Origin of the sequence: Nocardia sp. NRRL WC-3656 (genome assembly GCF_000720265.1) — a bacterium.
GTDB lineage: Bacteria > Actinomycetota > Actinomycetes > Mycobacteriales > Mycobacteriaceae > Nocardia > Nocardia nova.
On the sequence record NZ_JOJF01000009.1, the window covers coordinates 1 to 115,343 of the forward strand.

The following is a 115,343-nucleotide window of genomic DNA, read 5'->3' on the forward strand; positions in this document are numbered from 1 at the left end:
TCTTTTGAAGGATCACGCGGTGACCACCCTCTATCCGGCTACGACACGCTCAGACATTTGCTGGCGTCCGGTCGTACACCATCCTGCTGGACTCAACCTGCCGGAATACCGACACGACTATACGTCGCCCTCCACAACGTGACAGTTCCACTATCACCAACAGGATGGACTCACGACAGTGGCCCTCACGTTCGCCGTCGACTCCCAATCCCCTCCCCCCGCATCACGACCTCGCGAGCGGGTGCGGTGGCCCGCGCTATGCCTCACAGACCGGAGGGCAATGGACCCGCACCGAACCGAGAGCGGTTCACTTTCAGCTCTATCGCCGCGTTCCTGGAAGCCCCCCTCTCGATATACCTCTGAAGCTGCCTTCGCGTTGACGGCGGATGTCGGTCACCACACTCTGCCCAAACTCGTTCAACGCGTTCTTACCCACGAACCCCCTGGCGGCCAGATCAGTTTTCAGGTTCGCGCGCTGCGCATCGACTAGGCTGGCCTCGAAATCCGCCAGCAGCGAAGGCACCATCGACCGGAGTTGCTTGATACCACCACTGTTTCGACGCACCCCGAATCCAGCCATCAGTGCGTCCCGCGCCCGCTCGAGTACCCAGGACCGGTTAGGGTCGACACGTCCTCGGGGCGGTCTCGGTTTCTTGGAAGGCGGCTGCGAGTCTGACAGCCCTCGCAGAGCCTTTCCCGCAGCGCGAATCCTTCGACGACAGGCAGAACAAAGAGTTCGCCCAGCCTTGGTCATGTCCCCGCAGCGCGTGCAAATCGACACTAGCCTTCCGGGTGTGACCTCTTGCGCTGCCGAAGAACTCACCTTGGTGCTAGTAGTTTTTGAGACCTCAGTCGTCACCTCGACTGCATGTCGCAGAGCAGCACTCCCAGGATCGGGAAAGGCTCGAGAAACAGTCCCTGAGGCGCCGCGACTAACATCTTGTTCGTTCTTCGCGACCGGTCGTGACCGACGTTGAACCTTCGGCATACCAACAGGTTTCACACTGCAATAGTACGACCCATCGGTCCGTGTGTGGAACGCGATATTGCCTGCGTCGTCAATGATTGCAGCCTTTCCGCAACCGGGACACACGGGTTGCGATCTCTTCCGCCCCACGTCACACTCCTTGCTGCGATACGCGAGACATTCAAGTAGCTCCAAAAGCTGAGCTGATTATATTTCCGCTTTCGCGCAGATGACTCGACTTGATGGCTTCAACTCGCGTTAACTGCGAGTTCCCTCGTGCAGCATGTTTCATGCTATGTCCAGTAGGCCGGATTCGTCGAGTATATCGAAAGTCTCCAGTAGGTCAGCGGCTGCACTAACCAAGTCGTCCCGCGCGTAGCCGCGTTCCTCCCGCTCAAGATCAGGGTCCATCCATTGCTCGGCATTGTCACGAAGTGTGTCGAGCTGACTATCGAGTTCGTCGATTGCGGCAAGAATATCCACGACATCCTCCTGAGCGTTCTCGATAGCAGCAAAGGCCTCGGTCAACTCATCGAATCGTTTCCACGAAGACAAACTGTCTATATCGGGGAGATCAGCATCTCCGAAGTTGGAGAGATCGAATCGATGTCCCTCGAGAACAGAAATCAGAGAGGTTAGCTCGTCGAGCAAGCCCTGTACATCATTCTTAGTGAAGCGCCCGTCTTCGGCGATGCGGGCGAGTACCTTCTTATACTTCTTCACAACATTTCCCTGACCTGAGAAAAATCTACGTTGATAAATTCTGATCACATCTGCAGTTGTTACGATTTTGAAGCATCTCGACATATGCGACACAAGGGCTGCGACGCCTGCGCCCCGAATCCCACTCCTCGCTGCGACATACACGAACCAAACTGAACGACAGGTGCCCGAGCCGCTTATGCTCACGCTTTCGCAAAGAACTGAAGTATCTGTTAGGTCTTCTTCCTATCAAGGGTCGCCAACTATATCCTTCAGGCTCGCGGCGACTTCAACGGCCAGCTCATCCTCTGGACCTTTGATCAGGCAAATATCGTCGTACAACGGCCGCAACACGTCGCGCGCTCCGGCGAAGTCCCCTGCGCCGGCCAGAAGTTCCCCATATTGGGCGCGTAGTCGCAGCGACGCTTCCGACCCGTCACTGGTCAACTCGACGGCCTCAGCGACAAGGTGCTCCATGTCGGCCAGCCCTTCCTCGATGTCCCCCAACGCCATTCGGCACCGAGCCGCAGAGGCTCGGCAATCCCACGCACTTTCGCTGAACTTGCCTTCGATTCGGCGGTATGCCGCTGCGAGGGAGTCGAACTCGCGGCGCGCGCTGCGATGGTCGCCACTGAGTTCGATGGCGATGGCGACCAAACTGCGAAGGTTCAGGACCTTGGCGTTGTCGGGCCCGTGTACCTCCCCCGCGCTGGCGATCACCGAACTGAGTGCATCCGCGGCTTGCGCGAAGCGTTGCTCTTCCCACAGCTCGTAGTAGCGGCGCTCGGCGTTTTCGATGGCGGTCTGCAGGTGCATGGCCGACAGCGGTGCCGTCGGCGGCATCTCCGGTCGCAAGGAGCGGGTCGGCTCGATCTGGTCGGTTTCCAGGGGTGCGTTGGGGCGACGGAACACCCTGGTCGGGTCGGGGAAGCCGGAGAGGTAGAGCTCGGTTGGTGGTACGGCCGAGTCCGGGCCGGGCAGGAATGGGAGGAGCAGCTCGTACACGGCGTAGGCGTCGGACGGGCGGGCAGCCGGGTCCTTGCGTACCAGGTCGAGCACCAGTCGTTCGAATTCGGCCGGCACGTCGGGTCTCAGCTCGCGAAGCGGCGTCGGCTCGACGTGGGCGTGCAGGTGCATGAGTTCGACTTGTGATTCGCTGGGGAAAATCGGTGAACCACAGGCCATCTCGTGCATGATGCAGCCGAGGGCGTAGAGGTCGCTGCGTGGGGTGACTCGTAGGCCGTGAACGCTTTCCGGCGACATGTACCGCAATGTCCCGATGATCTGCCCGGTCGAGGTCAGTCGCTTCGCGTCCGGGTCGAGCATGGCCGCGATGCCGAAGTCGATGACCTTTACCGCCCCGTCGCGGGTCACCAGAATGTTGTCCGGTTTCAGATCCCGGTGTACGACGGGCAGGGCATGTGCATGGGACAAGACCGTGGCGATCTGCGCCGCGACGGCCGCCACCCAGGCAAGCGGGAGCGGAGTCGACGGGTCGATGTAGTTGCGCAGCGGGGTGCCGTCGATGAGTTCCATGACGAGATAGACGTTCTCGTAGGAAGCGTCCAGGACGGCGTCGTACACCTGCGGCACGCCGTGGTGGCGGATGCGGGCGGTGACGCGGGCTTCGCGTTGGAATCGCTGGCTGAACTCCTCTGCTTGGGCTTTGGTCACTACCTGGTCGACGCGGATCAGTTTGATCGCGACCTCACGGTCGAGGACAACGTCGTACCCCCGCCACACCGAACCCATTCCGCCGGAGCTGATTTGCTCGGTCAGCTCGTAGCGGCCGTCGATCCGTTCCACCCGCATCGCCGTTCCCTATCCCCGTGTTCTGCTGTCAGGCAACGCCCTGTTGTCTTCTGATCATGCGCCATGCTGCGCTGCGCGCCTGGCGATTCAGCGTTTCCTTGAACGCCGGGTCGGATTTGCTGAAGTACCGTTTGCCGAGGTTGGAGATGGTTTCGTAGTGGTCCATCATCTTTTCCTCGAAGACTGGATCGAAGACCCGGCCGAACTCCTCTTCCGAATGATTGGCCACCGCTGCCAACTGCACATGCGGTTCGGCAGCGGCTTCGTTGAAGGGTTTCGCCGCGTCCTCTTCGGTGAAGCTGGTGCCGTGGCGCTTGTTGAACTCGTCGATGAGTTCCGACAGCGGCGACTTCTCCGGTTCTTGGGCGGCTGCCGAACCGTCCCCGAAACCCCGAAGTTCCGAAGGCCCTTCGGGATTCAGGCCGATGTCGTGCTCGCCGGTCTTGACCAACCGCATGTGCGAGAGGTCCACATCCCCAATATCCACTCCGCCGTCCGACCGGCGCGGAAGCCGGTTCAGCAGATGGCGGCCGTACAGGTGCAGCAGCTCGAGGTCGCTGTCCTGGTAGGGCACGATCTGGGCGAGGAAGCCGTATTTGCGGACGTAGTCGTTGAGGTCGGCGCGGAAGTTCTCGGCCTTCTCGACGTCGTCTTCCTCATCGCTGTCCAGTAGTTCGGTGAAGCGTTCGACCGCGGGAGCGAGCAGCCGGTACAGCTCGGCGTGTAACTTCTGCCACTTCGCCTGTGAGCCGGCGGCTTGGTCTTCCGCCAGCAAGTACGCATTGGCGAACTCCCGCATCTCTTTGGTGGACAGAAGTTGTGCGGACATCACCCGATCCTGCGCGAGATACAGGAGGTTCGGGTCGGTCGGCAGCGTATGGGCTTCTTCGTAGTACGGCCGGAAGGCCTCGCGGATCTTCTCGGCGTCGTTCACGAAGTCGAGGACGACAAGGTCTTGCTGGCTCTTGCGCTCGTGGGTTCGGTTGAGCCGCGAGAGCGTCTGTACCGCCGCGATACCGGCCAGAGTCTTGTTGACGTACATCGTGGTCAGCAGCGGCTGGTCGAAGCCGGTCTGGTACTTCTCTGCGACAACGAGGATCCGATATTCCTTCTGCCCTTTTCCGCCGGCGCGAGTCGCCACGTCGTCGGCACGGGTGTAACCGAATGCTTTGGGCAGTTGAGATTCCGGGAGGCCGTCGTTCTCCTTCGGCTCGGTCGTTTCCTCACCCTCGTAGTCGAGTGCCCCCGAAAATGCCACGAGCACGCCGATATCCGGGTAGAGCTTGTCGTACTCGCACTCTGCGATGTACCGCTTGATCGCCCGCGACATCGCGACAGCGCTGTGCCGGGAAGCCGTCACCACCATCGACTTGGCGCGACCACCGAGCCGTGGCCGCGTATGGGCGACGAAATGCTCGACAATCACCTGCGCATGCTGATCGACGGTATGCGGGTGCATGATCGCAAACCGTGCCAGCAGCGCATTCGCTTTCCGTTCCGGCACTTCGTAATCCGACGGATTGTCGTTGACCAGCCGGTAGAACGTCTTGTATGTGACGTAGTTGCGCAGCGGGTCGAGGATGAATCCCTCGTCGATAGCCTGCCGCATGGAGTAGGTGTGGAACGGCTCGTACTTCTGGCCGACCAGCGTGCCGAAGTTCTCCAGCGTCTTGGACTTCGGCGTAGCAGTGAACGCGAAGTACGAGATATTCCGCGCTTTGCCGCGCTCCGCCGCCTTTTGTTTCAGACGCTCATCCAAGGTGAGCTCGGCAGCGCCTGCGTCCTCGTCCTCGGGGTCCAGACCCAGATCGCGAAGCGCCGACCGCACCGCTTTGGCCGCGTCACCAGACTGCGAAGAATGCGCTTCGTCGACGATGATGGCGAACCGTCCGCCAAGCAGTTCGGTCGGAGAGCGGCGCAGGTAATCCAGCAACGCCGGGAAGGTGTGCAGGGTGACGGTGATGATCTTGCCCTCTTCCTGCGAGAGAGCTTTCGCCAACTTCTCCGACTTCGCGCCCTGCTTGTCGTCGATCTTCACCACCAGGCCGTCGACGCGCTCGAAGCCGCCGACCGTCTCGCTCAGCTGGCTGTCGAGATTGCGGCGGTCGGTGATGATGATGGTCTTGTCGAAAACCGGTGTACCAGGTCTCAATCCGGCCGCGCGGGCATCGGGGTCCAGCTTGGACGGGTCCGTGGGCGTATGCAGGTCGCTCAAGCGGTGCGCGAGCCAGCCGATAGTGTTCGACTTCCCCGAACCCGCCGAGTGCATGACCAGGTAGTCGTGACCGGCACCATGGGTTGCCGCGTGTGCGGTGAGCTTCTTCACCGCATCCCACTGGTGGAAGCGAGGAAAGATGATGGTCTTGGCGCCGCGCCCGCCCGGACCTTTGGACTCGTGGATGTGTACGAACCGTTCCAGCATGTCCAGCCAGTTGTCCGGGTGCCAGACCTGCTCCCACAGGTATGAGGTCGGATACTTCCCGGGCTCTATTGGCGTCGGGTTGCCAGCACCGCCGGGCTTTCCCGCCCCCTCCGACCCCGTATTGAACGGCAGGAAGCGAGTTTTCGCGCCCCTGAGCTGTGTGGTGACGAATACCAGATCGGGGTCGACAGCGAAGTTCGCGATTACGCGACGAGTGAAGATCAGCTCGGTGGCGTCGCGCTCGGTGCGGTACTGGTTCTTCGCGTGCTCGACGTTCTGTCCGGTGAGGGGGTTCTTCAGTTCGGCGGTGGCGATCGGAATTCCGTTGAGCAGCAACGCAAGATCGAGCCGGTGCCCGGCATCCGCCTGCTTTGTCGCGTAGGGCAACTCGCGAACGACCGTGAGCCGGTTAGCCTTGTACTCGGCAAGCGCGTCTTCGGATGTCACCAGATTCGGTTTGAAGTACGCCACTCGGATGCGAACCCCGCGGTCTCGAACACCCGAACGCAACACCTCGACAAGACCGTTCGAGCCGATTTCCCGATCCACGGCCCGAGCGAACCCACGCTGCGCCTCGTCGGAGTCGCCACCGTAGGCACCGAGCAAGTCCTCCCACTCGTCATGCTGAGTGGACTCGATGAACGCCAGCAGCTCCCCCATATCGAGCCCGAGCTCGGGCCGATACTCGTGCGGGTTGCCTTGTCGCCAACCGTTTTCCACCATCGCGGCGACGATTTCGCCACCGAAGGTGTGCTCGTCGTGGACCGGGCTCACCGATCTATACCCCCTGTGTGAGATTTCGCCCGGAGGCGGTGGTGACATTAAATTGGCCAGTCACGGCAGCCGTAACAAGGGCTTGGCGACGTTCAGCAAGCAGCGTAACCGAACGAGCCAGAGCAGCCTTAACGCCGTCAATCTGAAGACGGTACGCATCGAATTCAACCGCCAGCGAGCGCTGGGAAGCGATAGGAACATCCGGCACAATACAATCCTTCACCACGCTGGTCGGCAGGTTGTTCGCCATTCCCTCCGCGCCCGAAATTCCGAGCTTAATATGCTCGCGAACTTGGTGGGCGCGCAGCGCGTGTGCCACAAACGTAGGTTCCGCCAGTCTCAAGTCCAAATTTAGGCGATACACTTTGTCGCATAAAAGTAATTTCGCGGATAGTTCACCTACGATCCCTACACTTCCGATTAGTTCCGGCGAGCCACTAGCACGCGACATCAGCAGGTCGCCTTTGCGAAGCAAATATTCCTTACGAGGATCTATACTGCGCGGAAGAGCCTTGTGCTGCATCGGATCAAACATGCCCGAGTTGACGCAACCAGCTTTGATCACGCCCCACTCGTCAGCTTCGACAGCACGATCTTCACATTGAGGGGACCACCCCTGCTCGATTTTCGTTAACCAGTGGCGTAGACGTATACCACCGAATTCCTGCGCACATTCGAGAAGCCTGTGCGACAGTGTTGAAACCCACCTCTCGGAGAAGAGCGCAGCCTGACGCCGCCGAAATTCAATCAGCGCGTCGATGCGGGAGGTTTCGGCGTCGAGGAAGTCGGCGATGCGGCGCTGCTCATCCAGAGGAGGCAGCGGAATTTCGATCGATCGGAACGCATCCCACGATATATCGAACTGATTTGGTGGTTGATTCTTTCCAAGTCGCTCATACTCGGCGACCATATGTTTCGACCGAAGAAGGTGATGAAGAAATCGCGGTTCTGCCCGAATCTGATCGATGTGCATCACCCAATAGGCGGGGCTGGTAATTCCCATCCATGGTGACATACCGACGGAGCCGTGCGGCTTCCCGAGCCGATTCATGATGATATCACCCGGCGAAACTACTTTGTACCCATTCAGATCTTCACTGGGCGCCGGACGACCGTCAGATTCAGATCGACGAGTTACGCCCAAGTGTAGGTTTACTCCCAGAAGTGATAACTCGGGTCGCCCTATCAACTTGATTTGGCGCAGCACAGATCGCAACGGGGCGACTTCCCAATTCTGCGGATTACCAACCGCGGCAACGGCCCCCGACAAACTCACTTCGTGACCTCCCCGAGCAGCGCTTGAATCTGCGCCTCCAACGACTTCAACTCCGCATCAATCTCCTGCAGAGGACGTGGCGGTGTGTAAACGTAGAAATGCCGGGTAAATGGAATTTCATACCCGACCTTGGTTTTGGTGTGGTCGATCCACGCATCCGAAACATGTGGCAGGACTTCGCGGGCAAAGTAGCCGTCGACGTCCTCCTCCAAAGGCACGTTTTCGAAGTCACGGAGATCAGCGTCGGGCTCAGGAGCACCCTTAACAAGCTGGATTTCACCTTCGGGATCACGAACGCCGAGAGCGTCGCGGAGAGTTTTCGCGAAGGGCGCACCAGTAGGCCACGGCTCACCAGCACCAGCGACCGCGTCCTTGAGCGCCGTAATGGCGTCGGTCTTCTTGTCCCAGGAGGAGCCAACCAAGGGGGCCAACAGCTTTCGGAAAACCCCCGGGTCGCTGTACTGCTTGCGAACGGGAGCTGCCTCGACGAGCTGGTCCAGAGCCTCGGCGGTCAGCTCGAACCGCAAGCGCAGTGGCCGTTCGACAGTGATTCGCCGATATCCGAATTCGGAGTTGCGGAAGACCTTCACCTTGCCGTGCAGCGGATGCTCCGGATCGCCGGCGACCTCCACTGCGTTGCCGTACAGCCGAGTGATCTCCTCAATCTGCGCGGGCGTGAGGTATTTGCGCTTGTCCCCCAGCGACTTGCGCATCTTCTCCCAGTAGTCGCGGGCATCCAGCAGCACCACCCGGCCACGATGTTCGGGAGACTTGCGGTTGGTGAGGATCCAGAAGTAGGTGGAGATGCCCGTGTTGTAGAACAGCTGATCCGGCAGCGCCACAACGGCTTCCAGCCAGTCGTTCTCGATTATCCAACGGCGGATGTTGGATTCGCCGGACTCGGCCGCGCCGGTGAACAACGGGGAACCATTGAAGACGATGGCAACTCGGCTGCCACCGGTGCCGCCCACCTCAGCCGGCTTCATCTTGGAAAGCATGTGCTGCAGGAACAGCAGCGACCCGTCGTTGATCCGCGGCAACCCAGCCCCGAAACGTCCTGCGTCGCCGAGGTTCTTGTATTCCCACTCGACGTCTTCCTTGACCTTCTTCCACTCCACACCGAACGGCGGGTTGGCGAGCAGATAGTCGGCCTTCACGTTCTTGTGGCCGTCGTCGCTGAAGGAGTTGCCGAAGACGATGTGGTCGGGGTTCTGGCCCTTGATCATCAGGTCGGAGCGGCAGATGGCCCAGGACTCGGGGTTGAGTTCCTGGCCGTAGACCTCCACCTTGGCCTGCGGGTTCATTTGCTTGATGTGTTCCTCGGCGGAACTGAGCATGCCGCCCGTGCCGCAGGCGGGGTCCAGGACCGTGCGCACTACGCCGGGGACGCTGAGCAGGTCGGCGTCGGGGGCGACGAGGAGGTTCACCATCAGCTCGATCACCTCGCGGGGCGTGAAGTGCTCACCCGCGGTCTCGTTCGACTGCTCGGCGAAACGCCGGATCAGTTCCTCGAAGACGTAACCCATGTTGTGGTTGGAGACCACCTCGGGGCGCAGGTCGAGGTCGGCGAACTTGCCGGTCACCTTGTAGAGCAGGTTGGCCGTGTCGAGACGTTTGATCTGCTGGTTGAACTCGTAGCGGTCCAGTACCTCGCGCGCGTTCTCCGAGAAGCCGCCGACGTAGGCCTGCAGGTTCTTCGCCAGGTGCGAGGGGTCGCCGAGCACCGTCTTCAGCCGCAGGTCGGTCACGTTGTAGAAGCTGTTGCCCGAGGCGCGGCGCAGGAAGCTGTCGACGTTGATGTCCTGGCCTTCGAACCGCTCGACGGTTTCGCGCACCTTGTCGCGGGTCGGTTCCAGCACGCACTCCAGCCGGCGCAGCACGGTGAACGGCAGAATCACCTTGCCGTAATCGGACTGCTTGTAGTCGCCGCGCAGTAGGTCGGCGACCGACCAGGCGTGATTGGCAAGCTCGGTGTGCTTGCTGGTGTTCACTTATTGCCTCCTGGAATCTTTTGCTTCGTTGTCTCAACGTCTTCGGACTGCGTTGTGTTACTTGCCGGCTCGAGCGCCCCGGCGGTGAGACCGGATGCCAGCAGTCCGATCGCGTGTTCGCTCGCATCGCCGACGCGGCGAGCCGATGCCCGCAGCTCGTACAGTCGCTGGAAGGCCGCACCGTAACGCTGCTGCTCACGCAACGGCAGCAACGGTATCCGCAACCGCGAAGGATCGAAGCGGATCGTCGATGTGCGAGTGGTGGACGCGTTCTCCGCACTGTTGACGAATCCCGCGACGAACCACGAATTCAGTCGCTGCGTATCGGGCCGCAGCAGATACACGTGCGGGCCGAGCACCGCTCCGTCGTCCTCGGCACCGGCGACGCGTGCGCTGCGGGCCCCGCTCGAGTCGCTGCGGACCGCGGGGATCAGCACGTCACCGGCGGCGACGACCACCACCTCGGTGGGTTCGGATGTGGCGAAGCTGCCCGACGGCGGGTGGCCTGTCACGACGTCGGTTGCGGTGAGGATCGGCCGGGGATCATCCCCCGGGGCAGCCTGTTTCGGTCGTGGCGGGGAAGCCCGGAACCACTGTAGTGCACCGCCGCCGGACAGATCGGCCACGGTAGCTGTGCGCCAAGGCTTTCCACCCGCCTGCCGCCACGTGCCGAGATCGCTCACCAGGCCCGCGAGTGCGGCCACATCCCTGCTCAATTCGCGAACGGCGTCCTCGACTTCGGTCGACAGCAGTGCCGGGTCGAACGACGACCGAACATAGCGGGCCGGGGTCAGATCGACACTCTCGTCGAGCACTTCCATGACCCGAACCGCTGCTGCCACACCGGGCACGGTGGCGGCTTCGGCGGATCCGCTGTCGAACGACCGCCACGAATCGAGAATAGTGCGACCGAGTACCTCCCAGTCGAGGCCGCCACCCGAGCCGTCATCGACCGCCGAGGCGTCGATAAACAGCATCGTATCGGTAACGGAATCAACGGTTTCCGGCCGCCGAAGCACCCACAGCTGCAGGCCGACATGCCGCGGCTGAGCGGCGCCGGGCGCGAAACCGATCACAGCCCGGAGCGCGCCGGAGCGCAACAGCTCAGCCCGAATCCGGCGGCCCGAAGCGCGAGAGGCCACCGCGGGCGGGAGCAACAGAACCGCCGTTCCGCCGGGCTTCACGTGCGCAAGCGCATGCTGGACCCACGCGAGCTCGGATTCGCCGCGTGGCGGAACGCCGTATTGCCAGCGTGGATCGAGAGCGAGTTCGTCCGCACCCCATTCACGATCGGAGTACGGCGGATTGCACAGCACCGCGTCGACCTCGAGGCCCGGAAAAGCGTCGTCGGACATGGTGTCACCGGCATACACCGTCGGCTCCAGCCCTGTCACCGACTCCAAGGCGAGACGGGTGCGCTGCACCTGCACGGGCACCACATCCTGGCCGTACAGTTCCGTCGCGCCGGCCTGGGCCGCCGCCAGCAGCAGTGAACCGCTACCGCACGCGGGATCCAGCACACTTCGAAGCCGTTGCGAGGCAGCGTCTCCGGCCAGTTCGGCCATGAGCGCCGCGAGCGGTGCCGGGGTCTGGTAAACGCCCGTTGCGGGTGCGTCCTCCAATCCACGCTCGGCCAACACATCCAGAGCGGTCCGGCTGCCTTCGGCGTCGGCAGCGCGCTGCAACATCTTCAGCACAGGTGCGGACACGGATGCCGACGAGCGGGGCGCCCAGCCCGCGCCGGTCCAGCTGAGCGATTCCATCAGGTGCGCGACATCGCTCGGCTCGGCCTGGGAGCGCAGATAGGTTCGCAGTTCGATTGTCGGCGATTGCGGCGCCTCCACACCATGGTCGTTCAACCATTTCTGCACCTGATGCAAGTCGAAGACGGGCCGCGACTCGGTCCCGCCGATCGGGCCGGGGAAGTCGGCGTACCTACGGCGCCAGTTGCTTACGGTCGCTCGGGTCACGCCGGCCAGCCGGGAGATCTCGGAGGCCGTGACAGGCGATGCGGGCTTCGGCATACCTCTCCCTTCCGTGTACATGGGCCAGCTTCGCTTACGTGTAACTCAAAGTCAATCACCAGATCGATGATTGACAATGTTTTCAACGCCGCCTAGCTTGTGTACATCCGCTCGCGGACCGAACCCGGGAGCAGAAGTCCAACTTCCGGCCGCGCACTTCGGAGCCGCAGATGAGCAAGCACCAGGACCACCACGACTCGCACTGCCATTGCCACGGCCGCAGCCGGCGCAGCGCCAAGGGCACGCGGCCCTTCACGCGATGCACCGGAGAAGAACTGCGGCGGTTGCCTCGGAAGATCCGAATGTCGTTGTCGCAACGAAAGACGCCGCTGTCGGCGTAACCACCGGGTCCCTCGGCGACCCGATCGAGAAACCGACCCGCCTCGACGAGCCGAACGAAGGAAAACATGATGAGGATCAAGAAGTTCGCCGCAACCGCCGCCCTGACCGTGGCGGCTGTCGGAATAACGTGCGGCACAGCCGATGCCGAGCCGGTGCCCCAACCGAATGCGTCGGCACCGGTCCTGCCCGGCAGTGTGCACGGGGAGGACCGTGGCGTGGCGTACAACGTCGACCGCGGCGCCGACGGTAGGACGCTCACCGCCGAACTGAGTGGTGGCCGGTTCGACGTCACGGAGGACGCCATCAATGTGATCGCCACGGACGGCACACAGGTTGCGAGCCTGCCCCTGCAACTGCAGCTCGGCGACCACGTTGTCGATCTTCACCCCCGCGTCGAGAGCGACGGCACCAAGCTGGCCGCCGATGTGGCCGCGAGCCCGATCGGCCACTGGCGCAAGACCTCTCCGCGTCAACGCAGCATCGAAGCGGGGATGGGAATCGGGGCCGCGCTCGGCGGAATCGGTGGCGCGCTGCTCGGCATCGTCGTCGGCATCGCCACCATGGGGATGCTCATTCCGATCACGTTGCCAGTCGGCCTGCTCGTCGGCGTCCTCGGCGGCATGGCTGTCGGAGGTGCTGCCGGTGCGGCGATCCCGAACTCGGATGTGCCGGACCAGTGGGACTACCAGCAGGAGTGCCACGGCAGCGGCGAGTACCGGTACTGCTGGTAGTCCCTCGAGCCCGTCCGCTTCCACGGCGCCGGACGCCGCGGAACGAACCTGTCGACGATCCGCTCCTCATGCCGAGCCAGCTGTCGACGAAAACCTCTCGATCACAAAGAAAGTCATCACGATGAAACTCTCGTTTGCCACTGGTCTCCTCCTCACCTGCGCCGCCGTCGGCGGCACCGCGCTGGTCGCCGGCCCCGCCCACGCGGACGATGTCCGCTGGACCGCGGTCGCCGTCTCCACCAGCAACGGCTTGCTCAACGCCTCCCGCAACTACACCGACGTGGAGGAGGCGAAGAACACCGCGCTAGCCGACTGCGACCACCGGGTGCCCCCGCCGGCCGGCTCCAGCGCGCCGGCACACGACTGCCGGTTGGTTCTGGTGTATCCGAGCGGTCGATGCGGTGCGGTCGCCACCGGCACCCGGTATTCCGACGGGGACGCGGTCGGCAGCACGTACTCGTGGTCGGTCGGGAACAGCCTCAGTGAGGCGGATTTCGACGCGATCATGAAGAACCCGGGGCTGGGGGTCACCGTGTGGTGGTCGGACTGCCAGTACTGATCGCGGGCACAACGCCCATCCCCTATTGCCTTGTGGGCGCGACATGAAACCCATTGCGCGACAACCCCGCAATCGTTCGGTCACGATCGAACACGACACGCCGCTGAGACTTCTCGGCGGCAGAACGGAACCCCATGACCGCTCCGGTCCCACCTCAACACCCGCCCTACTACGCGCCGCCACAGAAGAAGAGGCGCGTCTGGCCCTGGATTCTCGGCGGATTCGCCGCCTGCATACTGCTGCTGTTCGGCGGATGCGCCGCACTCATCGGGGGCGTCGCACACGAAGCCTCCAAACAAGAGGCCGAGCGAACCACGGCGGCACCGCTGGGTTCGGAGGTGCGCGACGGCAAGTTCGCCTTCGTGGTCACCAGCCTCGCCCCTCCGGTTTCGGAGGTCGGGGATAACCCGTACCTGCGCAAACAGGCTCAGGGCGAGTACGTCCTGGTCCACGTCGATGTCACCAACACCGGGGACCGTCCCCAAACATACTTCGGCGACAACCAGAAACTCGTCGACGACCAAGGCCGGCTCTACAGCAACGACACCGGCGCCGAGATCAATCTGAACAAGGATCTGTCGACCGAGATCAATCCGGGCAACAAGATCTCCGTGACGATCGCATTCGATGTGCCGAAGGGCACTCAGGCCGCAGCGATCGAGTTCCACGACTCCGCGTTTTCCGGCGGCGCTCGCGTCGCGGTGAAGTAGGCGGCACTTTCGCGTCCCGGACGCGACCATGCCCGACAGCATCGAGCCGTGGCCGCATCCGGCCGAGGGTTGCCACGAGGACGCCGACGCTCGAACCCGTCCCTCGGCCACCCACTTCTCGATAAACTTTCACTTCTCGCACAGTTCGGCGAGCGTGCCTTTCCTCGCCTGTGCGACATAAGCATTCGCATTGATTGGGGGATCTTCTATGCAGAACACGCTGTCCACCGACGGAGTGTCCGACGGGGATGCCGACCGCCTGCGCGACCTGGTGTGCGACGAGATTTCCGCCGATGGGTCGGTCTCTCCGGAAGTGGCCGCAACCATACTGGCTGCCTTCCCCGACACCGCCCCCGCCGGCCCCGGATCCGGCGGGGTGCTGGCCGGGATGTTCCTGCGATCGATCACGGTGAACGGCTTCCGAGGTATCGGACCGACGACAACGCTGGACCTCCAGCCCGCGCCCGGCCTGACGCTCGTCGTCGGCCGAAATGGTTGCGGCAAATCCAGTTTCGCCGAGGCTGCGGAGTTCGCGATCACCGGCGACAACAAGCGATGGTCCGACCGCGGCCGAATCTGGCGTGATGGCTGGCGGAATCTGCACGACGGCGAGGAACCAGCCATCGAAGTCGAACTGCAGACCGAGTCCGCAGAGAACCCCCTCACCATCACCGGTACCTGGAGCGCCGGGGCGGGACTCGACGACGGCAGCTGGACCACCCGCCGCAAAACGGGTGAGCCGATGCCGTTGGACCGCGACGACCTTGCCCGGCCGCTGGAATTGTTCCGTCCATTCTTGTCCTACAGCGAGCTGGGCTCACTGATCGACGGCACGCCGACCGCGATGTACGACGCGCTGCACCGCCTGCTCGGTCTCGACGATCTCAGCGTCGCGCTGCAGAACCTACAGCGGCGACGACTCGATATCGACAAGGCCACCAAGGAAGTCAAACAAGGCAAAGAGGCTTTGCTGACGGAATTGTCGGCCGTCGACGACGACCGTGCGCGCGCGGTCTTCGAGCTGCTCGACCGGCGCATCAACAACCTGTCTGCCATCTCTCAGGCGGTGCTCGGTGCCGAAGAGGATGCTTCCGGCCCCGCGACGGCCCTCAGCGGCATTGCCGCGCTCGGGCTCCCCGACTCAACTCTGCTGGCGGAAGCCACCGGCCGTCTCGACGCCGCCCTAGCACAATTGGCCAGTGCGGCGACAGCAGAAGCCGACGCGGACACCGCGATTCTGGAGATCTTGGACCTCGCCGCCACCTACGCCGCCGACGATTGCCTCTGCCCGGTATGCGGGGAAGGGCAACTCGACGCGCAGTGGAGGGAGCAGACGGGTCAGAAGATCGCCGACATCCGACGGCGCACCGCCGACCTCGCGGCGGCCAGGCGCGCGCACAACGCGGCGGTGTCCGAGGCACGCAGCCTGATTCAACCTGTCCCGCAAGCACTGTCGAGTTGCCCGATCGATGCCGGTGACACGCTGCGAGAGTGGCGGGCATGGGCGGATTTGCGAACCGCAGATGCCGCACAGCTGCCGACACTGATGCGTGACCACTACCAACGACTCACCGTTGCGCTGTCGGACCTGCAGGGGCGAGCGCGCGCCGAGCTGTCCCGCCTGGACACGGTCTGGGCGCCATTGGCGGTGCGGATCGCCGCCTGGGTCGAGCGGGCTACTTCGACCGCAACCGCCGCCGATGAACTGAAGACCGTGAAGGCCGCCGAGGCGTGGCTCAAGAATGCCGCCGCCGGTCTGCGCACCGAGCGCATGCGTCCACTCGCCGAGCTCTCGCAACATATTTGGACCACGCTGCGCCAGCAGAGCAATGTCGAGCTCGGTGGAGTCGTGTTGACGGGCAGTGCGCAGCAGCGCCGGGTGAGCCTGGATGTGACGGTCGACGGGGTGGCCGGTGCCGCGCTGGGAGTGATGAGCCAGGGCGAATTGCACTCGCTGGGGTTGTCGCTGTTCCTGCCGCGTGCCACGGCGGCGCAGAGTCCGTTCCGGTTCCTCGTGATCGACGACCCGGTTCAGTCCATGGATCCCGCCAAGGTCGACGGGTTGGCCCGAGTGCTGGACGAGGTGGCGCGATCCCGGCAGGTAGTCGTTTTCACACACGACCTGCGGTTGTCCGAAGCCGTACGCCGCCTACACATTCCGGCCACCATTCTCGATGTACAGCGTCGGGAGCGGTCGGTCGTGGAAGTTCGGGTGTCGGTCGACCCGATCCGCCGCAACCTCGCCGATGCTCGCGCATTGCAGTCGACGCCCCGGTTGCCCAAGGACGAAGCCAATGAGCTGATCGCGTTGTGCTGCCGACAAGCGATCGAGTCCGCCAGCACCGCAAAAGTCCGAAAGATACTGGGTGAGAATGGCCTCAGCCAGATCGCCATCGACGAGCAGCTCGCGGCGGCCGAACGAACCAAACAGAAGCTCGCACTCGCCCTGTTTCTGGATCGGACGAAAGAAGCCGCGGCCCTCGCATGCCTGGACCGGGAACTCGCCCCGTGGGCATCGTCGGTGATCGAGGCGTGTAATCGCGGCGCGCACGGCAGCACCCGCGGCGACCTCGAAGACCTCATCAATCGCGCGGAGAGGATCACGGCATGGCTCAGCAACTGACCCTCGTCCGCTCCAGGCTCGGCACTGCCGACATGCTCATCACCGACGCTACGGCCGACCTGGACGGCCTCTGGCCGAGGGCATCAGCATGGATGCTGCGCATTGCCGTCGAGCACGCCATCGAAGAACTGTGGAAATCGGTATCGCCACGGATGGTCTCGGTAACCCGGCGTGCCCAGCTGCTGGTTCTTCCCAAGTACATCGGTGCGCAGGCTGCCGGCGAGGCGCGTGTCCTGTGGGCGGAGCTGTCGGTCGTCACTCATCATCACGACTACGAACTGAACCCGACCGTGCAGCAGTTGCGGCGGTGGCAAGAAAGTTCCGAGCGTGTAGTGGCAGCGATCGACGCGGCAGTGCGCGCACACACCGGCACGAGCCGGTAACCGTTGCGCTACAACGTGTTCTAGTTTGGCGCGTCAGCAGCAGGCGTGAGATATCGGGACACGCGGGTAGCGATTGCGTCTGTCACATTTTCAGGTCGTCCGCCGATGTCAGTTGGGGTGATCGCCGGGGCGCATCCGGGCGCGGCCGAGCCGACGAAGAGTTCCGGGGCATAGAGGAGGTAAAGGTGGCGCAAACCGCGCTGTGGGAGGACACCACCGCAGTGGAGTCCGGGCTGACCGTTCAGGTTCTGACCCAACCCGCGATCAACCTGGCGCTCGTCCACAACGGCGTGCCGCTGATCTCCGGACTTCGTGTCACGAACGATTCGGGCTCGTCGGTGGTCGACATGACCGTGACCGTCCGCCTGCACGGCGACGGTGCTGAACTGACCCCGGCATGGCAGCGGACCTACGACGGTGACCTGTCCGACGGCGCGGACGTGTTCTGGGACGATTTCGGCACCTTCGCGCCGCAGACGTCCTACCTCCGGGAGCTGAACGAAAGTCACCCAGCGACACTGAGTATCACCGTGACGCGAATGTGGGGACCCGACGTCCATCTCACGACGCCGATCCGGGTTCTCGCACACAACGAGTGGTTCAACGCGCCGATCTTCTACGACTCGCTGGCGGCGTTCGTCCAACCGAATACCAAATCCGTTCAGTCGGTTCTCGATGACGCCGCGGAGCTCCTGCGTACCAACACCGGAGATTCCTCGATCAGCGGCTACCAAGCAGGCCCGGAGCGAGCCGCGCTCATTGCCGCCGCGATCTACGAGGTCCTGCGCGCACGGCGAATCCGCTACATCAACCCTCCTGCTTCGTTCGAGGCGACCGGACAGAAGATCCGCACCACCGCAGGAGTTCTCGACGAGCGGTTCGGCACATGCATCGATCTCTCCGTGACCTATGCGGCGTGCCTCGAGGCATCGGGTCTGCGCCCGCTCGTGTGGTTGGTGACCGGTCACGCCTTCGCCGGCTTTCTGCGTGAAGAAGTGAACTTGGCTCATCCGTCGTTGACCGAGCAGAACGCTCTCGTCAATCTCGTCGAGTCGGGTATCGCCGTGCCGGTCGAGGCGGTGTTCTACGAGGAGTCGTCGAAAGGCAGCTTTACCAGCGCCATAGCGACGGCACGACAACACTTCAGCAACCCCGAGGCACTGGCTGGAGTTGTCGACATCGCTGCTGCCAGGAGAAGCGGTGTACGCCCCCTGCCCAGCACCGATGACGTCGCCGCCGCGGCTTCCCCCGAGCCGACGAAAATCGGCGGAATCGTTCTGGACTTGCCCGATGAGCTTCGGGCTCAGAATCAGAACGACGAAATCTTGGACACGACCGACTCCGCTCCGGCACGCGTCCGAAAGTGGAAGCGATCGCTCCTCGATCTGAGCACCCGCAACAGGTTGCTGAACCTGAAGGCGTCATCTCAGGTAATCGACTTGCATGTCCCCCACAACGGCCTGCCGATCCTCGACGACATCATTCATTCGGGTACTCCTCTCACACTGGCGCCGCACGACGACCTCGCGTCCATTCATCAACTCCAAGGTGCGCGTCGTGCCGCCGAGATCGACCCGGATGTACTGCGGGCCTATCTCTCCGAAGACCACCAGCTGTACGCCGCCGTTCCGAACACCGCCTACACGCGCAGGTTCAAAGAGCTCGCCCGGACCGCACGGACGCTGTTCGAAGAAACCGGCAGTTCGAACCTCTACCTGACGCTCGGCGCGCTCGTCCACCACACGAGTACGGGCGCCGAGGCGCGGGCTCCGCTGTTTCTCCTTCCGGTGAAAATCACTGGCGGTACGGGACGTAAACAGTTCCAAATCAGCACCAACACAACCGAAGTCGCGAATCCGAACTACTGCCTGGTCGAGTGGCTGCGCCTGAAGCACAACGTTTCGATCGAGGCACTCGAAGCACCGAAATTGGACGACAGCGGAATCGATATCGTCCACGCCCTTCGCGGGATCCGGAGCGCTCTGGTCGAGAACAACATCGATCTGCGGGTGGATGAGGTCGCAACGCTCGCCATCTGCCAATTCGGTACGTTCGGCATGTGGAAGGACCTCAGCGACAGCTGGGAAATCCTCGAGCAGAGTCCTATCGTGCGGCATCTGACGCATCATCCCGGCGAGTCGTTCCATGACCCGAACTCGGACGGTGATGCCGGTCTGGAGCACCTCGAGGTCGACGAAAGTACTGTGCCCGTGCCGATTCCGGCCGACGGCTCACAGCTCAAAGCGATCGCGCTCGCCGCGGCCGGCCGCACATTCGTCCTCGAAGGCCCGCCCGGAACAGGTAAGTCCCAGACCATCACGAATTTGATCGCCCACGCCTTGGGGCAAGGCAAGACCGTTCTCTTCGTCGCAGAAAAGCAGGCAGCGCTCGACGTGGTGAAACGGCGCCTCGAACGAGTCGGTCTGCAGAATTTCACTCTCGACTTGCACGGGAAAAGTCAGAGTCCCAACATGATTCGCGATCAGCTCAAGGCGGCGATCGACAATTCGATCCGCTACAACGAGCGCACGTGGGACGCCCGGCTAGCGGACTTTCAGGCGAGGCTCGCACCACTTTCCGACTATCCGAGAAAACTGCATCAGCGCAACGGTATCGACTATTCGCTCTGGAGCGCCTTCGAGGAGATCCTCGAGACCGGCGACGGTCCGGTAGCACCCATTCCGATTTCCTATGTCGCTCGTCCTTCCGAGAACTGGTCGGCGATCAAGGCTGCCCTCGACCTCTTTTCGCGGGCGGCCCGTCCTCTGGATATCGCTCCCGGTGTGCCATGGGCTCTGGCAGGCGACATTCCGAACTCAGTGGGCGCGGAGCAGATCGCATCTATGGTGCGTCGGTTTGCCAACGCGGTCGATGCGGCGGAAGCGAGCGATCGCGTGCGGTCCCTGCTGGCGGCCATCGACGGCCCCGAGCAGCTCGTCTCTTTGATCGAACCGGCAAAGCGCCAGCTCGGTCGACCGGCTCCGGACGCGTCCATGCTTGCTTGGATGCGCGGTCCGCAATTCGCCGGCTCGCTGAAGGCGCTGTTGGCGGAAATCGAACAGCTACAGCGAAACTGCGCTCCGCTGCTGGCGACGTTCACGCCGATGTTCGTCGAGACCGGTGATATCGCCCCCATGGTCACCGAGGCGGAAGAGTGCGACAAGGGGATGTTCGGCCGGAAGAAGAAGGCCGAGCAGTTTCAGCGCAATATGGCTCCGTTCGCTCAGTCGGGCGCCGATCTCGCACCGCAGAGCGTCCTGCCCCTGCTGCGGGCGATCCCGGGTGCCCGCGAGCACGTTTCGCGAACGCAGACGCTCGCCCGGGAACTGCTCGGACCCTTCATGCCGGCGCGCTGGAATCCCCTGGCCCCCGGCAGCGCGGAAGAACTGCGGCCGATCTTCGGCTACATCGCCGCAACGCTCCAATTCATCGATTCTTCCCCCGCCGAGTGGCGCCTGCTCGAAACTACGGGTTTCCCGGCCGATCGAGAGATCGGGTTGCTCGAGGAAGTGAGCGACGCGTGGACCCAGTTGCGTGGGTGCCTCGGCACCACCGACGACGATGTGACCCGCTGGCGCAACAGCGAACACTGGCTCACCGCGTGGAAGCGCACGAGTGGCGAACTCATCGAAGACGCCGAGCTTTTCAATGCCCGGCACTTGCTCGACTGGTCCAGGATGTCCAGCTATCTCGCGCCCCTGCGCCGAGCAGGACTCGACGAGTTCGTGGAAGCACTTCTGACCGCTCGCATTCCGGCGGCCGACGCAACGGCGGCCTTTATTCGTGGAACCGCTGCTACATCGCTGGACGAACGCCGCCGATCGAGCGGCTTGAACAACTTCCTTTCCGACCTTCGAGACGGCGAAATCGACGACTTCGTGCGCGCTGCCGAGTCGTTGCGAGATGAACAGGTCAAGGCCCTTGCCGCAACGCTGCTCAAGCGGCGGCCCTTCCAAGCCGGTTCGCTCACCGGCGAGGTCGGGGAATTGCGACGTTCGCTGGACAGACGGCGTGGCGGCCTCAGCTTCCGACAATTGATGAATAGATACGCCGATTACATTCTGGCGGCCACCCCATGTGTTTTCGTCAGTCCGGCCTCGCTCGCGAAGTTCATAGCGCCCGGTTCCGCGACGTTCGACATCGTCGTATTCGATGAAGCGTCGCAGGTGACCGTGGCGCAAGCGATCGGCGCCCTGGGTCGCGGCCGGTCGGCAGTCATCGTCGGCGACTCGCAGCAGATGCCGCCGACCTCGTTCGGTCAGGTCACCGCGTCCGATGACGACGACGCGCACGAGGAGGGCGAACTCGCCCCGGAGGATCTGGACAGCATTCTCACCGAATGTGTCGAGTCGGGCGTTCCGCGTCTGTGGTTGTCGTGGCACTACCGCAGCCAGGACGAGACACTCATCAGCTTCTCCAACCAGAAGTACTACGAGGGGCGGCTCGCCAGCCTGCCCTCCCCCGGCGGAGACAGCACTGCGGGCGTCGAATGGCGACGCGTCGCCGGGCAGTTCAACCGTGAGGATCGTGGCCGTGAGCACCGCACGAATCGTGTGGAAGCAGAAGCCGTAGTCGAGGAGATTCGAACCCGTTTGGCGACACCACATCTGGCTCACCAGAGCATCGGCGTCGTGACGTTCAACGCCCAACAACGCACTCTCGTAGAGGACCTCCTCGATGAGTGCGACGATCCGCTCGTTCGCGAGAACCTGCGGCCGGATGCCGAAGAAGGCATATTCGTCAAGAACCTGGAGAACGTTCAGGGTGACGAGCGCGACGTCATCTTGTTCACCACCGCCTTTTCGACGAGACCGGGCGAGACACAGCTACCGCTGAACTTCGGCCCGCTCAGCCGGTCGGGCGGCGAAAAACGCTTCAATGTCGCGATCACCCGGGCACGTCGCAAGGTCATCGTGTTCACCTCGTTCGACCCGTCGCACATCGACCTGTCCCGGACGAAATCCGTTGGTATGGCACACCTGCGCGGCTACCTCGAAATGGCGTCGCACGGACCGAGCACGGGTGAACACCCCCGCGACGGCCTCGGGCTCGACCCCATCCAAAGAGACATCTGCGCCGGACTGCGCGAGCGTGGCTACGAGGTGGAGACGAACTACGGGCTCTCCGACTTCGTCCTCGACCTCGTCGTACGCGAACCCGGTTGCGAGCATTGGCAAGTGGCAATCATGCTCGACGGCCCACGGTGGGCGGAACGGCCGACGGCCGCAGACCGGGATCTGACACCGCGGCTACTCGAAACTATGATGCACTGGGGTTCGTCGCTGCGGGTGTGGTTGCCGGACTGGATCGACAACCGCCGCGCCGTACTCGACCGCATCGACGCCGCGATCGAAACATCGCGCTCGAAACATGAGGCGTTCGAAGCCGAACTCGCCGCAGCGGCGGAAGAGCGGGCGGCCCTCATCGCGAAGATGGAAGCGGAGGCGGCGGCCGAAAGCGCGGACGAATCCGAGCAGCTTGATGTGGTAGCCGTTGAGACAGAACACAATTCGACGGTCGAGTCGGCCTACAACTCGGTGCAGCTGGATGAGCCGGAGTTCGTCGCAAGCGCACCGATCGCGAGCAGCCTCGGCTCGGCGGCGAGTGTTGTGGACAAGCCGGCCGCGCGCGACTGGAACGGCCGCGGCACCACTTATCTCTCCGCACCGACGACAACGCTCGGCGATCGGACGGATCTCGACCGAACCAACTCGGCGTCGGTGCGGCGCATCATCACCGATGCCGTACGAGAAACCGTGGAGACCGAGGGACCCATCGCTTTGGATCGGCTCGCGCGCGTCGTCGCGAATCGGTTCGGCTACGACCGGGTGTCCGCCGCGCGCAAGGCGTTTGTCATCGACTGTGTCCCCACCGAGCTCGTTCACTCCGGCCCGCTCGGCACGTTCGTGTGGCCGCATCAGATCGACAGGGCCACGTGGGCCGGCTACCGCACCACCCCGGATGACATGACGCGCTCTCTGAACGAAATCGCACCGGAGGAGATCGTCAATGCCATGAAGGCGGCCTGCTCCAGTGCGGGACTGGAGTCGGAGCCTTTGATGCGCGCGACCATGGCCATCTTCAACCAGCGTCGCCTCGCCGGCGCCAGCCGGGAGCGATTGGAATCATGCATCGCCGCCGGATTGGCGGACGGACGGCTCATCCGGATCGGTTCGCACATACGACCCGGGGCCTGACACCCCCTCGCACGAAACCGTAGAGCATTTCGGCGCCCATGTGTCGGTGGGACCCGATATATTCCATGAGAGACCCGAGTCAAGAAGGTCGCAGACGCAAATGCCCGATACCGCAACAGGTTCCGATGATCAGGATCCCTCTGAGATTGCAGTGATCGCCGATGAGTTCGGCGCACTGATCATCGGTACCGATGACGCACTCACGGATTTCGCCGACGAGTGGGACCAACACAATCGCGTCGAGGTAGCCGAACTGCCCGCGGTGCAGATCGGCACGACGCTCAGTTCAGTCACCACCGCCCTTCTCGCCACCGGCAAACCTGTGGCCCGCTACCTCCCGGGGGCCGACGTTTGGGAGAAGTCCGGACGACCGCGCCCCGGAACGGTGGTCACCTTCCACCGGACAGTGCGTTCAGCCGAGTCGGGAAAGATCTTGTCGAACACGAGGATTGCTCCAGTAGCCGCGGTACCCGGAGTCGGGCAGGCGGCCATCGCCGCATTGACTGTGCAGATGGCGCTCGAGCAGTTCGCCGAAAGGATCATCGCACGTCTCGACGACATCGAGGACAAGGTCGATGACGTACTCCGACTGGCTTCCGCACAACGACTCGGCGACGTATACGGACACCGACGCATCCTGCAACGCCGCATTCAGGAGCTTGGTTCGGGCGTCGCGCTCACCGATACCGATTGGTCGAGTATCGCCGCACTCGGTGCTGACCTGGAGGTCGGAGTCGAGCGACTGCGCCGGCATGCCTTGCTGCTCACCGATCAGCTCAACCCGGACGACTCGGCGGACAAACGTGCCGACCAGCTCGAATCGGCCGTTCACCAAGGACGGCTGAAGGAAACGCTGAAACTACTACTCGTCGCCCAGCATTCGCTGTACCTCTGGCAACGCCTGCGGCTGGAGCGTGTTCGGTCCGCCGAGCCCGAGTATCTCGAACAAACAGCGGCCAGCGCCCGTGCGACCCTCAGCGAACACCTCGAGGCTGACCATGACCTGGCAAGCCGATTGCGCGATGTACTCGACCGCCATACGGTGCTGCGCGTAACGGAGGTACATCGGCAACTCGCAGGGCGCAAGCTGACGAAGAACCGAGATGCGCTGAGCCACACGGTCGATTCCTTCATCGAAGCCCGCGCACTTCAGATCGGCAGCTGGGGAGGCGCTGACAACGCCACTATCCGCGAAGCTTGGTCACTGGCTCGTGATCGCACGGTCGCTGCTGCCAATTCGGGCCGACGACAACTGTCCGCAGGCGCGACTGCGGTTGCGCGATGGGTCGAACCCAAGGACGACTCGGACATTCCCGAACCAGTTGCAGCCACGCCGCCTGCCGAGGTTCCGCGTACGCCAAAGAATCTCCCGTTGGCCACCGACGAGTAGTCGAAGGGGTGGAGCGCTCGCGCGCCTCCCTCCATCCACCTTCGACAGCAGACAGTTATGCCGAGCGTGACCGATGCAAACGGAAACATACTGGACGGTCAAACTCTGCTCGCCGCAACAGGTTCCACAACACAACCATTGTGAAACAACCTCGCACCCGCCGACGATATGCGCCAGAGTTGATGTCCGCGTGGGGCAGCACCCACATCACTTTCCGGCTCGTTGGCGCTGTCCACGGCCGCACTTTCCAAGGAGATGTCCACCGTGGTCGCCGCACAGGAAACGAGTCTGCAGAAGATACTCGAAGGCACCTCGCAGTACCTCGTTCCGCTGTATCAGCGGCCATACCAGTGGGGCCTGGACAATTTCAAGGAATTGTGGCGTGATGTTACCCAGCTCGCCGAGGACCGGGCCGAGGATGTCGAAACCACACACTTCATCGGTTCCGTTGTGCTGGCGCCGGTTCCGGGTAGCGTCGCAGGGTCGATTACCCGATACCTCGTCGTCGATGGTCAGCAGCGTCTCACCACCCTGACGCTGCTGCTCGCAGCGATCCGCGACCACCTTCGCGAGCTGGACAAGGAAGCTCGTCGTGACACGGACCGCATTCACAACCAGCTACTGACCAACCAATACGAGGATGATCCCTACCGCTTGAAACTGCTACCGACGCAGATGGATCGCGCCTCGTACGCCGCGGTCATCGATGGGCTTCCGACCGCAGGTGGTGATGACAACGTCGGTGCGGCATACCGCTTCTTCCGTGCGCAACTGGCGGCACCGGTGGACCCGGATCTCGGCTATGACGCAGCACAGATCGCGCATGCAGTGACGTCGGGGCTGTCAGTGGTGTCGATCAGTACGCATCCCGGTGACAATGTCCATCGCATTTTCCAGTCCCTCAACAACACCGGACTGAATCTGACGCAAGGCGACCTGCTGCGCAACTATCTGTTCATGCGGATGCCGACCCGCAGCGAGGAGGTCTATCGCACGCTGTGGCTTCCCCTTCAGGATGCGCTGGGCAACAATAACCGACTCGAGTCCCTGTTCTGGCTGGATCTATTGCAGACCACAGCGAAGGTTAAACAGACACAGACTTTCGCAGCTCAACAGGCCAGGTTGGACCGGTTCGAAACCGAGGACGAAATCGTCTCCGAAGTAGGTCGGATCGCCGCGCTCGGCAAGCTCTACCGGTTGATGCTGCATCCGGACGAGGAAACCGATGCTGCGGTGGGCGAGCGCCTGAAGCGATTGTCGGAGTGGGATTCCATCACCCCGGCACCCCTGATTCTGCACCTCCTCGTTCTGCGCGACCGCGGCGACGCTACCTCCGAACAGATCGCCCGGGCACTGCTGTATGTCGAATCGCTTCTGGTGCGCCGGTTCCTGGTCGGGCGGGCCACTCAGGGGCTGAACCGCTTGTTCCCTGCTGCAGTGCAAGACCTGGATGCGTCGCTCCCGGTCGACGAGGCCCTACACCGCTATCTCTCAGCGGGGCGCAAGCACTACGCCACCGACGAGAAGCTGACCGAGGCCATCCTGACTTCACCGCTGTACACCACCGGCCGCGCGGCACATCGTAAGACGATGCTGATCTGGATCGAGCAGCTGTTCAACTCTAAAGAACAAGTCGATCCCAAATCGCTCACCGTCGAACACGTTATGCCACAGACCCTCTCGTCACAGTGGCGCAATGAACTGGGTGGGATCTACGGGTCCGAGAACGTCGATGAATTGCACGACAGCCATGTCCACACGCTCGGTAACCTCACGCTCACCGGATACAACGAGAATCTCGGCAACCAACCCTTCGATCACAAACGAGATGTGCTGGGATCAAGCAGCATCCGGATGAACCAAGCGATCGCGGCCTTTGCCGAATGGGGGCCCGAGCAAATCGAGGAGCGCGGGCGGGAACTCGCCAAGTTGATCATCGGAGCATGGCCCGGACCGCTCACCGATTTCGCGACAAACGGCGACGACAACCCGCTGTGGGAGTCGATGAACCGCCTGCTCGCCCTGCTACCGGCAGGACACTGGACCACCTACGGCGATGTGGCCACCGTGCTGGGAACAGCAGCCCAGCCGCTGGGGAACCGGTTGGCAACGGTAGCCGCGCCGAATGCCCACCGCGTCCTCACATCGCAAGGCGAGGTCTCCCCCTCATTCCGATGGGTGGAGCCCGGCCGAACGGATAGCCCCAAAGAGATTCTCGAACAAGAAGGTCTCGAATTCGTGGCCGGAGGTCGCGCAGACACCGCTAGGCGTTTGTCGGTGTCGCAACTCGAGGAATTGCGGAAGGCTGCTGAGGACGACTTCGACGCGTCCAGATGAACTCGGCCTCACGCTGACGGTTCCCCTCAACGCCGCAGCGTTCGACGGCGTGCTGCGCGCCCAACCGGAGATCACCTGACCCGAACGGAGACCGATGCTCGGCTTCGCCATTGTCGACAGACAGCCCGCCGCTGACGCTACCGCGGTGTGGCTTACCAGCCGCACCGACACCATCATCGTTCGCAACACCAACGCTGTGGTGATTCCACACGACGATCCGGACCATGACTCGAAGGTCCAGTGGTTGGTTAGCGGTCGATCGGTGGTGCTGACCGCAGGCACCACACCGCAATCGTGTTTCGAGAATGCTGTCGAGGTCGACCTTTTCGACGATCTGATCAAATTGACCACCGCTTGTCAGGAACGCATCTGCCAAGCCGTCGATGACTACTCCCGGCGCCAGCGGTCGAAGTTGGTCGTGCCGGTTTTCCAGCCCGTCCCACAGCTTGCGGCCCCAGCGCAGGACGAGCCCCGCTTTCGCGCGCTGGCAGTCGCCAACTACGTCGGGAACGTCTGGACCGCTTGGCTCTTCACCGAAGAGCAGCGGCTTCGCAGAACGATCAACCCGAGGACCGGGGAAACACCGTGGATCATGCCGGAAGACCTGAACAATCCGGCGATCGCGATCTTCCCGGCAGAGTTCAGTGACCGCGTGGGGCCGGCAGGTCTTGATGAGAGGAGTCGTCGACAATGAGCAACGGCTCTGCCGCACAACCCGGCTGGTATGCAGACCCCTCACGTCATGTGCCGCTGCGTTGGTTCGATGGGTTCCGCTGGACCGACGCCGTTTCCAACGTCCCGGGCTGGTATCCCGACCCGTGGCAGGAAGCGCCCTATCGTTGGTTCGACGGGCACCTGTGGACCGACGTACTACAGCCGCCGGCAGTTCACCACCCGCCGGCCCCGCTGGATCCCGGAGCCGGCGCATCAACAAGCATTCGATCGGTGGCCGGCGTTGCGCCGCAGCTGGCTTCGCTTCTCGGCACAGCCTCACGTTTCGCGGTGATGGATGTGGAGACGACCGGTCTCCGACACTCGGACCGGGTCGTGGAAATCACCGTGCTCACCCTCGATCATTCGGGGACGGTCACGAACACCTTCGATACCGTCGTCAACCCGATGCGCGATGTAGGCCCCACATGGATCCATGGACTTACGGCGGCCGACGTCGCCGGCGCACCCACATTTGGGGAGATCGCGCACGCAGTGGCGGAGCTCCTCGACGGCGCAATCGTCGTCGCGCACAACCGGCCCTTCGACACACGAATGGTGGGTTTCGAACTCGAGCGGTCAGGCATCGACGTCCAGTGGGGCTCGGGTCTGGACACGTTGGCGGTGACCCGTTGCAAGCTGGCAGCCGCTTGCTTGGAACACGGCGTCCAGCACGAGAACCAGCACCGGGCACTGGGGGACGCGCGGGCACCGCGGGCCTGCTGCAGGCCATCGCAGGTCATTTCCCGGAGCCGGGGACCCCACCGCTGCCACCCGGTATCGAAAGGCACACAGCGCCAGGGTCTGTGCCCGCCACGGCGAATCGATCGCCCAACCTCTCCCCTTCCTGGCCGACATCAGTCAGGGCCTGCGCACCGCCGCGGACGTTGCGCCCTACGAGATTCTGCTGGACCAGGCTCTGGCCGATCTACAGCTCACAGCAGAGGAGCGGACAGAGCTTCAACGCCTCGCGTCGGACCTGGGGCTCGATGACGCCGCAGTGCACGCCGCGCACACCCACTTCCTCAGTGCCGCAATAGAAGCGGCACTCGAAGACTCCGTCGTGACCGACGACGAAATCGACCGACTTCTGCGGGTCGCGGCGCTACTGGGTCTTCCCGCCGAGGTGGTCACCGCGCGGACACACCAGCACCGCGCCGAGTCCGTCGCTGTCGATCTGGGCGCGGGAACCATTGTGTGCTTCACCGGCGATGACGGTCGTCCACGCGAGGAACTGGAGCAACTCGCGCTCGAATACGGTCTGACACCCGCGCCGTCCATGACCAAGGCGGTCGATGTGCTGATCGCCGCGGCCCCGGCGACGATGTCCGGCAAAGCGAAGACGGCACACAAGCACGGGAAGCCCATTGTTTCAGCCGAAGACTTCGTTGCCGCTTTGCGCTCGGGCCGAAACGCGAACGGGACACGGTTGCGCATGGTGGGCCTCGCGTGCGTGTGCGACAAGTGCGGATCGACGTGGACCGCGAGCAGGCGGAGCAAACTCTGCCGCTCATGCCTCGGCACACCCCGTGCCAAGTCAAGGGCGAAGAAGGTCGTAGGGGACCACTCGGACCTCGCGTTCGATCCGGCCTCCGTCCGGCCAGTCCTCTGAATCCTATTGTGGTGTTGTGACTATTGCGAGCCCACCTCTTGCCGCTTAAGGACGCTGTCTCCCGTTCAGGTGGAAGCAGCCCTGACGGTTCACCATCCGGTCGTTAGATCGAAATCATCCGTGGGGCAACGCAATTCGGCCAGGACACTGCCGCGATACCCACCTGCGCGACCGATAACGGCTGGATTTGTTGTCCCAGGAAACTTCGCAGGAGAAGACAACGCTGGGCACGTATAGTGCAGACGGCACGTCTGACGGCTACATGCAAAGGGGAGGCGACGTGGGCAATTCGGTGGGAGTGAACCCGGAGCAAGTGCATGCGACCGCTGACTGGCTCGACAAGTCGGCTCAGGACTTCCGCGACGAGTTGGATTCACTGATGAAGGAGGTGCGGACCTTCGTGGGAGGCGAATGGCAGGGCGCCGCGTCCGGATCTCACGGCGATGCCTGGGATGAGTGGGAGGAAGGCGCACGGCAGATTATCGCCGGCCTCGAACACGACGCCACCGCGCTACACCAGGCTGCGGGCCTGATGCACGACACCGACCAAGGATCCGCGGGCTCGATTGGCTCGACGTTCCCGGGGAACGCGTAGATGCAACCCGGCAACTATCGCGTCGACCTCGTCGGTATGCAGAACCTGATCGATAAGGCAGTCGACTTCGAGAAGCGGCTCGAGGATCGCCTGAGTGACATCCGGAAACAGGTCACGAATCTCCATATCGACTGGACCGGCCAGGCAGCACAGACGCACCAACAGGCCAGCGCTGAATGGGATACGGGCGCAACAGAAATGCACACCGCCCTGGGTGAATTGCGGAAGGCGCTAGACCATGCGCGGTCGGCCTACCACAACGCAGGAGAGACAAACCACGGGATGTGGCCACAATGACGACGCCGACCGTCCCGGTGATCGTCCACCGAGCAGACGAATATCATTCTGCCGGAGAAGTATTCGGACAGATGTCAACCGACTCGGTGACGACCCATTCGTCGCTGATCAACGTGCTCAACTCGTACGTCGGCATGGCCGGCAGCGACAGCATCGGTCAGCAGTGGGCCGACTCCTACCACGAATCGGCACAGCTGGCGATTTCCGCGTCCTCGAAGCTGACCACGTCATGTGGCCAGATCCGTGACCTTCTCGTCGTTGGAGCGCACAATCACGAGGTTGCGGAGATCACCGCGCATCAGCGCAATCTGCCGGTTCCGCCTCCACCGCAGCTGCTTCCGGACCCCTGTATGCCCTCGACGGCACCCAACGCGGCCGGTGATGGTATCCCCGAACCATTTGGATGGTCGATCATCAAGGATGTGGTCGGGTTCGCGTGGCCGAACGGACACCAAGATCAGCTGAATGCCGCAAAGACCGCGTGGCAGACTGCCGCTGCCGACTACCGCACCATCGCCGGACAGGTGCCGCAGGCCAAGACTCTTCTCGCCAATCAGCAGTCTCCCGAGATCGACATCGCTGTCCAGACGTCGCAGGAACGGCAGAACGACTTCAACGCGCTGGCAGATGTGTGCGATGCGCTCGGCAACGCCTGTGGCGACTACGCCCATCATCTGGACGAAGCGCATCACAAAATCCTGGACGAACTGAAGGAGTTCGTCGTCGAGACCGCGGTAGCCGAGGGGGTATTCGCCATCCTCGCCCCTGTGACGGGGAGTCTGTCCGAGTGGGTCGGAAACACCGCCATGGCCGGGCGCATCGCTATGAAAGGGCGCCGCATTGCAACCATCATCGGCGAGCTTTCCACCAAGATCGCGAAGATCGTAACTGACGCCATCAAACCGCTTGTCGGCAAGATGAAGCCCATCTTCGAAAAAGTGCGAAATTGGGTGGATGCAGCAAAGGTCAAGCTGACACCGCTCGATCGCGGGGGCGCCGTGTTGTCCGATGGCCGCCTGTTCTCACGGATGGGGAGTAGAACAAATCGTGAGGTGTTGGACAGCGGAAACCACTTGCCGATGACCAGAGAGACCGTCGAGGAATACGCACGCCGCGCAGGGGTCGACTTGACGGGCGTGCGTTTCGACATCGCGAACTCTGCCGACGACATTCGCTACTACGACAGTGTGGGCGCCAGTGCGAGCACGTCAGGCGACCACATCGCCCTCGCACCGTCGGCCTTCGCCGATGAGGAGAGTTTGATGCGGAATCTCGTGCACGAGCGAGTCCACATCGACCAATATGCGCAGGGAAAGGTGACCAACAACCTCGTGACGAACGAACTCGAGGATGAGGCGTACGCCGCAGACGAGAGATTCTGGAACGACTACTTGTCCGGAAAGGCAGGACACTGAGAGTGAGCGAATTCCGGATCGATGACATATTTCGGGTGAGCTTTCGCCCCAACCCGATCATAGTCGGCCGAACCGACGACATATTCTCCGTCGGAGACCAGGTCGAACTGCGCAAGAGCGACGGGTCAACCGTCCGCGGCGTTCTGGAAGGTATCGAAATTCACCGCTCTCCTTCCGGGCAATACTCGTTCGTGTTCTCCCGAGAGATATCCGAGCGAGCAGAACCTGGGGACGTAGTGCGCACAGTGTAGCCAGCGAATCGTTCACTACCACCAGAATCCGGTTCCACTCGGTGAAGAGGAGAGCCCGCCCGATGGCAGACCTGCAAGCATGGGAACGACAACTACAACGTGACCTCGATGAGGTCCGACGCACCAGTCGGCAGCTATCCGACTCAGTTGCTGCGATCCGGGGCCTCTGCCAACTGCAAGGCGTCGCAATAGAAGTCGACGCGAACGGCGACATCACCGATCTTCGGATTGCGCCCGGCGCGCTGCGCTGGACCAGCGAGCAGCTCGCCCACTCGATGCGTACTTCTCATCGAAAGGCCCGAGCTGATGCAGCTACAAAGGTCCAACGGCTCATTCAGCAGGGCGATCCTCGCATGCGTCGGCAGTTCGAGATCCTGACTGGCGAGCGGTCAGCACCACCGGAACCGCCGCGCCATCAGCCAATGACCGAGGACGACATCCAGGCAGCCGATGATGCCTATTTTGAGCGTATGAACCGCCGCGGCTGGACGGAGTAAGCCTCGCCTTTAGAGGAGTTATGGGAGCTGATGAGGCACCTCGGGCCATCGTTGAGCACGAGGATCGTTGGCTGTTCAAGCCTCTACGCGGAAGAACCGTCACCAGGATAGAGTGGAAATCGGACCATCTCGAACTCGTCTTGGACGACGACCATTTCCGCATTCTGGTCGGGTACGACACCGAGCTGTCCGCTAGGTCCCTCGCCAAGGGCTCCCCCGACAGACATCGAATCGATCATTGGCACCGCGCTGAGGTTGAGGAATTCCTGGGGGCGAGGATGGTTTCGGCCGTGTTCTTCAAGACTGGAGCGGTTCGCCTGGGGTTCAAGAATGGGTGGATACTGTTCGTCGACGCCGACCGGCAGGATTTCGCTCCTGAGGTCCAGTTCGGAGGTCGAACCGTGTGGAATACCGCGGGAATCGCGGACCGCTCCATCTTCGAAATTCAGCCACTGGATGCGTGGACGGGACAGCCTGTCACTCCACCTCATTGGCCAGGACGGCCGGAGCACCTGAAAGACAACTCCGATTCGGACGATATCAACGATTGATCATCAGGAATCTCCGGCGAACCCCCGTCAGGTTGATCAGCCTGATTTGTTGGCGCGCAACGGGTCCCGTCGCGCGCCTGAGCTGTCACGGCAGTGGGTGGTTCTGAAACAGTTGCCACATGCGGTTGCGCACATCCGCGCCGCGGTCGCCGCTCGGCCAATCATGGCTGCCTGCTTTGTATTTGCGCCAGACGACGTTGGCGCCCTGCTCGCAGGAATACCGGTAGCCTTCCGCCACTTCGGGGCCGGTTTCGGTGGCGGCGTCGTTGCTGCAGCCGATGGTGCCGCGCCACTGTAGGTGGGCCGCATAGACCGGGGCCTGGGTGAAGTCGTTGTCGGCGGTGAAGAATCCGAAGGACAGTTTGCGGATCGGGACGCCGTCTTCGCAGCCGCCGTGCGAGCCGCCGGCATACATCGCTACCGCGCCCAGTTGTGCTGATGCGGCGCAGGCCATGCGGGAGGTCATTTGGCCGCCGTTGGAGTGGCCGGACATATAGACACGCTTGGTGTCGACGCACCAGTGGCTCTCGATGTCGGCGATGACCTGTTGCAGGAAGTCGACGTCGTGCCGGTTGCCGTTTTCGAAGTACCAGCTGCGGTCGTCGGGGCGGTTGGGGTCGGTGACGTCGTCTTTGCCGCCTTGCGGGTAGGCGACGATGAATTTCTGCTGTGCGGCGAAAGGTGTCCAGCCCGATTGGGTTTCGTGCCTGCTGGGGTTGCTTCCGCCGCCGTGGAGCGCGACCAGCAGTGGCGCGGCGCCGGTCAGGCCGCTGGGAACGCGCAGCAGGTACGGCTGACCGTTGACGGTGCGAGTCACCGAGGCGGCAGCCGGCGAGCAGGCCGCGGGCGCAGGGTCCGGCTCCCCTGGAGCCGACTCGGCCGCGGCGGTCGCGCTCGACATCGCGAGCGCGAATATGGCAGACATGACTGTTACAGCCCGGCATACCGGTCCGGACATACGTGTGTGATGCAACGAATCCTCCCACCCCACAGGAAAATTGAAATACTTCCATTCAAATCTATCGCCCGGCAGGGTGGGCTCGCTCAGGTTCGACAGCATTTGTGACAGCTCCCGAGCCTCGCCCTCGATGTGTCAGAATTTCCGACCTTCCAGGGCTGTGAACATTTCGGTCCAGCGACCGACTGCTACACCACGGCGCCGACGTCTAAAGGGCCGATCCGATAGCGCTGGCTCACGCGTTGCGAGCGCGCTGACTCCGCGACCGCCGCGGGCAACTGACCTCTTCTGGTACTGATGCACCGGCGGTTATCAGGGCGTACAGCATCCCGCTGGGTCGCGGCTCCCCCACAGATCTTCACCCTCGCAAGCAGCCGGTCCGCCTATCTGCGCAAAGTCCCCGATCACTTCGAAACATGATCACTTCACACTATGCTGGCTCGAACGCTGAAACCTGATGCAGTTGTTCGAGAGGAACACCATGAAACGGCTTGCCGTCCTCGCGGTCGCAGTCGCCGCCTTCGGTATCGCTCCCGCGGGCATCGCCGGCGCAGAAAACGGAATCCCCCTGGAGTACAGCAACACTGACCAGATCACCGCGAACTCACCCGTCGTCCTGCAAACCGGCTCGACGGTGATCGATCTGCTCGCGTACATCGGCGCCGGCTGCATCGGCAGCTGGAGCCCGGCTCCGCCCGCGCACTGCCTTTGATTCCGGATTCCGATGATTCGGATCGACGGCTCATCACCACCTCGATCCCGGCCCGCGGAACCACATCAGCGATACGCCGTCCACCCGCCGATCGACGCCGGTTCGACAGCATCACGCGCCCGACCGCACCGACCTCGCTTCCACCCGCGACACTCTGAGACAATAGGGACGTGAGCACCACCATCAGCCACAAAAGTGGACATCGACTCGGCGACCTGACCGGCGCCGCGACTGGGACAGCGGCGCTCGTCGCCCGGTAATTCGATGTCTGACCAGGAAGTACCGGGATCGCGATCCGCACCGAAGGACACCGGAGCGGGCGCGCCGAAGGTTGTCCAGCTGCCCCGGCGTCCCCGGCGGGTGGCGCAGGACGCTGCCCAGCCTGCCCGTAAGACGTGGCGTTCGGAGGGCAGCCGCGTCAACGATCCGCCGCCGACCAGACCCGTCATGCGATCGGAATTGCAGCGGGAGACCGGGGCATGGCCGGTGAACCCTGCTGCGGCGTGGCACGGCCCCGCGGTGGGCGATTCGAGCCTTGCGGCGGATGACGCCTGCCCCGGCGATCAGGACGCGAGCGTCGTCGACTTGGACGAACTGCGACGGAAACGAGCGGGTGAAGCTGCCCCAGCCGCCGGCATCCGGCGGATCGCCAAACCGCGCCGGATCGGCAAAGGTGCGGCCGATGGCTCCGGCGGCGAGGCCGGCAGTCGCGAGAATACTCAGGATTCTCCGTCGACCGAGGGGTATACCGGCCGACACCGCAAATAGCCCGGCGGCGTGCGGTTCGTCCGGCCGAGATCGCCGCGCCACCAAATTTGTTCCATTTGCCCGTTTTTGGCGCTTTGACTACCCTCAGGCCACCATCAAAGCACGGGGGGGACGGTCATGGATCTGCATCAACTCAGGTACGCCGATCCGGGCAGCTGGCAGGCCGCGGCCGATGATCTGCTGGCGGCGGCCAAGGATTGCGAGGAGGCCGTCGCCGAGATCCATGCCAATGGATCGCGGCGGCTGGAGGAATCCTGGACCGACTATCTGGGTGAGCTCGTGCGCGGGCGGATCTCCGATGTCACGGGAAAGTTGGAGGAGATCGGCGTCCTGCTGCGAGGTGCCGTCACCGCGCTGGACACGTTGGAAGACGCGGCTCGGATCGCGCAGGCACAGGCCGGTTCGGCGATCACGGCGGGGACGGTCGCGGGCCTGGAGCTCGAGGGCGACGTTCTGGTCGTACCCGCCGGGCATCACGATCCGGCGACCGCGGCGGATGACTGCCGGCGGTACAACGCGCTGATCAAGGATGCGATCGATGCGGCGGATCGGGCCGACCAGGAAGTCGCCGGCGCGCTGCGCAATCTGAATATCAACGTCGACACCAGCTCGCTCGACGATGCGTTGAAACAGCAGTCCGCGGCAGTGGCCGACGCACTCGACGCCATTCGCGAGACCCTGCCGCAGGGCCAGCCCCCCGATGTGGTGAAGGCGTGGTGGGACTCGCTGGCCGTCGATCGGCGCAAACAACTCATGTTGGCGGTGCCGGTCGAACTTCACGACCTCAACGGAATCCCCGACAGCGTGAAGAAGGAGCTCGAGGGTTCCAACGGCTACAACGCTGTGAAGGCGGTGCAGTTCGCTCGCGACCACGCGAACGATACCTCGATCGACAAATTCCAGAACAACTGCGCGAATTTTGTTTCCACCACCCTCGCGTCGGCCGGCCTCGACTACAAAGGCACCCTGACCACCGATTCGGACGGCTGGAACCGCAGCCGGGCCGCGGGAATCAACTTCGACCCGCCGGGGCCCGGTTCCCTGCAGGGACTGAGCCACAGCGATACCTGGTTCAATGCCGAGAAGCAGAAGAACTTCTTCCTGAACAATGGGGCGGAGGAGGTCGGGACCGCCGGCGCGAAACCCGGTGATCTCGTCTACTGGGAGCACACGCAGAACGTCGGCGACTACAAGCCGGGCGAAGCGCACCACACGGCAGTGGTCACCGCGGTGCTTCCCAACGGCGACATCCTCTACTCCCAGCACACCACCAACGGGAAGGACTTCAGCCTGACCGACCGGATCGGATTCTCGAATCAGGACGGCGGCACACAGAACGTGCGGATCATTCGGCCGAAGGAGACCTGGTAGTTGAAACGCCCTGCGATCGTGGCCGCCGCGATCTTCCTCGCCTGCTTCGCATCTGCCGTTCTCCTACTGGTGGTGGCCGATCACAACCTCGCCGAGCGGACGGACGTTCTTCTCGAATCGCATTGTGCGCGAAGCATTCCCGTTCCGACGGCCGCCACCGCCTCCAGCTGGGCCGCGACGGCCCTCTTGATCTGTGCTGCCGCAGCGGCAGTGGTGTTCATCGTCGCCGCCGCGCGATTCTCCTCGACCTCGGGAAAGGTCCTTGCGATCGTCGTCGCGGCGTCGGCGATGATCATCAGCGTCGGTTACGCGTTGGTCGTGGGATCCGCGCTGCTGCAATCGAATACCGACGAACCGATCTCGCCTCGCTACCATCCGTGCGAAGCGTTCTTCTGACAGGGCTTCATCATGACAGACGTTTGTATCGACCCGGCCACCGCGCAACAGGCCGGGGTGGACATCTCCACCAACAGCAATGAATCCCGAACCCGGCTCGAGCAACAATTCGATGAGATCGAACCGGCGCGGCAAGCGAACGAAGGCTGGCAGAGCGGACCGGCGCTCGTCGATTTCGCGTCGGCGCGGAAACAGGACATCCTGTCCAGCCTGGCGGAACTCGAGAGCATCGGAAAGAAGATCGTCGAGGTCGTCAGCGCGCGAACCAGCGTCGACGAACGGTATGCGACCAGCCTCGTTCGAATCGGGAAGGCCGTGGACTCCATGTCCGAATAGCAGTGGTCGCGCGATCCTCGGCCTGCTCGGCTCTCACCCCGGCATCGCCGGCTTGTTGTTCAAATTCAGCGGCTCGGTCCGCGGGAATGTCACCGGCAGGGCCGTCAAGGCCCGGTGGAACGGTCCCGGCCGCCAGCTCGGCGCATCCGTTGCGAGCTCGATTTCGGGGAGGGCGTCGAGGAGTTGGTCGATCGCTTCCTGGGCGATCAGATACGCGATCGACTGCGCGGGGCAGGCGTGCGGGCCGATGCCCCAGGCCAGGTGGGATCGGTTGCCCGTCATATCGTCGCTGCGAATTACGGGGTCGTTGTTGCAGGCGGCCATGCTGATGACAACCGGCTGATTGGCGGGTAGCCAGACGTCGTCGATCAGCATGGGCTGGCGCGGGTAGGTGATCAGGAGGTTCGCCAGCGGCGGGTCGTTGAACAACACCTCGTCGACCGCGTCGCGGGAGGAGAGATTGCCGCCGAGCACACTGCCGCCGAAACGGTTGTCGGTGAGGACCAGCAGCAACGTGTTGGCGATGAGGTTCAGCTCGAATTCGATTCCGGTGCCGTAGATCTGGGAGACGTGGTGGGAGACCTCGGTGTCGTCGAGGGCGGCCGGGTGTTGTTGCAGTACCGAGGTGATGTCGTTGCTCGGTGTGGCCCGTTTGAGGCGCACCAGACTCATCAGCGCCTCGCCGAGGATGCGGTTGCCCTGTTCGGCGTCGACGCCTTCGAGCAGTTTGGCCGTTCCGGCCGCGACCTGCGCGCCGATCTCCGGCGGGCAACCGAGCATCACGTTCACGAGTTCGAATGCGAGGGGGTAGATGTACTGGGTGATCAGTTCCGCCTTGCCGTCCTGGCAGAAGCCGTTGATCAGGGGAAGCGTGGCCTTCTCGACCGCCGCACGCAACGAGTGCAGATCGACGGCGTCGATACCGGCGGTAATGGCCTCACGGTAGCGGTGGAAATCGGCACCGGAACTTCTGCTGGCCATCGGGCGCCATTCCAGCAGCGGAAGAATCGGGCAATCCGAGGGCACCGTCTGCTGCCAGACGCGCGGGTCTGCTGGAAAGTGTTCGGGGTCGTTGAGAATTCGCACCGCGGTGCGGTAACCGATCACCAGCGTCGCGGGCACGCCCGGCGCCAGTTCGACGGGCGCGAGCGAGCCGTATCTGCTGCGCATTTCGCGGTAGACGCGGTGCGGGTCGTCGGAGAAATCCGGGGTGAACAGCGGGACTCGCGGGCCGTCGGAACTCGTCGGAGAGCCGTGGGCAACGGGACACATCGTCGGGCGGGTCGGGAACTGCGACGTAGTCATCAACCACTCCAGTTGTCGTATCGCACGCTGCGTCGAACTGCATGACGCGATGTCGCGCGCGTCGAAGGCTGCGGTAGTCGCACCGGACGACCCTGGCCGGGACGACCATCGGCAGCACGATGATCATTTCGTGGTAAAGCGTTGGTGCGTCAGACGCCGAGGGCGCCCAGCGAATCGTTGTCGTCGATGGCCGTGGTGATGCGCCGTAACAGGGTCAGGCAGGTTTCGTTCGACTGCATCTTGGGCTGATAACTCGCACGCCCGATGGTGAAAGCCCATGCGGCGTAGGCGAACAGCGACTGCTGCCGGTAGAGCAACCAGGCGTCGTCGAAGGCCGAGGGCTTACCGCCGGCCTCTCCCAGTTCGTCCAGGTAGGCCGCCAGCAGGTCCCTGTCCCATAGTCGGCGGTCTTCCGGCTCGCATCCGGAATTGACGGTGTAGGCGAAATCGTGTGCCCATCCGCCCCGCATCACGACCTGCCAGTCCACGAAACCCATGCGGCCGGCGCTCGTGCGGTAGGTCTGTCCGATGTGGGGATCGCCGTGCAGCAGCGTCGGCGGAACCTCTTCGGTCGCGATGGTGACCGCCCGCTCGACGCCGGCCCACAGCCGCGCGCTGCTGCCGTGCAGGGCGGGCGGAACGACCTCCTCCGCGCGGCGAAGGCCCACTTCGCACCGCTTCTTCATATCGATCGCGGACAGATACACGTCGAGCATGTACGCCGGGGTGTTGAGGACGTCGATCGCCTCGGATTCCCAGAAGGTGCCGTGCAGGCGGGCGAGATTGCGGACCAGATCCTCGGCTTGCTCACGGGTGATCGAGGCGGTGGGCTCGCTGAAGACGGCGCCGCGGGTCGCGGCGATGTCCTCCATCAGGGCGATCGACCGCCACGAGGCCGGGTCGGACGCGCCCCAGTATCCGATCGGTGCCTCGATGTCGACGGCGGGGCGGAAGTCGCGGAAGAACCGGGTTTCCCCGTCGATCATCTTTCCGCCGCCCAGCAGGATCCGCTGGCTGAAACTGGTGGTGGTCTTGGCGAACAAGCGGGTCGGCAACTGCGCCTGGGTCCCCACATCGTTGTATTCGACCGTGATCGCCACCCTCGTCGAGGTGCCGCTGCTGCCGTCGGACGTCTCGAAGCCCGACACCTCGGCCCCGGGAACGTCGCGGCACAGCACCGCGGTCAGCCATTCGGGGGTGATCTTGTCACCGGAGATCGGCACGTCGGCGAGGGAGCGCAATCTGGGTCCGTGAATCTTCTCGCCCAGCATCCGGGTCCCGACGGTGACAGAACGACCGAGCAGCCAGAGCTTGTGATTCACGCACGTATCTCGATTCCACTGTAAGACAACGATTATCCGAGCGATCCGGCGCCTCCACCGATCGCGGCGCCAGAGGCACAGTACCTTACATCAGTCGAAAGCGTTGTAAGACAATGAATTACCGAAGCCGTCATTACTCATCAGTACATACAGACGAGTCGGGTTTGAGATGCGGCTCCTCTCCCGCGACGGAGCGCACGCCAGGAAGCGATCATGCGGAGCCGGAGTTGCCGGCGCCGACCTGACCGGATTCGGATTTCCGGTCGCCTGCCGCCCCGAGCAGAGCCGCGAAGACGAGGGGCGCGAGTGTCTGATAACCGATCCAGAGTTCGCCGGCCGGCCCGTTCCCCTGCCATGCCAGCAGCAGCGCGACGAGGGTGACAATCGTCCAGCCGGTGTCGTAGCCGATCAAGAGCCGCATATATGTGCTCATCGGGCGGCTGCGCAGGTATGCGAATTCACTGGCGCCTGCGATGAGCAGGGCTGCGGCGCAGGCGATCATGAGCCAGGTGGCGACACCGAGTCGATGACTCAGCGATTCGGCGCCGATGATGTAGACGGTGGCGAGCACTATTTTGACGGTGCCGTCGGCAACGACTCCCAGGGCGTGCCCGGTGACGGGCGTAAACGACGTGCGGATCATTGGTTCCTCTCCGAATTCAGCACCGTCGACGACATTCGGCCTCAGGAGACCGGCTCGATGCGAAAGACGGCACAGCGGCTCGCCGCGTCCGCGAAGCCGTCGGGCGAGCCGGATTCGACCAGACCATTCCTGACGAAAGCTTGTGCTCCCCTGGGATTTTGAACAGGAAACGCACGCAGCACCGGTTGGCGCTGCGGTTCGGGCACTTCGATCAGATCCACGATCCGGGATTTCCGGCCGCGAGCGAGCACACCGCGTCCTGCCGCGCGGGCATTCTCGACCCATTCGGCGTTCGGATAGGCCTGCACGAGGTACCGGTCGCCGTCGAGCTGTATCGGGGCGACGGGAGTGGTCCGGGGAATTCCTGTCGAACGACCCGCAACGGTGAGCAGGTGGATGGGGCCGAACGGCAGGCCGATGCGATGAGCGGTGACGACGATGCGATTGCGGAAGTCGCGCCGCGAGGGCGACCGATGCGGATTGTCCTTCCGGCGGATGCCGTCGTCGGCTGCGGTGAATCCGACCACCGCGACGATCACCAGAACGAATGCGGCTACGGCGCAACCGGTTCGGGTGAAATGGAACAGTTCCCAGCGTCGCAGGATATCGGCGTAATTCGCCGGCGGGGTGCCCACCGCCCACCGTTTGATCTGCTGGTTGATCGGCACGTTCCCGAATCGCGTCACCAGGAAGGAGAGCAATACCAGCACCGTGGCGCTCGCGGCGATCCGACGCTGCCCTCCCCGCGATCGCACCGCGAGCACCAAGGTACCGAGTACCGCCAGCGCCATCAGCGATTGCATGACCGGGCCGTTGACTCGCATGAGCGCGACATGGAATGTGAACCGAACATCAAGGGGCACTTCACGAAACGCGTACAGCACATTGACGGCGCCGTAGCCGAACGCTCCGGCCAGCAGACCGGGGAACAGGAGTGCGGCTCCCCGGACAAGTTTCGACAGCATCGAGACTCCCATCTGAATATCGCAACATCGAGTTGCGATATCGTCAGCATGCCCGCCCGTCCGCGATATCGCAACTAGGAGTTGCAATGAGTTCGTCCGCGCCTCTGGGACGTGGACCGAAGGTCCGCGCCGCCGTGCTCGCCGCCACCGTCGACGAGCTGAGCGAACGCGGATACGCCGCGTTCACGATCGACAACGTCGCCCAGCGCACCGGAGTGCACAAGACCACCGTCTACCGGCGGTGGCCCGACCGCGACAGCCTGATCGCCGAGGCGCTGGCCGAGAGTGTCGCGGCGGAAATTCCCATTCCCGATACCGGTTCGGTCGACGAGGATCTCCGCGCACTGGCGCGCAGCCTCGTCGCCTGGGCCGACAGCGCCTCCGGGCGAGCCATTCTGGCCGTGCTGGTGTCCACCGCCGCGGGTCTGCCCGCACCCCCGAACTCCGCACGCCACGTCTTTCGCGATCGGATTCGGCAAACGCTGCCGGTGGTGACGCGCGCGATCGCTCGCGGGGAGCTACCCGAAGGCACCGATCCGGCGGAGATGATCAAAACGCTGGTCGCGCCGATCTATTTCCGCGTCCTGATCACCGGAGAGCGGGTGGACGACGGCACCGCGGACGCTGCCGCGAAGGTGGCTCTGACGGCCGCGCGTGCCGGACTGTTCACCTGAACGGGCGAGTGGGTCGCGCCGCTCACTCGTCGGTGGTCCCCGGCATCGTCTTGTCGCGCGCGGATGTCGTGATGCCCCATGCGGCGAGCCGCAGATGGTGCTCGCTGTTGTGCCAGTGCGTGATCGAAGCGTTCGGCACCGGCGGCATATCAGCCGGTGGCGTCGCACCCACACCGGCCAGGACGTGTCCTGCGGTGACGACGATCGCGTCGTGGGCGACGATCAGAATCCGCTCGGCGGTGGTTCGGTCGAGTTCGGTGAGCAGATCGCGCATGCGCAGCGCGACATCGGCCGACGATTCCCCACCCGGCGGCCGATAGAACCATTCGCCGAGGCGGGCGCGGCGCTCGAACTCCTGCGGCGCTCGGCGTCGAATGGCTTGCGGCGGAAAGAGTTCGAAGATTCCCATCTCGCGGTCACGGCAGCGTTCGTCGGTCACCACGGGTAAGGCGCCGGCGCCTTCGGCAGTGCGTGCCATGGCCGCCCAGGTCTGTTGCGCGCGCAGATACGGTGAGCACACCACCAGCTGCGGCGCTCGCTCCGGATCCAGGCCGGCCAGCCACCGCCCCAGCCCGGCGGCTTGCTCGTACCCCGTGGGCGAGAGCTCGACATCGCAGTCGTTGCCGGGGAAGGGCTCGTCGGCGCCGGCGCTGAACGCGGCATTGGCTCGGCTTTCGCCGTGGCGGATGATCCAGAGGTCGCGCAGGCGATACCGCGGCGGGATCCCAGCCGAGCGGTCTTCCGGAGCCGCACTCGTCGGGTCCGGAGGCCTTGCCGTCATCCGATCCTCCCTCCAGCCCCGTCGATGGGACCAGGATGCGCGCGCTCGGCGGTGCACTCGATGGTTCGCCCCCGGGATGCCCGCCCTCCCGGTGCGCGGGCGACGTGCCCGAGTGTCGGCGCAGCGTCTCGACGCCATGAACAGGGCGCTAACAGCGACATCACGGCGAACGATTTCCGGTTTACAGTACTCGCGCGGTCTATTTGCCGCACCGGCACCGGGAGGAGTCGGATGACCAGAAAAATCCGTGTGGCGCTCGGCGCCACCGCAGTCGGCATCGCATTCGTGATGGCCGGCTGCAGCACAGGGAGCCCGGTGTCGACAAGCACACGCACCCTCTCGGCCTCGGCGATTCGGCCATCGGCGACGCAACAGGCTCCTGCTGCGCCCACAGCATCTGCGGCCACGTCGACAGCTCCGACGACACCGAGCGGTCCGGCCGACTCTTTCGCCGGAGAGGGGACCTATGTCGTGGGAACCGACATCGCCCCCGGGACTTATCGCTCCCCCGGCCCGAGCGGGTCGAGCACCTGCTATTGGGCACGCCTCGGTGATTTGAGCGGCACTTCGATCATCGCGAACAACATCAGCGAAGGACCGGCCGTGATGGCCGTCGCTCCCACCGATGCCGCAGTCGAGGTCAAAGGTTGTGCTCGGTGGACGGCGGTACCGGGAGCGCCGCCCGCCGCGGCCGCACCCGGCCGGCCGACCGCGGGACCTGGAGCCCAGGAGCGACCGACCGGCCCCGCTGCGGGCGCGTCGACGGACGAGTACTACCGCGATCTGCTCCGGGCCGACGGTGTCTTCTTCCCCAGCGATGCCGACGCACTCGCCGAGGGGCATCGTGTCTGCGACTTGTACTCCAGCGGCGCCGCGAACAATTCGGTGACGCAGCAGGTCATGCGCGACTACCCGGACCTGTCGAAGTCCGACGCTATGAAGGTGGGACGCGACGCGACGCTCGCCTATTGCACCCAGTATTCGTGACCAGCTTCTACACGAGCCGTTTCAGCGGGTTGCTCCGATCGAGAAGACGATCTCGATCAAACGGGTGAAGCGGGCGGTCAGGTCGGCGGCCGATTCTTCGGGATGTGCTCGCGCCCAGGCCATTACCGCGTCGACCGCTGCGGTCCAGATGCCGGCGAGGGCTTCGATATCGCGTTCGTCGGTGTCGCCCAGGGCGTCGAGGAACCGGCGTACGCCCGAGCCGGCGTGTGCGGCGATCCGGTTGCGGTAGCCCTGTACCAGGTCCGCCACCGCACCGGTCGGCGGTGCGGTCGGGTCGTGGATGATCCGCCAGGCGGTGCGGTCGGGGCCGAGGGTGTCGAAGATGCCGCGCAACGCGTTGGCAGGCATCGCGAAAGGCGCTGTGGCGGGATCCATTTCGTCGTCGAGGCGCTCCAGGAGCGGATCGGCCAGCGCGGTCAGGCACTCCGCGTAGAGCTGTTCCTTCGAGGTGAAGTGCTGATAGACCAGGGCCTTGGAGATGCCCGCGCGCCCGGCGATGGCCACCATCGATACCGCGGCGAATCCGCGTTCGGCGAACTCCCGCATGGCGGCGATCAGGATCTCCTCGCGACGGTCCTGCGCGGGCATGCCCTTGGTTCCGAGTCCGGCGGCCGTTGACATGCGCCCGAACTTACCCTACGGTCATTTTCAATGAAGTGACCGTAGGGTCATATAATCGTTCCGGAGAGTGCCTGCGATGACCCTGTGGGAACAGATCAACCAGCCGGTGACCTACGCGGTTCCGTTCTTCGTGCTCGCGATGGTCCTGGAGATCGCCGCCCTGCGCGGTCACGCCGAGGATCGCGCCGGCTACGACGTGATCGACGCGCGGACCAGCCTGACCATGGGCTTCGTCTCACTCTTCGTCAGCGGTGCCGCGAAATTCGCCGCACTCATCGGCTATGCCGTGCTGTACGTGCACGCCCCCTGGCACGTCGATCCGCGTAACCCGCTGTCGTGGCTGGCAGTCATGCTCGCGGTGGATCTGCTCTGGTACGCCTATCACCGCCTCGCGCATCGAGTCCGGGTGGTCTGGGCGGCGCATCAGGTGCACCACAACAGCCGGTACTTCAACTACGCGACCGCACTGCGCCAGAAGTGGAATCCGTGGTTCGAACTATTGGCCTGGGTTCCGCTGCCGCTCCTGGGTGTGCCGCCGTGGATGATCTTCACGGCCTGGTCGTTCAACCTCGTCTACCAGTTCTGGGTGCACACCGAGACCATCGGAAAACTTCCTCGCTGGTTCGAATTCGTCTTCAACACCCCCTCCCATCACCGTGTGCACCATGCCAGCGATCGGGAGTATCTGGATCGCAATTACGGCGGCATCCTGATCCTGTGGGACCGCATGTTCGGCACCTTCCGCACGGAGACCTTCCGCCCCACCTACGGACTCACGAAGAACATCGACAGCTCGAACGTCCTCACGCTCCAGTACTACGAATTCGGCGCCTTGTTGCGGGATCTGCGCTCCACCAAGCGGATTCGCGAATGGGCCGGGTATTTGTTCGGGCCGCCCGGGTGGGAGCCCGGAGCCGCACGCACGGGCGAGATCGGCGATCGGATTCCCGAAGCCTGACGGCATCGGTATCGAATTCCGGGCGACAACCGTCTGCCCGAGCCCGGCCGGCAGTCGCGTCGATGACGCTCCTGTTACAAATCGGCTCTTGCCACCCCGGCCGAATGTTAACGGCGGGATGGAAATCCCAGCATGTTGATTACGCGGCACGGCATCCGCCTCCCGAAATTCCACGTATTCGGATGCCGGGTGCATCGAGACATGTTGCCGGACAACGGATTACCAGCGGTTGACCACAACCGTAGGCGGTGAAAACCCGGCAACGTCGTATTACTCCGGATGTGACCATCACGAAACACCTGGGGCGTGAACTGAACCCATCGGTGAATCACCTCGATTCCTCACCGGTCCTCGTCACATCCCCAGGAGACAAGCATGTCCGCACCCACCGAAACCACCTCCGAGATCGACAAGGCGATCGAGGAGAACATCGCGAAATCGCTGTCCGAGATTCCCCATCCGGCGCTGCCGAAAGGCACCAATATCTATGGCGCCACCAAAATCTTTCCCGACTATCAGGCCGAGGCCGGGGAAACATACTTCACCCTGGTGCACGGGATCGCGCACGAGTCGTCGGTGAGTTTCGTGGCCGTCCTGCAGGCGACTCGAGCGCTGCGCAAGGGGTTCGAGTCGGCGATCTACTTCTATGGTCCGGGTGCGATCAACTGCATCGCCAACCGTGGATTCCCGACCACCGGGGACAGCGGTTTTCCGGGTGAGCAGAACATCAACGACGCGCTGTCGACCTTCATCAAGGAGGGCGGCAAGGTATTCGCCTGCCGCTTCGGTCTGGCTCTGCACGGGGCCCGCGAGGAGGATTTGATCGAAGGTGTCATCCCCGCGCATCCGCTGGATGTGCAGGATGCGCTGATCTACTACGCACGCAAGGGCGCGATCATCAACTCCACCTATCAGGTGTAGGCGGCCGGCATGACCGAGGTATCCACACGAGTAGACCTGGCGCTACTCGGTATTCGCGTCGACGTGCCGGTGCAGCGCCGTTCCGGAGCCGGGCCCAGCGACGACGGTCATGTGTCGTTCGGGGGTGCCGGCGCTGCCATTCCCATCCGATCCGACGGCCCCTACACGCTGAGCGGGGATCGTCTGCTGCGCGACGGCACCGATCTCGGCGTCATTGTCGAGCCGGTGCGGCGTCCCAGGTTCTACGACCTGCGCACCGCCGAGGGCATCGGCTACGAGCAGATCGCGAGGCTGCACGGCACGGATGTGCTGGCGACGACGGTGGTGCAGACGTGCATTCGATACGGCGAGGACCTACGTTGCCGATTCTGCGCGATCGAGGCGTCGCTGGCGGCGGGCACGACCGTCGCGGTCAAGCGGCCCGAGCAACTTGCCGAGGTAGCGGCCGCCGCGGTCCGGCTCGACGGGGTGCGGCAGATGGTGATGACCACCGGCACCACCGCCGGAAAGGACCGTGGCGCTCGGCATCTCGCGCGCTGTGTGCGTGCCGTGAAGCGGGCCGTGCCGCAGCTGCCGATTCAGGTGCAGTGTGAGCCGCCCGGGGATCTGTCGGTCCTCGCGGAGCTGCGGACGGCGGGGGCGGACTCCATCGGCATTCATGTCGAATCGCTCGACGATCGGGTCCGTGCGCGCTGGATGCCGGGCAAATCGACGGTGCCGCTCGCGGACTACCGGGCGGCGTGGACCGAGGCGGTGCGGGTGTTCGGGCGCAACCAGGTGTCGACCTATCTCCTGGTAGGGCTCGGCGAGGATCCCGACGAACTGGTCGGTGGGGCACGGGAATTGATCGCGATGGGTGTGTACCCCTTCATCGTTCCCTTCCGGCCGCTCGCCGGAACCCTCGCCGTCGACGTCGACAACGCGAGCGCACCCTCACCGGCGCTGCTCGAGGACGTAACGCGAAGGGTCGCAACCGAACTGCGGCGCGCCGGGATGCGCGGCGCCGATCAGGCGGCCGGGTGCGCGGCATGCGGCGCGTGCAGTGTGCTGCGCACCGCGGGAGGCTGAGATGACGACGATCGACACGCCGCGCTGGTGGCTCGACGGCTCTGTGGCATCCGGCAGGCCGTCTCCCGACTACTGCGTGCTGTCCGGGCATCCGAACCCGAAGGAACCGCCCGGCGGCTTCCTGATTCGTCCGGCGGATTCCCGGCAGCTGGCCGCCTATCGAACGCTGCGGCGCGAGAGCTTCGTGGTCGAACAGGGCCTGTTCCACGGTAGCGATGCCGACGATATAGACGACCATCCGCGCACCGTCGTGCTGGTCGCACTGGCATCGGACGGCACTCTGGGTGGGGTGCGCCTGGCGCCCGCCACCGCCGAGGACCTCGGCTGGTGGACCGGCAGTCGGCTGGTCGTGGACTGTGGCCGCCGCACGCGCGGGGTCGGCAATGCCCTCGTGCGCGCGGCCTGCGCCTATGCGGAGAGCAACAACGTGCTGCGCTTCGAGGCGACGGTGCAGCACCGATACGCCGCGCTGTTCACCCACCTCGGCTGGATTCTGCTGGGAGACACCACGTTCGGCGGCGCACCGCACGTTCGCGTGCGCTGGCCCATCGACCGCATCCACCGGCTCACGCGCTCGACCAAGGCGATGCTGGGCCCGCTGCTGACAACCCTCGGGAATGGTTCGATGACCCTGGGCGGCAGAGATTTCCGCGGCGACGACGGTGCGCCGGTGCCGGGCAGCGATCTCGTCGCCGCATGTGACGCCATCATCGCCTCGATGGTCGAACGCGATCCGGAATGGGCGGGCTGGTGCGCGGCCCTGGTGAATCTCAACGATCTGTCCGCGATGGGCGCCGAACCCGTGGGGTTGCTCGACGCGGTCGCGGCACCCACCCGTTCGTTGCTCACCCGGATCCTGCGTGGCCTGGCGCGAGCCGCCGATACCTGGGGTGTGCCCGTATTGGGCGGGCATACCCAGATCGGCCCGGCCGCACTGGCAGTGACCGCATTGGGCCGCACCGACCGGCCCGTTCCCGGTGGCGGGGGCCGGGCAGGCCACGAACTTCGGCTCACCGCGGATCTCGGTGGCCGCTGGCGGGCCGGATATACCGGGCAGCAATGGGATTCGTCTTCCTACCGCACCGGGGACGAGCTGCGGGCGCTGGGCCGGTTCGTCGCCGACACCGCGCCGGCGGCCGCGAAGGATGTCAGCATGGCCGGGATCGCCGGTACGGCGGGCATGCTGGCCGAAGCATCGGGTGTCGGCGCGGAGCTGGATGTGGCCCGGATGCCGCGTCCGGTGAATACCGCACCGGCCGAATGGATCACCTGCTTCCCCGGCTTCGCCATGCTCACCGCCGACCGCCCCGGATCCGCGATCGGCCCCACCGGACCCGCCACCTCCGCGGTATGCGGCGTCCTCACCTCCGAACCCGGCGTGCGTTTGCGCTGGCCGGACGGAACAACCACCACAGCGGTGCCCGGCACCGTGACCGGATTGGGTATCTCATGACCGAATTGACCATCTCCGTGGCGGCCGCCGAATTCGGCCGCGATATGGAGGCCTGCTACGACACCATCTCGGCACTGATCGAGCAGGCTCGTGCTCGCGGCAGTCGGCTGCTGGTCCTGCCCGAGGCATGTCTCGGCGGCTATCTGCCCAGCCTGGGCGGCGGCGCCGAGAACGACGAGGCCCGGCAGCGCCGGTTGCGCAGCCTGCCGCCCGCCCTCGCCCTCGACGGGCCCGAGTTGGCGCGGATCGCCGCCATGGCGGGTGATCTCGTCGTCACCCTCGGCTTCTGCGAGGCCGACGGCGAGCTGCGCTACAACGCCGCGGTGACCCTGTCCGGCGACGGCATCCTCGGCTCCTACCGCAAAGTGCATCAGCCGCTGGGCGAAAACCTCTGCTACGCCGCCGGTTCGGAGTATCACGCCTTCGACACTCCGATCGGGCGGATGGGGATGCAGATCTGCTACGACAAGGCCTTCCCCGAGGCCGCGCGCGCCCTGGCGTTGGACGGCGCGGAGATCATCACCTCGCTGTCGGCGTGGCCGACCGCCCGCACCGCCACCGCAGAACGGCTCGAGGACGACCGCTGGACCCAGCGCTTCGACATCTTCGACCGCGCCCGGGCCGTCGAGAACCAGGTGGTGTGGATCGCTTCCAACCAGGCCGGCACCTTCGGCTCACTGCGGTTCGTGTGCAGCGCCAAGATCGTCGGGCCGGGCGGCGACATACTCGCCACCACCGGCACCGCGCCGGGACTGGCGACCGCCACGGTCGATGTCGGCCGGGCACTCGGGCTGGCCCGCGGCGGCGGCATGTACAACCTGCGGGACCGGCGGCCGGAAGTCTACGACAGCGTGGTCGCGCGCCACGGCGTCGTCGGACAGCCGTCGCTACCGGAGGAATTGGCGGCCGCACATGCCTGAGATGACCCCGCCGTCCGTACCCGCCGCGACTTCCGGAGGAAAACCGTGACTCCGCAACCCTTTTCGATCGAACACCACGAGGTGGTGGTGATCGGCGCCGGGCAGGCCGGGCTGTCCATCAGCTGGCATCTGACCGCGCACGGGATCGATCATCTCGTGCTCGAACGCGACACCATCGCGCACGAATGGCGCGACACCCGCTGGGACAATTTCACGCTCGTCACTCCCAATTGGCAGTGCGTGCTGCCCGGATACGGTTACAACGGCCCGCAGCCGCACGGTTTCATGACGCGTGACGAGGTCTATGCCTGGGTGCGCGGTTACGCCGACACCTTCGATCCGCCGGTGCGCGAAGGGGTGGCCGTCACCGCGGTGACCGTGGCCGCGGGCGGCGGGTTCGATATCGAAACGACCGGTGGGCCGGTGCATTCCGATCAGGTCGTGGTCGCCGTCGGCGGATATCACATCCCGACCGTGCCGCGCTTCGCCGAACGGCTGCCCGGCTCGATCCGGCAGGTGCACTCCGCCGAATACCGTAGTGCCGCAGATCTTCCCGAGGGAGCCGTTCTCGTCGTCGGCACCGGACAGTCCGGCGCCCAGATCGCGGAGGACCTGCATCTGGCCGGTCGCGAAGTCCATCTGGCGGTGGGCAGCGCGCCTAGAGTGGCCCGCTTCTATCGTGGACGCGACTGTGTGGCATGGCTGCAGGATATGGGCCACTACGACATTCCCATCGAAGATCAGCCCGGCGGGCTGGGCAAGCGCGAGAACACCAACCACTACGTGACCGGCCGCGGCGGCGGGCGCGATATCGACCTGCGCCGCTTCGCACTCGAGGGCATGCGGCTCTACGGGCGGATGACCGATATATCGAGCGGCACAGCGTGTTTCGACCCGTCGCTGGAATCCTCGCTCGACGCCGCGGATGCCGTTGCCGAGAGCATCAAGGATTCCATCGACGCCTACATCGATCGTGCGGGTATCGACGCGCCCACCGAACCTCGATACCGGCCGGTGTGGCGGCCCGAGCACGAAGTGACCGAAATCGACCTGACCGCAAGCGGAATCACGTCCGTGGTGTGGTCGGTCGGTTTCCGGACCGACTACCGCTGGCTGCGCGTCGGGGTGTTCGACGGCGAGGGCCATCCCTGCCACAACCGCGGCGTCACCTCCATCGAGGGCCTGTACTTCCTCGGCCTGCCCTGGCTGCACACGTGGGGGTCGGGCCGGTTCGCCGCCGTCGCCCGCGATGCCGAGTATCTCGCGGATCGGATCACAGTCACCGCCCGCGCGACCGCCGCCGCCTGAAGCGAATTCTCATGGCCGTCACCCGGATCGCCGCCGTCGCCGCTCATTTCGGCACCGGCATCGCCCGCGCCCTCGACAAGATCACCGGCATCGTCGACCGGCTCGCGACCGACGGCGTCGACCTGCTCGTGCTGCCCGACGCGACGCTCGGCGGCTATATCGGCGACCTCCGCAACCCGGATCCCGCCACCGGGCCGGAGGCCATCGATCCCGAGGGTCCGGAGATCCGCCTGCTGTGCCGGCTGGCCGGCGCCATGACAATCTGCGTCGGCTATGCCGAACACTGTGACGGCACCCGCTACAACGCGGCGGTCTGCCTGACCGGCGACGGTGTACTCGGCCGCCATCGCAAGGTCCACCAGCCCGCCGGTGAACACCTGGCCTATTCGGCCGGGGATCGCTTCTGCGCCTTCGACACCCCGGTCGGCCGCCTCGGCATGCTGATCGACTACGACAAGACCTTCCCCGAATCCGCGCGCACCCTGGCCCTCGACGGTGCGCGCACGATCGCGGCGCTGTCCGCGTGGCCGGCCAGTGTCACCGCCCGCGCCTCCCGGATGCCCAACGACCGCCAATCGCGTCTGTTCGATCTCTACGACCAGGCTCGCGCGGCCGAGAACCAGGTCGTGCTCGCGTCCTCCAATCAGACCGGCATCACCGGATCGCTGCGGTTCCTCGGCCAGGCCAAGGTGGTGGGGCCAGGTGGTGACATACTGGCCAAGACCTGGTCCAAGGGCGGCCTCGCGGTGGCCGATATCGACGTCGACGCGGAGGTGGAGCGGGCGCGCCGGGTGCTACGGCATCTCGCGGAACGCCGCGTCGACGCCTACCACAACCTGATGACCGGTAAAGGCGGTTACTGATGCGAATCGCACTGCTCACCTACTCGACCAAGCCGCGAGGCGGGGTGGTCCACACACTGAATCTCGCCGAGGCGCTCGCGCGTCTCGGTGCGGAGGTCACGGTGTGGACGTTGGGCCGGGGCGGCGACGCGGGATTCTTCCGCCCGGTGGATCCAGCTGTGACCGTACGTGTGGTGCCCTTCGAGGCCATCGACGGCGAAGCGGTCGGGCCACGAATTCTGCGTTCCATCAGCGTTTTACGCTCCGCGTTCACTCCGGTGGACTACGACATCGTCCATGCCCAGGACTGCATCAGCGCCAACGCGGTCGGCCGGTGCGTTCGCACCATCCATCACCTCGATACCTTCACCACACCCGAACTGGCCCGCTGCCACGACCGTGCCGTCACCGAGCCCTATGCACATATCTGCGTCTCGGCCGCGGTCGCCGCGGAGGTTCACGCCGGCTGGGATCTGCGCCCCGCCGTGATCGCCAACGGCGTCGAGTTCGACCGATTCGACTCAGCCGCAAGCGATTCGGTCACCGCATCGGCCGCCCGTCGCACCTGGCAGCGATGCCTCGGTCCCTACATTCTGGCCCTGGGTGGCATCGAACCTCGCAAGGGCAGTCTCGATCTGCTGGAGGCTTTCGCGCTGCTCCGTCGCGATCACGCCCAGCTGCGCCTCGTCTTCGCGGGCGGTGAAACCCTCTTCGACTACCGCGAGTACCGGGCTCGATTCGACGCGCGCGCAACCGAACTGGGCATCCGGCCCGTCATCCTCGGCACGGTCGCCCACGACGCGCTGCCCGCACTCGTCGCCGGAGCCGCGCTGGTTCCGTTCTTCTCCACCAAGGAGGGGTTCGGACTGGCGGCCATGGAGGCTCTGGCCGCAGGGGTTCCGGTGGTCGCGCGCGAGCTTCCGGTGCTTCGGGAGGTCTTCGGCGACGCGATCTCCTACGCCACCGATCCGACCGGAATGGCGGCAACGATGGCACAGAACCTGCGGCGCGACACGGCGCGCATCGACCGCGGCAGGGCACTCGCACGCCGATACGATTGGGAGACAGCGGCTCTCGCGCACATGGAGTTCTACCGGGCCCATCTCCGAAGTCCGCGGGTTCGAGCGGATTCCGATGCCATCGCGCCCGAGCCGACCGCGGAACTTTTCGCCCGGCAGGGTTGATCGGACCGGGGTGTCGCTCGGGCGCAATCAGCCCAGCGCTGCGCTCGCCGCCCGCAATTCGTCCAACGCCGAGAGAACATGCCGCGCCAGTTCGTCCGGGGCGTCCCGCTCCCCGTCGGTCCATTCGGCGAACCCGCGTTTGAAGGCGAGAACTCCCAGCTCACTGGCGAGGGCCGCGGTCGGGTCCGGTACATCGCGCGCGATGAGCGCCTCGGTCATCGCGGCGGCCAGCCCGACGCTCTTGAGGGCGTCGCGCTCCTGTAGTTCGGCGCTGGCGGCGACGGCCGCCTTCAGGCGGGGTGCGAGCTCGCGGTTCATGGGACCCATTGCCGCCGAGGCGCGTTCGAGGCCGGCGGCGACCGCCTCGAGGGGTGTGGCACGTTCGGGCGCTTCGGCGATGCCCTCGGCCAGTAGCCGGCTCAGCGTCTCCTGGCCGGCGACGAGCAGTTCACGCTTGTCCGGAAAGTGCCGGAAGAAGGTGCTTTTCGTGACGCCGGCGCGTTCGGCGATCTGCGCGACCGTCGTCGCGTCGTATCCCTGCTCGGTGAACAGGTCGACCGCGGCGACGACAAGGCGTTCTCGTGCGCCCGGTTCCCATCGACCCATGGGTTCATCATAAGTGATGGGACAACAGTCCCATCATCGTGGTAGCGTGACGGGACAAAGGTCCCATCACTGGAGGAGTTATCCATGCGCGTCTTCGTCACCGGCGGCACCGGACTGATCGGTTCCGCGGTGGTCGCCGAACTGCTCGGCAACGGCCACACCGTGCTCGCACTCACCCGCTCCGACGCGTCCGCTGCCGCCGCCGAGGCCGCCGGCGCCGAAGCACTGCGCGGCGGCCTCGCCGACCTCGATGTCCTGCGGGCCGGTTCCGCTCAGGCCGACGGAGTGATCCACCTGGCGTTCGGCAACGACTTCAGCAGCGCCGATGCGCTCGCCGCCACTGTCGCCGAGGAAAGTGCCGCCCTGGCGACCATGGGCGAGGAACTCGTCGGCAGCGATCGCCCCTTCGTCACGGTCTCCGGGACGCCCAGCGTGGCGGGCCGGGCATCCACCGAGACCGATCCCGTGTGGACCGACGGGCCCGTGGGTGGCCGCGGGCGGGCGGTCACGGCCGTTCTGGATTTGGCCTCGCGCGGGGTCCGGAGCACGGCCGTGCGGATGCCGCGCACGGTGCACAACCAGGGCACCGGCGGATTCGCCGGCCTGCTGACCAATATCGCCCGGCGGACCGGGGTCTCCGGCTACCCGGGCGACGGCACCCAGCGCTGGCCGGCCGTCCACGCACTCGACGCGGCAGTCCTGTTCCGCCTCGCCCTGGAGCGGGCGGAACCCGGTACCGCCTGGCACGCCGTCGCCGACGAGGGCGACCGAGTGCGAGACATCGCGGAGGTCATCGGGCGGCAGTTGAACCTGCCGGTCGAGTCGGTTCCCGCGGAGACATACGGCCCGCTCGGCCCGATCTTCGCGGCCGATCAGCCGTCGTCCAGCACACACACCCGCGAGGTGCTCGGCTGGGAGCCGACGCACCCCGGCCTGCTGGAGGACCTGACGAATATCCGCCCGTGATCGGTTGCGGGCGCGGCGACAGTGTCGGTTACCGTTCCAGGGTGAACGACCGCATGCGCCCGCTCGGTGTGGTCGTGATGGGGGTTTCCGGCACCGGGAAATCGACGGTCGGTCGTCTCCTGGCCGACCGGCTCGGTATTCCGTTCGCGGATGCGGACGATCTCCATTCGGCCGCCAATATCGCGAAGATGTCCGCTGGGATTCCGCTGACGGATGAGGATCGCGCGCCCTGGCTCGCGGCGGTCGGGGGGTGGTTGCGCGAGCGGATGGCCGAGGAGACCGGCGGTGTGATCGCGTGCTCGGCGCTGCGGCGGCGGTATCGCGATATCGTGCGGGCCGCCGCGGCCGAGGTGATCTTCGTGCATTTGATCGCCGATCGCGACGAATTGGTGGCTCGGATGTCTCGCCGCCGGGGCCATTACATGCCTGTGATCCTTATCGATTCGCAATTGCGCACGCTCGAACCGCTGGACGCCGACGAACGCGGAGCCGTGCTTCACACCGATCGGACTCCGGAGGTCCTTGTGGACGAGGCCGCCGCGCTGGTGCGGTCGATGTCTCGGTGATCGGGAGGTTTGCCCTGGCCCGCTGCCGGGAGATCTAGCTTCGACCCGTGCCGCGCAACCAGACCTTTCCGCATCTGCTCGCTCCCGGAACCATCGGGCCGATGACCGTCCCCAACCGCGTCGTTCTGCCCGCGATGGATATGAACCTCTGCGAAGACGGGGAGATCGAGCAGGGCGATATCGATCATTTCGTCGCTCGGGCGGCCGGTGGGACGGGGCTGATCATCACCGGGTGCTGTGCTGTCGCCTACCCGGTGGGCTGTGCGAGCACCAAGGAACCCGGGCTGTCCGAGGACCGGTTCATTCCTGGGCTGCGGGCGCTCGCGGACGCCGTCCACGCCGCGGGCAGCAAGTTGTGTGTGCAGATGACCCACCACGGCAAGATCGCCCGGATCGATACCGTGCAGGGGCGCCCGCTGCTGGTTCCGTCGGCGCCGAGCGGCTCCGCGGATCTGTCGGCGCTGGCCGACAACACTCCGGAAGAACTGCAGAAGCTGGCCGCCGTCACGGGCGGTAAGCAGGCCACCTATCGCGAGGCCACGCAGGACGATATCGGCTGGGTGGTGCGTTGTTTCGCGGAGGCCGCGCGACGGGTGCGGGCAGCCGGCGGCGACGCGGTCGAAATTCACTGCGCACACGGGTACATACTCGGCGGCTTCCTGAGCCGGGCGGACAACAAGCGGACCGATGAATACGGTGGCTCGCTGGCGAACCGGGCGCGCCTGACGGTCGAGGTGATTCACGCGGTCAAGGCCGAGGTCGGCGATTCGCTGGCGATTCTGGTGCGGATCGCGGGCCGTGAATTCGGTGAGGACGACGCGCTGACCACCGAAGAGGCGAAGCAGGCTTCGGCGCTGTTCGAGGCGGCCGGTGCCGACGCGATTCATGTCACCGGCTGGGGACGTAACCCGTTCTCCAATTTCACCGATGGGCCGCTACCCGACCACGTAGGCGCCTATACGGAATTGGCGGGCGAGGTGAAGAAGGCCGTCTCTATTCCGGTGATCGCGGTCGGCCGGGTGCTGCCGGAGATCGGCGACAAGGTCATCGCCGAGGGGAAGGCGGATTTCGCGGCGATGGGGCGGCAATTGCTCGCCGATCCGGACTTGGTGAACAAGCTGCGTGCCGGGACACCGCAGAACGTCCGGCCCTGCATCAATTGCTATGTGTGCGTGCAGGAGAACTTCTGGGACGACACCCCGTTGTGTGCGGTGAACCCCGCACTCGGCAACGAGAAACTCCTTCCGCTGGTTCGTAGCACGACCGCGAAACATGTCGTCGTGGTCGGAGCCGGTCCCGGCGGGCTCGAGACCGCCCGCCTCGCCGCCGAACGCGGACACCGAGTCACGGTGCTGGACAAGGCCGATCGCCTCGGCGGCACCCTCTGGTTCTCCAGCCTCACCACGCCCGACAACGAACGGCTGCTGAACTGGCTGAAGGTTCAGGTCGAGCGACTCGGCATCGACATCCGTCTGAAGACCGAGGCGACCGTGCCGTCGATCACGGCGCTGAATCCCGACGTGGTCGTGGTGGCCACCGGGGCGGTGCGGGATCGCCCGGCAGTTCCCGGCAGCGATCTGCCGCACGTGCACACCGGTGACACGTTGCGCGCCTTGATGACCGGTGTCGGCGATGTTTCGCGGGTGCCACCGTTGCTGCGTACCGTCGCGAAGCTGGGCAAGATTTCCGGGGTGACGAAGAGTCCCGCCGCGATCCGGTCGGTGACACGCCGCTTCCTGCCGATGGGCAAGAATGTGGTGGTGATCGGGGGTTCGCTTGTCGGACTGGAACTTTCGGAGTTCCTGGCCGAACGCGGGCGCGCCGTGACGCTCCTCGAGGAAGGTCGACAGCTCGGTGTGCCGATGGCGATGCCGCGGCGGTGGACGGCCGTTCGGCATGCGGGCGAGGCGGGCGTCACCATCCACCGGCACGCGACAGTGCAGCGGATCACCGAGCAGCACGTCGAGTTTCGCGTCGGCGAGCAGATATCGACCGCGCCGGCGGACATGGTTGTGGTGGCCTCCGGGGTCTCGGCGCGAGCACCCCTGGCCGATGCGCTGGCCGCGGTGGTTCCCGAAGTGCATGTCGTGGGTGATGCCGGTTCGGTCGATTACATCGAGGGCGCGATCCACTCGGCATGGAAGGTCGCGGCCGCGCTGTAATTCAGACCCGCAGGAGTTTCCTTATCCCCCAACGCATTCCGCGCCCCAGCGCCACCACGAAGACTGCGACCACAGCCGAACCGAAGGCACAGCGCAGCCAGTACGCCGCGCCGACCGGCGCCTCCCCCATGGCCGCGTGCAGGCCGTTCTGCCACGCGGCGGCGCGCACGACGACCGCCGTCACCACGAAGCCGCAGATCAGCAGGATCGGGACGCGGTGGCGGCCGAAGCGTTCGTCGATGTCGATCCGCCAACGGCTCAGCGTCCAACGCAGCAGACCGGACACTCCGATGGCGAGCGCCACCGGCACACCGGTCAGGATGGCCTGGGATACGGAGGTGCGTGGCAGCACGGCCGGCAGCAGCGACATCACGACGGCGAAGGTGACGGCGACGACCGTATCGATGCGCGGACGCACGTGGAGAGACCGGTGCCGGCGGGGCTTCGTCGTCGCGTTCGCGCGCGGGGTTGTGCTCTGCATCGTCACGGCGGTTACCCGGCGGCACCGGCTTCCGCGACGGCAGCGGTGGCCGGGAGCCGAGCCGGCCGCAGGCGCCGCCACGCCACGATGCCGACGATCGCCGCCGAAACCGCTCCCACCGCGGCGGGACCACCGACATGGAGCAGCTGATCGCTGAGCCGTTCGCCCGACAGCTGCGTGCCGAACAGGAACTCCGGATCCGGCGTCGCGTAGTTCTGCCGCCGGGAATTCAGATCGACCCCCGTGGTGGCGACCGTGGCCAGGACGTCGCAGCGGGCGCGGGCGGCGGCGTCGGTGCGCGTATCGCAGGCGGCGTGCATGCGGCGCTGCAGGGTGGCGTCGATGGCCTGGCGTGCCCACGGCTGCAGCGGTTGCTGCCGCTGTTCGGCATAGCGCAGCATGTCGTAGCCCAGGTCGTGTGCCTTGCACGCCTCGGTGAACTCGGCGGGAAGCTGGATCGGCGACGAGCAGTCACCGTCGGGATCGACCAGAATCCCGTCCTCGACCACCGGCCGATAGCCCGCCTCGGCCGCGAAATCAGCGGGCAGGGCCACCGACCACGGGTGATCGCCGACCAGATCGGCCACGGCGGCCCGAGCCGGCAGATTCTCCACGCCCGGCTTCGCCACCGCCGCCGAGGCGGGCATGGCGGGCGCGAAGGCCAGCGGAACCATGGCGGTCATCGCCGCCAGCAGCACCGAGACGACCACCTGGCGAACCTTGCCCAAGCGTCGTGGCCGGCGATCTCGGGCGGGTGCGGTGGACGTCGATTCCGGCAGGGCGCGCGGCTCGGCCGAACCCGGTGATGCGTCGGTCATGGATGCCGAAGGTAACCGATTCAGCTGAGAAAGACCGACTCGTGGGCCTCAATCCCGCATCAGCCCGATCCAGATGTGGTCCCGTGCGCGGGTCAGCGCCACCATGGTCTGCCGTGCCGCCAGCTCCGCCCGGTCGCGCTCGCTGCCGCGCATCCGGTCGACGGGCGCCGTCGGCGCGTCGGTGAGGTGGAACACCGCGGCGAAGTCCATCCCCTTGGCGCGATGGACGGTTCCCACCTTCACCGCATCGTGCTGGGTGCCGTCGTGGTGTTCGAGGGAGACGGACGGAATCTTCTTGCGGCGCAGTGCTGCTCGGATTCTCTCGGCCTGGCGGTTGGTGTCGGTGATCACGGCGATGTCGGAGTGCGGATATCCGGAATCGGCCAGGGCGGCGACCACCTTCTCCTCGGCCCGCGACCGCGAGAAGGTCTCCGCGCGGGCCGTACCACCCGCCAACACGACCTCGCTGTCACGCAGGACGAATCCGGGGGCGCCGTCCAGGTCGTCGACCGTATTCGTCGCGTCGACCCGCTTGGCGTAGTCGTGCACGGCGGCGCGATTGCGGTAGTTGGTGCGCAGCACCGCGCCGCGGCCGACGATCGGAATGCCGGCATCGGAGAGGCGCCAGCCGCCGGGATAGACCTGTTGCTGACCGTCGCCGACCAGCAGCAGCGGTGAGGTCGAGGTGCCGCCGGCGATCTGGTGGACGAGTTTGAGTTCCATCAGGGTGAAGTCCTGAACCTCGTCGACCACCACCAGGTCGTAGGGCGCGTCCAGCGGCGCCGCGCGCAGTTCGTCGATCGCCAGATCGATCACATCGTTGAAATCCACCGTCGCGAGGTCCTGCAGCGCCGCCTGATACGGCAGGTAGAGGTGCGTCCAGACGATCTCGCGTTGCGTCTTGTCCAGACGCAAGCGGTTTCGGCCCACCCGGTCGATTTTCAGGTACAGATCGCGGTCGATGCCCTGGCCCTTGATGACCCGATGCAGTTCGTCCTTCCAATAGCTCGGATTCGGTTCGATGGGTTCGAGGTGGCGGCGGGCGTTGCGCCAGGCGTGATAGAACGCGTTGTCGCCGCTGCCCAGGCGGCAGCCGATATCGCGACTGCGGAGAAAATGAGTGGTCCAGGCGTGGAGCCCGGTGAATTCCACCCGCTCACCCGCATGCGGGGCGAGGCGCCGGAATCCCGATTCGTGATAGGTCGGCAGCGTCCGCACGAAACTGGTGAAGAGCTGCCGCCCGGCGCCTTCCTTGGACAACCGCGCCATGCGGTGCAGGGCGACGACGGTCTTTCCGGTTCCGGCCGGACCGCTGAACCTCGCGGGCCCGTTGTAGTTGCGGTAGACGAGGTCGAGTTGGGCCGGATCGAGGAATGTCATCCATTCGCTGAACGGTCGCTTCAACGCCCGCGCTCGTTCTTCCTCCCGCAGCGTCGTCGCGTCGAAAAGTCCTTCGGCGGGCGAGGTTTCGGGCCCGGCGCCGCTGTCGGCGGACAGCAGCGCGAACCAGGTGTTGCGTTCGGCGACAGTCATCGCGATCTGCCGGGCGCTGCGGCTGGACAGGCTCGCTTCGGCGAACAGCCGCGCGGCGATGGTCGTCGGGTCGACCGCGACGTAGCGGGCCTCGGCCGGAGTGTCGGCCGCCTCGTCCATCAGCAGCAATACCTCGATCATATGCGGCACGTACCTGGTGCGGCCGGCGGTGAGATTCGCGAACGTCTCCTCCGCACGCCAGCGGATCCGGCGTAGTTCCGCGGCGGCCGGCACCACGTCGGTGCGGACCAGAGCGAAGACACCGCCCGGGCCGACGGCGTAGGCGTCGAAGCGATCCGAACGGCTGTTCTCGCGTTCCACGAGCACATGCCAGCCGTTGCGCATCAGCGGCACCGACAGGAATCGCCGCCAGGCCGGCGTGAGGACGGTCAGTTCGCTGAGCTGTTGCGCCACGCGCTGACGCCGCCGCTCGAAGTTGATATCGGGCATCTCGGACCCCCTTGCCGGCGTAGCCGGGCGGGTCCTTCGGTGGAGCCGCCACACCCCTGGCTACCAAAACCTCTGTCTATCAAGGTATTACATTGCACAAGGGAGCGCAGAGGATATGGTGCGGCGAATGTCGGCGGGAGCGGTTACACCGGCTGATCCCGTTCGGCGGCATCGAGATCCGGCGCCCACGCGACGCCGTTGATGTGACTGCCGCCGTCGACGAACAGGGTGTTCCCGGTGAGATAACGCGATCCGTCGGAGGCGAGGGCGATGCCGTGGGCGAGTTGTTCGTCGGACTTGTTCTCGACGCGGCCGATCGTTCCCCCGCCCCAGGCGTTGTTGACCAGGACGTCGATGGATCCGTAGTCGGAAACCGCTGTCCCTACCGCGTTTTCGACGTCGGCGCGGTCGCGGATGTCGGCCGCGACGAACCGGCCGCCGATCTCGTCGGCGACCGCGCGACCCGATATTTCGTCGAGGTCGGTGATCACCACCCGTGCGCCTTCGTCGGCGAAGCGGCGGGCGATTCCGGCTCCGATGCCGGCGGCGGCACCCGTCACCAGGGCGACCTTGCCGGCGAGTTGGCCGCTCATCGCGCCACCCCTTCGATTCCGGCGGTCAGCAGATCGCGGGCCGCGGGATCGCCGTCGACCGTGCGGGTGGTGCGGGCGGTGATCTGCCAGCGGCCGTCGATCCGGCGCAGGGTGAAGTGGTTGGCGCCGGTGCGGGCCACGACGTTGCGGCCGTTGTGCTGGACCACGAGGATCGATTCGCAGACCGCGACGGCGTCGTCACCGTCGACGGTGGCCACCGCCGGACCGTGGAAATGCAGGCAGCCACGCCCGATCAGGCCCTGATGAGCCTCGGAGCCGACCATGGCGGCGACATCGGCGCGACCGCGCATCTGCCAGTCCTCGACGTCGTAGGTGCCGTCGGCGGACCACAGGTCGGCGGCGGCGACGTTGCCCGCGTCGACCCGCGGGCCGTACGAGGCGATCAACCGCTCGATCGCGCGTTCGTCCTCGACGCGGGCGAGACGTCGGTGCAGTTCGGCCAATTCGGTCACGGCGAAATCCTTCCGATGGGCAGGCGGGCCGGACATCGCCGCGACGTCGGCGGTCCGGTCCACTCGCATCGAGTAATAGCGCGGACCACGCAGAGGTGGTGGCCCCGTTCCGCCCATCGGGACCGGATCCGGACCGGCCGATCGGTTCCGGTGGCGCGGATCACCACGATTCGGACGCCCTGGTTCGACCGGACCGCACCGATGTAGCCTGTCCAGCCGGTGGCGATGGCGGCCCCGGGCCCGTCACGCCGCTTCCCGCATCACCCTCTTCACGTCTCGGAGGTCTGCCATGACGACGTTGTCCTCGCCGCGTCCGGACGGTCCGGCGGCATCGCCGAACCGCTACGAACGCTTCGTCGCGCTGGGCGACAGCCAGACCGAGGGGCTGTGGGACGGCGACGACGGCAACGGCTTGCGAGGCTGGGCCGATCGGCTGGCCGAGCGCTTGGTTCAGGACAATCCGGAGATCCGGTACGCGAATCTGGCGGTGCGTGGTCGCCGCCTCGCCGAGATCCGCGACGAACAGCTCGACGCCGCTCTGGCGATGGAACCGGATCTGGTCGGCATCTGCGCGGGCATGAACGACGTCACGGCGCCCGGCACCGATCTCGTGGCCGCACTGGACCTGATGGAGGAGCTGTATGCGAAGCTGACCGCCTGCGGCGCAACGGTTGTGACGACGACCTTCCCGGACGTGCGCCGGATCGTGCCACTGGCCGCCCGCTACATCGGACCACGCGTCGACCTGATCAACGATCGAATTCGCCTGTGCGCGAGCCGATACGGACTGCGCCTGGTGGATCTGTACGGGGCTCCCTCGATGGTCGATCTGCGCATGTGGAGCCCGGACCGGCTGCACGGCTCCGAACTGGGCCACGAACGGTTCGCACTGGCCGCCGCGGAGGCACTCGGCCTCGACGGCGCCGACCACAGCTGGGCCCATCCGCCGGACGGCTCCGAGCGGTTCCGCGCGGCCGGCGCGGCCGGCGAACTCGCCTGGGTCGCAGCGACATTGCGTCCGTGGGTCTGGCGGCGGCTGCGCGGCGTGTCGACCGGTGCGGGCCGACCGGCGAAACGCCCGGAGCTGGTGCCGGTCACGCCCGGCGGAATGCCCTGAGAAGCGGGACAATTCGCCGCGGCCGAGTTTGTCCGCTTCGCCGGAAACCGAATTTTTCCCCGAGTCGGATCACCCGCAGCCCCCGTCGATGCGGTAAACAATTCGGGTGGACAGTGACGGTCGACAGGACCGACGCGGGCTGAAACTCCTCACCGACCGCAGCGGCGAGCCGGGCGGATTCGTCGCGTCGGCATTCGAGCCGATCCGGCTGACCCAGGCGCGTCGCTGGGCCGAACTGTCCGTCGCCGAACTCGCGGACGCGGCAGGTCTGTCCGCCGCGGTCGTCGAACAGTACGAGATCGGCGCCGTGCAGCCCGATCCGGACGTTCCGGCCGACCTGGCCCGGGTCTTGAAAGTCCCCGTCGAGTACTTCGCCACGGGGCGCCCGATGTGCCGGATCGACGCCGCGGACGTGCATTTCGACGATCCCGGTTCCGCGTCGGCGTCGGATCGCGCGAAGGCGGTGGTGTTCGCGGAGTACATCTGGGAGTTGGCGTACACGCTGGGCTGCCGGATGCGGTTTCCGGCGCTCGACCTGCCCGCCCTCGAGCAGCGACTATCACCCGCCGACGCCGCGCGCCTGCTTCGCGACCACTGGGGAATCGCTCCGGGCCCGCTGGCGCATCTCGGCGCGACCCTCGAGTCGCGCGGCATCGTGGTGGCTCTGGCGCCGGCGACGAGCGCGGCCATGGCCCGGGTCGGCACCTACGCCACGCACACCTGGGGCCGCTCGCTGATCGTGGTGGCCGCACGGCATACGCAATGCGTGTACGGCTACCGGTTCGCCTGTGCGCGCGCACTCGGTCATCTGCTGCTGCACCCCTGCCCGCTGCCGGGAGATCGAACTCAGGCGCTGGAGGCCGACCGGTTCGCCGCCGAACTGCTCGTTCCCGCCGAGGAGATGGACCGGCTGTGTCCGTCGCCGATTCACTTCCCCAGCCCGGCGGCGCTCGCGCGCCAGTGGGGTGTGCCGGCCGAGGTGATCAGGCGGATCGTGCGGGACCGGACGCCTCGGATGCGCAGCATCGAAGCGACCCGGACCCTGCACCACGACCGCGAGCCGGTCGCCGAATATCCCGGCGAGGGCCCCGGCCTGCTCGCGGAGGCCGTGGTGCGCGCGCACAACGCGGGGTTCGGGCGTACCGAACTCACCGACGAATTGCGGTGGAACTCATGGCTTCTCGCGGAAGTCCTCGGCGAGGCGCAGATCGGCCCGCACCTGTCGGTCGTGCACTAGCGGCTCAGCCCCGCACTTCCCGCATCACCTTCGCGAACCCCTCCATCGCCGGCTCCAGCACGGTGACATAGGAAAAGCCGTACCGTTCCCGGCGTTCACGCATCTGATCGGCCATCTCGGCGGGCGTGCCGATCAGCAGGGTCGGCGCGTCCAGCACCTCGTCGATGCTCAAATGATCCATCTGCGCGGCGATCTCGGTGGCGGCGGCCTTGCGGTCGGTCGTTTCGACGACCTGTTGGACGAGGATGTTGAATTCCGGATCGCGGTCGTACTCGGTGACGAAACGCCGTGCCGCGGCGACGCGTTCGTCGACCGTCTCGGCACTGGACAGGCGCATCGAGCCGTCGGTGGCGCCGGGGACGGGTTCGCCGCCGGTGAAGGCGATGATGTCGGCGTGGCGGGCGGCCAGCCGCAGCATGCGGTTACCGCTGCCGCCCAGCAGGATGGTGGGCCGCGGTTCGGGCAGCAGCCGCCGGAGTTCGGTCAGGGTCTTCTCGAGGTGGTCGACCCGGGTTCGGGGGGTGCCGAATTCGATGCCGGCTTCCTCGAATTCGTCCCGCACGTAACCGGTTCCGAGACCGAGTTCGAGCCGGCCGCCGGTGAGCTGGGCGGTGCTCACCACGTCGCGGGCCAGCAGGACCGGGTTCCAGAACGCGGCGTTCAGGACGAAGGTGCCCACTCGCGGGCGTTCGGCGGCCTGCGCGGCGGCGAGCACCGACGGGAAGGGCGCCGGAAGTTCCAGGTGGTCGGGGACCAGCAGCACGTCGTAGCCGAGGGATTCGGCCCGCCGGCATTTCGCGGCCCACTCGTCGGCGGACCCGGGGCTGAGGAAATTGACTCCGAAGCGGAATTCGCGCACCCCACGACTCTATAGGCGGCTACTCGGCCATCGCATGGTCGCGTTCGACCACGCTGGTGGGCACCTTCGGCAGCGCGTTCGGATGCTCGGTGCGCAGCCAGGCCAGCAGTTCCTCGCGCACCGCGCAGCGCAGCGTCCACACGTCGTCGGCATTGCGGGCCGACATGGAGGCGCGGACCTGGATGCCGAAGGGGGTGCTGTCGGTGACCAGCAGATTCCAGCTGCGGCCGTCCCAATCGTCACGGGTGCGCAGATAGTCGCGCAGATGTTCGCGTAGTTCGGCGACCGGCGTGCTGGTGTCCAGATAGAGGAAGACCGTGCCGGTGATCTGCGGGCCGCCCTTGGACCAGTTCTCGTACGGTTTCGAATTGAAGTACGAGACCGGCATGGTGAGGCGGCGGTCGTCCCAGATACGGACCGTGAGGAACGACAGCGTGATCTCCTCCACCGTGCCCCACTCCCCCTCGACCACGACGGTGTCGCCGATCTTCACCGAATCACCGAACGCGATCTGCAGGCCCGCCACGAGATTGCCCAGCGTCGACTGCGCGGCGACACCGGCGATCACGCCGATGATGCCTGCCGAGGCCAGCAGCGAGGTGCCGAGGGTCCGCAGATTCGGGAACAACAGCAGGATCGCGACCGCGGCGGTGGTGATCGCCAGCACCGTGGTGATGATGCGCCGGACCAGGGTCAGCTGCGTATGCAGCCGCCGCACCTTGGCGATGTCGAGGGCGCGGTGCGCGTACTTGTCCAGCGTGTTCTCGGCGACCGCGTCGACGGCGCGCATCACCACCCAGGCGGCGGACAGGATCGCCACCGCGGCGAGGATGTTCAGCACGACGGCGTCGTGGCGCAGGTGGATCTCTGCCAGCGGATAGGTGAAATGCAGGGCGATCGTCGCCAGGAACACCTGCAACGGCAGGTGGACGCGACGCAGTAGACCGGGCAGTCGGTTAGCGGGATGCTTCTGCGCGGCGTGATTCAACAGGCGGTCGACCACCGCGCCGAGTGCGATGGTCGCCGCGAGCGTCGCGGCGAAGACCACCAGCGGTCGAAGTACCTCCTCCAAGGCTTCCAACTCCTTGCGATGGCTGTATCTCGGGCTTGCTGTCTCTCGGGTTTCCAGCCACGCTACCGAGCGAAACCGGAGGTCGCCGCCGCTCGCAGCTGTGCGAAATCCGACACTTTCGCGACCTGCGCCGACGCGGTGAATAGTGTTTCACCGCAAGGCTTCCGGGTATTTTCCTCGCTCATCCGGGGATCACTCCAGGCTGACACGCACCGCATGGGCCGGGTGATACACGCCGGGTCCGTCGCGGAGCGTAGCCGTGGATACGCCCGCGGGCGCAGGCACGATTCCCCGAACCGTCCTACGCTGGGTGCATCGTGATTTCGTTTTCCCGGTGAGGCGGTTGCCATGACCGATTTCGACCCCGCGGTGTTCGGGTCGCCGAGCGTCCGCGTCGGCACGGCCGAACGTGAACAGGCCGCGGCCGCGCTCGGCGACCATTTCGCGGCCGGGCGCCTCGAGCTCGACGAATACGACGAGCGCGTGAGCCGCGCCTATGCCGCGAAAACGGCCGCCGACCTGATCGTCCTGTTCGCCGACCTGCCGCGTCCGCAACCAGCCCCGCCGGCCCGCCCGCAGCGCGAGCAGCGGCGGCCACGACCGATGTTCCCGGTCCTGCTGCTGGCCGCCGTGGTGGTCGGTGTGGTGATCGTCGCCACCACACATATGATTCCGTTCTTCGTCTTCCCGGCGCTGTTCTTCCTGTTCATCCACCACCGCCGCGGATACGGCCCGCCCGGATACGGCCCCCGGCGGCACTACCGCGTGTGAACGCACGGCACGGAGCCGGTTCGCGCGGACATGCGCAAGATCGGTCAAGCGCGAGATAACCCGCGCCGACCACACTGAACGGTGTGACGACCGGACGTGACCGATTACGGGAACTGCTCGATTCAGTTCTCGACGAGAACAACACCACGCTCAGCGCGATGGCGCAGGGGGCCTTCGTCTCGCCCTATCACTTCTCCCGGCAATTCTCGCGCGGCACCGGCGAGTCGCCGGTAGCGATGCGGCGGCGGGTGCTGCTGGAACGCGCCGCCTGGCAGTTGAGTGGTGGGGCGGCGGTGACGGACGTCGCCTTCGCCGCCGGATACGACTCGGTCGAGGGGTTCAGCCGGGCCTACAGCCGCGCCTACGGACATCCGCCCAGCGCGACGCCGGCCGCATCCCGCACCCGTTGGCTTCCCGCGGTGAACGGGATCCATTTCCACCCGCCGATGTCGCTGTGGGTGGAGGGCGAACCGAAAGGCAGACACGATATGGATCCGACGTCGCTGCTGCTGCACCACGACGTCGAGGACACGCGCGAACTCCTCGACAGGGCGAAAAGCCTGGACGACGATCGGTACCGGCGGCAGCGTTCGACCGCGGCGGTGCTGTCGTGGGACGGACCGGACGCGTCGATCGCGACCGTCCTCGCGACCCTGGTGTGGACCAAACAGGTGTGGCTGGCCTCGATCGAAGGCACCGATCAACCCGACCGCGGCTGCGACGACCTCCCCGAGCTGACGCGGCGATTCGAGCAGGTGGTGCCGCGATGGCTGGATACCGTCCGCGACATCGACCGCCGCAGCGGCTGGGACGACACCCTGATCGACGCCCTGTGCGAACCGCCGGAGAGTTTCGTCCTCGGCTCGGTGATCGCCCACGTTCTCACCTATTCGGCCTACCGGCGACTGCTGGTGCGCCAATGGATCGACAGCGAATTTCCTGATCAGACAACAGAACACGACAACGGCGACCCGATCATGTGGTTGCGCAAGAGAGGATGACCATGCCCCGCACCGTCTACTACACCGCCACCACCCTGGACGGATTCATCGCCACACCGGACCATCGGCTGGACTGGCTGGTGACCCGGCAGGTCGACAACAACGGACCGATGGGTTATGACACGTTCATCGCCGATATCGGCGCCATCGCCATGGGCGCCAACACCTATCGGTGGATCCTCGACAACCATCCCGATATGGAGTGGCCGTACGCGATGCCCGCGTGGGTCCTCACCCACCGCGACTTCGACCCGCGCACCGACGGGGCCGACGTGCGGTACACCCAGCAACCGGTCACCGTCGTGCACAAGGAGATGACCGAGGCCGCGGCGGGCAAGAGCATCTGGATCGTCGGCGGCGGCGAGCTGGCGGGGCAGTTCGCCGACCACGGTTTGCTGGACGAGGTGTGTGTATCGATCGCGCCGATCACGCTCGGGGCGGGACAGCCGCTGCTGCCCCGCCGAGTCGAGCTGAAGCTCACCGAACTTGCCCAGAACGGCGAATTCGCCTGCGCCCGTTACACTCTCGTCCGCTAGCCGCGACCGCGGACGGCGGGCCCACGGTTGTCCCAGCGGTTATGCGACTGTGAACCCGCCGTCCACCGGCAACACCGTGCCGGTGACGTAGTCCGCGTCGATGACATAGCGGATGGCATCGGCGACATCGGCCGGGGTGCCCACCCGGCCCGCCGGCACGGATTCGGCGGCGCCGCGGAACTGCGCGGCCCGCTCCTCCGGCGACAGGAACGACCACCACGCGGTATCGATCACGCCGGGGGCGATCGCGTTCACCCGCACCGGGGCAAGTTCCGCGGCCAGCGGGGAGACGATGCGTTCGATGGCGCCGTTGACGGCCGCGAGGGTCACCGTGCCCGGCAGCGCGGCCCGCGCACTGGCCGCCGACACCATGGTGATCGAGCCGCCGACCCGGGCGTGCTGAATCGCGGACAGGTATCCGAACAGTTTGCCGTCGAATCCGGCCCGGACGTCGTCGAGGGCGACCTCGCGCAGCGGTCCGGCGCCGGTCGCGCCGGGGCTGAACGCGAGGACCAGGTGATCGAACGCGCCGATGCGTTCGAAGAATGCGGCGATCTCCGCCGCGGACGTGCCGTCGACCGCCTCGGCCGCGGCGACCCGATCCTGCACGGCCGCAAGCTTTTCCGGGTCACGGCCGGTGACGACGACTTCGTGGCCGGCCGCGGAGAACGCCTCGGCGGCGGCCAGACCGATGCCCGAGGTTCCACCCATGATGACGATGCGCATGGCGCGCCTCCAAGTTCTAGTTTCTAGACGTTGCGTCTCGTATCAATCTAATTCGAACCGCCGCGTCTTGTAAAGTGGCGGCATGACGGGCGACAAGCAGGTCGGCAGGCCGCGCAGTGAGGATCGGCGGCGCGCGATCCTTTCGGCGGCGATGGCCGAGTTGCGCGAGAAGGGCTATGCCGCGCTGACGATCGAGGGCATCGCGGCGCGAGCGGGGTCGGGCAAGCAGACCATCTACCGGTGGTGGCCGTCGAAGGCGGATGTGGTGCTCGAGGCGATGCTCACCGAGGTCGCCGCGGTGATCGCGGTACCCGATACGGGCTCACTACCCGGGGATCTCACCGCATTTCTGGCCGATACGTTCCGGCAGCGCGGACAACGGCCGGTGCTGGTGGGGTTGATGGCGCAGGCGCTGCTGGATCCCACGTTCGCCCAGGCCTTCCGGGATCGGTTTCTGTTCAGCCGCCGAGATGCGTTGCGGCAGATCATCGATCGCGCGATCGCACGGGGCGAGGTTGCCGCCGATATGGATCCGGACCTGATGATCGACGTGGTGTACGGCGTGCTGTGGTATCGCCTGCTGCTCGATCATGCGCCGCTCGACGACGAATCGGGGCGGCAGCTGGCGGATTTCGTGGTGCGCGCCGTGCGGTGAGGACGACATCCGACAGATCGTTCCCCTCCGGAGCCGGGTGCGCCCGCGCGCACGGCATCGGCCGTGATGGTCGTGCGCGCGAGGCCGTTACGCGTCAGGCGCCGGGCGGCGGAGGCAAGGGACGGCCGTCGGGGCCGGTCGGCGGCGGGCACGGCTGACCGTCGGCGCCGGTGGGCGGGGGCAGCGGCTTGCCGTCCACACCCCGCGGCGGCGGCAGCGGGCGACCGTCCGGGCCGATCGGCGGCGGCGGGCAGCCGTTCTGCGCGGCCGACGGTTCGACGGCCTGATGCTGTACCGGTGCGAGCGGAGCCGCCGCCTGCGCGGCCGTCAGGCCGAAGCCCGCGATCGCGGCGGAGGCGAGAAGTGCGGCAGTAGTGCGAATCATGCCGATTCCTTGTCTCGAAAGGTGTTGTCCGTCATGGGTTTGGACGCTCCCGAGACGCAGCGGTTCCACCGAACCGGAGATGTGAGTCAGCTCACAGTCGGGCGGCGGTGAGGACCATGGTGGCGTACGGCATCGTGAAGCCGCCACCCATCGCGTCGATGGCCGCGCCGACGCCGGCGAGCACCTGATCCACCACCTCCGCCGGAGCTCGCGTCAGCGTGCCCTGGGTGGGCATCTGGTCCAGCCACTCGTCGCGGGTGTAGCGACGCTCCCAATCGAAGCGCCACCGCTGCACCTCGTCGAATCCGTCGGCATCGCGAATCCCGTTGGTGGAGTTGACGAGTATCGGCTCGTAGGGATCCCCTGCCCGGTCGGGGCGGGTCGGCGGACGGAACGGCGAATCCGGGAGCAGGCGGCGGTAGACCTCGGCGAAGGCCTCGGCCACGGCTGGCGGCAACTCGAAGGCGTGCCAGAACAACGCCAGCAGACCTGCGGGACGCAATGCCTGCGCCGCCGTGCGCGCACCCTCGATCGGATCGATCCAATGCCACGCGGTCCCGGACACCACGGCGTCGAAGACGCGCCCGGCCGGATCCCACTCCTCGAACCGGGCCACCTCCACGTCCAGACCGTCACGGCGCGCGAAGTCGGCCATTCGGGCGTCGGGTTCGACACCCAGCACGGTGCGACCCGCGGCGCGGAACTGCCGCGCTTCGATGCCGGTTCCGCAGCCGGCGTTCAGGTAGCTCCGGCCCGGGCTCGCGGCGACGATGCGGTCGATCACGGCTTTCGGGTACGGCGGGCGGGTTCGGTCGTAACGGGCCGGATCGATGCCGAAGGATTCGCCGGTCGACCGGCGCTGGTCGGGCGTGATCGCCGGTGCGGGCGGTTCGGTGGAGGACATGCGCCCACGCTAGGACGAGCCAACAAGTTCGTCAACTATCAGTTGACGAATAGGAGAGTGTCAATGTGTGGTTGACGTAAACTCGCGGGTTCCAGCTCGTTGCCTGCGCTCCTCACCGTCCCCACGCGAGGGTTATTCGCGTCGTCGCCAGAAAATCCGCGGTCAGTTCGCGCAGGGCCAGGAACTGCCCGCCCGTCCCGTATTTCCTGCGCAGACTGCCGAAGTCGGTGAACGCGGCCGCGGCGGCGATCTGATTGGAGTCGGGGATGCGGGTCGGGAACAGCCGCGGCAGCGTGCGATTGGCCTGCAGGATCTCCAGGGTGGTGCGGTGGACCGCGGACGATCGCCGGTACTTGGTGACCACGACCCCGAGCTCCTCCAGCGGGTCGCCCCAGCGCGCGGCGAGGTGGCGCAGATGCGCCTGCACCGGCGGAATTCCGTAGGTGGACATGATGTCCGGGATGGTGGGGATCATGTACCCGTCGGACAGCCGCAGACCGTTCTGGGTGATCGGGCCGAGATTCGGCGGGCAGTCGACGAGGACGTAGTCGTAGTCCTCGAGCACCCCCGACAGCGCCCGGGCCAGCACCGCGGTGGGCTCGCCGTGGCGCAGTGCGGGCATCTCGTCCTGCAGCGCAATCAGTTTCGGCGAGGCGGGCAGCAGATCGACGGTGGTGACGGCGTGCATGGGCGACACCTCGCGCTGGATCAGCGCGCGCACATCGGGCGCGGGCCGCCCGGCCAGCGCGGCGGCGAAGATCGCGGCCAGGGTGTGGCCGGCGGAATCCAGTTCCACCGAGCGGTTTTCGCCGACCATCATCGCGGTGAGATTGGCCTGCGGATCCAGATCGATCAGCAGGACCCGCTTGTCGAATTCGGCGGACAGGATTTCGGCCAGCGCGGCGGTGGTGGTGGTCTTGCCCACCCCGCCCTTCAAGTTGAAGGTCGCCACCACGTACGGGCGCGAGCGGCCCGGCGTGCGCTCGCCCTCCCAGATCCGTTGTGGCCGTTCCAGCCGCAGCACCCGGCCGGCCCGGGTACGGCCCAGCCAATCGAAACCGTCCTCGTCGCCCGTCGCCGCGTTCGCCGGCTGCGCCGCGTCGAGCGGACCCACGACCTCGACCGATTCCGTGCGCTGTCCGGATAATGTCTCGCTTCGTAACTCCACCAGCCCGAGAGCCTCCATTCGCACAACCGTCGGCACGGTGCGCTACACCTTAATGATCGACACGCGCTGCGGCACTGCGCGACACCGGCCCGCGAGGCGGATATTCGACGACTTTTCCTGCGATATTGCACGTTCGGCGCGGTGGGCGGCGAAGATACCAGAGTGCGAACGAAATTCTCCTCCGAACTCGCGGCGCTCACCGAAGAGCTCGCTCATATGGCTCGGTTGGCACACGAGGCGGCCGAACGCGCCGCGGTGGCGATCGAGAACGCCGATCTGACCGCTGCCTACGAGGTGTTCGCGCTGGAGGAGAGAATCCAGGCCGAGCACGCCAAATGTGAGGACCGGTCGGTGATCCTGCTCGCTCTGGAGGCGCCGGTCGCGCGGGATCTGCGCAATGTGGTGACCGCCATCCAGATCGCGGAGGATCTGTCCGGCATCGCGGGCGGGCTCAGCCGGGTGGCCGACGGCGTGGTGCGGAAATTCCCGGAACCCGTGGCGCCCGAGGACATCACGCATCAACTCTCGGCGATGGCCGCGGCGCTGGTCGACCTCACCGCCGCGGCCATCGCGGTGATCTCGGCCCAGCAGGTGGAACCGGACACCACGCTGATCCCGCCGGATCCGGCGATCGAGCAGCTTCAGCAGCAACTGCTGCGGGCGGTCGCCGACGACGGCTGGCAGCACGGCAATGCGATGGCGGTCGAAACGGCCCTGCTGGCACACCATTTCGAGCGCTGCGCCGCACACTGCGTGCGGATCGGGCGGCTGATCCGGTTCTTCCACACCGGCGTACCGCTGTCGGCGCAGACCGACGAGGAGTGAGCCGAACTCACACCCGGGCAGGAGCGCGTGAGACTCGAGGCAGTCCCCGGCGATTCCCACTCAGCCTGCGGAATCTCTCGGCGAGAGATACGCCGGCAGGACCGCATTCACCAACCAGACTCCGTTGCCGGTGCGGTAGAACGACTGCCCGTCACGATGCATCCGCTCGGCCGCGACGTCGAAGACCACCGGGCGCCCGTGCCTACCGCCCACCGCGCGTGCGGTTTCCACATCCGCCGACAGGTGGACCGCATGCCGGCGCATCGGACGCAGCCCCTCGGCCATGATCACATCGACCAGATGCTCGGCCGTGCCGTGGAAGAGGATCGGCGGCGGTTCGACCGCGGTGTAGCCGAGCTCGACCGGAATGGAATGTCCTTGCCGGGCGCGGATCGATGTGCCGCTCTCGTCGAATTCGTAGCGCTGCTTGTTGTTTCGGGCGACCACCGCGTCCAGGTCGGCACGAGTGATCGTGGTTCCGGCAGCGTTCGCCTGCCGCAGCAGGACCTCCACCGGCACCCAGCCGGCCGCGTCCGGTTCCAGGCCGATTCCCCCCCGGATCGTGCCGCAACCATTTCGACAGGCGCTTCGACAAGCGCACCAGTTCTCGATCGTTCATAGTTCATCACCACAATGGCATGCCACCGCGAACCGGCACCAGCGAATTCCGTCCGGCGGGCTCCCGTCGTGCTCGGCGGCGGCCTCCGTGGTCCCGCGCACCACCGTCTCCGACCGCGTCGCTCCCCCCAAGGTGCTCCGAGCCCACCCAGTAACCTGGGCGCATGACAGCTGTTGCAGATCGTTCACTCGGCCCGGAACTGGCACGTACCGAGAGCATCGGCCCCGATACCGATGTCCTCGTGGTCGGACTTCTGTCCACCGACGACGGGCCCGTGATCGCCGCGGCCGACGTTTTCGACGGGGTGCTCGATGCCGGCACCCGGGAGCAGTTGCTGGCCTCGCTGCTGGCCGTCGGCGCGAAGGGGAAGGCCGAGGAGCTGACCCGGATCCCGGCACCGGACGGGCTCGGCGCGACCAGTGTGCTCGCGGTCGGACTCGGCGGACAGGACGCGCTGGATGCCGAGCAGATCCGCAAATCCGCCGGTGTGGCCGCCCGCTCGCTCGCCGGCACCGCCACGGCCGTCACCACGCTGTCCGGACTGGATCTGGGCGCCGCCGCCGAGGGCTTCTACCTCGGCGCCTACACCTTCACCACGTTCAAGTCCGACAAGTCCGCGCCCAAGCCGGCCGAACAACCGCTGCAGCGGGTCGAATTCCTGGTTCCCACAGCCGATTCCGGCGAGGAGGAACTGTTCCGCGCCCAGGCCGTCGCCGAGGCGGTCGCGACCGCGCGCGATTTCGTCAACACTCCCCCGAACGCGCTCTTCCCGGCCGAATTCGCCGAGCGCGCAGCCGAACTGGCGCGGGCGGCCGGACTCGAGGTGGAGATCCTCGACGAGAAGCAGTTGGAGGCGGCCGGTTACGGCGGCATCGTCGGCGTCGGCAAGGGCTCCTCGCGCCCGCCGCGGCTGATCCGCATCACCTACTCCGGCGGGGACACGAAGGTCGCCCTGATCGGTAAGGGCATCACCTTCGACACCGGCGGCATCTCGATCAAGCCGGCGGCCAATATGGAGAATATGACCTCCGATATGGGTGGCGCCGCGGCGGTCATCGCGACCACTCTGGTGGCGGCGCGGCTCGGGCTCCCGATCACGGTCACCGCGACGGTGCCGATGGCCGAGAACATGCCCTCGGCAACCGCGCAGCGTCCGGGTGATGTGCTCACCCAGTACGGCGGCACCACGATCGAGGTCATCAACACCGACGCCGAGGGCCGGCTGATCCTGGCCGACGCGATCGTGCGGGCGGGCGAGGACAACCCGGACTACCTGATCGACGTCGCGACGCTGACCGGCGCGCAGATGGTCGCACTCGGCACCCGCACCCCCGGCGTGATGGGCACCGAGGAGTTCCGCGACCGGGTCGCGCGGCTGTCGCAGGAGGTCGGCGAGAACGGCTGGCCGATGCCGCTGCCCAGCGAACTGCGCGCCGACCTGAATTCGAAGGTCGCCGATATGGCCAACGTGTCCCCGCACCGCTGGGGCGGCATGCTGGTCGCCGGAACCTATCTGAAGGAATTCGTGCCCGAGGGTGTGCAGTGGGCGCATCTGGATGTGGCGGGTCCGGCCTACAACACCGGCGGGCCGTTCGGCTACATCGGCAAGGGCGGCACCGGCGTTCCCGTGCGCACGCTGGTCGCCGTGTTGACCGATATCGCGGGCGAATAAGCGGCACAAAGGCATTCGAGAACCCCGGCGGCACGCTCGGACGTGGCCGTCCGGGGTCTCGGTCGGCGTGTGACCATCGCCGCGGGGATCGAGCCGCGGACGCTTACTCCGCGGACAGATCCCGCAGATCGGCCTCCAGCGCGCGCTTGCGCTCGATGCGTTTGCGGGCGTCGTAGTCGCGCATGCGCTGCGGGTAACCGGTGCGGCCCACGTCGTAGACGGGAATCCCCAAGCGGCTCGACAATTGGCGCGCGCCGCGCTCGCCCACGACCCGGCGCGTCCATTCCCCATCGGCGGCGATAAGTATCGCTGTGACATCGGTCACTGTCGTCTTGGGTTCGATATACGCCTCGACGCCCACGTGGGTGCGCACCCAGTCGGCCAGATACCGGATATCTGAGGCATCGGCGCCTCTGCCCGCGCGGCCGCCGCGGAAACGATCGAGCAACCCCACGGCCGCCTACCTCCTGTTCGCATGTCGGGTGCGGGCGCTCCCGATCCATCGATAGTGCCAGCTGTCGGGCATTTCGGGCGGATGCCCAGGTCCGCCGTGGGCACCGTGTCCCGACCCGGCGGTTTCGCGCGGGGTGTCGAATCAGACACGCCGAGCCCGACGATCGACATCGAGGCAGCTCTCCGCAGCGGCACGGATGCTGTGATGTCGCCATGGGCCCGCCGACCGCCCGCCCTGTGGTACGTATCGCAACGGCGAGTGCAAGGATGGAGAACCGGAACAAGAACCGCACGGATCTCCGGTGCCACAGGAATGTTCGGTGGCAGTCGGGTGCTCGCCGCGACCGCGGCGCGCCCCCGCCGAGAGACGAACTGTTGTGAACCCGTCGAGCAGTTAGAGGAGTCAACGGACATGGCCTTCTCCGTCCAGATGCCAGCTCTTGGTGAGAGCGTCACCGAGGGCACTGTGACCAGGTGGCTGAAGCAGGAAGGAGACACGGTCGAGGTCGACGAGCCCCTGCTCGAAGTGTCCACCGACAAGGTCGACACCGAAATCCCGTCCCCCGCAGCGGGTGTACTCACCAAGATCGTGGCCCAGGAAGACGACGTCGTCGAGGTCGGCGGCGAACTGGGCGTGATCGGCGATGCCGGTGAGGAATCCGCGCCGGCGCCCGCCCCGGCCCAGGAAGCACCTGCGCAGGAAGCACCCGCGGAATCCGCGCCCGCGCAGGAAGCACCCGCCCAGCAGGCCCCCGCGCAGGAGGCTCCCGCCCAGCAGCCCGCGCCCGCCGCACAGTCCGGCGGCGCCGCCGACGGCACCCCGGTGAAGATGCCGGAACTCGGCGAATCCGTCACCGAGGGCACCGTCACCCGCTGGCTCAAGCAGGTCGGTGACCAGGTCGAGGTCGACGAGCCGCTGCTCGAGGTCTCCACCGACAAGGTCGACACCGAAATCCCGTCGCCGGTGGCCGGCACGCTGCTCGAGATCAGCGCGAACGAGGACGACGTGGTGTCGGTCGGCGGTCAGCTCGGCGTGATCGGCAGCGGCTCGCCCGCCGCCGCGCAGTCCGCGCCCGCCCCGGCTCCGGCGCCCGCGCAGCAGCAGGCACCCGCCCAGGAAGCGCCCGCCGAGCAGGCCCCCGCACAGCAGGCACCGCAGCAGGCTCCGGCCCAGCAGCAGGCACCCCAGCAGGCTCCGGCCAAGCAGGAAGCGCCCGCGCAGCAGGCCCCGGCCCAGCAAGCTCCGGCCCAGGCCGCGCCGTCGACCGCATCCGGCAACGGCGAATCGCCCTACGTCACCCCGCTGGTCCGCAAGCTGGCCCAGGAGAACAACGTCGATCTGTCGACGCTGAAGGGTTCCGGCGTCGGCGGCCGCATCCGTAAGCAGGACGTGCTCGCGGCGGCGGAGGCTGCCAAGGCACCGGCCGCTCCGCAGCCCGCCGCCGCTCCGGCCGCCGCTGCCGCCCCGGCCGCGCCGTCGGCTCCGGCCGGCGCCCGTCCGCAGCTGCAGGCACTGCGCGGCACGGTCCAGAAGGCCAACCGCATCCGGCAGATCACCGCCACCAAGACCCGCGAATCGCTGCAGACCACCGCGCAGCTGACCCAGACCCACGAGGTCGACGTCACCAAGATCGCGGCGCTGCGTGCCAAGGCCAAGAGCGCATTCGCCGACCGCGAGGGCGTCAACCTGACGTTCCTGCCGTTCTTCGCCAAGGCCGCCGTGGAGGCGCTGGGCGTGCACCCCAACGTCAACGCCTCCTACAACGAGGACACCAAGGAGATCACCTACCACTCCTCGGTGCACCTGGGCATCGCGGTCGACACCGAGCAGGGTCTGCTGTCGCCGGTGATCCACAACGCCAGTGACCTGTCGCTGGCCGGACTGGCCCGCGCCATCGCCGATATCGCCAACCGGGCCCGCACCGGCGGCCTCAAGCCCGACGAACTGGCGGGCGGCACGTTCACCATCACCAACATCGGCAGCCAGGGCGCCCTGTTCGACACCCCGATCCTGGTTCCGCCGCAGTCGGCGATGCTGGGCACGGGTGCGATCGTCAAGCGCCCGATGGTGATCTCCGACAACGGCAGCGAGTTCATCGGCATCCGCTCGATGTGCTACCTGCCGCTGACCTACGACCATCGCCTCATCGACGGCGCCGACGCCGGCCGCTTCCTGACCACCATCAGGCACCGGCTGGAGGAGGCCGCGTTCGAGGCCGATCTCGGTCTGTAAATCGCTGGGCGACACGACGATTCGGTGACGACATGAAGGTTGTGATCGCCGGTTCGTCCGGACTCGTCGGGACGGCGCTGGTCGCCGCGCTGCGTCGAGACGGGCACGAGGTGGCTCGCCTGGTGCGCCGTCCAGCCGCGGCCGAGGACGAGTTCAGCTGGGATCCGGTGCGGGCACAGGTGCCCGCACCGGCCCTGCGAGCGGCGGATGCCGTGGTCAACCTCTGCGGCGCCGGACTCGGCGCGCGGCGCTGGAACGGCAACTACAAGCAGCAGTTGCGCGACAGCCGCATCGGCCCGACCGATGTGCTGGCCACCGCGGTCGTCGACGCCGGAGTGCCGACGCTGGTGAACGCCAGCGGCGTGCATTTCTACGGCGGCGACACCGGCGACCGGGTGATCACCGAATCCGATTCCGCCGGAACGGGTTTCCTGGCGACGCTGTGCCGGGACTGGGAGGCCGCCACCCAGCCCGCGATCGACGCCGGGGTGCGGGTGGTGCAGGTGCGCAGCGCGGTGGTGCTCTCGCGTCACGGTGGCATGCTCGCCCTGCTGCGGCCGCTGTATTCGATCGGACTGGGCGGGCGCCTCGGCAGCGGGCGCCAGTATCAGCCGTGGATCTCACTCGACGACGAGGTCGCCGGCATCTCGTTCGTGCTGACGAATCCGTCGGTGCGCGGACCGGTCAACATGGTCGGCCCGGCGCCGGTGACCAATGCCGAATTCAATCGAGCCCTGGCGCGGGCGCTGCATCGTCCGGCTCCGTTCATCGTGCCCGCCGTCGCATTGCAGGCCGTGGTCGGCGAACTGGCCCAGGAGGCGATCCTGCGCGGCCCGCGCGCGATTCCCACCGTGCTCGAGGAGGCGGGCTACACCTTCCGCCACGAAACCATCGGGCAGGCGCTGGCCTCGGTGATCGGCGACAACCGCTGATCGACCACGATCCGCGCTGGTGTTCCCCGGCCCTGCCGCCGTACGCTCGAATGGCGTAATCGGCTCGGTCGCTGTCCGGCGCCTCGCGGGCACTCGCACAACGCAAGGCGGACAGCGGGTCATCGCGCGAAGAAGGTGACCGGTGTGGCACAGACGGCTCCCCAGGCTTCTCCCGGGCCGCGGACGCGCTCGCCTCTCGTCCCGGCGGCGGCCCGGCAGGCCCTGCTGCGCGATGGTGTTCACCTCGTGCCCGCCGCCGTCACCACATCGTGGCTCGGCGTGGACGAACGAGCATGGGCCCATTTCCACACCCACTGGGACGCGCTGTGCCCGGACGAGTACGCCTCCGAGCGGGGAACCCGCAGACTGCGGCGCTACGGCCGGTTCTCCTTCTCGGCGGCGACCGGGCAGTTCCGTCGGCTCTCGCAGGAATACTTCGTGCAGCCGGAGGCCACCAATCCGCTCTATGTCGGCAGAGACCGCATCTTCGAGCCCCTGACGGAGTCGTTCGTCGCCGCGCCGGTTTTCCGCGCTGTGCTGCGGCTGCTCGGGCGATTCGCGACGACGCTGGACGACCCGCCGGAGTGGACCGTGAAGGTGCACCCCTTCCGAGTCGTCGCCGCCGCGAACGCGCGGGGCCTGCCCACGCCGGAGGGCCGGCACCGCGACGGTGTCACGCTGGTCGCGTCGCTGCTGGTCGGTCGGCGAAACGCCACCGGCGGGGTGAGTTCGGTCTTCGACACCGACGGCAGGCAGTTGGTGACGGCGACGCTCGGCGAGCCCGGAGATCTGCTGCTGGGCGACGACCGCCGCACTCTGCACAGCGTGTCGCCCCTGTCTCCGGTGGATCCGAGCCGGCCGGCCTACCGCGATGTCCTGGTCGTGACGTTCGCCCCGGGACCGCACAGGAGGTGAGGCGATGGCACCGCCACGGTCAGCGACGGATACGAAGATCCTGCCGATCGTCGTCGGACTGGCCTTCGCCTTCACCATCACGGTGGTGGACCCGCTGGTGCTCAACCTGAACCTGCCGCAGGTGAGCCGCGGTCTCCACGTTCCGCCGCATCTGATCGGGCTCTTGGGTGGAACCGCGACGCTGGTGATGGCCGCCGCCGTCCTCGCCGCGGGCAACCTCGGCGACGCATTCGGACTCGAGCGGCTGCTCACGCTGGGGCTGATCGTCGTCACGGTCGCCGACCTGTTGTCCTTCTTCTCGCCCGGTTTCGGCTTCCTGCTGGCGATGCGGGCTCTGGCCGGACTCGGCATGGCCGCGCTGCTGGGCGGGCCCCTGGCCCTGCTGAAAACGTCGGTACCGGAGAGCAAGCGGGCGGCGGCCATCGGCATGCTCATGGGCGTCGAAATGGTCCTGTGTGGTGTCACCCCCGCGCTCACGGGCTGGGTGGTCACCACCGCCGGCTGGCGGTTCCTGTTCCTGCTCACTCCGCTGCTGGCCGCGGTCTCGCTCGTGCTGACCGCGCGCTATGTGCCGGAGGCTGCTCGCACCGAGCGCCGACGGCTCGACGTCGGCGGGATCAGCCTGTTCGGGATGACACTGACAACACTGGTCATCGGCCTGGCGGCAGCGCAGAACGGGATCACCCGCCCGCAGACCTGGCTGACTCTGGCGATCAGCGCGACCGCCGCCCTGCTCTTCGTTCGGCACGAACGCCGGGCACGCGAGCCCGCGCTGGACCTGGCCCTGTTCCGCAGCTCCGGATTCTGTCTGGCGTTGACGGCGGCCCTCACGCTGAACCTGCTCGCCGCCGGGCTGGGTTTCGTCCTCGGGCAATTCGGCAGTACGGTGCTGGCGTTGTCGCCCGAAGCCATCGGCCTGCTGTATCTGCCCGGCACCCTGCTGATCGCCGGCGCCGTCGTCTTCGCGGGCCGCGTGGTCGGAAAGACCACTCCGTGGCCGGTGATGGTCGCGGGCCTGCTGCTGCTGGCGGCGAGCGGATTCGTGCTGGCAGCCACCGCGAGCCCCACGATGGCGCTGTGGCTGCTGGTAGCGGTCGTCTGGCTGGGCAACCTGGGATCTCTGGTCACCTCGGTCTCGGTGTCGGAGGCGGTTCTCGCCGAAGCGCCGCCCGGGCACTCCGGCACGGTCGCCTCCACCCAGCTGGCGTTCGGCATGATCGGCTGCGCGTTCGGGCCCACCGTCTATCTGCTGCTGTTCCAGTTCTTCTTCCGGCAGGCATGGTCGGCCGACGCCGAGGCACGCGGCATGGCGGTGACTCGGGCCGAACAGGCCGTCGACGCGGTACGCAGCGGCATGGCGCTCAGTCCGGGCACCACCTACGATCCGAATCTGCTGCGGCAGACCAGCGGACTGGAGTTGGGACTCGACGTCGCCGGCGGGTTGCGGCTGACCATGACGACCGTCAGCGTCCTACCGCTCGTGGTCGCGATGGTGACCTGTCTGCTACCCCTGCGCCGAAGTCGCAGAGATAGACGCCCGTCGCCCCCACGCGTGTGACCGAGTCGGCTCGCCGCCACCGCTGGTTGCCGATAGTTTGAGGCGGTGACCGATATCCAGTCGGGTGGACCGCGCATTCGCGATGCCGAGGAACGCGACATCCCCACGATCCTCGCCATCCACAACGACGCCGTGGCCGAGACGACCGCCATCTGGGACACCAACCCGGTCGACCTCGACGATCGCCTGCGCTGGTGGCGCGACCGGGTGGCCGCCGGATACCCGGTGCTCGTCGCCATCATCGACGGTCAGGTGGCCGGCTATGCCAGCTACGCGCAGTGGCGGCCCAAATCCGGTTACCGGTACTGCGTGGAGAATTCGGTGTACGTCTCGGAGCGGTTCCAGCGCCGCGGCGCGGCGACCGCGCTGCTGACGGCACTGCTGGGACGGGCCGAGGAGTCCGGGCGGGTGCACACCGTGATCGCGGCGATCGAAACCTCCAACAAGACCTCGATTCTGCTGCACGAGAAGTTCGGCTTCCGGATCGCCGGCCAGCTGCCCGAAGTGGGGCACAAGTTCGGCGGCTGGATGGATCTGACCTTGATGCAGCGCACGCTGCCGGGCCCGATTTCGGCGGGCGTAGAGTCGTTCGAGTGACCTCCGTCGACACCCCGACATCGAACAGCGGCACGGCACACACCGCCGCGCCGGCCACTTCGCCCTCCGATTCCCTGGTACGGGAATCAGGCGGTCGCAAATTGCTTCGCATCGAGGCCCGCAACGCGCAGACCCCGATCGAACGCAAGCCGAAGTGGATCCGCACCCGCGCCACCATGGGCCCCGAGTACTCCGAACTCAAGGGCCTGGTCAAACGCGAAGGGCTGCACACGGTCTGCGAGGAAGCGGGCTGTCCCAACATCTTCGAATGCTGGGAGGATCGTGAGGCCACCTTCCTCATCGGCGGCGAACAGTGCACCCGGCGCTGCGATTTCTGCCAGATCGACACCGGTAAGCCCGCCGCGCTCGACCGCGACGAACCGCGCCGGGTGGCCGAGAGCGTGCAGGCGATGGGCCTGCGGTACTCGACGATCACCGGCGTCGCGCGCGACGACCTCGAAGACGGCGGCGCCTGGCTGTACGCCGAAACCGTGCGCGCCATCAAGCGACTCAACCCGCACACCGGCGTGGAGTTGCTGATCCCCGATTTCAACGCCGATCCCGATCAGCTGGCCGAGGTGTTCTCCTCGCGGCCGGAGGTGCTGGCGCACAACGTGGAGACCGTGCCGCGCATCTTCAAGCGGATCCGCCCGGCGTTCCGCTACGAACGGTCGCTGGCGGTGCTGACCGCGGCCCGCGAGGCCGGTCTGGTCACCAAGTCGAATCTGATCCTCGGTATGGGTGAGACGCCCGAAGAGGTCACCCAGGCGATGCGTGATCTGCACGAGGCCGGCTGCGACATCCTCACCATCACCCAGTACCTGCGGCCCTCGCCGCGCCACCATCCGGTGGACCGCTGGGTGAAGCCGGAGGAATTCGTCGAACATTCCCGCGTCGCAACCGAACTCGGCTTCGCCGGCGTGATGGCCGGGCCGCTGGTGCGCTCCTCCTACCGCGCCGGCCGGTTGTACGCGCAGGCGATGGCGCATCACGGCCGGGAGATCGCACCGGAGATGGCGCATCTGGCCCAGGAGGGCTCGGCGAGCCAGGAGGCGAGTTCGGTTCTCGCCCGATTCGGCAGCTGAACGGCCCCCAGCCACCCCGCAGCGACCGGCCGAATTCCCGTTCGGCCGGTCGTTCGTTGCATACGGGGTGCGGATTCACCACGGATGGGGTGCGGATCCCCGGAACGGGTGACACAGCCGCGTGCCGGTGGGAAGCTCGAAGCAACCGCACGTGTCGACTCCGGGAAGTGAAGAGACATGGCCGAGAAAGCGAGCACCGCCGCCCGTAACAGTTCCGCCGGCAGAGTGATCGAGGCATCGCAGCCCGACGGTATCCGCAATGTGGTCCTGGTCGGGCACACCGGCTCCGGCAAGACCACCGTGGTGGAGGCACTGGCCATGGAGGCCGGGGCGCTCACCCGAGCCGGCCGCGTGGAGGACGGCACCTGTGTCTCGGATTACGACGATATCGAGCAGCGCCAACACCGCTCGGTGCAGTTGTCGGTGGTGCCGGTCGCCTGGAACGGCATCAAGGTCAATCTGATCGATACGCCAGGATATGCCGATTTCGTCGGCGAACTACGGGCCGGTCTGCGAGCTGCGGATGCGGCCCTTTTCGTGGTCTCGGCCGCCGCGGGCGCCGACGGTGTCGACGGGCAGACGCTGGCGCTGTGGGAGGAATGCGCGCGGGTCGGGATGCCGCGGGCCCTGGTGATCACCCATCTGGACGCGGCCCGCGCCGATTTCGATCTGATGGCCCAGACCTGCGCGGATCTGCTCGGCGACGGCGATTCCGACGCCATCCTGCCGCTGCAGCTGCCGGTGTACGGCCCGAAGGGCGCCGACGGACACCGCCCGGTCACCGGAGTCGTCGACCTGCTGACCGAGCAGGTCTTCGACTGTTCCGGCGGCGCCCACACCCGCACCGACGCCACCGCCGAACAGACCGCGCAGATCGAGACCGCGCGCAACCGGCTCATCGAGGGCATCATCGCCGAGAGCGAAGACGAAACCCTGATGGACCGCTACCTCGAGGGCGAACGGATCGACCTCACCACCTTGACCGCCGATCTGGAACGCGCGGTGGCGCGCGACCGCTTCCATCCCATCCTGATCGCGGCGCCTCCGCCCGAGGGCACCCGCGAGGGCCTGGGCATGGTCGAGATTCTCGAGCTGATCACGCGCGGCTTCCCCACCCCCGCCGAACACGCGGTCGCGGCGCGCTGCCCGAGCAACGGTGCCGCGCCGCAGCCACTGTCCTGCGATCCGGGCGCGCCGCTGGCCGCCGAGGTGATCCGCACCGCCTCCGACCCGTATGTGGGCCGGGTGTCGCTGGTGCGCGTCTTCGCCGGCACCCTGCACGCCGACGACACCGTGCACATCTGCGGGCACAACGACGGCAACGGGCACGATGTCGACGAACGGGTCGGCGCGGTGACGGCGCCGTTCGGTAAACAACAGTTCCCGATCGGCCAGGCCATCGCCGGCGATATCGCCTACGTCACCAAACTGGGGCATGCCGAGACCGGAGATACGGTGTCGGCCAAGGATTCTCCGCTGCTGATCGAGCCGTGGCCGCTGCCCGAACCGCTGCTGCCGGTGGCGGTGCGCGCCCACGGCAAGGCCGACGAGGACAAGCTGTCGCAGGGCCTGGCCCGGCTGGTCGCCGAGGATCCGACGGTGCGCCTGGAGCAGAATCCGCGCACCCATCAGCTGGTGCTGTGGTGCCTGGGCGAGGCGCATCGCGATGTCGCGCTGGAACGGCTGCGGTCCCGGTTCGGCGTGCAGGTCGATGTCGACGAGTATCGGGTGGCATTGCGAGAAACGTTCGCGGGCAAGGCCTCCGGGCACGGCCGGCATGTGAAGCAGTCCGGCGGCCACGGCCAGTACGCGATCTGCGATATCGAGGTGGAACCGCTGCCGGAGGGTTCCGGGATCGAATTCGTCGACAAGGTGGTCGGCGGTGCGGTGCCACGCCAGTTCATCGGCTCGGTGGAGAAGGGCGTGCGCGCGCAGGCCGAGCGCGGCGTCACCGCCGGATATCCGCTCGTCGATGTGCGGGTGACCCTGCTCGACGGCAAGGCGCATTCGGTCGATTCCTCCGATGCCGCCTTCCAGACCGCGGGAGCGCTGGCCCTGCGGGAGGCGGCCGCCGCCGCCCGGATCGACCTGCTCGAACCGATCGCCGAGGTGCGGGTGACCGTCGCCGACGATTTCGTCGGCACCATCCTCGGTGATCTGGCCGGCCGCCGCGGCCGCGTACTGGGCACCGAACCGGCCGCCGCCGGGCGCACCGTCATCCGCGCCGAGGTCCCCGAACTGGAATTGAGCCGCTACGCCATCGACCTGCGCTCACTCTCGCGCGGCGCGGCCCACTTCGACCGCAGCTATGTGCGGCACGAACCGATGCCGAGCCAGATCGCCGCAGACCTGCGCAGTCGCAGCGAAGCCACCGTCTGAGGCGAGCGTCGCACTGTTCTGCGGCCCGTGCGGGGTATGTCCCGCTCGACCACTATCCTGAGAGGTATGGCAGCAGGTAAGGGCGGCACACCGTCGAAGGAAGCGAAGGCCGCGGCGAAGGCGGCGCGCAGGCAGGCGTCGAAGGAGCGGCGTCAGCAGCTCTGGCAGACGTTCCAGATGGTGCGCAAAGAGGACAAACTGCTGCTGCCGCTGATGATCGGCGCGCTGGTCGGCATCACCGTGGTGCTGTTCCTCGTCGGCTTCCTGTTCGACATGCAGTGGTTCCTGCTGCCGGTCGGCATTCTGCTGGGCGCGCTGGTCGCCTTCATCATCTTCGGACGCCGGGTGCAGAAGAACGTCTACACCAAGGCCGAGGGTCAGGCGGGCGCGGCCTGGTGGGTACTGGACAACCTGCAGGGTAAGTGGCGCGCTACCCAGGCCGTCGCCGCGACCACCCAACTCGACGCCGTCCACCGCGTGATCGGCCTGCCCGGTGTGGTCCTGGTGGCCGAGGGGTCGCCGCAGCGGGTGAAATCGCTGCTGGCGCAGGAGAAGAAGAAGACCGCCCGCCTGGTCGGCGACACCCCGATCTACGACATCGTGATCGGCAACGAGGAGGGCCAGGTTCCGCTGAAGAACCTGCAACGCCACCTCACCAAACTCCCCCGCAATATCGACGCCAAGCGGATGGACCTCATCGAGGGCCGCCTCACCGCACTGGCCACCCGCGGCGGACCGGCGCTGCCGAAGGGCCCGCTGCCGGCGGGCGCGAAGATGCGCGGAGTGCAGCGCACCATCCGCCGCCGCTGAATCACGCACGCCGGGGTTCTGTCCCGCAGCTGAAGACCTGATCGCCGCCATTCCGGATGTCCGGGGTGGCGGCGATTGCCGTGTAGGCCGACTCCCACCACATCTCCGTCAAACCCGGGACAGGACCACACCGCCTCCCATATGTTCGTATATAGGACATCAGACCACGAAAGTCGGACAGAGATCAGGAGGTGTGATGCCGTACTACCGGGCCGTCGGCGAATTCCCCCGGCAGCGTCATACCGCCTTCACCCTCGACGACGGCACGCCGACGTTCGAGGAGTTCATCGGGGAGGAGGGGTTCTCGGGCACCGGTTCGCTGCTCTATCACCGCCGCGTGCCGTCGGCACTGGTCGACGCGCGTGAGTGGGATCTCGGCGATCAGTCCCTCACCGCGAACATCCCGCTGCTGCCCCGGCATTTTCATCTGCCCGACCTTTTTCACGACGTCACCGGCCGCGACGCGGTCCGGCACCGCCGCCCGGTTCTCGCCAATGCCGATGTCCGTATCTCCTATGTCGTGGCCGACGAGCCCTCTCCGCTCTACAGCAACGGCATCGGCGACGAGGTGATCTTCGTCGAGGCCGGCGCGGCCACCCTCGAGAGCGTGTTCGGCCGGGTCGAAGTGCGGCAGGGCGACAATGTCGTCATACCGCGCGTCACCATCCATCGCTGGCTGCCGCACACCGACGCGGGCCCGTTGCGGCTGCTGTGCGTCGAGGCGGCCGGGCACGTGCAACCACCGGACAAGCACCGCACGCGCTACGGCCAATTCCTCGAGGGCTCCCCGATCACCGAGCGCGACCTGCGCGGACCGGTCGGACCGTTGCTGGCGACCGGCGAGCTGGTCGATGCCGACACCGAGGTCTACGTCAAACATCGCACCGCCTCGGGCCTGCACGGCACGGTGGTCGTCTACGACCATCACCCGTTCGACGTGGTCGGCTGGGACGGGCACCTGTATCCGTACGCGCTGAACTATCGCGACTTCTCCCCCGTCGTCGGTGCGGTGCTGCAACCCCCGCCGACCTACCAGGTGCTGCAGGGCCCGGGCTTCGTGGTGTGCAATTTCGTCCCGCGCCCATTGGAATTCGCGCCCGGGGCGATCAAGGTGCCCTACTACCACTCGAACGTCGACTCCGACGAGGTGATGTTCTACTTCGCCGGAGAGACCGCCGCGCGCAAGGGGTCCGGCATCCGGACCGGTTCGGTGAGCCTGCATCCCGCCGCGTACACCCACGGCCCCCGGCGCCATGCCTATCTCGACTCCCCCGGTTTCACCGAACCGAACGAGATGGCGTTCATGGTCGATACCTTCCGCCCGCTGGAGGTCGCCGAAGGCGGCACCGCGAGCGATGTGCCCGGCTATCCGTGGAGCTGGTCGGACAAACCGTATGCCGGTCGGCCACAACAGAAGAGAGGCCATCGTGAGTGAGCCGTTCGAGCGGATCCCCGTGATCCTGCACAGCGAGGAGCAGCCCACGGTCCGCGAGACCTATGGATTCACCGGCGGTCACGGAATCGTACTGGAGGGGCAGTTGCTGCGACCGCCCGGCGAACGACGTTCGGGCGGAACGGTTTTCCTGTTCCAGCATCCGACCTCGACGCTGAATCTGCTGCCGATGCCGACCGCGCTCGCCGCCCGCGGACTTCACGTGCTGTGCGGGGCGAGCCGCTACCCGAAGAACGATTCCGCGCTGGTGATGGAGAAGGTGGTCCTCGACCTCGGCGCGTGGGTGCGCTGGGCGCGGGAGGTCGCCGGCTACGACCGCGTGATCCTGGTCGGCTGGTCCGGCGGCGGATCGCTGTCGCTGCTCTATCAGGCCGAGGCATTGGATCCGAGCATTACGCACACGCCCGCCGGAGATCCGGTAGATGTTGTGGGAGCGGGACTTTCACCGGCCGACGGGGTGGTGTTCATCGCGGCTCATCTGTCGCGGGCCGAGACGCTCACCGAATGGCTCGATCCGTCGGTGATCGACGAAACCGATCCGCACCGCCGCGACGCCACCTGGGACATCTATGCCGACGACGCCCCGCAGCGCCCGCCCTACGACCCCGAATACGTCGCCGGATTCCGCGAGGCACAGCGCGCCCGCAACCGCCGCATCTCGGAATGGGCGCTCGCGCGCCTGGCCGACCTGCGCGCCGCCGGCGGGCCCGAACAGGAACAGCCTTTCCTGGTCCACCGCACGATGTGCGATGTGCGCTGGCTCGATCCTGCCGTCGACCCCAACGACCGCCGCCCGAACTGGTGTTATCTCGGCGATCCGCGCACCGCGAACGTCGGACCGGTCGGCCTTGCCCGCTATACGACCCTGCGGTCGTGGCTGAGCCAGTGGAGTCTGGACCATTCGGTGGCGGGCGGGGCGCGCAATGCCGCACGGATCACGAAGGGTCCGGTGCTGCAGATCGAGAATTCCGCCGACGACGCGGTGCCCGCCACCCACAACCCGATCGTGCGCGACGCGCTCGCCACCCCGGACCGCACCTATCGCGTAATCCCCGGCGCCACACACTATTACGTCGGACAACCCGGCCATCTGCGCGCCTGTCTCGAATACGTGGAGGAGTGGGCCGCCGAGCGCGAGCTGATCGAGAGACCGCCCACGTAGGATTTCTGCCATGCCGGCGCCCGACACCTCGCAGACTCTGAGCCGCGGACTCGATGTGCTGAAGTTGCTCGCCAGCAGCCCCCATGCCCGCACCCCCGCGCAACTGGCGCAGGAGCTGGGCCTTTCCCGCACGATCATCTACCGCCTCGTCGGCACGCTGGTCGAACACGGACTGGTGCGCCGCGCCGAGGATGGCACGGTCAGCGTCTCCGCGGGCGCGCTCGTGCTGACCCAGCACGTCCTCGGCTCGGTCCGCGAGGCCACCCGCGAGATCCTCGAGGATCTGGCCCGCGAAGTGGAGGCGACGGCGCATTTCTGCGTCGCCGACGGCGACGACGTCCTCGCGGTCGCGGTCGTCGAACCACCGTTCACCACCTTCCACGTCGCCTATCGGGTCGGCGCGCGCACCGGGCGCGGACAGGGCGCCCTCGGTGAGGCGATCGAGGCGGCGCGGCGCGGTGAGAGCGGCATTTTCGAGAGCGAGGGCAAGCTGGTGCCCGGCGCGCACGGCGTCGTCGCCTCGCTGCCCGGACTACCCGGTCCCCCGGCCGCGGTCGGCGTGGTCACCCTGGTCGGGCAGGAAACCCCGGCGATGGCCGATGCCGTACGCCGAGCCGCCCAGAGATTGCATTCGGCGCTGGGGTAGCCGAGCAGCCCGGCACGTCGCAGCGGACATCCACCGGTTGGCGTCCCCGCAACATGGCTGCGCTTGTCCGATAATCGGAAACTGCTTCACAACATACGATCGTCGCGCTAGCCTGCTCACACTTCGATCAGTCGTCAGGAGCAGCCGTGTCCGACTACACCTCCACCGCCCGCGCCGACGGCGCCCAGGCTCCGACCACGTTCCCGCCCCGCCGCCTCTGGATCGGCGGCCGCTGGCGCGACGCGAGCGGCGGCGCGACCTACCGCTCCGAGAATCCGACCACCCTCGAGCACATCTGCGATATCGCCGACGCGTCGGCCGAGGACGTCGACGACGCGGTCCGCGCGGCGCAATCGGCCTTCGACAGCAGCGGCTGGAGGCAGATGGGTGGCGCCGAACGCGGGCGAATCCTGTTCCGCGCAGCGGATCTCATCGAGGCCGACACGCAGTACCTGTCCGCGCTCGAGACCCTCGAGGTCGGAAAGCTGTACAAGGACGGCGTTTTCGGCGACATCCCGGCTACCCTGGCCACGTTCCGCTACTACGCGGGATACGCCGACAAACTGCACGGCTCGACCGTGCAGCTGCCCGATTACGCCGGCCGGCACCGGCTCAACTACACCCTGCGCGAGCCCCTGGGTGTCGTCGGCGCGATCACACCGTGGAACAACCCCATCGTGGTCGCCGGATGGAAGATCGCCCCGGCACTGGCGGCGGGCAACACCGTGGTGATCAAGCCGCCGGAGGATGCGGCGCTGTCGATCCTGCGGCTGGCCGAAATCCTCGCCGAGGCCGGGGTGCCGGACGGGGTGTTCAACGTCGTGCCCGGCCGTGGCGAGACCGCCGGCGCCGCCCTCGCTCGCCACCCCGGCCTGGCCAAGCTGACTTTCACCGGCAGCCCCGAGGTGGGCGCCCTGATGAACACCCACGCCGGCGGTCAGTTCCGCAAGGTCACCCTCGAACTGGGCGGGAAGAATCCGCAGATCGTCTTTCCCGATGCGGACCTCGACCGCGCACTGCCGTTTGTCGCGGTCGGCAATTTCCTGCACCAAGGCCAGGTGTGCGCGGCCGGCACCCGCGTCTACGTCCACGACAGCCTGGTCGACGAGGTCACGCGGCGGCTGGCCGAACACGCCGAATCGCTCACCCTGGGCGACCCGTTCGATGCCGAGGTCTCCATGGGACCGGTGGTGAACCGGCAGCAGCACGAGCGCATCGGCGGCTATCTCGGACTGGGTGTCGCCGAGGGCGCGGAATTGGTGACCGGCGGTTCACTCGCCGAGCGGCCCGGCTATTTCGTGGAGCCGACCGTCTTTCTCGGCCGCCACGATCAGCGCATCGCGCGCGAGGAGATCTTCGGCCCGGTGGCCACGATCATTCCCTTCTCCGACACCGCCGATGCGCTGGCGCTGGCCAACGACACCCACTTCGGTCTCAACGCGATCATCTACACCGAGGACCTGCACACCGCGCAGACCACCGCGCGTGATCTGCGCGTCGGCAATGTGTGGATCAACGCCTTCGGTATCCCCGACATGACCACGCCGTGGGGTGGGCGGGCCGGCAGCGGCATCGGCCGTGAACTCGGCCCCGCCGGCATCGAGGCCTATACCGAGGTGAAGACGGTGCAGATGATGTTCTGAGCCGCCCGCCCTCAGGCCCGTTTTTCGAGCGCGGCGAGCATCCCGGCATCCAGCCGGACATCTCGCGCCGCCACATTCTGTTCGAGATGGCCGATGCTGCGAGTTCCCGGAATCAGCAGGATGTGCGGATCGCGGGCCAGCAACCACGCCAGCCCCACCTGGCTCGGCGTCACCCCGAGGCGGCCGGCGATATCGCGCACCACGTCGTCGCCGGCCACCTTGGGCCGATCCGGAAATCCCGAGCCGAGCGGAAAGTAGGGCACGAAAGCGATTCCCCGCGAAGAACATTCGGCGAGCAGCGGTTCCTCGTCGCGTTCCAGCAGGTTGTACAGATTCTGCACGCACGCGATCCCGGCGGGGGCGGCGCGCCCGAGTTGTTCGACGGTGACACTGCTCAGTCCGATCGCCCCGATCTTGCCCTCGTCCCGCAACGAGATCAGCTCGGCCAGCTGGTCGTCGAGATCCACGATCTGATCACCGGTCGCCACGATTCCGGGCGGACCGTCGACCCGGCGCAGGTTCACCACCGCCAACTGCTCGGCGCCCAGCGCCCGCAGATCCGCTTCGACCGCGGCCCGTAGCTGCTCGGGCTTCTGCGCCGGCACGAGACCATCGCCCGTATGCACGGCGCCGACCTTGTCGACCAGCAGCAGATCGTCCGGATACGGATGCAGAGCTTCCCTGAGCAGCGCGTTCACCGAGCCGTTGCCGTAGAAGCCGGCCGTGTCGATGTGGCTCACGCCGAGTTCCACCGCTCGCCGCACAACCGCTACCCCGTCCGCGCCGGACTCCAGCTGCATCGCTCCGTAGCCGATCCGGCCGACCGCACGTCCCGCCAGTTCGCCGTCACGCGGTTGCGTCATGACCGTCATTCGGGTCTCCCTTGTTATCCTGGCATCAAACGGAGGATCCTCCGCTTAAGAATCAGAGTAGTACAGAAACGGAGGACCCTCCACTTTGTCCGGACAGCCGCGTGGACGCCGCGATGCCCAGCGCAACCGCCAACTGCTCCTCGATGCCGCTCTCACCGCGTTCACGGGCGAAGAAGGCACGGTCAGCCTGGACGCGATCGCCAAATCCGCCGGGGTGGGCATCGGCACGCTCTATCGGCACTTCCCGTCGCGGGAAGCGCTCATCGAGGCCGTATACCGCAGCGAACTGGAACAGCTGTGCGACCAGGCGGCGAATCTGCTCGCCGACCACGCCCCGGAGGACGCACTGCGCATCTGGCTCGGCCGCTACGCCGACTTCGTGGCCACCAAACGCGGGATGGCCGAGGCGCTGCGCGAGGTCATCGCCTCCGGGGCGGTGACCTCGGTGCAGACCCGCGAAAGACTCAGTGCGGCAATCCGTTCCGTCCTCGATGCCGGAATCTCGGCCGGCACGCTGCGCGACGACATCCGGCCCGAGGACATCACGGCGGCGATGGCGGGCGCGACACTGGCCGGTATCGACCGCGAGCAGATCGACCGTCTCCTCGACCTGTTGCTCGACGGTGTGCGACTCGGCGCCGTCCGGCCGCCGACCACGTAACCACTCACCGTCGTCGCGCGCCGACAGGCCCCTCCTGCCGGGCGGCGAACGATTGTTACCGAGCGCGGATCAATGCCGTCCCGGTCGCCCGGTCGTGCATACCGCGGCGATCCCCGTCGGTGAACAGCGCGGGCACCACGAAGGTCAGCAGTACCTGACGCGCCACCGACCGCACGAATCCGACCGGCGCCGACGCATCGATCCGGACCGTGCGCATTCCCAGGAAGTACTGCCCCGGCGTGAACCCGAACAGCATGACCGTCACCACGCCGATCGCGAACCAGATCAGGTAGGTGACGGTGTTGAGCGATCCGGCGCCGCGCACGATCAGCGCGGCGATACCCATGGCGATGAAGTAGTCGACGAACAGCGCGGCGATGCGGCGCGACATGGGCGCCAGCGACCCCACACCCTCCTGCGGCAGGCCGAGCAGCTTGCCGGGGTAGTCGTCGGGCTGCGGCTCGCCGGGGTGGGCCGCATTCGGGCCGGACAGCCAGGAACCGGTAATTCGCGCCATGCTCCCAGCTTAGGCGTGGTGACGGTGAGGATTACGTCACACCCGGGCCCGCACCCGGCAGCCACGTATCACCGGCCGCCGGCCGCCGGTTACCCGCCGGCAGGTCCGCGTCACCACCTCCGGCCGCCCGCGGCGACGACAGCACGGCACCCCGCCGGGACGATTTCCCAAAGCGGTTGCGGCCGGGAAACTCTCACGGTCGCGCGCGCCGCTCGGCGACGATGCGCGGTCCTCGAATCGAGCGCCGGATGCCGTGGTGGCAGGATAACGGTGCTGGTCCGGCACCGCATCGGGAGCGACCCACCGCGCGGTGTTGCCCGGGGATGCCGCCGACCCGTCCAGCAGCACGTGTAACACTGGCGAAACACAGCCTTGATTGCGGGGAAACACCGCATCCATACCGTTCAGCGCTGAAACCCAGCAATCGGCACAGGCTGGGAACCGATCCGTAAGGAGTACTAAGTGGCGTTCAGCACGGCCGACGAGGTCATCAAGTACATCAAGGAGGAGGACGTCGAGTACGTCGACGTACGCTTCTCGGACCTTCCTGGCGTTCAGCAGCACTTCTCCATCCCGGCGAAGTCGTTCACCACCGACCTGGCCGAAGAGGGCCTGGCGTTCGACGGCTCCTCGGTGCGCGGTTTCCAGTCGATCGACGAGTCGGACATGCTGCTGCTGCCCGACTTCTCCACCGCCCGGATCGATCCGTTCCGTGCCGCGAAGACGCTGAACATGAACTTCTTCGTGCACGACCCGTTCACCCGTGAGGCCTACTCCCGCGACCCGCGCAACATCGCGCGCAAGGCGGAGGAGTACCTGCGCTCGACCGGTATCGCCGACACCGCGTTCTTCGGCCCCGAGGCCGAGTTCTACATCTTCGACGGCGTGCGCTACGACTCCGGCATGAACGGCGCGTTCTACGAGATCGAGTCCATCTCCGGTTCGTGGAACACCGGCGAGGAGTTCAACCCGGACGGCACTCGCAACCTGGGCTACAAGGTCCGCAACAAGGGTGGCTACTTCCCCGTCGCCCCGTACGACCACTACGTCGACCTGCGCGACACGATCTCGACCAACCTGCAGAACGCGGGCTTCGTGCTCGAGCGCGGCCACCACGAGGTCGGCACCGCAGGCCAGGCCGAGATCAACTACAAGTTCGACACCCTGCTGTCGGCCGCGGACGACCTGCAGCTGTTCAAGTACATCGTGAAGAACACCGCGTGGCAGGAAGGCAAGTCGGTCACCTTCATGCCGAAGCCGCTGTTCGGTGACAACGGCTCGGGCATGCACGTGCACCAGTCGCTGTGGAAGGACGGCAAGCCGCTGTTCCACGACGAGGCCGGCTACGGTGGCCTGTCCGACCTGGCCCGCCACTACATCGGCGGCATCCTGCACCACGCGCCGTCGCTGCTGGCGTTCACCAACCCGACGGTGAACTCCTACCACCGTCTGGTGCCGGGCTACGAGGCCCCGATCAACCTGGTGTACTCGCAGCGCAACCGGTCCGCCGCGGTCCGCATCCCGGTCACCGGCAACAACCCGAAGGCCAAGCGCATCGAGTTCCGCGCGCCCGACTCCTCGGGTAACCCCTACCTGGCCTTCGCCGCCATGCTGATGGCCGGCCTGGACGGCATCAAGAAGAAGATCGAGCCGCAGGCCCCGGTCGACAAGGACCTCTACGAGCTCCCGCCGGAGGAGGCCAAGAACATCCCGCAGGCCCCCACCTCGCTGGCCTCGGTCATCGACCGCCTCGAGCAGGACCACGAGTACCTCACCGAGGGCAACGTCTTCACCGACGACCTCATCGAGACCTGGATCCAGCTCAAGCGTGAGAACGAGATCGCGCCGGTGAACCTGCGTCCGCACCCCTACGAGTTCGAGCTGTACTACGACGTGTAAGTCGTCACGGCACAATCGAATTCACGAAGCCCCAGCCGGATCCGGCTGGGGCTTCGGTGCGTTCCGGGACTCGCTACAGATGCGGGTGGCTGCCCAGGGAGGCGCTGTATACGGCCGGATGAGCTTGGGTGGCAGCGAGATTGCGGCGTTCCTCGGCGGTCAGGGTATGGCGGGCCAGCGCGCGGCGGGCGTAGGTGCGCAAGGTCCCCAGTAACGAGGGGTGGGCGTGGGTGTGGATCATGGCTGGATCCCTCCTCCCTGAACTTTCGATGTGGCGAGGATCCCATTCTTCCATCAGTTCACCGAGATTTCAGGTTGTGTTCACTTTTGGTCCGCGCGGCGAGTCGCCGGTGAGCGCGCGGTTGCCAAGATCGAAAGAGAGTGAGATGATTCGCATGTAATCTTCTCATCATGTCTAGTGGTCAAAGGAGATCACGGATGACCGCCTCCGTCGCCCGCGCCGAGCGCACCGAACACGAACTCGGCCCCCGCACGCCGATCGAGCCCGGAACCCGCATGTGGGACGAGGTAGGACTGATCACCTTCTCCCTCACCGCCGGATCGGCATTCCTGCTGCAGACCATGGAACCGACGATCTCCGCGGTCGTCGACGAGCACTCGACCTTCCGCACCGACCCGATGGGCCGCGCGATGCGCAGTCTCGCGGCGGTGATGACCTGGACCTACGGCGGTGACGAGGCCGTCGCCGAGGCCGACCGCCTGCGGCGTATGCACGCCTCCCTCAACACCGTCGACGCGCAGGGCAAACGCCACTCCGCACTCGCCTCCGGCCCGTGGGCCTGGGTGCTGCACACCGGCACCTACGCCTTCAACGAGGGCTCGAAATATTTCAGCCGCACGCCGCTCACCTACGCGGAGAAGGAGCAGTACTACCAGGAGGTGCTGCAGCTGCTGCGCATGTTCTCGGTGGCGCCCAAGGAGATTCCGCCGACCTACGCCGAATTCGAGGTCTTCTTCGCCGACACCGTCGAGAACCATCTGGTCGCCACCGACACCGCGCGCGACTACCTGAAGACGATCCGCCACGTGGCACCGCCGAAGTCGCTGCCCACACCGCTGGTCCCGCTGTGGAAGCTGGCCGCCGCACCGCTGGGCCGCATGCAGTACTTCTGCACGGTCGGCACCACGCCCGAACCGGCGCGCCGCAAACTCGGACTGACCTGGACCGCGCAGGACGAGCGCAACCTGCGCATCCTGGGCTGGCTGCTGGCGCGGCTCGTGCCACTGCTGCCGGAACGGATCCGCTACTTCCCCATCGCCTACGAGGCGCGCAAACTCGAACGAGACCGCGCCCGGCTGCGCAAGGTTCTCGATCTGCGCCCGATGTAGTCGAGGCGCCGGGTGACCGGCCGGTTTCCCGACCCCGGTTCTGAGGGCTGGACGGGTGGCGGTGCAGACTCGATAGTCCTATGGTGCTCGAGAATTCATCGCCACGCGCCCGGCGCGTGCTCACGCGCGTACTGTGCGGGCTGGTCCTCCTGATCGCGGCGGCGGCGCCGGTCACCGCGACCGCAGCACCGGCCCCGGCGTATCAGTGGCGTCAGGAGTTCCTGACCACCCCCGACGGTGTGCGATTGCACGCGGACATCCTCCGGCCCGCCGGCATGGCCGACGACGTGCGCACTCCCGTCGTCATGACGGTGAGCCCCTACCGCAACCATCTGGCATTCACAGCCGAAATTCATCCGCAGGGCGGGCCGTCGCTGCGCGATCTGTATTCGCAACTGTTCCTGGACGCCGGCTACACCTATGTGATCGTGGATCTGCGAGGCTTCGGGGGGTCCAGTGGCTGCCCCGACTTCGGTGGCCCCGGCGAGCAGAGCGATGTGCGTACCGCGGTCGAATGGGCTGCGGCACAACCGTGGTCGACCGGACGAGTCGGCCTGACCGGTACCTCCTACGAAGCATGGACCGGCATCATGGGTCTGGCCACCAACCCGAAGGGGCTGGCGGCGGTGGCGTCGTTCGAACCCGTCGTCGACCCGTACAGCTACCTGTACATGCAGGGCATTTCGTGGAAGTTCTCCGGAAAACCGATGACCGAGGACGGGATTCGCCCCGGCGATATGGCCGGATTCGAACATCTGCTGATCTCCTCCACCCCCGCGCACCCCTCCGACTCACCGGAATACAAGGCCAACGCCGCGCGGCTACCGATCGAATGCGCGCAGTCCTATCTGGCGGGCACCACCGACCACGACGGCGGTACCCGGTTCTGGCGCGATCGTGACCTCACCGATCGCGTTCGTGGCAGCAAGGTTCCGCTGTTCTTGAGCCAGGGTTTCCTCGATTACAACACCCGCGCCTATCGAGTCTTCGACGTCTGGAAGAACCACGATCTCCCCGAGGACCGGGGCTGGTTCGGCCAGTGGGGACATCAGAACTGCCACGAGGCATGCGGGACACCGCAGTTCTACAGCGAGGCGCTGGCCTTCTTCGACAAGTATGTGGCCCAGCGCGACGTCCAGGTTCCGGGCCCGCGCGTCACCGTCGGCAGTTTCGACGGCCGGTGGCGCGGCGAAAAAGTCTGGCCGCCCGCCGATTCCGCACGAGTGACGATGCCGATCCGGCCCGGTGAATACACCGATCGCGGCCTGCTCCCCGGCCCGGACCGCGAGTACTGGTCGCTCTCGCAGCCGCTGCCCTCCGATCAGCATCTGTCCGGAATCCCCACGGCCACACTGGCGTTGAGTGGCCCACCGGACGCCACGGTGGCCGCGGAACTCTACGATGTGGCGCCCGACGGCGCGGGCACGGTGATCACTCGGGGTATCGCGCAGGTCGCCGACACCGCGAACATCCGCCTGCTGGCACAGGATTGGACCGTGCCGGCCGGGCATCGGATCGGGGTGCGTATCACCGATGTGGTCGACACCGTCTGGTCGCACACTCCGGCGAACGCGCGGGTGAGCGTGCATTCCGGCACCGTGGAGTTGCCGCTGCTCACCGGCACCCGGAATTTCGATCTGACCGGCGGCACCAGTGAAGCGCTCGGCAAATGGCGCGCGCGCTGGGTGACCGACCTGCCGGCCGAGGCGCTGCGCGATTCCGGTGTGACCGTGGACTTCCCGCAACGACGAGGAGATCGATGACAGCGACCGGTACGACCGCGACCACCGTCGACGACGCGACCGCCCAGCGGCTCGCGGCCGCCCTGCGCTGCGTCACCGTCTCCCGCGACGACGCCGATGCCGATGCCGATGTGGTCGAATTCGACCGGCTCGCAAGCCTTCTCGAACACGAATTCCCGCTGGTCCACACCCATCTCGAACTGGAGCGGTTCGGCCACAGCCGCTTGTATCGCTGGCCCGGCACCGAACCGGGTACGGCGGCCGTTCTGCTCGCCCATCAGGACGTGGTTCCGGTCGACGACGAGGCCCGCTGGACCCATCCCCCGTTCGCCGGGGTGGTCGACGACGAATTCGTCTGGGGCCGTGGCGCGATCGACGACAAGAGCCGGGTGCTGGCCATTCTGGAGGCCGCCGAATCGCTGCTGGCCGAGGGCCGCCGTCCGCGCCGGACCATCTACTTCGCCTTCGGCCACGACGAGGAGATCTTCGGGCGCGCCGGCGCCACCCGGATGGCGGCCCGGCTGCGCGAGCTCGAGGTGCGCGCCGATCTGCTGCTCGACGAAGGCGGAGTGATCACCCAGGGGGTCGCCGACGGGGCCACCGCACCCGTCGCCTCCATCATGCTCGGCGAAAAAGGCTGGGCCACGGTGCAATTGCGCACCACCGGCACCGGCGGGCATTCCTCGATGCCCGGCCGCGAAACCGCCGTGGGCCGGATCGCGCGGGCGGTCGCGCGCCTCCAGGACCATCCGATGCCGCTGCGCATGACGCCGGTGATCGCCGACATGCTGGTCCGGATGCGCCCCGCCATGGCCGAACCGCGGCGTTCCGCGCTGCGGCTGGCCCCGGTCGCGGGCGCGGTGATCACCCGGATGATGGCGGCGCGGCCGCAGACCGAGGCGCTGGTCCGCACCACGACCGCCCCCACCGTGATCCGCGGCGGGGTGAAGGCGAACGTGCTGCCGCAAAGCGCCGAGGCGCTGGTGAATTTCCGTATCCTGCCCGGTGATTCGGTGTCCGCCGTGCTCGACCACTGCCGCCGCGTGGTCGCCGACCCGCGGGTCACGATCGAGGTGATCGGAACGGCCTCCGAACCCTCGCGGATCACCGGGCCCGGCCCCACCTTCGACGTAATCGCCGACATCACCCGCGCCCTGGTGCCCGACGCGGTGGTGACCACCGGCATCGTGCCCGGCGCCACCGATTCCCGCCATTACGACGGGCTGGCCGCCACCCGGTGCAACTTCGCGCCGATCGTGGTCGACGCGGCGGATCTGGAGCGGATCCACGGCACCGACGAACGGCTCTCCCGGGCCAATTACGCGCGGCTGATCGAATTCAACCGCCGCGTCCTCGCGCACTACACGGGCACCGGCGGCTGATGCCGGGAATGTCGGTGTTCGCCGCTACCCTCAACGGGTGCGAGCTACAGCAACGTTCACCGTCAAATCCTTCGTCGCCACGGACGTCCTGCCCGATCCGGACATCCCCACCGCGACGCCGGTCGGAATCGCCCGGCTGGAAAAGCATTTCGAGGGTGAGGCGGTCGGACGTTCGGCCACGTTGTTCACCGCCGCGTTCGACCAGCTGTCGGGCCGGGGTACCTATGTCGCGATGGAGTCGTTCGAGGGCTCGCTCAACGGATTGGCCGGCACGTTCAACTTCGCCCATTCGGCGACCACCGCGGGCGAGGACCGCAGCGCCGAATTCTTCACGATCGTGCCCAGCAGCGGCACCGGGGAGCTGAGCGAGATCACCGGAACCGGTGGTCTGGCGGTCGACGCCGACGGCACCCACCGGATCTGGTTCGATTACGACCTGGGCTGACCATCGATCCCGGCGCGGCGGGCCGATGTGCAACGCTCCGGCCCGCCGTGCGCGACAATGGCGGCGCAGCGACGGCGCAGACGGAGGCAGCGATGACGACAGGCGATACCGGCGAATTCGACGCCCACGGCGGGCAGGTGTTCTGGCGGGCCTGGCTGCCCGAACAGGCGCGCGCGGTCGTGGTGCTGGTACACGGCGTCGCCGAACACTCCGGGCGCTACGACCATGTGGGTAAACGGCTGGCGGACAGCGGTTTCGCGGTCTACGCCTTCGACCACATCGGCCACGGCCGCTCCGGCGGCGGCCAGTCGAATATCGAATCGATCGACGCGGCCGCCGACAATGTGAACACCATGCTGGATATCGCGAGTGCGAAGCATCCGGGCCTGCCCCGGTTCGTCCTCGGGCACAGCATGGGCAGCCTGATCACACTGTATCTGGCGACGCGGGCGCCGCTGGACGTCGCGGGCATCGCGGTGTCGGCGCCGCCGGTGGTCATCGAGGCCGGCAATCCCGTGCAGCGACTGCTCGCTCCGGCGTTGAGCCGCTGGGCGCCGAATCTGGGTGTGCTGCAACTGGATTCGGCGCAGATCAGCCGCGATCCGGAGGTGGTACGCGCCTACGATCAGGATCCGCTGGTCTACCGCGGCAAACTGCCGGCCCGCACGGCGACCGAAATTCTGCGCGGCGCCGAATTCGTGCTCGCTCATCTGGACGCGCTGCGGGTGCCGACGCTGGTGCTGCACGGCGGCGAGGATGCCCTGGCGGCACCGGTGGGCGCCGATCGGATCGAGGCCGGCGTCACCGCGACCGATCTCACGGTGCTGCGGTATCCGGGCCTCTACCACGAGGTTTTCAACGAACCCGAGCGCGAGAAGGTACTCGGCGACCTGGTGCGCTGGTTGGAGGAGCACACCGGCGCGCAGTAACATCCGGGAATGAGCAATACCGACCAGGGACGTATCGCCTTCATCCGGGCCAACTGGCACCAGTCCATCGTCACCCAGGCCTACGCGGGTTTCCTGGCCGAGTACGGCGATCTGGGGTATTCGGGGGATGCCGTCGAGGTGTTCGACGTGCCCGGCGCGTTCGAGATCCCGCTGCACGCGCAGCGGCTGGCCCGCACCGGCCGGTACGCGGCGGTGGTGGCCGCGGCGCTGGTCGTCGACGGCGGCATCTACCGGCACGATTTCGTCGCCTCGGCCGTTGTCGACGGGCTCATGCGCGTGCAGCTCGAGACCGACGTCCCGGTGTTCTCCGTGGTGTTGACCCCGCATCACTTCCACGAGCACAGCGAGCACGTGGACTACTTCACCAAGCACTTCCACACCAAGGGCGCCGAGGCCGCCCGCGCGGTCGCGACCACGCTGAGCTCCCTGCGCACCCTCCCCACCAGCGCGGTCTGAGGCCGGACACGGCCGAGACCGCCGAGGGCACGCGGTCCGGGACCGGCCGACGACACAGCACGGCAGGGGCGACCGGCGATCCGGTCGCCCCTGCTCGTCACTTGTAGTTGTTCAGGCAGGCCGTCTCACCGTCGAGCACCCCGGCGCGGAACGCGTCGAGCCGCTGATACCCACTGGGCACCACCTTGCCGTCGGTATCGCTCGCGGCCAGGCCGTCGGCCAGCAGACCCGACACGGCGGCGTCCAGGTCACCCGCGGTGAGCCGGGGATCGCCGGCCGGATCGCTGAGCTTGGTGGTCACGGCGCCGGACAGGCAGGCGGTGCGCAACCCGGCGGATTCCGGTCCTTGCAGCGACAGCTGCCGATCCCGTTCCACCGCGAGCACATAGCGGGAGATGAACACGACGTAGGCGTTGTAGTTGCCGTCGACCACCGCGGACAGCGGTTCCTCGTCGCCCGGTTGCTGACCGGCACGCTTGGCCAGTTCCGGCACATCGGTGCCCACGGTATTGCTCGCCGGGCAGTACGAAACCGGCTCCACCGCAGTATCTTTCGGGCAATTCTTGGCGATTCCGGAATAGTCGAGCACCGGCGGCTGCGGCAGTGGATAGATCCGGGCGAGCGCGGCGGCGACGGCATTGAGCCCGTCGACGTCGACACCCATCTGATTCTCCTCGTCGCCGGGTTCGAAGGTGGTCGGCAGGTCGCCGCGGCGCTGCTGAATCTCCTTCTTGGTGATGCCCTTACACCCGGCCGCGCCGTCGGACCAGCCGATCTGCACCGCCGTCACGCGCTCGAATGCCGAGCCGTGCACATTCTTCGGGTTGTCGGGGTCGCGGTCGCGCACGGCGACCGTCGCACCCAGCACACCGTTGAGCCCGTCGGTCGTGTTCAGGGTGAAATGCGCCGAACCGCCCTCGGCCACATGCCGCAGAAACACACCCGCGAAGCAGTCGGCCTGCTGTTCGAGCACGATTCCGGGCGTGAAGAATCCGTTGAGCCGTGCCTGGTCCTGTAGCGAGTGACCGTACTCGTGCGCGAGCACCATGACCACGGCCATCTTCCCGTACTTGTTCGAGATCAGCGGCAGCAGTTTGCCGCGATCCCACCCGACGGTCTTGTCGATCTTGCAGTAGGCCGCGTTCACCACGTGATAGGTGCTGGAGCGGCAGAAGGTGACCGATTGTTCCTTGGGCGCGTTGGCATCCCAGGAAATGAAGTGACCCACCGGCTTGAAGGTGCCCGGAAAGTTCTCGGCGTATTCGGCGCCCCAGTAGTCCTGCAGATCCGACAGGGTGTTGAGGGCCAGCCGGTCCATCTCGCCGCCGTCACCGTTGTCGGCGTGCAGCGGCGCGTCGGGCACACCCGGTCGCGGACCGCTCGGGCCGGAGGCATTGGGCGCGGCGCCGCTGAGCGCCCACGGATTCTCGTTGGTCGCGGCAACATCGTGCGCCACAGTCGTTTTCGCATCGGTGCCGCATCCGGCCGATACTGCGCCGAGCACCAGCAACCCGGCCGCCGCGGCCAGCCGCAGCCGCCTGTTGTATCTCATCTCGTGTCCTCCCCGAATACCACTGTCGACGCCCGGACCGACGACGATCCGGATTCCGCACAGCGGTCCCCCCGTCTCCCGAGCGCTCACATCGTAATCGGGCGCCCGCGCGAATGCGCAACGTATATCTCGATATCGGCACGGATGCCGCACGGTGACGACCACGACATGGCGCGCGCACCATGTGTTCATCTACTATTTACCTACGTAGATAGTAGATGCTCAACGGCGAGCAGAGAGGCCGAGACCATGCCCCGACACCCCCGCGCATCCCTCACCCTTCCCGCCCTGGCGGCGCTCACCGCCGCGGGCCTCGGCTTCACCGCGGCGCCCGCCGAGGCCGAATCCAGGCGATCGGCCGCCCAACCCGCCACCGGCTGCCTGTGGGCCGGAACCTCCCACCCTGCCGGCGCTACCGTCATCGCGGGCGGTCGCGGCTACACCTGCGGCGCCGACGGCCGCGGCACTCCCACGTGGTCGGCCGGCGCGGCGTCGGACCGGCCCGATACCGTCGCCAACCCGGGCTCGGCCGGCGACCCGGCCGCGCACTTCAGTCTGGGCGCGCGCCAGCCCGGCACCGCGTACAACGACTACTGCGTCGGCAATCAACTGGTCGAGGGCGCCGACGACGTCTACCAGGTGGTGCGTGGCCACGACGGCCGCTTGTTCTGGAAGGCCGCCGAACCCGTCAGCGCATGGCGCTTCGATCGCGGAAGCGTTGCGCCGCAGCCGACCTGGCGCGGAACCGGTCTGTGCTACGAGGGCAATCTGGCGTGATCGCGGGTCAGCCCTGTTTGCGGTGCGGAACGAATTCCAGCGTCAGCAGCGCGAGCACGGTGAAGACGATTTCACGCCAGCGGATGAGGACGAAGCGCTGATTGCCGAAGGAGTTGAACTTGCGCAGGAACCGATACAGCGATTCCAGCCGGATCAGCGGATCCAGCGTGCGGGCCAGCACATAGATGACCTGCTTGGAGCGCGATCGTTCCTTGTCGGCGAACAGTTCCGGGAATGCCGCGAACGCCAGCGAGATGCGGTGCACGTCGTGGTCGCGGCCGTAGTCGACGAGGTCGACGATCATCCGCTCGTCCAAGCCGTTCGGGGCATCCTTGCGCCGCCACGGCACATCGAGGCTGAGTTCGCTGCCGTGATTGGAGGATCCGTAGCGCTGGAATCCGGCGACCCGGCCCTCACCGTCGCGGGCGATCACCACGAGCATGCCCGGATTCCGGCCGTCGAGCAGATGATCCAGGATCATCGAGAAGCCGCGGGTCTGGTGGCCGGTCCCCCACTCGTCGACGATGCCCAGCAGCGCCTCACGCATCTCGCGGTCGAGTTCGCGTTCGGGAATCACCTCGGTCTTGACGCCGAAGTTGCGGGTGCGGCTCACCGCCTGGCGCAGGTTGCGGAATTTGCGGCCGACCATATCGAACGAGTCGACCTCGACCACCACGTCACGGCCGATCGGAATGGCGTGCAGGCCATGATGATCGGCCGCGCGGGTGCGCCACAGTTCGGTGACCGCGGGGCTTGCGCCCAGCACCGCGATCCGCCAGCCGCGCGCGGAAGCGAATTCGGAGAACTCGGCGATGAGCCGGCCGAATTCGGCGCAGTTGCCGACCGGGTCGCCCGCGACGACCGCGATGCCGAAGCGCGCGCGGTAGCCGATCGCGGCGTTCGAATCGGCGCTGAAGAAATAGGATTTGGCCGAATGCAGGGCGAACGGGGCCAGCGGATCCTCGACCGTGCGGTCGACCAGCGCGGCGATGCGATGCTGCTGATCCGGTTGCGGGCGCGAACTCTGCGGCAGCATCAGGATCAGGCCCGTGGAGGCGAGGCAGACGAAGCCGACGGTGCCGTGGTCGCTGCGGTAGGCGATATTGGACACCCCGAGCACGATCACCGCGACCGTGAAATGCGGCAGGGTGATCGGCCGCCGCAGATGCAGTCCGCGCGCCACGAACAGGCCCGACAGCGAAACCGCCACGAACCAGCCGCGATTGACACCTTCACGGGAGGCGCGGTCGGCCGCGTACAGCAGCACGACACCGACCAGCACCAGCACCACGATCAGCGGAACCCGCACGGCGCGGGTCGGGTTCAGGGCGACGTGCCGATAGGTGCGGTAACCGGTGACGGCCGAATTGAGTTCAGCCATCACGGTCTCCGATCACGCAGCGCATCGCGTGTGTCGTCGAGTCGGTGGGCGCTGCGCACGTCCACGAACATCCTCACCATGGCGGTCCTCCCGAATGGTCGCGTACCGATACAGTATGCGGAACGCTCGTTCCGGCTCTGCGGGACCCCTCGCTCGGTCAGGACGGCACAGCACACTCTGTACCAACCGATATCGCGTCCGGTCTGTTCCCCGCAACACGTTTTCGGTCCACAGAGCCGACCGTATCGCGAGAATTCATCGCCGGTCCACGAAAGCGCCGCCTACCGCCCCCGGTGACCGACGTGACCGCGACAACCGCCGCGCCCACGTATCGGTGTCACTGATCGCGTACCCCGCCGCGACGGATCTACGCCCCGCTCACCCGCCGCCGAAGACGCGTTCGACGACCGTCTTCGCCCGCCTCGTGACGCGCATGTAGTGGTCGAGGAATTCGCTGCCGTCGTCGGTCGGCCAGCCCGCGACCCGCGCCACGGCCGAGAGCAACGGCCCGGGCCCGGGCAGCTGGTCGGCGGGTTTGCCGCGCACCAGCACCAGGGCGTTGCGGGCCTTGGTCGCGGTGAGCCAGGCGTCGCGCAGCAGCTCCACATCGAGGGCGTCGAGCAGTTTGTTCCGTTCGATCACGCCGAGGCATTCGAGCGTGGAGGTGTTGTGCAGCTCCGGCACCTCGTGCGCGTGCTGGAGTTGCAGCAGTTGCACGGTCCACTCGATATCGGCGAGACCACCGCGGCCGAGTTTGGTGTGGGTGGCCGGATTCGCGCCGCGCGGCAGGCGTTCGGAGTCGACGCGCGCCTTGATCCGCCGGATCTCGCGCACGGCGTCCTCGGAGACCCCGCCCTTGGGATAGCGCACCGGATCGATGGAATGCAGGAACCGCAAACCCAGTTCCTCGTTGCCGGCGACCTGATGTGCGCGCAGCAGCGCCTGCACTTCCCACGGCTGCGCCCACTGCTGGTAGTAGGCGCGATAGGCGGCCAGTGTGCGGACCAGCGCACCGTTGCGTCCCTCGGGCCGCAACCCCGAATCGACCTGCAGCGGCGGATCGGTACTGGGCGCGCCGAGGAGCCGCTGCACCTGTTCGGCGACGCCGATAGCCCATTTCACCGCGACCGTCTCGTCCGCGCCGGCACGCGGATCGCAGACGAACAGCACATCGGCGTCGGATCCGTAGCCCAGTTCCATCCCGCCGAGACGGCCCATGCCGATCACGGCGACGTCCGCCGGCACCGGCGCCTGATGTTCGGCCTCCCAGGCCCGGATCACGGCCTGCAGCGACGCCTCGAGCACCGCGACCCAGACCCACGACAGCGCCCGGCACACCCGCGGCACCTCCAGCATGCCGAGCACGTCGGCGGAGGCGATGCGGGCCAGCTCGTGGCGGCGCAGCGAGCGGGCGGTGGCCACGGCCCGTCTGGGATCGTCGTAGCGGGCGGCCCCGGCCAGGATGCTGGATCGCACATCCTCGGCCTTCGGGGTCAGCAGCAACGGCCCGTCCGGTCCGTCGGCGAACATCCGGATGGTTTCGGGCGCGTTGATCAGCAGATCCGGCAGATAGGCCGAGGAGCCCAGCACGATCATCAGCCGCTGCGCGATCGCCCCCTCGTCGCGGAGTTCGCGCAGGAACCAGATCTGGTCGTCGAGGCCTTCGGACACCCGCCGGTAGGCCAGCAACCCGGCATCGGGATTCGGTGTGTCACCGAGCCATTCGAGCAGGGTCGGCAACAGCAGCGCCTGGATGCGGCCCTTGCGCCCCACCTCCCCGGTGAGCGCCTTGAGGTGGCCGAGCGCGTTCTCCGGGGCGGCGTAGCCGAGGGCGGCGAGCTGGCGGACCGCGGCCTGCGGACTCAGGCGCAACGCGGCGGCGTCGAGGCGGGCCACCGATTCCAGCAGCGGGCGGTAGAACAGCTTCGCGTGCAGCCGGCGCACCCGCACGGTGTTGCGCTTGATCTCGCTGCGCAGCACCCCGACCGCGTCCTGGCGCCCGTCGGGACGCATATGCGCCGCGCGAGCGAGCCAGCGCATCCCCTCCTCGTCGTCGGGTGCGGGCAAGGTGTGGGTGCGCTTGAGCCGCTGCAACTGCAGGCGGTGCTCGAGCAGGCGCAGGAATTCGTAGGAGGCGGTGAGGTTCGCGGCGTCGTCGCGGCCTACATAGCCACGCGCGGCCAGCGCGGTCAGCGCCTCGACCGTACCCGGCACGTGCAGCGATTCATCGGCCTTACCGTGCACCAACTGCAGCAGCTGCACCGCGAATTCGACGTCGCGCAGGCTGCCGTGGCCGAGTTTCAGCTCCCGCTCGCGCATGTCCTCGGGCACCAGGCTTTCGACCCGGCGCCGCATCGCCTGCACGTCGGTGACGAAATCCGGTCGTTCCGAGGCGCTCCACACCATCGGCATCAGCGCCTCGCTGTACTGCCTGCCGAGTTCCAGATCGCCGGTGGCCGGGCGGTTCTTCAGCAGCGCCTGGAATTCCCAGGTGCGCGCCCAGCGCTTGTAGTAGGTGATGTGCGAATCCAGCGTGCGCACCAGCGCCCCGGCCTTGCCTTCCGGACGCAGCGCCGCATCGACGTCGAAGAACGCGCTGCCGGCGATGCCCATCATCTCCGCGGCCAGCCGGGTGGCGGTGGTGTCGGCGGGTTCGGCGACGAACACCACGTCGACATCGGAGACGTAATTGAGTTCGCGCGCACCGCATTTGCCCATCGCGACCACCGCCAGCCGGACCGGAACCGGGTCGTCGGGGCAGATCCGCGCCACCGCCACCGAGAGCGCGGCGGTGAGCGCGGCATCGGCGAGGTCGGTGAGATGGTTGCCGACCTGCTGATACGGCAGCACCGGTTCGTTCTCGACGGTGGCGGCCAGATCGTGGGCGGCCAGCACCATCAGTTGATCGCGATATCGCTTGCGCAGCAACGCGATCGCGTCGGGTCCGGCGTGGGTGGCGCGGTAGAGCATCGGCGCGGCGTTCGGCCCCGTCTCGGGCGCGGCGCCGACCACATCGAGCAGATCGTCGAGAATCTCGCGCGTGCGCGGCAGTTCCCGCCGCAACAGCTGCCAGCTCGCCGGATCGGCGACCAGATGGTCGGCGAACGCGCTCGACGAGCCTATCAGCGCGAACAGCCTGCCGCGCAACGACAGATCGGTGCGCAGCGCGGAATCCAGTGCGGCCCAATCGGACCCGAGCGCCTCGCGCAGGCGGATCAGGGTCAGCAGCGCCAGATCGGCATCCGGCGACCGCGACAACGCCCACAGCAGTGCAACGCTGTCGACATTGTCCCAGGCGAGCTCTCGTAACGACGCGGCTGCCGTCGGCTCCAGCAATCCCAGCCGACCGGCACCGGGCACTGCGGGACGTGCAGTCGGTGGCCGGACCATTCTCTCAAATTACCGTCACGGCCGAGCATGCGGAAGTTGCCTGCTCGCAGGCGGTGGAGGGTGTGCTCGGCCGACTTCGGTCACGGAGCCGATTCCTTCTCGGGAAGGGCTGCGGGAACGCCGCCTCCCGCCGGCCTACCGGGAACGAGCTGTATCGGGTCGGAGGCCACAGCAAGCTCGGCCCCGAGCCGCCCATCGCTCGGACCCGGATCGAACGCCCTGAGCCGCCCTACCGCGGCATCGGCGTCCGCGCCGAAACGGGGTCGACCGCGCGCACGCAGCCCACGGCCGACCCGTTCCTCAGAAGCTGTGTTCCGGCCCCGGATAGGTACCCTGCGCTACCTCTTGTGCGTATTCCGCTGCGGCGCTGCGCAATTCGTCGCCCACGCGGCCGAAGCGCTTGACGAACTTGGCCGTCTTACCGCTGGTGTAGCCGGCCATGTCCTGCCAGACCAGCACCTGGGCGTCGCAGTCGCTGCCGGCGCCGATGCCCACGGTCGGGATGGTCAGCTTGTGGGTGACCTGCCCGGCCAGCTCGGCGGGCACCATCTCCATCACCACGGCGACGGCCCCGGCCTCCTGCACCGCGATGGCGTCGGCGATCAGCTGTTCGGCCCCGTCGCCGCGCCCCTGCACCCGGTAGCCGCCGAGGGTGTTGACGCTCTGCGGGGTGAAGCCGATATGCGCCACCACGGGGATGCCGGAGGCGGTGAGCCGGGCGATGTGCTCGGAGACCCGTTCTCCGCCTTCGAGTTTCACCGCGTGCGCGCCACCCTCCTTCATGAAGCGGGTGGCGCTGGCCAGCGCCTGTTCGGGCGAGCCCTCGTAGCTGCCGAACGGCAGATCGGCCACCACCAGGGCATGCGGCGCCCCACGGACCACGCCGCGTACCAGCGGCAGCAGTTCCTCGATCGTGATCGGCACGGTGGTGTCGTAGCCGTAGACCACGTTGGCCGCCGAATCGCCGACCAGCAGCACGGGGATGCCGGCCTCTTCGAACAGCTTCGCGGTGGAGTAGTCGTAGGCGGTCAGCATCGCCCACTTCTCACCCGCGGATTTCCAATGCTGCAGGTGCTGTACTCGCGTCTTCCGCCGGGAAGTTGTCGGTGCGGCACCGTAGGCGGTGGTTTCGGAAGCAGGATTATCCTGAGCAGCGGACATCATCGTCCCTTTCGTCTGTCCTCGAGGCCCGATCGGGTCCCCGGGTTGCTATGACCCGTCCAGTCTGCCACCGCGACAGTGCCGCGTTTAAGGCGTGCCCGGGATGGGATTCGTCACACGCGGCGGGAGCGACGCGGCCGGAGGAGGCAGCCTGCTCAACCACGGAGGCCGCCGCGGACACCGCAATGATCACAGGCGGAGATGGAAGGATGGCGCGCATGTCCTTGTCGCGATCCGGTCGCGTCGCAGCCGCGGTGGCCCTGATGTGTGTGGCCGCCGCCTGCTCGTCGACGTCGAAGAATCACCCCGTCGCCCAGCCGTCCGCGCCGAGTCCGGCCGCGCTGCAGAAGTACTACACCCAGGTGCCGGCGTGGGGTAGCTGTGACGGATTCGGCGATTCCTCGACCCGATTCCCGCAGGGCACCGAATGCACGCACATCTCGGTGCCGATCGATTACGACAAGCCCGAGGGCGCGACCGCGCAGATCGCGGTCTCCCGGATCAAGGCGACCGGGCAGCGCATCGGATCGCTGCTGTTCAACCCGGGCGGGCCCGGCCAGGCCGGACTGTGGATGGCCGCGCAGGGACAGGACACCCCGCTCGCGCAGCGGTTCGACCGCATCGGTTTCGATCCGCGCGGTGTCGGCGCCTCCACGCCGCTGATCGAATGCCTGACCGGGCAGCAGTGGGATCAGCAACGCGCCGAACCGCCCAAGGACTACACCCCCGCCGGCATCGCGGCCGCCGAGCAGGAGAACAAGGACTTCGCCGCGCACTGCACCGAGAAGACCGGCAACGAATTCCTCGCTCACGTCGGCACCCGCGAGGTGGTGCAGGACATGGACATCATCCGGGGAGTGCTCGGCGACGACAAGCTCAACTACGTCGGCTACTCCTACGGCACCCGGCTCGGCTACACCTACGCCGAGAAGTTCCCGGACAAGGTGCGGGCCATGGTGCTCGACGGCGCCCTCGATCCGGATGCCGATCCGGAGAAGGAATCGGTGCAGCAGGCCGCCGGATTCCAGAAGGCGTTCGACGCCTACGCCGCCGACTGCGCGAGCAAACCGGACTGCCCGCTGGGCCAGGACGCGAGTCAGACGGTGGCCCGCTTCCACGATCTGGTCAACCAGCTCTGGAGCCACCCGGCCGAGACCCGCGACGGCCGCGGGCTCACCTACAGCGACGCGGTCACCGGTGTGCAGAACACCCTCTACGCCGAGGACAGCTGGAATGTGCTGAGCGCGGGCCTGGCTCAGCTGGCCAAGGGCAAGGGCGACATCCTGCTGCAGCTCGCCGATCTCTACGATGGCCGCAGCAAGGACGGCACCTACGACAATTCGCAGGACGCGTTCCTGGCCATCCACTGCGTCGACGATCCGGCCATCAGGGACCGCGCCGACACCGATAAGCAGGACGCGGAATACCGCAAGGTTGCCCCGTTCCTCGACGACGGCCACGCCACCGGGCAGGCGCCGCTCGAGATGTGCGCGTTCTGGCCCGTGCCCAACAGCGGCTCCCCGCACAACATTTCCGCACCGGGCCTGCCCAAGACCGTGGTCATCTCCACGACCGCGGATCCGGCCACCCCGTATCAGGCCGGTGTCGATCTGGCCCATCAGCTGGGCGCGGCGCTGATCACCAACAAGGGAACCCGCCACACCGCGTTCCTCTCCGGGGGCGTGCCGTGCGTGGACGACGCCGTCTTCGCCTATCTCATCGACCTGAAGACACCGCCGGAAGGACTCACCTGCGGCTGACGCCACACATGCGGACCGGCGGTTGTTGCACGATGTAACACGGATTTAACCGCGGGTGCCTACGCTCGCGCGTATGGATCGCCAGAAGGAATTCGTGCTGCGGACGCTCGAGGAGCGGGACATCCGCTTCGTGCGACTCTGGTTCACCGACGTCCTGGGATATCTGAAGTCGGTGGCGATCGCCCCCGCGGAGCTGGAAGGCGCCTTCGAGGAGGGCATCGGATTCGACGGCTCGGCGATCGAGGGCTTCGCCCGGGTGTCGGAGGCCGATATGGTCGCCAAGCCCGATCCGTCGACGTTCCAGGTACTGCCCTGGTCCACCAGCAAGGGCCATCAGCATTCGGCGCGCATGTTCTGCGATATCGCGATGCCCGACGGCTCGCCGTCGTGGGCCGATCCGCGGCACGTGCTGCGCCGGCAGCTGAACAAGGCCGGTGACCTGGGGTTCAGCTGCTATGTGCATCCGGAGATCGAGTTCTTCCTGATCCGCTCGGCGCTCAAGGACGGCCGTCCGGTGCCCGCCGACAACGGCGGCTTCTTCGATCAGGCCGTCCACGACGAGGCGCCGAACTTCCGCCGCCACGCCATCGACGCGCTCGAATCGATGGGCATCTCGGTGGAGTTCAGCCATCACGAGGGTGCGCCCGGCCAGCAGGAGATCGATTTGCGCTACGCCGACGCGCTGTCGATGGCCGACAACGTGATGACCTTCCGCTACCTCATCAAGGAGGTGGCCATCGACGAAGGCGTGCGGGCCTCGTTCATGCCCAAGCCCTTCTCCGACCATCCGGGTTCGGCCATGCACACCCACATGAGCCTGTTCGAGGGTGAGCACAACGCCTTCGCCGATCCCGACGACCCGAACAACCTGTCCGAGACCGCGCGTGCGTTCATCGCGGGCATTCTCGAGCACGCCAACGAGATCAGCGCCGTCACCAACCAGTGGGTGAACTCCTACAAGCGGCTGATCCACGGCGGCGAAGCGCCGACCGCCGCGTCCTGGGGCCGGTCGAATCGTTCTGCGCTGGTCCGGGTTCCGATGTACACGCCGAACAAGCAGTCCTCGCGGCGAGTCGAGATCCGCAGCCCAGATTCCGCGTGCAATCCGTATCTGGCCTTCGCGGTGCTGCTGGCCGCGGGCCTGCGCGGTATCGAGAAGGGGTACACGCTGCCTCCCGAGGCCGAGGACGACGTGTGGTCGCTGACCACCGCCGAACGCCGCGCGATGGGCTTCCGCGAGCTGCCCTCGACCCTGGACGAGGCGCTGCGGGCGATGGAGCGGTCCGAGCTGGTCGCCGAAACGCTGGGCGAGCACGTGTTCGACTTCTTCCTGCGCAACAAGCGCCACGAGTGGGCCACCTACCGCGCCCAGGTCACCCCGTGGGAGCTGGGCGAGTACCTGACGCTGTGATCGCCTGTGCGAGACCGGCTTCCACCGGCCGCACCGACGATGGCCGAGGTGGGTTAGGTTGTCCCGATGAACGCCCCTGTATCGGTGGCCGATCAACCACTGCAACCACTGATCGACTGGGCCACCCGGGAACTCGCGCAGCGGGGACTGACCGTGACCGGCGCGCGGGAGATGCGGCGGCGGGACTGGACCCTGCTCGCCCGCATCGAGACGAACGGCGAAGCTGTTTGGGCGAAGGCGAGTGCGCGCGCGTTCGCCCACGAGGGCCCGCTGCTGGCGGCCTTGGATCGGCTCGTTCCGGGATCGGTGCCGAAACCCCTTGCGGTACATCGTGAGAACGGATGGTTCCTCGGAGGCGACGGCGGCGAGACCATGCGAACCGGACCACTCGATCGCCACTTCGCACTCGACGATACGGACGCGCCGCCGCCGCGTCCCCCGGAATGGGAATCGGTGCTGCGGTCCTACGCCGGCCTGCAGCACACCGTCTGCACGCACGCGGAATCGTTGCGCGACACCGGAACTCCGTACCTGCCGCCGGTGCGCCTGATCGAGGTCTACCGCCACTTCGCCGACCGCGCCCCGGGACTGGAGTTCGCGATCGAATCGGCCGCTGCCGAACTCGCACGGTACGACCGGCTGAGCGTGGAACACAACGACCTGTATCCGGGCCACGTCTTCCGCGCCACCGCCGCGGTGTTCGACTGGGGCGACGCGCTGATCACCCATCCCTTCCTGTCCGTGCGCACCTTCCGGGATCCGCAGCGCGCGGCGTATTTCGACGCCTGGCGGGAACTGACCACCGTCACCGACCGCGAGATCGAGCTGGCCGAACGCCTCGCGCCGCTGACCACCCTGTATTCGTGGCTGACCATCGACACGGCACCGGGCCGCCCCGGCGAACGGTTCGCGCCCTTCGTCACCGAGATGCTGGACCTGCTGCGCGCGAACTTCGCCTGAGCCACCCGTCCACTCGCGGTGAGGTGGCAGACTCGTAGGTCCACAGCAGGAACTCCGGATGCACGCCGGAATCGAACAAAGGGAACAGATGTCGCAGAGCCGTTGGATGACTCGCGGAGCGCTCGCCGTCGGTGCGGCGCTGGCCGTCGTGCTGGTCGCCGGATGTGGTGGCGAAAGCACGGGTTCGGCCGGCCCCGAGAAATCCGGCGCTTCGGCGACCTCGACGGCCGCGCGTCCCAGCGGTTCGGCCGGTGTCACCGCCAAGCCGGGACAGACCAGTCCCGTCCAGGTTCCCGACCCGGTCGCACAGAAGCTGTGCGACGCTATCTCGCCGCAGCTGTCGGACTGGCGGGTGCAGGGCCCGACGCTGGGCAAGGTGGCGCTGAACATCACGGTGCACCAGTGGGCCGCGGAGAACGGCGGCATCAACCTGGCGGTGCTCGGCGACAAGGCCGTGGTGGACCGGATCACCACCAAGACCTGCTCGGATGTTCGCACGCAGGCGCTGCAGGCGCTGGAACTGCCCGATCTCGCCTCGGGAATCGCCTTCTGATGCGCACCCTCTACCCGCCGCTGGAGCCCTACCGTGAGGGCATGCTCGACGTGGGCGATGGGCAGCACATCTACTGGGAGGAGTCGGGCAACCCCGACGGCAAGCCGGTGGTGTTCCTGCACGGCGGCCCGGGTGGCGGCACCGATCCGATGCACCGGCAGTTCTTCGATCCCGCCGCCTACCGGATCGTGCTGTTCGACCAGCGCGGGTGCGGGCGTTCGACGCCGCATGTGGCCGACGGGGCGAGTCTGGAGATCAACACCACCTGGCATCTGGTGGCCGATATCGAGCGGCTGCGCACCCATCTGGGTATCGAGCGCTGGCAGGTCTTCGGCGGGTCCTGGGGTTCGACGCTGGCGCTGGCCTACGCCCAGACCCAC

Annotated in this window: 101 protein-coding genes (1 of these 101 running past the window's edge); 67 read left to right on the top strand and 34 right to left on the bottom strand. The window is 66.6% G+C overall.

The annotated features are described in order from the left end of the window. Positions 1-1,255 precede the first annotated feature (1,255 nt). The 6 genes from IG65_RS0113535 to IG65_RS0113555 all read right to left on the bottom strand — a co-directional run bounded on the left by IG65_RS0113535 (position 1,256) and on the right by IG65_RS0113555 (position 11,968). A complete protein-coding gene (locus tag IG65_RS0113535; protein ID WP_030515257.1) occupies positions 1,256-1,690 on the bottom strand; it encodes a hypothetical protein in 435 nt (144 codons plus the stop codon). A 228-nt stretch (positions 1,691-1,918) separates the two neighbouring features. After that, positions 1,919-3,481: a serine/threonine-protein kinase gene (locus IG65_RS0113540; protein WP_030515258.1), complete on the bottom strand. Its 1,563-nt coding sequence runs from the start codon at positions 3,479-3,481 to the stop codon at positions 1,919-1,921. Positions 3,482-3,509: 28 nt separating this feature from the next. After that, positions 3,510-6,677, bottom strand: coding sequence for a type I restriction endonuclease subunit R (locus IG65_RS0113545; protein WP_030515259.1), 3,168 nt, complete (start codon positions 6,675-6,677; stop codon positions 3,510-3,512). A 4-nt stretch (positions 6,678-6,681) separates the two neighbouring features. Beyond that, entirely contained in the window at positions 6,682-7,680 is a 999-nt protein-coding gene (locus tag IG65_RS36825; RefSeq protein WP_197039832.1) for a restriction endonuclease subunit S, read from the bottom strand. A 269-nt stretch (positions 7,681-7,949) separates the two neighbouring features. Further along, positions 7,950-9,944 carry a class I SAM-dependent DNA methyltransferase gene (locus IG65_RS0113550; protein ID WP_030515260.1) on the bottom strand — a complete coding sequence of 665 codons (1,995 nt, stop codon included), beginning with the start codon at positions 9,942-9,944 and terminating at the stop codon, positions 7,950-7,952. Beyond that, on the bottom strand, positions 9,941-11,968 hold the full coding sequence (locus IG65_RS0113555; protein WP_051755939.1) for an N-6 DNA methylase: 2,028 nt from the start codon (positions 11,966-11,968) through the stop codon (positions 9,941-9,943). The genes IG65_RS0113550 and IG65_RS0113555 overlap by 4 nt, the downstream gene beginning before the upstream one ends. A 410-nt stretch (positions 11,969-12,378) precedes the next feature. Between IG65_RS0113555 and IG65_RS38465 the strand changes: the two genes are divergently transcribed. From IG65_RS38465 to IG65_RS0113640, 16 genes are all read left to right on the top strand, one after another. Beyond that, positions 12,379-13,041, top strand: coding sequence for a hypothetical protein (locus IG65_RS38465; RefSeq protein WP_197039833.1), 663 nt, complete (start codon positions 12,379-12,381; stop codon positions 13,039-13,041). Between the two features lie 121 nt (positions 13,042-13,162). Further along, complete coding sequence (locus IG65_RS38470; protein WP_030515263.1) at positions 13,163-13,600, top strand: DUF4189 domain-containing protein; 438 nt, start codon at positions 13,163-13,165, stop codon at positions 13,598-13,600. Positions 13,601-13,734: 134 nt separating this feature from the next. Then, positions 13,735-14,310, top strand: coding sequence for a DUF4352 domain-containing protein (locus IG65_RS0113570; protein ID WP_036524403.1), 576 nt, complete (start codon positions 13,735-13,737; stop codon positions 14,308-14,310). A 313-nt stretch (positions 14,311-14,623) separates the two neighbouring features. Continuing rightward, positions 14,624-16,933, top strand: a complete 2,310-nt coding sequence (locus IG65_RS0113575) for an ATP-binding protein (RefSeq protein WP_231509202.1) — start codon at positions 14,624-14,626, stop codon at positions 16,931-16,933. Beyond that, positions 16,918-17,316: a hypothetical protein gene (locus tag IG65_RS39080; protein ID WP_036524405.1), complete on the top strand. Its 399-nt coding sequence runs from the start codon at positions 16,918-16,920 to the stop codon at positions 17,314-17,316. The genes IG65_RS0113575 and IG65_RS39080 overlap by 16 nt, the downstream gene beginning before the upstream one ends. Positions 17,317-17,501: 185 nt before the next feature. Further along, positions 17,502-23,513 (top strand): DUF4011 domain-containing protein, encoded by a 6,012-nt coding sequence (locus tag IG65_RS0113585; protein WP_030515267.1) that lies wholly within the window; start codon positions 17,502-17,504, stop codon positions 23,511-23,513. Positions 23,514-23,613: 100 nt separating this feature from the next. Further along, positions 23,614-24,903, top strand: a complete 1,290-nt coding sequence (locus IG65_RS0113590) for a hypothetical protein (RefSeq protein ID WP_156055581.1) — start codon at positions 23,614-23,616, stop codon at positions 24,901-24,903. A gap of 255 nt (positions 24,904-25,158) precedes the next feature. Next, positions 25,159-27,240 carry a DUF262 domain-containing protein gene (locus tag IG65_RS0113595; RefSeq protein WP_231509191.1) on the top strand — a complete coding sequence of 694 codons (2,082 nt, stop codon included), beginning with the start codon at positions 25,159-25,161 and terminating at the stop codon, positions 27,238-27,240. Positions 27,241-27,334: 94 nt separating this feature from the next. Next, positions 27,335-27,934: a hypothetical protein gene (locus tag IG65_RS0113600; protein WP_030515270.1), complete on the top strand. Its 600-nt coding sequence runs from the start codon at positions 27,335-27,337 to the stop codon at positions 27,932-27,934. After that, complete coding sequence (locus IG65_RS39785; RefSeq protein WP_081879469.1) at positions 27,931-28,944, top strand: exonuclease domain-containing protein; 1,014 nt, start codon at positions 27,931-27,933, stop codon at positions 28,942-28,944. Before IG65_RS0113600 ends, IG65_RS39785 begins: the two co-directional genes overlap by 4 nt. Positions 28,945-29,014: 70 nt before the next feature. Further along, positions 29,015-29,563, top strand: a complete 549-nt coding sequence (locus IG65_RS0113610; protein ID WP_156055583.1) for a BRCT domain-containing protein — start codon at positions 29,015-29,017, stop codon at positions 29,561-29,563. Positions 29,564-29,843: 280 nt separating this feature from the next. Next, entirely contained in the window at positions 29,844-30,158 is a 315-nt protein-coding gene (locus IG65_RS0113615; protein WP_169812442.1) for a WXG100 family type VII secretion target, read from the top strand. Then, positions 30,159-30,455 carry a WXG100 family type VII secretion target gene (locus tag IG65_RS0113620; RefSeq protein WP_030515274.1) on the top strand — a complete coding sequence of 99 codons (297 nt, stop codon included), beginning with the start codon at positions 30,159-30,161 and terminating at the stop codon, positions 30,453-30,455. Continuing rightward, complete coding sequence (locus IG65_RS0113625) at positions 30,452-31,870, top strand: DUF4157 domain-containing protein (RefSeq protein ID WP_030515275.1); 1,419 nt, start codon at positions 30,452-30,454, stop codon at positions 31,868-31,870. Before IG65_RS0113620 ends, IG65_RS0113625 begins: the two co-directional genes overlap by 4 nt. A 313-nt stretch (positions 31,871-32,183) precedes the next feature. After that, positions 32,184-32,618 (top strand): hypothetical protein, encoded by a 435-nt coding sequence (locus IG65_RS36845; protein WP_081879470.1) that lies wholly within the window; start codon positions 32,184-32,186, stop codon positions 32,616-32,618. A 20-nt stretch (positions 32,619-32,638) separates the two neighbouring features. Beyond that, positions 32,639-33,169, top strand: a complete 531-nt coding sequence (locus IG65_RS0113640) for a DUF6188 family protein (protein WP_156055585.1) — start codon at positions 32,639-32,641, stop codon at positions 33,167-33,169. Positions 33,170-33,254: 85 nt separating this feature from the next. Here the strand turns inward: IG65_RS0113640 and IG65_RS0113645 are convergent, their stop codons facing one another. Beyond that, positions 33,255-34,229 (bottom strand): PHB depolymerase family esterase, encoded by a 975-nt coding sequence (locus tag IG65_RS0113645; RefSeq protein ID WP_081879471.1) that lies wholly within the window; start codon positions 34,227-34,229, stop codon positions 33,255-33,257. Positions 34,230-34,584: 355 nt separating this feature from the next. Between IG65_RS0113645 and IG65_RS0113650 the strand changes: the two genes are divergently transcribed. From IG65_RS0113650 to IG65_RS0113675, 4 genes are all read left to right on the top strand, one after another. Then, positions 34,585-34,839, top strand: a complete 255-nt coding sequence (locus IG65_RS0113650) for a hypothetical protein (protein WP_030515279.1) — start codon at positions 34,585-34,587, stop codon at positions 34,837-34,839. A gap of 885 nt (positions 34,840-35,724) precedes the next feature. After that, positions 35,725-36,978 (top strand): amidase domain-containing protein, encoded by a 1,254-nt coding sequence (locus IG65_RS0113665; RefSeq protein WP_030515281.1) that lies wholly within the window; start codon positions 35,725-35,727, stop codon positions 36,976-36,978. Then, on the top strand, positions 36,979-37,374 hold the full coding sequence (locus IG65_RS0113670; RefSeq protein ID WP_030515282.1) for a hypothetical protein: 396 nt from the start codon (positions 36,979-36,981) through the stop codon (positions 37,372-37,374). A gap of 12 nt (positions 37,375-37,386) precedes the next feature. Continuing rightward, positions 37,387-37,710, top strand: coding sequence for a hypothetical protein (locus IG65_RS0113675; RefSeq protein WP_146098596.1), 324 nt, complete (start codon positions 37,387-37,389; stop codon positions 37,708-37,710). A 33-nt stretch (positions 37,711-37,743) separates the two neighbouring features. Here the strand turns inward: IG65_RS0113675 and IG65_RS0113680 are convergent, their stop codons facing one another. From IG65_RS0113680 to IG65_RS39085, 4 genes are all read right to left on the bottom strand, one after another. Next, complete coding sequence (locus IG65_RS0113680; protein WP_036524415.1) at positions 37,744-39,015, bottom strand: cytochrome P450; 1,272 nt, start codon at positions 39,013-39,015, stop codon at positions 37,744-37,746. Positions 39,016-39,164: 149 nt separating this feature from the next. Then, on the bottom strand, positions 39,165-40,337 hold the full coding sequence (locus IG65_RS0113685) for an aminoglycoside phosphotransferase family protein (RefSeq protein WP_030515285.1): 1,173 nt from the start codon (positions 40,335-40,337) through the stop codon (positions 39,165-39,167). Positions 40,338-40,548: 211 nt separating this feature from the next. Beyond that, positions 40,549-40,980, bottom strand: a complete 432-nt coding sequence (locus tag IG65_RS0113690; RefSeq protein WP_051755943.1) for a hypothetical protein — start codon at positions 40,978-40,980, stop codon at positions 40,549-40,551. 41 nt (positions 40,981-41,021) lie between these two features. After that, on the bottom strand, positions 41,022-41,945 hold the full coding sequence (locus IG65_RS39085; RefSeq protein ID WP_231509193.1) for a nitroreductase/quinone reductase family protein: 924 nt from the start codon (positions 41,943-41,945) through the stop codon (positions 41,022-41,024). Positions 41,946-42,031: 86 nt separating this feature from the next. On the opposite strand from IG65_RS39085, the gene IG65_RS0113705 reads away from it, so the two are divergent. Further along, positions 42,032-42,619 (top strand): TetR/AcrR family transcriptional regulator, encoded by a 588-nt coding sequence (locus IG65_RS0113705; protein ID WP_051755947.1) that lies wholly within the window; start codon positions 42,032-42,034, stop codon positions 42,617-42,619. 22 nt (positions 42,620-42,641) lie between these two features. Here IG65_RS0113705 and IG65_RS0113710 read toward each other — a convergent pair whose 3' ends face one another. Continuing rightward, the gene (locus IG65_RS0113710) at positions 42,642-43,400 is read right to left on the bottom strand and encodes a histidine phosphatase family protein (RefSeq protein ID WP_197039834.1); all 759 of its coding nucleotides are present in this window, start codon (positions 43,398-43,400) and stop codon (positions 42,642-42,644) included. A gap of 555 nt (positions 43,401-43,955) precedes the next feature. On the opposite strand from IG65_RS0113710, the gene IG65_RS38475 reads away from it, so the two are divergent. Further along, positions 43,956-44,387, top strand: coding sequence for a DUF732 domain-containing protein (locus IG65_RS38475; RefSeq protein WP_030515289.1), 432 nt, complete (start codon positions 43,956-43,958; stop codon positions 44,385-44,387). A gap of 21 nt (positions 44,388-44,408) precedes the next feature. Here the strand turns inward: IG65_RS38475 and IG65_RS0113720 are convergent, their stop codons facing one another. Further along, a complete protein-coding gene (locus IG65_RS0113720) occupies positions 44,409-45,029 on the bottom strand; it encodes a TetR/AcrR family transcriptional regulator (RefSeq protein ID WP_030515290.1) in 621 nt (206 codons plus the stop codon). A 76-nt stretch (positions 45,030-45,105) separates the two neighbouring features. On the opposite strand from IG65_RS0113720, the gene IG65_RS0113725 reads away from it, so the two are divergent. The 8 genes from IG65_RS0113725 to IG65_RS0113760 all read left to right on the top strand — a co-directional run bounded on the left by IG65_RS0113725 (position 45,106) and on the right by IG65_RS0113760 (position 53,683). Next, positions 45,106-45,987, top strand: coding sequence for a sterol desaturase family protein (locus IG65_RS0113725; protein ID WP_036524417.1), 882 nt, complete (start codon positions 45,106-45,108; stop codon positions 45,985-45,987). Between the two features lie 375 nt (positions 45,988-46,362). Continuing rightward, positions 46,363-46,908, top strand: coding sequence for an MSMEG_0572/Sll0783 family nitrogen starvation response protein (locus IG65_RS0113730; protein ID WP_030515292.1), 546 nt, complete (start codon positions 46,363-46,365; stop codon positions 46,906-46,908). A 9-nt stretch (positions 46,909-46,917) separates the two neighbouring features. Further along, a complete protein-coding gene (locus tag IG65_RS0113735; RefSeq protein WP_030515293.1) occupies positions 46,918-47,976 on the top strand; it encodes an MSMEG_0568 family radical SAM protein in 1,059 nt (352 codons plus the stop codon). 1 nt (position 47,977) lies between these two features. Beyond that, positions 47,978-49,429, top strand: a complete 1,452-nt coding sequence (locus tag IG65_RS0113740; RefSeq protein WP_051755950.1) for an MSMEG_0567/sll0787 family protein — start codon at positions 47,978-47,980, stop codon at positions 49,427-49,429. Then, complete coding sequence (locus tag IG65_RS0113745; RefSeq protein ID WP_036524419.1) at positions 49,426-50,349, top strand: carbon-nitrogen hydrolase family protein; 924 nt, start codon at positions 49,426-49,428, stop codon at positions 50,347-50,349. The genes IG65_RS0113740 and IG65_RS0113745 overlap by 4 nt, the downstream gene beginning before the upstream one ends. Positions 50,350-50,394: 45 nt before the next feature. After that, positions 50,395-51,657 carry an MSMEG_0569 family flavin-dependent oxidoreductase gene (locus IG65_RS0113750; protein ID WP_030515296.1) on the top strand — a complete coding sequence of 421 codons (1,263 nt, stop codon included), beginning with the start codon at positions 50,395-50,397 and terminating at the stop codon, positions 51,655-51,657. Positions 51,658-51,668: 11 nt separating this feature from the next. Then, a complete protein-coding gene (locus IG65_RS0113755; RefSeq protein WP_030515297.1) occupies positions 51,669-52,520 on the top strand; it encodes a carbon-nitrogen hydrolase family protein in 852 nt (283 codons plus the stop codon). Continuing rightward, complete coding sequence (locus IG65_RS0113760) at positions 52,520-53,683, top strand: MSMEG_0565 family glycosyltransferase (protein WP_081879473.1); 1,164 nt, start codon at positions 52,520-52,522, stop codon at positions 53,681-53,683. Before IG65_RS0113755 ends, IG65_RS0113760 begins: the two co-directional genes overlap by 1 nt. A 27-nt stretch (positions 53,684-53,710) precedes the next feature. Here IG65_RS0113760 and IG65_RS0113765 read toward each other — a convergent pair whose 3' ends face one another. Further along, positions 53,711-54,289: a TetR/AcrR family transcriptional regulator gene (locus IG65_RS0113765; RefSeq protein WP_030515299.1), complete on the bottom strand. Its 579-nt coding sequence runs from the start codon at positions 54,287-54,289 to the stop codon at positions 53,711-53,713. A gap of 84 nt (positions 54,290-54,373) precedes the next feature. Here IG65_RS0113765 and IG65_RS0113770 point away from each other — a divergent pair, with 84 nt between their 5' ends. Genes IG65_RS0113770 through IG65_RS0113780 form a run of 3 tightly spaced genes read left to right on the top strand, consistent with a single transcriptional unit; the run spans position 54,374 to position 57,983 of the window. After that, positions 54,374-55,255: an SDR family oxidoreductase gene (locus IG65_RS0113770; protein WP_030515300.1), complete on the top strand. Its 882-nt coding sequence runs from the start codon at positions 54,374-54,376 to the stop codon at positions 55,253-55,255. Positions 55,256-55,308: 53 nt separating this feature from the next. Then, positions 55,309-55,821, top strand: coding sequence for a gluconokinase (locus IG65_RS0113775; protein WP_030515301.1), 513 nt, complete (start codon positions 55,309-55,311; stop codon positions 55,819-55,821). Between the two features lie 47 nt (positions 55,822-55,868). Continuing rightward, the gene (locus tag IG65_RS0113780) at positions 55,869-57,983 is read left to right on the top strand and encodes an FAD-dependent oxidoreductase (protein ID WP_030515302.1); all 2,115 of its coding nucleotides are present in this window, start codon (positions 55,869-55,871) and stop codon (positions 57,981-57,983) included. A gap of 1 nt (position 57,984) precedes the next feature. On the opposite strand, the gene IG65_RS0113785 is transcribed toward IG65_RS0113780, so the two are convergent. The 5 genes from IG65_RS0113785 to IG65_RS0113805 all read right to left on the bottom strand — a co-directional run bounded on the left by IG65_RS0113785 (position 57,985) and on the right by IG65_RS0113805 (position 62,331). Beyond that, positions 57,985-58,401 (bottom strand): alpha/beta-hydrolase N-terminal domain-containing protein, encoded by a 417-nt coding sequence (locus IG65_RS0113785; protein ID WP_030515303.1) that lies wholly within the window; start codon positions 58,399-58,401, stop codon positions 57,985-57,987. A 74-nt stretch (positions 58,402-58,475) separates the two neighbouring features. After that, complete coding sequence (locus tag IG65_RS0113790; RefSeq protein ID WP_036524421.1) at positions 58,476-59,282, bottom strand: hypothetical protein; 807 nt, start codon at positions 59,280-59,282, stop codon at positions 58,476-58,478. A gap of 48 nt (positions 59,283-59,330) precedes the next feature. Continuing rightward, on the bottom strand, positions 59,331-61,265 hold the full coding sequence (locus IG65_RS0113795) for a UvrD-helicase domain-containing protein (protein ID WP_030515305.1): 1,935 nt from the start codon (positions 61,263-61,265) through the stop codon (positions 59,331-59,333). Between the two features lie 143 nt (positions 61,266-61,408). Next, complete coding sequence (locus IG65_RS0113800) at positions 61,409-61,858, bottom strand: SDR family oxidoreductase (protein WP_030515306.1); 450 nt, start codon at positions 61,856-61,858, stop codon at positions 61,409-61,411. Beyond that, positions 61,855-62,331: a nuclear transport factor 2 family protein gene (locus tag IG65_RS0113805; RefSeq protein WP_030515307.1), complete on the bottom strand. Its 477-nt coding sequence runs from the start codon at positions 62,329-62,331 to the stop codon at positions 61,855-61,857. The genes IG65_RS0113800 and IG65_RS0113805 overlap by 4 nt, the downstream gene beginning before the upstream one ends. 289 nt (positions 62,332-62,620) lie before the next feature. Between IG65_RS0113805 and IG65_RS0113810 the strand changes: the two genes are divergently transcribed. Together IG65_RS0113810 and IG65_RS0113815 are read left to right on the top strand one after the other, a co-directional pair. Further along, positions 62,621-63,448, top strand: coding sequence for an SGNH/GDSL hydrolase family protein (locus IG65_RS0113810; RefSeq protein ID WP_051755953.1), 828 nt, complete (start codon positions 62,621-62,623; stop codon positions 63,446-63,448). A 106-nt stretch (positions 63,449-63,554) separates the two neighbouring features. After that, positions 63,555-64,685, top strand: coding sequence for a helix-turn-helix domain-containing protein (locus IG65_RS0113815; protein ID WP_051755956.1), 1,131 nt, complete (start codon positions 63,555-63,557; stop codon positions 64,683-64,685). A 4-nt stretch (positions 64,686-64,689) separates the two neighbouring features. Here IG65_RS0113815 and IG65_RS0113820 read toward each other — a convergent pair whose 3' ends face one another. Both IG65_RS0113820 and IG65_RS0113825 read right to left on the bottom strand, forming a co-directional pair. Further along, positions 64,690-65,544 carry a TIGR03621 family F420-dependent LLM class oxidoreductase gene (locus IG65_RS0113820; protein ID WP_030515310.1) on the bottom strand — a complete coding sequence of 285 codons (855 nt, stop codon included), beginning with the start codon at positions 65,542-65,544 and terminating at the stop codon, positions 64,690-64,692. A 19-nt stretch (positions 65,545-65,563) separates the two neighbouring features. Further along, positions 65,564-66,616, bottom strand: coding sequence for a mechanosensitive ion channel family protein (locus tag IG65_RS0113825; RefSeq protein ID WP_030515311.1), 1,053 nt, complete (start codon positions 66,614-66,616; stop codon positions 65,564-65,566). 348 nt (positions 66,617-66,964) lie between these two features. On the opposite strand from IG65_RS0113825, the gene IG65_RS0113830 reads away from it, so the two are divergent. The 3 genes from IG65_RS0113830 to IG65_RS0113840 all read left to right on the top strand — a co-directional run bounded on the left by IG65_RS0113830 (position 66,965) and on the right by IG65_RS0113840 (position 68,924). Continuing rightward, a complete protein-coding gene (locus tag IG65_RS0113830) occupies positions 66,965-67,387 on the top strand; it encodes a DUF1707 domain-containing protein (protein ID WP_051755959.1) in 423 nt (140 codons plus the stop codon). A gap of 83 nt (positions 67,388-67,470) precedes the next feature. After that, entirely contained in the window at positions 67,471-68,388 is a 918-nt protein-coding gene (locus IG65_RS0113835) for a helix-turn-helix domain-containing protein (RefSeq protein ID WP_197039835.1), read from the top strand. 2 nt (positions 68,389-68,390) lie between these two features. After that, entirely contained in the window at positions 68,391-68,924 is a 534-nt protein-coding gene (locus IG65_RS0113840) for a dihydrofolate reductase family protein (protein WP_030515314.1), read from the top strand. A gap of 39 nt (positions 68,925-68,963) precedes the next feature. On the opposite strand, the gene IG65_RS0113845 is transcribed toward IG65_RS0113840, so the two are convergent. After that, positions 68,964-69,650, bottom strand: coding sequence for an SDR family oxidoreductase (locus IG65_RS0113845; protein ID WP_030515315.1), 687 nt, complete (start codon positions 69,648-69,650; stop codon positions 68,964-68,966). An 82-nt stretch (positions 69,651-69,732) separates the two neighbouring features. Between IG65_RS0113845 and IG65_RS0113850 the strand changes: the two genes are divergently transcribed. Then, positions 69,733-70,305 (top strand): TetR/AcrR family transcriptional regulator, encoded by a 573-nt coding sequence (locus IG65_RS0113850; RefSeq protein WP_030515316.1) that lies wholly within the window; start codon positions 69,733-69,735, stop codon positions 70,303-70,305. Between the two features lie 94 nt (positions 70,306-70,399). Here the strand turns inward: IG65_RS0113850 and IG65_RS0113855 are convergent, their stop codons facing one another. From IG65_RS0113855 to IG65_RS0113865, 3 genes are all read right to left on the bottom strand, one after another. After that, the gene (locus tag IG65_RS0113855) at positions 70,400-70,690 is read right to left on the bottom strand and encodes a hypothetical protein (RefSeq protein WP_030515317.1); all 291 of its coding nucleotides are present in this window, start codon (positions 70,688-70,690) and stop codon (positions 70,400-70,402) included. Between the two features lie 91 nt (positions 70,691-70,781). Then, positions 70,782-71,594 (bottom strand): trans-aconitate 2-methyltransferase, encoded by an 813-nt coding sequence (locus tag IG65_RS0113860; protein WP_030515318.1) that lies wholly within the window; start codon positions 71,592-71,594, stop codon positions 70,782-70,784. 112 nt (positions 71,595-71,706) lie between these two features. After that, positions 71,707-72,549 carry a ParA family protein gene (locus tag IG65_RS0113865; RefSeq protein ID WP_030515319.1) on the bottom strand — a complete coding sequence of 281 codons (843 nt, stop codon included), beginning with the start codon at positions 72,547-72,549 and terminating at the stop codon, positions 71,707-71,709. Between the two features lie 375 nt (positions 72,550-72,924). Here IG65_RS0113865 and IG65_RS0113870 point away from each other — a divergent pair, with 375 nt between their 5' ends. Then, the gene (locus IG65_RS0113870; protein WP_030515320.1) at positions 72,925-73,587 is read left to right on the top strand and encodes a phosphate uptake regulator PhoU; all 663 of its coding nucleotides are present in this window, start codon (positions 72,925-72,927) and stop codon (positions 73,585-73,587) included. A gap of 60 nt (positions 73,588-73,647) precedes the next feature. Here the strand turns inward: IG65_RS0113870 and IG65_RS34680 are convergent, their stop codons facing one another. Beyond that, positions 73,648-74,106 carry an RNA 2'-phosphotransferase gene (locus IG65_RS34680; RefSeq protein WP_197039836.1) on the bottom strand — a complete coding sequence of 153 codons (459 nt, stop codon included), beginning with the start codon at positions 74,104-74,106 and terminating at the stop codon, positions 73,648-73,650. 263 nt (positions 74,107-74,369) lie between these two features. Between IG65_RS34680 and IG65_RS0113880 the strand changes: the two genes are divergently transcribed. Then, positions 74,370-75,878 (top strand): leucyl aminopeptidase, encoded by a 1,509-nt coding sequence (locus IG65_RS0113880; protein ID WP_030515321.1) that lies wholly within the window; start codon positions 74,370-74,372, stop codon positions 75,876-75,878. A 103-nt stretch (positions 75,879-75,981) separates the two neighbouring features. Here the strand turns inward: IG65_RS0113880 and IG65_RS0113885 are convergent, their stop codons facing one another. Continuing rightward, positions 75,982-76,332 (bottom strand): hypothetical protein, encoded by a 351-nt coding sequence (locus IG65_RS0113885; RefSeq protein ID WP_030515322.1) that lies wholly within the window; start codon positions 76,330-76,332, stop codon positions 75,982-75,984. 411 nt (positions 76,333-76,743) lie between these two features. On the opposite strand from IG65_RS0113885, the gene sucB reads away from it, so the two are divergent. The 12 genes from sucB (at position 76,744) to IG65_RS0113945 (ending at position 91,744) form a co-directional block, all read left to right on the top strand. Beyond that, on the top strand, positions 76,744-78,564 hold the full coding sequence (sucB, locus tag IG65_RS0113890) for a 2-oxoglutarate dehydrogenase, E2 component, dihydrolipoamide succinyltransferase (RefSeq protein WP_030515323.1): 1,821 nt from the start codon (positions 76,744-76,746) through the stop codon (positions 78,562-78,564). Between the two features lie 32 nt (positions 78,565-78,596). Continuing rightward, complete coding sequence (locus IG65_RS0113895) at positions 78,597-79,496, top strand: TIGR01777 family oxidoreductase (protein ID WP_030515324.1); 900 nt, start codon at positions 78,597-78,599, stop codon at positions 79,494-79,496. A 222-nt stretch (positions 79,497-79,718) separates the two neighbouring features. Next, entirely contained in the window at positions 79,719-80,411 is a 693-nt protein-coding gene (locus IG65_RS0113900; protein WP_051755990.1) for a 2OG-Fe dioxygenase family protein, read from the top strand. A 4-nt stretch (positions 80,412-80,415) separates the two neighbouring features. Then, positions 80,416-81,969 carry an MFS transporter gene (locus IG65_RS0113905; protein WP_030515326.1) on the top strand — a complete coding sequence of 518 codons (1,554 nt, stop codon included), beginning with the start codon at positions 80,416-80,418 and terminating at the stop codon, positions 81,967-81,969. Between the two features lie 45 nt (positions 81,970-82,014). After that, the gene (locus tag IG65_RS0113910; protein ID WP_290049943.1) at positions 82,015-82,566 is read left to right on the top strand and encodes a GNAT family N-acetyltransferase; all 552 of its coding nucleotides are present in this window, start codon (positions 82,015-82,017) and stop codon (positions 82,564-82,566) included. Further along, positions 82,563-83,651 (top strand): lipoyl synthase, encoded by a 1,089-nt coding sequence (gene lipA, locus IG65_RS0113915; RefSeq protein WP_369801538.1) that lies wholly within the window; start codon positions 82,563-82,565, stop codon positions 83,649-83,651. The genes IG65_RS0113910 and lipA overlap by 4 nt, the downstream gene beginning before the upstream one ends. 177 nt (positions 83,652-83,828) lie before the next feature. Continuing rightward, a complete protein-coding gene (locus IG65_RS0113920; RefSeq protein WP_030515329.1) occupies positions 83,829-86,030 on the top strand; it encodes an elongation factor G-like protein EF-G2 in 2,202 nt (733 codons plus the stop codon). A gap of 66 nt (positions 86,031-86,096) precedes the next feature. Then, positions 86,097-86,840: a DUF4191 domain-containing protein gene (locus tag IG65_RS0113925; RefSeq protein ID WP_030515330.1), complete on the top strand. Its 744-nt coding sequence runs from the start codon at positions 86,097-86,099 to the stop codon at positions 86,838-86,840. A gap of 196 nt (positions 86,841-87,036) precedes the next feature. Then, positions 87,037-88,275: a homogentisate 1,2-dioxygenase gene (locus tag IG65_RS0113930; protein ID WP_030515331.1), complete on the top strand. Its 1,239-nt coding sequence runs from the start codon at positions 87,037-87,039 to the stop codon at positions 88,273-88,275. Next, positions 88,268-89,455, top strand: coding sequence for a S9 family peptidase (locus tag IG65_RS0113935; RefSeq protein WP_036524426.1), 1,188 nt, complete (start codon positions 88,268-88,270; stop codon positions 89,453-89,455). Before IG65_RS0113930 ends, IG65_RS0113935 begins: the two co-directional genes overlap by 8 nt. A 10-nt stretch (positions 89,456-89,465) precedes the next feature. Next, the gene (locus tag IG65_RS0113940) at positions 89,466-90,101 is read left to right on the top strand and encodes an IclR family transcriptional regulator (RefSeq protein ID WP_030515332.1); all 636 of its coding nucleotides are present in this window, start codon (positions 89,466-89,468) and stop codon (positions 90,099-90,101) included. 146 nt (positions 90,102-90,247) lie between these two features. Then, the gene (locus IG65_RS0113945; RefSeq protein ID WP_030515333.1) at positions 90,248-91,744 is read left to right on the top strand and encodes an aldehyde dehydrogenase family protein; all 1,497 of its coding nucleotides are present in this window, start codon (positions 90,248-90,250) and stop codon (positions 91,742-91,744) included. A gap of 11 nt (positions 91,745-91,755) precedes the next feature. On the opposite strand, the gene IG65_RS0113950 is transcribed toward IG65_RS0113945, so the two are convergent. Then, the gene (locus IG65_RS0113950; protein ID WP_030515334.1) at positions 91,756-92,616 is read right to left on the bottom strand and encodes an aldo/keto reductase; all 861 of its coding nucleotides are present in this window, start codon (positions 92,614-92,616) and stop codon (positions 91,756-91,758) included. Between the two features lie 85 nt (positions 92,617-92,701). Between IG65_RS0113950 and IG65_RS0113955 the strand changes: the two genes are divergently transcribed. Then, a complete protein-coding gene (locus tag IG65_RS0113955) occupies positions 92,702-93,277 on the top strand; it encodes a TetR/AcrR family transcriptional regulator (protein ID WP_030515335.1) in 576 nt (191 codons plus the stop codon). A 55-nt stretch (positions 93,278-93,332) separates the two neighbouring features. On the opposite strand, the gene IG65_RS0113960 is transcribed toward IG65_RS0113955, so the two are convergent. Next, the gene (locus IG65_RS0113960; protein WP_030515336.1) at positions 93,333-93,794 is read right to left on the bottom strand and encodes an RDD family protein; all 462 of its coding nucleotides are present in this window, start codon (positions 93,792-93,794) and stop codon (positions 93,333-93,335) included. A 462-nt stretch (positions 93,795-94,256) separates the two neighbouring features. On the opposite strand from IG65_RS0113960, the gene glnA (IG65_RS0113965) reads away from it, so the two are divergent. Next, positions 94,257-95,693, top strand: coding sequence for a type I glutamate--ammonia ligase (gene glnA, locus IG65_RS0113965; protein ID WP_030515337.1), 1,437 nt, complete (start codon positions 94,257-94,259; stop codon positions 95,691-95,693). Positions 95,694-95,766: 73 nt separating this feature from the next. Here the strand turns inward: glnA (IG65_RS0113965) and IG65_RS37730 are convergent, their stop codons facing one another. Next, positions 95,767-95,934, bottom strand: a complete 168-nt coding sequence (locus tag IG65_RS37730; RefSeq protein WP_156055587.1) for a hypothetical protein — start codon at positions 95,932-95,934, stop codon at positions 95,767-95,769. A 197-nt stretch (positions 95,935-96,131) separates the two neighbouring features. On the opposite strand from IG65_RS37730, the gene IG65_RS0113975 reads away from it, so the two are divergent. The 6 genes from IG65_RS0113975 to IG65_RS0114000 all read left to right on the top strand — a co-directional run bounded on the left by IG65_RS0113975 (position 96,132) and on the right by IG65_RS0114000 (position 102,018). Continuing rightward, positions 96,132-97,043, top strand: a complete 912-nt coding sequence (locus tag IG65_RS0113975) for an oxygenase MpaB family protein (protein ID WP_030515338.1) — start codon at positions 96,132-96,134, stop codon at positions 97,041-97,043. Between the two features lie 83 nt (positions 97,044-97,126). Further along, positions 97,127-98,806, top strand: coding sequence for a CocE/NonD family hydrolase (locus tag IG65_RS0113980; RefSeq protein WP_231509195.1), 1,680 nt, complete (start codon positions 97,127-97,129; stop codon positions 98,804-98,806). Next, positions 98,803-100,167 (top strand): M20/M25/M40 family metallo-hydrolase, encoded by a 1,365-nt coding sequence (locus IG65_RS0113985; protein WP_030515340.1) that lies wholly within the window; start codon positions 98,803-98,805, stop codon positions 100,165-100,167. The genes IG65_RS0113980 and IG65_RS0113985 overlap by 4 nt, the downstream gene beginning before the upstream one ends. Positions 100,168-100,204: 37 nt before the next feature. Continuing rightward, positions 100,205-100,612, top strand: a complete 408-nt coding sequence (locus IG65_RS0113990; RefSeq protein WP_030515341.1) for a DUF3224 domain-containing protein — start codon at positions 100,205-100,207, stop codon at positions 100,610-100,612. Between the two features lie 92 nt (positions 100,613-100,704). After that, on the top strand, positions 100,705-101,541 hold the full coding sequence (locus IG65_RS0113995) for an alpha/beta hydrolase (protein ID WP_030515342.1): 837 nt from the start codon (positions 100,705-100,707) through the stop codon (positions 101,539-101,541). 9 nt (positions 101,542-101,550) lie between these two features. Next, a complete protein-coding gene (locus IG65_RS0114000; RefSeq protein WP_030515343.1) occupies positions 101,551-102,018 on the top strand; it encodes a 6,7-dimethyl-8-ribityllumazine synthase in 468 nt (155 codons plus the stop codon). A 97-nt stretch (positions 102,019-102,115) separates the two neighbouring features. Here IG65_RS0114000 and IG65_RS0114005 read toward each other — a convergent pair whose 3' ends face one another. Beyond that, positions 102,116-103,570 carry a metallopeptidase gene (locus IG65_RS0114005; RefSeq protein ID WP_030515344.1) on the bottom strand — a complete coding sequence of 485 codons (1,455 nt, stop codon included), beginning with the start codon at positions 103,568-103,570 and terminating at the stop codon, positions 102,116-102,118. A gap of 249 nt (positions 103,571-103,819) precedes the next feature. On the opposite strand from IG65_RS0114005, the gene IG65_RS0114010 reads away from it, so the two are divergent. Further along, positions 103,820-104,347: a hypothetical protein gene (locus tag IG65_RS0114010; protein ID WP_030515345.1), complete on the top strand. Its 528-nt coding sequence runs from the start codon at positions 103,820-103,822 to the stop codon at positions 104,345-104,347. A gap of 7 nt (positions 104,348-104,354) precedes the next feature. Here the strand turns inward: IG65_RS0114010 and IG65_RS0114015 are convergent, their stop codons facing one another. The 3 genes from IG65_RS0114015 to panB all read right to left on the bottom strand — a co-directional run bounded on the left by IG65_RS0114015 (position 104,355) and on the right by panB (position 110,279). Next, positions 104,355-105,728, bottom strand: a complete 1,374-nt coding sequence (locus tag IG65_RS0114015) for a bifunctional lysylphosphatidylglycerol flippase/synthetase MprF (protein WP_030515346.1) — start codon at positions 105,726-105,728, stop codon at positions 104,355-104,357. A 378-nt stretch (positions 105,729-106,106) separates the two neighbouring features. Then, positions 106,107-109,118, bottom strand: a complete 3,012-nt coding sequence (locus IG65_RS0114020; RefSeq protein WP_030515347.1) for a bifunctional [glutamine synthetase] adenylyltransferase/[glutamine synthetase]-adenylyl-L-tyrosine phosphorylase — start codon at positions 109,116-109,118, stop codon at positions 106,107-106,109. A 300-nt stretch (positions 109,119-109,418) separates the two neighbouring features. Next, positions 109,419-110,279 (bottom strand): 3-methyl-2-oxobutanoate hydroxymethyltransferase, encoded by an 861-nt coding sequence (gene panB, locus IG65_RS0114025; RefSeq protein ID WP_030515348.1) that lies wholly within the window; start codon positions 110,277-110,279, stop codon positions 109,419-109,421. A 209-nt stretch (positions 110,280-110,488) separates the two neighbouring features. Here panB and IG65_RS0114030 point away from each other — a divergent pair, with 209 nt between their 5' ends. From IG65_RS0114030 to pip, 5 genes are all read left to right on the top strand, one after another. Continuing rightward, the gene (locus IG65_RS0114030) at positions 110,489-112,039 is read left to right on the top strand and encodes an alpha/beta hydrolase (protein WP_156055591.1); all 1,551 of its coding nucleotides are present in this window, start codon (positions 110,489-110,491) and stop codon (positions 112,037-112,039) included. Between the two features lie 73 nt (positions 112,040-112,112). Beyond that, on the top strand, positions 112,113-113,450 hold the full coding sequence (gene glnA / locus IG65_RS0114035; protein WP_030515350.1) for a type I glutamate--ammonia ligase: 1,338 nt from the start codon (positions 112,113-112,115) through the stop codon (positions 113,448-113,450). 66 nt (positions 113,451-113,516) lie between these two features. Then, the gene (locus tag IG65_RS35865) at positions 113,517-114,410 is read left to right on the top strand and encodes a hypothetical protein (RefSeq protein ID WP_051755962.1); all 894 of its coding nucleotides are present in this window, start codon (positions 113,517-113,519) and stop codon (positions 114,408-114,410) included. A gap of 106 nt (positions 114,411-114,516) precedes the next feature. Next, positions 114,517-114,963, top strand: a complete 447-nt coding sequence (locus IG65_RS38480; RefSeq protein WP_228816298.1) for a hypothetical protein — start codon at positions 114,517-114,519, stop codon at positions 114,961-114,963. Continuing rightward, positions 114,963-115,343, top strand: the 5' portion of a protein-coding gene (gene pip / locus IG65_RS0114050; protein ID WP_030515353.1) for a prolyl aminopeptidase. The gene runs 582 nt beyond the window's last position; the window shows 381 of its 963 coding nt (coding positions 1-381); it begins with the start codon at positions 114,963-114,965; the stop codon falls past the right edge of the window. Before IG65_RS38480 ends, pip begins: the two co-directional genes overlap by 1 nt.

Excerpts from the sequence above, each read along its gene's own strand:
- IG65_RS0114020 (WP_030515347.1), bottom strand. The coding sequence starts at position 109,118 with ATGGTCCGGCCACCGACTGCACGTCCCGCAGTGCCCGGTGCCGGTCGG.
- IG65_RS0114015 (WP_030515346.1), bottom strand. The coding sequence starts at position 105,728 with ATGGCTGAACTCAATTCGGCCGTCACCGGTTACCGCACCTATCGGCAC.
- IG65_RS0113650 (WP_030515279.1), top strand. The coding sequence starts at position 34,585 with ATGCAGTTGTTCGAGAGGAACACCATGAAACGGCTTGCCGTCCTCGCG.
- IG65_RS0113620 (WP_030515274.1), top strand. The coding sequence starts at position 30,159 with ATGCAACCCGGCAACTATCGCGTCGACCTCGTCGGTATGCAGAACCTG.
- IG65_RS0113800 (WP_030515306.1), bottom strand. The coding sequence starts at position 61,858 with ATGAGCGGCCAACTCGCCGGCAAGGTCGCCCTGGTGACGGGTGCCGCC.
- IG65_RS0113975 (WP_030515338.1), top strand. The coding sequence starts at position 96,132 with ATGACCGCCTCCGTCGCCCGCGCCGAGCGCACCGAACACGAACTCGGC.
- IG65_RS0113850 (WP_030515316.1), top strand. The coding sequence starts at position 69,733 with ATGACGGGCGACAAGCAGGTCGGCAGGCCGCGCAGTGAGGATCGGCGG.
- IG65_RS0113950 (WP_030515334.1), bottom strand. The coding sequence starts at position 92,616 with ATGACGGTCATGACGCAACCGCGTGACGGCGAACTGGCGGGACGTGCG.
- IG65_RS0113690 (WP_051755943.1), bottom strand. The coding sequence starts at position 40,980 with ATGATCCGCACGTCGTTTACGCCCGTCACCGGGCACGCCCTGGGAGTC.
- IG65_RS0113595 (WP_231509191.1), top strand. The coding sequence starts at position 25,159 with ATGTCCACCGTGGTCGCCGCACAGGAAACGAGTCTGCAGAAGATACTC.
- IG65_RS0113705 (WP_051755947.1), top strand. The coding sequence starts at position 42,032 with ATGAGTTCGTCCGCGCCTCTGGGACGTGGACCGAAGGTCCGCGCCGCC.
- IG65_RS0113600 (WP_030515270.1), top strand. The coding sequence starts at position 27,335 with ATGCTCGGCTTCGCCATTGTCGACAGACAGCCCGCCGCTGACGCTACC.
- IG65_RS39785 (WP_081879469.1), top strand. The coding sequence starts at position 27,931 with ATGAGCAACGGCTCTGCCGCACAACCCGGCTGGTATGCAGACCCCTCA.
- panB (WP_030515348.1), bottom strand. The coding sequence starts at position 110,279 with ATGTCCGCTGCTCAGGATAATCCTGCTTCCGAAACCACCGCCTACGGT.
- IG65_RS0113765 (WP_030515299.1), bottom strand. The coding sequence starts at position 54,289 with ATGGGTCGATGGGAACCGGGCGCACGAGAACGCCTTGTCGTCGCCGCG.
- IG65_RS35865 (WP_051755962.1), top strand. The coding sequence starts at position 113,517 with ATGAACGCCCCTGTATCGGTGGCCGATCAACCACTGCAACCACTGATC.
- IG65_RS0113760 (WP_081879473.1), top strand. The coding sequence starts at position 52,520 with ATGCGAATCGCACTGCTCACCTACTCGACCAAGCCGCGAGGCGGGGTG.
- IG65_RS0113745 (WP_036524419.1), top strand. The coding sequence starts at position 49,426 with ATGACCGAATTGACCATCTCCGTGGCGGCCGCCGAATTCGGCCGCGAT.
- IG65_RS0113590 (WP_156055581.1), top strand. The coding sequence starts at position 23,614 with ATGCCCGATACCGCAACAGGTTCCGATGATCAGGATCCCTCTGAGATT.
- IG65_RS0113940 (WP_030515332.1), top strand. The coding sequence starts at position 89,466 with ATGCCGGCGCCCGACACCTCGCAGACTCTGAGCCGCGGACTCGATGTG.
- IG65_RS0114000 (WP_030515343.1), top strand. The coding sequence starts at position 101,551 with ATGAGCAATACCGACCAGGGACGTATCGCCTTCATCCGGGCCAACTGG.
- glnA (WP_030515350.1), top strand. The coding sequence starts at position 112,113 with ATGGATCGCCAGAAGGAATTCGTGCTGCGGACGCTCGAGGAGCGGGAC.
- IG65_RS0113645 (WP_081879471.1), bottom strand. The coding sequence starts at position 34,229 with ATGCTGTCGAACCTGAGCGAGCCCACCCTGCCGGGCGATAGATTTGAA.
- IG65_RS0114030 (WP_156055591.1), top strand. The coding sequence starts at position 110,489 with ATGGCGCGCATGTCCTTGTCGCGATCCGGTCGCGTCGCAGCCGCGGTG.
- IG65_RS0113720 (WP_030515290.1), bottom strand. The coding sequence starts at position 45,029 with ATGTCAACGGCCGCCGGACTCGGAACCAAGGGCATGCCCGCGCAGGAC.
- IG65_RS38480 (WP_228816298.1), top strand. The coding sequence starts at position 114,517 with ATGACTCGCGGAGCGCTCGCCGTCGGTGCGGCGCTGGCCGTCGTGCTG.
- IG65_RS0113810 (WP_051755953.1), top strand. The coding sequence starts at position 62,621 with ATGACGACGTTGTCCTCGCCGCGTCCGGACGGTCCGGCGGCATCGCCG.
- IG65_RS0113555 (WP_051755939.1), bottom strand. The coding sequence starts at position 11,968 with ATGCCGAAGCCCGCATCGCCTGTCACGGCCTCCGAGATCTCCCGGCTG.
- IG65_RS0113740 (WP_051755950.1), top strand. The coding sequence starts at position 47,978 with ATGACGACGATCGACACGCCGCGCTGGTGGCTCGACGGCTCTGTGGCA.
- IG65_RS0113570 (WP_036524403.1), top strand. The coding sequence starts at position 13,735 with ATGACCGCTCCGGTCCCACCTCAACACCCGCCCTACTACGCGCCGCCA.
- IG65_RS0113710 (WP_197039834.1), bottom strand. The coding sequence starts at position 43,400 with ATGACGGCAAGGCCTCCGGACCCGACGAGTGCGGCTCCGGAAGACCGC.
- IG65_RS39080 (WP_036524405.1), top strand. The coding sequence starts at position 16,918 with ATGGCTCAGCAACTGACCCTCGTCCGCTCCAGGCTCGGCACTGCCGAC.
- IG65_RS0113855 (WP_030515317.1), bottom strand. The coding sequence starts at position 70,690 with ATGATTCGCACTACTGCCGCACTTCTCGCCTCCGCCGCGATCGCGGGC.
- IG65_RS0113680 (WP_036524415.1), bottom strand. The coding sequence starts at position 39,015 with ATGACTACGTCGCAGTTCCCGACCCGCCCGACGATGTGTCCCGTTGCC.
- IG65_RS0113755 (WP_030515297.1), top strand. The coding sequence starts at position 51,669 with ATGGCCGTCACCCGGATCGCCGCCGTCGCCGCTCATTTCGGCACCGGC.
- IG65_RS0114010 (WP_030515345.1), top strand. The coding sequence starts at position 103,820 with ATGCCCCGACACCCCCGCGCATCCCTCACCCTTCCCGCCCTGGCGGCG.
- IG65_RS0113770 (WP_030515300.1), top strand. The coding sequence starts at position 54,374 with ATGCGCGTCTTCGTCACCGGCGGCACCGGACTGATCGGTTCCGCGGTG.
- IG65_RS0113665 (WP_030515281.1), top strand. The coding sequence starts at position 35,725 with ATGGATCTGCATCAACTCAGGTACGCCGATCCGGGCAGCTGGCAGGCC.
- IG65_RS0113845 (WP_030515315.1), bottom strand. The coding sequence starts at position 69,650 with ATGCGCATCGTCATCATGGGTGGAACCTCGGGCATCGGTCTGGCCGCC.
- IG65_RS0113985 (WP_030515340.1), top strand. The coding sequence starts at position 98,803 with ATGACAGCGACCGGTACGACCGCGACCACCGTCGACGACGCGACCGCC.
- IG65_RS0114005 (WP_030515344.1), bottom strand. The coding sequence starts at position 103,570 with ATGAGATACAACAGGCGGCTGCGGCTGGCCGCGGCGGCCGGGTTGCTG.
- IG65_RS0113930 (WP_030515331.1), top strand. The coding sequence starts at position 87,037 with ATGCCGTACTACCGGGCCGTCGGCGAATTCCCCCGGCAGCGTCATACC.
- IG65_RS0113795 (WP_030515305.1), bottom strand. The coding sequence starts at position 61,265 with ATGCCCGATATCAACTTCGAGCGGCGGCGTCAGCGCGTGGCGCAACAG.
- IG65_RS0113775 (WP_030515301.1), top strand. The coding sequence starts at position 55,309 with ATGCGCCCGCTCGGTGTGGTCGTGATGGGGGTTTCCGGCACCGGGAAA.
- IG65_RS37730 (WP_156055587.1), bottom strand. The coding sequence starts at position 95,934 with ATGATCCACACCCACGCCCACCCCTCGTTACTGGGGACCTTGCGCACC.
- IG65_RS0113860 (WP_030515318.1), bottom strand. The coding sequence starts at position 71,594 with ATGTCCTCCACCGAACCGCCCGCACCGGCGATCACGCCCGACCAGCGC.
- IG65_RS0113895 (WP_030515324.1), top strand. The coding sequence starts at position 78,597 with ATGAAGGTTGTGATCGCCGGTTCGTCCGGACTCGTCGGGACGGCGCTG.
- IG65_RS0113995 (WP_030515342.1), top strand. The coding sequence starts at position 100,705 with ATGACGACAGGCGATACCGGCGAATTCGACGCCCACGGCGGGCAGGTG.
- IG65_RS0113675 (WP_146098596.1), top strand. The coding sequence starts at position 37,387 with ATGACAGACGTTTGTATCGACCCGGCCACCGCGCAACAGGCCGGGGTG.
- IG65_RS36825 (WP_197039832.1), bottom strand. The coding sequence starts at position 7,680 with ATGGGAATTACCAGCCCCGCCTATTGGGTGATGCACATCGATCAGATT.
- IG65_RS0113880 (WP_030515321.1), top strand. The coding sequence starts at position 74,370 with ATGACAGCTGTTGCAGATCGTTCACTCGGCCCGGAACTGGCACGTACC.
- IG65_RS38465 (WP_197039833.1), top strand. The coding sequence starts at position 12,379 with ATGAGGATCAAGAAGTTCGCCGCAACCGCCGCCCTGACCGTGGCGGCT.
- IG65_RS0113625 (WP_030515275.1), top strand. The coding sequence starts at position 30,452 with ATGACGACGCCGACCGTCCCGGTGATCGTCCACCGAGCAGACGAATAT.
- IG65_RS39085 (WP_231509193.1), bottom strand. The coding sequence starts at position 41,945 with ATGCTGTCGAAACTTGTCCGGGGAGCCGCACTCCTGTTCCCCGGTCTG.
- IG65_RS0113920 (WP_030515329.1), top strand. The coding sequence starts at position 83,829 with ATGGCCGAGAAAGCGAGCACCGCCGCCCGTAACAGTTCCGCCGGCAGA.
- IG65_RS36845 (WP_081879470.1), top strand. The coding sequence starts at position 32,184 with ATGGCAGACCTGCAAGCATGGGAACGACAACTACAACGTGACCTCGAT.
- IG65_RS0113905 (WP_030515326.1), top strand. The coding sequence starts at position 80,416 with ATGGCACCGCCACGGTCAGCGACGGATACGAAGATCCTGCCGATCGTC.
- IG65_RS0113640 (WP_156055585.1), top strand. The coding sequence starts at position 32,639 with ATGGGAGCTGATGAGGCACCTCGGGCCATCGTTGAGCACGAGGATCGT.
- IG65_RS0113960 (WP_030515336.1), bottom strand. The coding sequence starts at position 93,794 with ATGGCGCGAATTACCGGTTCCTGGCTGTCCGGCCCGAATGCGGCCCAC.
- IG65_RS0113725 (WP_036524417.1), top strand. The coding sequence starts at position 45,106 with ATGACCCTGTGGGAACAGATCAACCAGCCGGTGACCTACGCGGTTCCG.
- IG65_RS0113735 (WP_030515293.1), top strand. The coding sequence starts at position 46,918 with ATGACCGAGGTATCCACACGAGTAGACCTGGCGCTACTCGGTATTCGC.
- IG65_RS0113540 (WP_030515258.1), bottom strand. The coding sequence starts at position 3,481 with ATGCGGGTGGAACGGATCGACGGCCGCTACGAGCTGACCGAGCAAATC.
- IG65_RS0113925 (WP_030515330.1), top strand. The coding sequence starts at position 86,097 with ATGGCAGCAGGTAAGGGCGGCACACCGTCGAAGGAAGCGAAGGCCGCG.
- IG65_RS0113840 (WP_030515314.1), top strand. The coding sequence starts at position 68,391 with ATGCCCCGCACCGTCTACTACACCGCCACCACCCTGGACGGATTCATC.
- sucB (WP_030515323.1), top strand. The coding sequence starts at position 76,744 with ATGGCCTTCTCCGTCCAGATGCCAGCTCTTGGTGAGAGCGTCACCGAG.
- IG65_RS0113830 (WP_051755959.1), top strand. The coding sequence starts at position 66,965 with ATGACCGATTTCGACCCCGCGGTGTTCGGGTCGCCGAGCGTCCGCGTC.
- IG65_RS0113790 (WP_036524421.1), bottom strand. The coding sequence starts at position 59,282 with ATGACCGACGCATCACCGGGTTCGGCCGAGCCGCGCGCCCTGCCGGAA.
- IG65_RS38470 (WP_030515263.1), top strand. The coding sequence starts at position 13,163 with ATGAAACTCTCGTTTGCCACTGGTCTCCTCCTCACCTGCGCCGCCGTC.
- IG65_RS0113730 (WP_030515292.1), top strand. The coding sequence starts at position 46,363 with ATGTCCGCACCCACCGAAACCACCTCCGAGATCGACAAGGCGATCGAG.